We start from the raw sequence: 100096 nt of genomic DNA, 5'->3' as shown, positions 1-100096 counted from the left end.
CAGCGCTTCGGGCGCAAGACGCAAGCTGGCAGCAACAGGATCAGGCATCGGGCTTCCTTAACAATCAGGCGGGGCAGATAGCCGCATTCTGGCGCTGCCCGTGCCCCACTGGCAAGGCGCGCCATGTGACAAAGCATAGACAACCGGATCTCTGCGCACCGGCTCCCCTGAAACCGGGGTTATTACCGAATCTTTTGTAAAAAATCACGGAACCGCAGGAACGTGCCTAAACTCCAAACTGCGCGGCTGGAACTAATACCGGCCCACTGGCTTCGTTTGGGTCTGTCTTGTACAGCGCTTGGGGGCCAGAACCCTGTCCATTGGTATGCACACAAAGAGAACAAAGCTATGAAACGGATTCTTCTCGGTACTCTCTTCACCGCTGTATCCATCAACGCAATGGCGCAAGCTCCAGGCGGCCCGGATTGCGGTTGGGGCAACATGCTGTTCGAAGGTCAGCGTGGCACCCCTGCTCACTTCCTCGCTTCCACCACTAACGGCACTTCCGGTAACGCTACGTTTGGTATGACGTCCGGCACCAACGGTTGCTCGACCAATGCGTCGCTGACCTACGGCGGCAAATCCTGGTTTGCCATGAATGGCATGATGAACGAGCTGTCCGAAGACATGGCCAAAGGCAACGGCGAAGCGCTGACGACTTATGCCGTGGTACTGGGCGTGGCGCCGGAAGATCGTGCGCACTTCGCTGCTGTGACTCACGAGCACTTCCAGCAGATCTTCAGCAAAGCTGACGTGACCGCTGAAGACGTGCATACCAACACCCTGTCCGTACTGAAATCGGATCCTCGTCTGGCCAAGTACGCAACGCAGGCTTAAGCTCGACCCCTGCCCGCTTCCTTCGGGGAGCGGGTTTTATTTTTTATGCAGTGATTCCATCGTGACGCTGAACCTGTGGTGAGGGGATTTATCCCCGATCGGCTGCGCAGCAGTCGTGAACCTGTGCATGCGGTATAACTGGTGCATTGGGGATATAGGTTTTGGGGCCGCTTCGCTGCCCAACGGGGATAAATCCCCTCGCCACAAGGGTGGAGTGTTAACCCCCGATTCGGGTTTTATTTTCTTTCGACTTAAGTTGCCACTTATGCTCAAACGCCTTGCCTGGCTGGCGCTCTGTGTCTGCGCCCCGCTGTCCGCCGCGCCCCATGTCGACCCTCAACGTTTGCAGCAACTGGCCAACGACCGCTTCTGGATTTCCCTCGGTCACTATGAAACCGCCAAACTCGGCGGCTGGCGCAGCTATGTCAGCGACAAGAAATTCTTTCTCGCGCCCGATGGCAATGAACATCCCGATCATGAACTGGCGGCGACCGTGCAAGCGCTGTACGCCCCGGCCAGTCTCGGTGAAAAGCACGCGCAGTGCGTTTACCCGGCGCGCACGCGCTGGTTGAAAGCGCAACTCAATCTGAAAGATCTGCCGGCACCTGATTGCGCCGAGTACAAAAAATGGATGAAGGACGTCTCGCCGCACAGCGCGGTGATGATCTTCCCGGCGGCGTATTTGAACAGTCCGTCATCGATGTTCGGCCACACCCTGCTGCGCATCGACCAAGCTGACGTGCAGGCCGACAAGACCTCGCTGCTCAGTTACGCGATCAACTTCGGCGCCTACATCGAAGGTTCCGACAACAGCATTCTCTACGCCTGGAAAGGTTTGATGGGCGGTTATCCGGGCCTGTTCGCGCTGGTGCCGTATCAGGAAAAACTCTCCGAATACCGCAGCCTGGAAAACCGTGATCTGTGGGAATACCGACTCAATCTGACGCAAGAAGAAACCGCACGCATGGTCGAACATGTGTGGGAGTTGAAGCAGATCCAGTTCGACTATTTCTTCTTCGATGAAAACTGCTCGTACCGCTTGCTGGAGCTGCTGCAAGTGGCCCGCCCAAGTCTGCGCCTGACCGAACAATTCCCGCTGACGGCGATTCCGACCGACACCGTGAAAGCGGTGAAAGAAGCCGGGCTGGTGGAAAGTATTGAATATCGTCCGTCCCGTGAGCGCGAGTTGCTGAGTCGCGCCGAGCCTTTGACGGGTGAAGAACAGGATTGGGTGCTGAAAGTCAGCGCCGATCAGCAGGTGTTGCAAGAGCCGACCTTCAAAGCCCTGCCCCGCGATCGTCAGGCGTTGATCATCGACGCGGCATATCGCCTCGAACGCTACCGCGCCAACGGTCAGGAACGTGATCCGCAACGGGCGCAACGCAGTTTCGAACTGCTGCGAGCGATCAATAAAAACCCGGCACCCGATCTGCAGATTCCGCAACCGGGCTTGCCGGAAGACGGCCACGAATCGCGCACCTGGCAGGCGGGCCTCGGCACGCGCGGCGATCGTGCGTTCGGCGAGTACGGTTTGCGTATGGCTTATCACGATCTCAACGACAACGCCGAAAGCTTCCCGCTCGGCGCGCAGATTGAAATCCTGCAGATGAAGCTGCGTCAGTACGAAGGCAATCACTGGCAGTTCCAGCAACTGGATCTGGCGACGATTCGCTCGCTGACACCGCGCAATGAGTTGTTGCAGCCATTGTCGTGGCAAGTCACCGGTGGTCTTGAGCGCGTGCCGGGCAAGCATGATGACGAGACGCTGGTCAGTCATGTGAATGGTGGCGGTGGCGGCACGTGGGCGCTGGGTGACGATGTGCTGGGATTTGCGCTGGGCACCGTGCGGGTTGAGCACAACAATGACTTTGCTGAGTTCGTTTCTCCCGCAGGCGGTTTCAATACTGGTGTGTTGTGGCGCAATCCTCTGGGAAATATGAGCCTGGAGGCCAAGGGTGATTACTTCACCAATGGCGAAGTGCGGCGCAGTTTGAGTCTGAATCAGCAGTGGGAACTGTCGCGCAATCTGGGTTTGCGCTTGAGTGCGCAGCGCGAGTTCAGCCACATCGCCACGCCGGAAACGGAAGTCATGCTCGAAGTGAAGTGGTATCACTACTGATCCCGAACACATCCCTCCTGTAGGAGTGAGCCTGCTCGCGATAGCAATTCATCAGTCAGGTTGTGGTGACTGATACACCGCTATCGCGAGCAGGCTCACTCCTACAAGGGAAATGTGCTGTTAATGGATTTTTCACAGGGCTTCGACGGCCGTCTCATGAATCTGCTTCTAGACTCTCCTTATAAGCCGGACAACCGACTCAGGAGAGTGCGATGTGGCGGTGTGCGGGTTTGCTGGGGGTTTTGCTGTTAGTGAGCGGTTGCCAGACCACCCACGATGATTTGATCGCCAAAGGCTACCCACCAGCCTTTGCCGACGGTTTCGATGACGGTTGCGTCAGTGGTCGCCAGGCTGCCGGTTCGATCAGCGGCGAATTCCGCAAAAACGTCCCGCGCTATCTCAAAGACAAGCAATACGCCGAGGGCTGGACGGACGGCTTCCGCCAATGTCAGGCGATGCTCGAAAACAAGGATCGCGACGAGTACCGCAACGAGCATTGGGACGAACGCGAGCGCGCCTGGCAGCAGCAAAAAGATCAGGACGCCGCGCGAGCCTATCGCTCGCCCTAGGTCGCTCCCAGACATCCAGTGAAACCAAATGCCTGCGAGCATGGCCCAAACCTCATACGAGGAGGAAACCATGAGCCGTGCTTTCGTCAACGAAGACAACGCCGCCGCACAAGCCGATCAACCGGTTGAACGGCAGGTCAGCGAGCAGCCCAATTACGTCACGTCACAAGGCTTGGCGCAGTTGCAGGCGAGAGTCGCCGAACTGCAAACCCAGCACGCCGAGCAATCGGCCAAAGGTGAGCAGGCCGACAAACAACGGCTGGCCGACCTGGAAAGGGATTTGCGTTATTTCAATCAGCGCTTGAGCAGCGCCCAAGTCGCCGTCGCCGCAACGTCCAGAGACAAAGTGCAGATCGGCAGTTGGGTCACCTACGCGGATGAGCACGACACAGAACGCCGCGTGCAATTGGTCGGTGAAGATCAGGCCGATGCCGCGAAGGGCCTGATCAATTGGGGTTCACCGCTGGGCCGGGCGCTGCTCGGTGCCCGGCTGAACGACGAGGTGCTGTGGCAGCGCCCCGCCGGCGATCAAGTGATCGAAGTGATCCGCATCGAACCGGCTTAAACCACGCCCTGCGCCAGCATCGCGTCGGCGACTTTGACGAAACCGGCGATGTTCGCGCCTTTGACGTAGTTGATCCGGCCGTTCTCTTCGCCGTAGTGCACGCAGGCGTGGTGGATCGATTGCATGATGTTGTGCAGCTTGCTGTCCACCTCACCCGCCGTCCACAGCAGACGCATGGCGTTCTGCGACATCTCCAGACCACTCACCGCGACACCGCCGGCATTGGACGCCTTGCCCGGCGCGAAGAGAATGCCGGCCTCGATAAAGATATCCACAGCCTCCAGCGTGGTCGGCATGTTCGCGCCCTCAGCGACGCATACGCAGCCATTGCGCAGCAGCGTGCGCGCGGCTTCGGCGTCGAGTTCGTTCTGCGTGGCGCACGGCAATGCGATATCGCATGGCAGCGACCATGGCAACTGACCGGCGCGGAATTCCAGACCGAACTCTGTCGCCAATTCACTGATGCGCCCGCGTTTGACGTTTTTCAGCTGCAGCAGCGCCGACCACTGTTCTTCGCTCAGGCCCGCCTCGCAATACAGCGTGCCTTCGGAGTCGGACAGCGAAATCACCTTGCCGCCCAGATCCATCACTTTGCGCGCGGCGTATTGCGCGACGTTGCCGGAACCGGAGATCGCCACGCGTTTGCCTTCCACGGTTTGCTCGCGACGTTTGAGCATTTCTTCCGCGAAGTACACACAACCGAAACCGGTGGCTTCCGGACGAATCAGGCTGCCGCCGTAGGTCATGCCTTTGCCGGTCAGCACGCTGGTGAACTGGTTGCTCAGCCGTTTGTACTGGCCGAAGAGGAAACCGATCTCGCGCGCCCCGACACCGATGTCACCGGCCGGCACGTCAACGTCGGCGCCGATGTGACGATACAACTCGCTCATGAACGCCTGGCAGAAACGCATGACTTCGGCGTCGCTCTTGCCCTTCGGATCGAAATCCGCACCGCCCTTGCCGCCGCCCATGGGCAACGAGGTCAGCGAGTTTTTGAAGGTCTGTTCGAAGGCGAGGAATTTCAGCACGCCCATGTTCACCGACGGATGGAAACGCAAACCGCCCTTGTACGGGCCGATGGCGCTGTTCATCTGGATGCGGAAACCGCGATTGACCTGCACTTTGCCTTGATCGTCGACCCACGACACGCGGAACACCACGGCACGCTCCGGCTCGCAGATGCGCTCGAGAATCCCCGAAGTCAGGTAGTGCGGATTGGCTTCGAGAAACGGCCACAGGCTGCGCAGTACTTCTTCGACGGCCTGGTGGAATTCGGGCTGATCAGGGTCGCGTTTTTTCAGGCGGGCGAGGAAGGATTCGACGGATTCGATCATGGGGAAAGTCTCGGCAAATTTATTATCGTTGGAAGAGATTGGGCCGGACTGTAACAAACGAATTGCGCACAGGAATAGAGCAAAATGTCGCGGATATGAAATTAAATGGTGCACAGGATATAAATCAGGGGGATTTTTTGACCTGTTGTGCACCTGATTGGTGAGTTCCAATCCAAGATTTGCACCAACAGTTATTCCGCTTTCGCGAGCAGGCTCGCTCCCACAGGGGAATGCATTTCAAATGTGGGAGCGAGCCTGCTCGCGAAGGGGTCACCACTGTCCATCTGAAAAAACCCGGGCAAAAAAAACGGAGCCCGAAGGCTCCGCTTTTATGCAACCAACCCGAATCAGGCCAGTTTCTTGTGACGTACCCGATGTGGCTGGGCAGCTGCTTCGCCAAGGCGTTTCTTGCGATCCGCTTCGTACTCGGTGTAGTTACCTTCGAAGAAGATCGCTTGCGAGTCGTCTTCGTACGCGAGGATGTGTGTCGCCACGCGGTCAAGGAACCACCGATCGTGAGAGATCACAATTGCAGCGCCCGGGAAGTCCAGCAGGGCTTCTTCCAGGGAACGCAGGGTTTCAACGTCGAGGTCGTTGGACGGTTCGTCGAGCAGCAGGACGTTACCGCCCTCCTTCAGGGTCAGCGCGAGGTGCAGACGACCGCGCTCACCACCGGACAGATCCTTGACGAACTTCTGCTGATCGCCGCCCTTGAAGTTGAAGCGACCGACGTAGGTGCGCGACGGGATCTCGTAGTTGCCGATGCGGATCTGGTCGGAACCGTCGGAAATCTGCTGGAACACAGTCTTGCTGCCGTCGAGGTCGTCGCGGCTCTGATCGACGCAAGCCAGTTGCACGGTTTCGCCGACTTCGATGCTGCCCGAATCCGGTTGTTCCTTGCCCATCAGCATGCGGAACAGGGTCGATTTACCGGCACCGTTACCGCCGATCACGCCGACGATGGCGCCCTTCGGCATCGAGAACGACAGGTTGTCGATCAACACGCGATCGCCGTAGCCCTTGGTGACGTTCTTGAATTCGATGACCTTGTCACCCAGACGCGGGCCGGCCGGGATGTAGATCTCGTTGGTTTCGCTGCGCTTCTGGAATTCCTGCGATTGCATTTCTTCGAAGCGTTGCAGACGTGCCTTGGATTTCGACTGGCGGGCTTTCGCGCCTTTGCGCACCCACTCCAGTTCTTCCTTCATGGCTTTTTCGTGCGCCGACTGCTGCTTGGATTCAGCGGCCAGTCGATCGGACTTGGCTTCGAGCCAACCCGAGTAGTTGCCTTCGTACGGAATGCCCGCGCCGCGGTCGAGTTCCAGAATCCAGCCAGCGACGTTGTCGAGGAAGTAACGGTCGTGCGTGATCGCTACCACAGTGCCCGGGAAGTCGTGCAGGAAATGCTCCAGCCACGCCACGGAATCGGCATCCAAGTGGTTGGTTGGTTCGTCGAGCAGGAGCATGTCCGGAGCGGACAGCAGCAAGCGGCACAGGGCCACACGACGTTTTTCACCACCGGAGAGGAATTCGACCTTGGCGTCCCACGCCGGCAGACGCAGTGCGTCGGCAGCGACTTCCAGTTGGCGATCAAGGTTGTGACCGTCGCTGGCTTGCAGGATCGCTTCGAGCTTGGCCTGTTCAGCTGCCAGTTTGTCGAAGTCGGCATCTTCTTCAGCGTAAGCCGCGTAGACCTCGTCCAGGCGGGCCTGGGCGTTCTTGATCACGCTGACCGCTTCCTCGACCACTTCACGCACGGTCTTGGTGGGGTCAAGTTGCGGCTCTTGCGGCAGATAACCGATGTTCAGTTCCGGCATCGGGCGCGCTTCGCCTTCGAACTCGGTGTCGACGCCAGCCATGATTTTCAGCAGCGTGGACTTACCCGAACCGTTGAGGCCGAGCACGCCGATCTTGGCGCCGGGGAAGAAGGACAGCGAAATGTTTTTGAGGATTTCCCGCTTCGGCGGAACAACTTTGCCCAGCCGATGCATGGTGAAGACGTATTGAGCCATGGAGAACCTTGGGTCAGTGACAGATGAATGATTGCAGCGCGGGCGATGCCCGGCCAGACCATGCGCGTCGTTCACTTGATGGTTATCAATGCGTGCGCGCTGAAAAAGTCTGAGTCTAGGAGCTGGAACGCTCCCGCGTAACCGGCAAAGCTACCTTAATGACCGGTGGCAGTCCAGCCGAGCGGGGCTGGCACTTCGCCACAACTCAAGGCATGCTAGCCGCCCTTTGGGCGTCCGGCTTATAGTGCACGTCGCGCCAGTCCAGCCAGACCGCAGGATTACAGCTTGTCCAATGTCACTCCGCCAGCCTCTGTGAGCAGCACCCCTCCGGCGCCCGGCTCACCCCTGCGCGGGACATTAAAGGGTGCGCTGGCGACTTTGGTGCTGTTGCTGCTGGCGTTGCTGTTCTGGCAACTGCTCGATCAACTGCGCGAGACCCAGAAAAACCAGCGCCAGTACACCATCGATTACACCGCCGACCTCGCTTCACAAGTCAGCCTGAACATGGCGCTGAACGCGCAGATCGCTCTCAACCTGCTACCGATCGTCGAGCAACCGCAAACCGCCGACGAACAGCAGGCGCTGCTGCGCAAACTTCAGCAATCGCTGCCGGATCTGCGCAGCATGGCGTTGCTCAGTCCTTCCGGGCGAATCCTCAGCGACAGCGCCGCCGACAGTCACGACGCCGATTACCTCACCGAACTGGTTCGGCGCAGTCGTGCTCAAGCGCACTACTTCAGTAACGCCGATGACGGCTCGGTGGTGCATCTGTTGCTGCATCAGGCCAGCGGCAGTTCGCGCGGTTATTGGGCCTTGCGCCTGACGCCGACGTTTTTCGATTCGCTGACCAAACAGGGCGAAACCGGCCTGCGCCCTTTGTGGCTGGTGGAAAACCGCATCAACCATCAGATCGTCAGTCGCGATAAAGCGCTGCCCTCGGCCAAGCCCAGCGTGCTTTCCCCTGACGATCTGGCCGACACTGTGCTGACTGTGCCGCTGAGCAGCAGCGACTGGCAGTTGCGCGGTTTGTTCGACCGTCAGCGCGTGCTCGAAGAATTGCTCCCGGCGTTTATCGGCAAATGCCTGCTCGGTCTGGCTTTCTCGCTGCTGCCGGTGATCGCGCTGTTGAACATGCGCCGCCGTCAGCGCCAGTTGCATGAAGGTCGCCGGCGCTATCAGGATATTTTCGAAGGCACCGGCGTTGCGTTGTGTGTGCTCGATCTCTCTGGCCTGAAACAGGTTTTCGAGAAAGCGCAGATCCAGACCAGCGACCAGCTCAAGGCCTGGCTCGACCAACCGGCGCAACGCCAGCAATTGCTGCAAGAGTTGCGTGTCACCGAGGTCAACCAGGTCGCGTTGCAACTGCTCAACGTCAATTCCTGCGAACAAGCGTGGCAACTGTTGATCGACGGTCATCCGCACCGTCAGTGCGCGATCGGCAATCAAATCCTCGACGCCGTGCTGCAACAGCAAAAGCAGCTGGAACTGGAAATCGAACTGGCGGACATCAATGGCCGCGATCAACACCTGTGGATGGTTTTGCGCCTGCCGACCGAGCAGCACGATTACACGGCGGTGATCCTCAGCATCAACGACATCACCAGCCGCAAACTGGTCGAGCTGTCGTTGCTGGAGCGCGAAGGGTTCTGGTCGGACGTGGTGCGCACCGTGCCGGATCATCTGTACGTGCAGGACGTGATCAGCCAGCGGATGATTTTCAGTAACCACCACCTCGGGCAGACCCTCGGCTACAACCGCACCGAGCTGCATCAGATGGGCGAGTATTTCTGGGAAATCCTTCTGCACCCGGAAGACGCCGATTATTACCACCGCTCGCGCCAATCCCAGCGCCATGCCGGTTACAGCCAATTGCTGCAATGCCAACTGCGCTTCCGCCATCGCGACGGCAACTGGCGGCGCTTTGATATTCGCGAACAGGCACTGGCGCGCGACAAACACGATCAGGTCACGCGGATCATCGGCGTGGCCAAGGACATCACCGAGCAGATTGAGGCCAGCGAGTCCCTGCGCGACAGTGAGCAGCGTTATCGCATGCTCGCCGAAAGCATCAGCGACGTGATTTTCTCCACCGACAGCAAGCTCTCGCTGAACTACGTCAGCCCGTCGGTGCAGGCTGTGCTGGGCTTTGATGCCGAGTGGATTTTCCAGAATGGCTGGCAATCGATCATTGCCAACCCGCAGCAATTGAGCGGCATCTACACGCTGATGGATCGGGTCAGCAAGTCGCTGAATAAACCCGAGCAACTGGCGCTGTTGCGCAGTCAGGTGCAGACGCAGTTGTTCCTGTTCGACTGTCTGCGCGCCGATGGCCGCAAGATTCCAATCGAACTGCGTCTGGTCTTGGTGTGGGATGAGCATGGCGGTTTTGAAGGCGTGCTCGGGGTCGGTCGCGACATCAGCCAGCAGCGCCGCGCCGAAAAAGATCTGCGCATGGCTGCCACCGTATTCGAACACTCGACCTCGGCGATCCTGATCACCGACCCGGCCGGTTACATCGTTCAGGCCAACGAAGCATTCAGTCGCGTCAGCGGTTACGCGGTCAGCGAAGTGCTCGACCAGTTGCCGAACATGCTCACGGTCGACGAACAGCAGGACGCGCATCTGCGTTACGTGCTCAAGCAGTTGCATCAACACAGCACCTGGGAAGGCGAAGTCTGGATGAAACGCCGTAACGGCGAGCATTATCCGGCGTGGGTCGGCATCACCGCGGTGCTCGACGACGAAGGCGATCTGGCCAGTTACGTGTGTTTCTTCAGCGACATCAGCGAGCGCAAGGCCAGCGAACAGCGCATCCACCGCCTCGCTTATTACGACGCCCTGACCCACTTGCCGAACCGCACGCTGTTCCAGGATCGCTTGCACACGGCGCTGCAATCGGCCGAACGACAGAAGTCGTGGGTGGTGCTGATGTTCCTCGACCTCGACCGTTTCAAACCGATCAACGACTCCCTCGGTCACGCCGCCGGTGACCGCATGTTGAAAGACATGGCCACGCGCCTGCTGGCCTGCGTCGACAACGACGACACCGTCGCGCGCATGGGCGGCGATGAATTCACCTTGCTGCTGCAACATCGTTCCAGCCGCGAACTGGCACTGAACCGGGCGATTCATGTCGCCGAGCAGATTCTCGCCAGCCTGGTGCGACCGTTTGTGCTGGAAGGCCGCGAGTTTTTTGTCACCGCAAGTATCGGCATCGCCCTGAGTCCGCAGGATGGCAACGAACTCAGCCAGTTGATGAAGAACGCCGACACCGCGATGTACCACGCCAAGGAACGCGGCAAGAACAACTTCCAGTTCTATCAGGCCGACATGAACGCCAGTGCGCTGGAGCGTCTGGAGCTGGAAAGCGATTTGCGCCACGCCTTGGAACAAGACGAATTCGTCCTGTATTACCAGCCGCAATTCAGCGGCGACGGCAAACGCCTGACAGGCGCTGAAGCCCTGCTGCGCTGGCGTCACCCGCGTCGTGGACTGGTGCCGCCGGGGGATTTCATTCCGGTGCTGGAAGAGCTTGGTCTGGTGGTCGACGTTGGCGACTGGGTGATCAGCGAGGCGTGTCGCCAACTGAAAACCTGGCACCAGAACCGTGTGCGCGTGCCAAAGGTGTCGGTAAACATTTCGGCGCGGCAGTTCTCCGACGGCCAACTCGGCACGCGGATCGCGACGATCCTGCGCGAAACCGGCCTGCCGCCGGCGTGTCTGGAACTGGAGCTGACCGAAAGTATTCTGATGCGCGAAGTCAGCGAGGCGATGCAGATTCTTGCCGGGCTGAAAAACCTCGGCCTGAGCATCGCGGTCGATGACTTCGGCACCGGTTATTCATCGCTGAACTACCTCAAGCAGTTCCCGATCGATGTGCTGAAGATCGACCGCACGTTTGTCGACGGTTTGCCATCCGGTGAGCAGGACGCGCAGATTGCCAGGGCGATCATTGCTATGGCGCACAGCCTGAATCTGGCGGTGATTGCTGAGGGTGTGGAAACCCATGAGCAACTGGATTTCCTGCGCGAACATGGTTGCGACGAAGTTCAGGGCTATCTATTCGGGCGGCCGATGCCGGCGAGCCGGTTTGAGGCGCAGTTCAGCAATGATGCGTTGTTCATGTTTGATTAAGATTGATACACAGCAAACATAACTTACACATTAAAAACTTCGCATCCGCGCTGCTTTTTCATTCACTTCAATGCTCAACCCACAAGTAGAAACAGTTAACGCCTTTGCAATATAAACGTCCATGTTAAGTTATTGACATGACTACACGTCATAGCATTCTCAAACTTTAACAGGACTGCAAAATGAGCACGGATCGCCAGAAATCATTTGTTGGAACACTCAGTTGCGAAGGAGCCCCTGTTTGTACTGAGCGGGTCTTCAGCGCCGGACGTGGAGGCTACAAACTGTTGGTCATCAATCCAGATAAGGATCCGACCCGCTTCTATTTCCGGTATGAGCACGAAGCCTACATCCTGTACGTCCGTGGCCGGCCCGGCGTCATACAGCTGGTAAATCTCAACCCTCACGGAGAGTTGGCCATCAGCCCACCTTCCGACGCTCACGAAACACGCTTCGATATCGGCGGTATGTCGCTGGAAGACATGCACAGTGACTCGATTACTTCATCCATCGCTGTCAAAGGCCAGCGCCCGCTGACGCTGGATATCAAGTATGGAGGGGGGCGATACGCAAACGGCGAGCGGGAGAAAAAAATTTACTTCAAGTCCGAAAACAACAAACCCACGGCCCGGTTCACCGTCAACATAATTGAGCGTAACGCGGGTCATGTCGAATACCCTGATGAAGTTTAACTACGCCCTGATTAGTTGCAACTAAGGCATTAAATCAGACCGTGCGATCATCGCAGCGGCGATAAAGCCTTCCGCGAGCGAGCCCGGCCCAATAGTTGACCCCGCGTTCAATTATGAAGTCGGGTTTGCTCGCGAAAGGATCGGAAAAAGCACCGCACATCTGTCATGAACGCCACTTGTCTGCGACATGATGCCGTTTCATATGCCATCTAAAACCCGTTGGGTTAGAATGCCTCCCTTTTCTGCCCCCCGATCCTTGAGGACCGCCATGTTCAGCCGTGATTTGACTATTGCCAAGTACGACGCCGACCTTTTTGCCGCCATGGAGCAAGAAGCTCAGCGCCAGGAAGAACACATCGAGCTGATCGCTTCGGAAAACTACACCAGCCCAGCGGTGATGGAAGCTCAAGGCTCGGTGCTGACCAACAAGTACGCTGAAGGCTACCCAGGCAAGCGTTACTACGGTGGTTGCGAGTACGTCGACATCGTTGAGCAACTGGCCATCGACCGCGCCAAAGAGCTGTTCGGCGCCGATTACGCCAACGTTCAACCGCACGCCGGTTCGCAAGCCAACGCGGCTGTTTACCTGGCTCTGCTGCAAGGTGGCGACACCATTCTGGGCATGAGCCTGGCCCACGGCGGTCACCTGACCCACGGCGCCAGCGTGTCCTCCTCCGGCAAGCTGTACAACGCGGTTCAATACGGCATCGACGCCAACGGCCTGATTGACTACGACGAAGTCGAGCGTCTGGCGGTTGAGCACAAGCCAAAAATGATCGTGGCCGGTTTCTCTGCCTACTCGCAGATTCTGGATTTCCCACGCTTCCGCGCCATCGCTGACAAAGTCGGCGCTTACCTGTTCGTCGACATGGCTCACGTGGCCGGTCTGGTCGCCGCGGGCGTCTACCCGAACCCGGTGCCTTTCGCTGACGTCGTGACCACCACCACGCACAAAACCCTGCGCGGCCCACGTGGCGGCCTGATCCTGGCGCGCGCCAACGCCGACATCGAGAAGAAGCTGAACTCCGCGGTATTCCCGGGCGCCCAGGGTGGCCCGCTGGAACACGTGATCGCCGCTAAAGCGATCTGCTTCAAGGAAGCGCTGCAGCCTGAGTTCAAGACTTACCAGGAACAAGTGGTGAAGAACGCCCAGGCCATGGCCGAAGTGTTCATCGAGCGCGGTTTCGACGTGGTTTCGGGCGGTACCAAGAACCACCTGTTCCTGCTGTCGCTGATCAAGCAGGACATCTCCGGTAAAGATGCTGACGCCGCTCTGGGCAAAGCCTTCATCACCGTGAACAAGAACTCCGTGCCAAACGATCCACGCTCGCCGTTCGTTACTTCCGGCCTGCGCTTCGGTACCCCGGCTGTGACCACTCGCGGCTTCAAGCAAGCCGAGTGCAAAGAGCTGGCCGGCTGGATCTGCGACATCCTGGCTGACCTGAACAACGAAGCGGTGATCGACGCCGTTCGTGAGAAAGTCAAAGCCATCTGCAAGAAACTGCCGGTATACGGCGCTTAATTGCGACGTTAAATCCGCAGCATGAAAAACCGGCCAAGTGTGATTGGCCGGTTTTTTTTCGCCTGCAAAAAGATCAAAAGATCGCAGCCTTCGGCAGCTCCTACAGGTGAACGCATTCCAAATGTAGGAGCTGCCGAAGGCTGCGATCTTTTGATCTTAACCACCGGTCAGACCGGTCATGCCAATTTCGCGCTTCCCCCTTGTATTCAAGAAAAACCCCAGCGTAGACTGCGCCTGCACTGGACATACCGGTAAGACCACAATAATTAAGTCCTGAATCTGATGCGTTCAAGCGCACGGCAGCCAGGACACCGACCAGGATTCCTCCCATGCTCAGATGGTGCTCGCGTTCAATCTTCCTCCAAGTGGTTCTCGGACTGGTGCTCGGCATCGTCTGCGGGCTGACCCTTCCTGAATATTCGGCCCAGCTCAAACCGCTCGGCGACGGTTTCATCAAACTGATCAAGATGCTCATCGGCCTGATCGTGTTCTGCGTAGTGGTCAGCGGCATCAGCGGCGCGGGCGATCTGAAGAAGGTCGGGCGCATCGGCCTCAAATCGGTCATCTACTTTGAAATCCTCACCACCATCGCCTTGGTGATCGGTCTGGTCTTCGCCTTCAGCACCGGCATCGGCAGCGGCGCGAATATCCACTTGGAGCAGTTGTCCGCTGCCGACATGGGCGACATCGCCCAGCGCGGCCAGCACATGCACACCACCACGCAGTTCCTGATGGATCTGATCCCGACCTCGGTGATCGGCGCCTTCGCCGACAACAACATTCTGCAGGTGCTGCTGTTCTCGGTGCTGTTCGGCAGCGCGTTGAATCTGGTCGGCGAAGCGGCATCCGGGATCTCGCGGCTGATCAACGAACTGAGCCATGTGATCTTCCGCATCATGGGCATGATCGTGCGTCTGGCGCCGATCGGCGTGTTTGGCGCCATCGCCTTCACCACCAGCAAATATGGCCTCGATTCGCTGCAGCATCTGGGCAGCCTGGTCGGTTTGTTTTACCTGACCTGCATGGCTTTCGTCGCGCTGATCCTTGGCACTGTCATGCGCTTGTCCGGCCTGCGCATGTGGCCGCTGCTCAAATACCTGCGTGAAGAATTGCTGATCGTCATGGGCACCGCTTCGTCTGACGCGGTGTTGCCGCAGATCATGCGCAAACTCGAACACCTCGGCATCGGCAGCTCGACGGTAGGGCTGGTGATTCCAACCGGCTACTCATTCAACCTCGATGGTTTTTCGATCTACCTGACGCTGGCCATTGTGTTCATCGCCAACGCCACCGGTACGCCGCTAGCGATGACCGATTTGCTGACGATTCTGCTGGTGTCGCTGATCACCTCGAAAGGCGCCCACGGCATTCCCGGTTCGGCACTGGTGATTCTGGCGGCAACACTGACCGCGATTCCGGCGATCCCGGTGGTCGGCCTGGTATTGGTGTTGGCCGTGGACTGGTTCATGGGCATCGGCCGCGCGCTGACCAACCTGATCGGCAACTGCGTCGCCACGGTTGCGATCGCCCGTTGGGAAAAAGACATCGACGTGCAGCGGGCAAACAAGGTGCTCAACGGCGAACAGGGCTATAACTTTCAGCCGAGAAAAACAGCGGCACCCGCCCACCAACAGGAATTCTGACCTGTAGGAGCTGCCGCAGGCTGCGATCTTTTGATCTTGCCTGCGGCTTGCACGAAGGTTCACGGAGCAAAAAAGTGATAACCACATCAACCGTAGTCAACTCAGTCGTCGAAAAACTCCGAGCCGCCCTCGCCCGCGGCCAATGGCGCTCGGGCGACATGCTGCCGGGCCAGCGCGAACTCGCCGAGCAACTGGGCATCAGCCGCCCGAGCCTGCGTGAAGCGGTGATCGTTCTGGAAACCCTCGGCCTCGTCCGTTCGATGCCGGGCAAAGGCGTGGTCGTCCTCGATACACAACTCAGCGACAGCCAAAGCCACGACAGCGCGGTCGCCGGGGCGAGCCTCGAAGATGTGCTGCAACTGCGCTACACCCTTGAGCCATTCATAGTCGGTCTGGTGGCGCAGTCGATCAGCAGCAAGGAAGTCGGCCAATTGCGCCTGACTTTGATGGACATGCGCGAAGCCCTTGAGGCCGGCGACAGTGAAGCCGGCGTCAGCGCTTACATCGCCTTCCACGAAGAGCTGTTCACCCTGACGTCAAACCCGATATTCCAAAGCGTGGTGCAGCAAACCAGCAATGCCCTCAAGCAAAGCGCCGAAGTGTTGCGCAACTCCCCGGAACATCTGGCCGAACGCCTCGAAGAAAACGAAGCCGTGGTACGCGCGATCCGCAGCAAGAACAGCGCGCAGGCCAGCGCGGAAATGCGTCGGCACATTCTGCAAGAAGGTCAGCGCATGGGCATTGAGCTGAATATTCCGGATGACAACCTGAGTCGCTGATTCCTACAGGAGACAGGCCATGAACAGTTTCGCTTCAGCGTCGCACACTCGCGAGAGCACGACGCCCCTGCCCTTCTCTCGCTTGCGCGCGCCGGCGGAGGATCTTTACCCGCGACTGTTCGATGCGATTCTGGAACAGCGCCTTGATGCGGACAGCCGTTTCACCGAAGACAGTTTGAAAGACATGTTCGGCGTGACTCGCGCGGACGTGCGGCGGGTGCTGACGCAACTGAGCCATGAACAAGTTGTTGTGCTGCGCGCCAATCATCGTCCGCGTGTGGCGGCGCCGGATCGCGAGCAAACGCGGCAGACCTTGCATGCGCGGCGATTGGCCGAGAACACGTTGGTGAAGTTGGCGTGTCAGCGTCCGCAGGCTGAGGGTTTGAAACGCTTGCGTGGGTTGATCGAGCGTGAGCGGCTGGCGGTTGAGCAGCATCGGCGCGGGGCGGCGATTCGCTTGTCGGGGGAGTTTCATCTGACGTTGGCGAGGATGGCGGGGAATGTGCCGTTGGCGCATTTTTTGGGCAGTCTGGTACCGCTTACTTCGTTGGCGATTGCGCGGTGTGAGGGTTCTGCGCACAGCTGTTGCGCTTGGCGGGAGCATTTGGCGTTGGTTAAGGCGGTTGAATGTGGGGATGCCTCCAAGGCCGGGATGTTGATGAATCGGCATTTGGATCATCTTGAGCAGACATTGCTGGGTTCAGACCTTGAGCCTGGTGTTGCTGGTTAGATGGCTATCGCGAGCAGGCTCACTCCTACAGGGGAACGCATTGCAACTGTAGGAGTGAGCCTGCTCGCGAAGAGGCCATCACTGACAACCAGGAATCATCAGCCCGCCACTACTTTGGCAAACCCCGCCCGAATCTTCTCTTCCGGCAAATCATCAGCAATAAACACGATCACACTGTCCCGCGCCTCACCCTCGGCCCATTCGGTGTCCCAGTCGAAACCATAGAGTTTCAGCACGCCCTGAAACACCAAGCGACGATCCTCGCCAGCAATGCTCAGCACACCTTTGTAACGCAGCAATTGCTTGCCGTGCTCTTCCAGCAATTCATTCATGAACTCGCTGAGCTGATCGATATCCAGCGGTTGATCGGTGCGCAGCACCAGGCTGGAAATACGATCGATCGACGGCGCCTTACTCACCGGACGCAAACTCAAGCCGCCGCCCAGATCGGCGTTGAGGTTGAAGCCGCGTACATCGAGCAGCTCAGCCAGATCGATGTTGCCGTGATCAACCACACGAATCGGCGCTCGACGGTTGATTCGCGTCAGGCGTTCGCTCAACGCGGTGAACGTGGCCTCGTCGACTAGGTCGGTCTTGCTCACCAGCAAGCGGTCGGCAAAACCGATCTGCGCCTGGGCGATGGTCTGGCTCAGATGCACGTCCGCGTGTGCGGCATCGACCAGGGTGATGATGCCGTCGAGCAGGTAACGCTCGCGCAATTCCTCGTCGATGAAAAAGGTCTGTGCGACTGGCGCTGGATCGGCCAGGCCGGTGCATTCGATGACCAGACGATCGAAGGCAATTTCGCCGCTGTCCAGACGCTCGAGCAGCAGGTACAGCGCTTTGGTCAGGTCGGTGTGAATGGTGCAGCAGACGCAGCCGTTGGCCAGGGTCATGACTTGCACCGGTTCGTCGCCGAGCAACTGAGTGTCGATGCCGGCGTCGCTGAATTCGTTTTCGATCACGGCGATTTTCAGGCCGTGCTCGGCTTTCAGAATGTGGCGCAGCAAGGTGGTCTTGCCGGCGCCGAGGAAACCGCTGAGTACCGTTACAGGTATGGGAGAAGACAAAACAGATCCCCTTCACAAAATGAATGAACAACACAAAAACAAATGTGGGAGCGAGCCTGCTCGCGAAAGCGATGTGCCAGTCAATCATTCATCAACTGACACTCCGTATTCGCGAGCAGGCTCGCTCCCACAGGGGGATTGCCTCAACCTTTGCGCTGTCAGCTCAACAGCACTTCGGCCCACCCTTGCCACCGTAACGGGCTTCCTGACGTTCGCGGAAGAACATCTCGTAGCTCATCACCGGTTTGTCCGGGTGTTTGGTTTGCATATGCTCGACGTAGGTGTCGTAGTCGGGCATGCCGACCATCAGGCGCGCGGCCTGACCGAGGTATTTACCGAGGCGACTCAGGTCATTGAACATGCTGCAATCCTCTGGTTACGCATCCGGCAGAGCCTGGAATGGCGATTCTTTATCCGTACGCTCTTTTTTGCCCCAGGCGGCGATACCGACTTTGAGCGCATAGAACAGGATGCTGAAGACCACGAACAGGAACAGCGCGGTGAGCGTTGCGTTGGTGTAAGCGTTGAAGATCACGTGCTGCATCTGCTCGACGCTTTTCGCCGGGGCCAGAATCTGACCACTGGCCAGCGCGTCGCTGTACTTCTTGGCCAGCGACAGGAAGCCGATTGCCGGGTTGGCATCGAACAGCTTGATGAAGCCCGCCGTCGTGGTGCAAATCAACAGCCAAGTGGCTGGCAGCAGGGTGACCCAAATGTAGCGCTGACGCTTCATTTTGATCAGCACCACGGTGCCGAGCATCAGCGCGATACCGGCCAGCATCTGGTTGGAGATACCGAACAGTGGCCACAAGGTGTTGATGCCGCCCAGTGGATCGACCACGCCCTGATACAGCAACCAGCCCCACATCGCCACACAGCCGGCGGTGGCGATCAGGTTGGCCGTCCACGATTCAGTGCGTTTCAGCGCTGGCACGAAGGAGCCGAGCAAATCCTGCAGCATGAAACGTCCGGCACGAGTACCGGCGTCGACAGCGGTCAGGATAAACAGCGCTTCGAACAGGATCGCGAAGTGGTACCAGAACGCCATGGTGTTTTCACCCGGCAGGACGCTGTGCAGGATCTGCGCGATACCGACTGCCAGGGTCGGCGCGCCACCGGCACGGGCCAGAATGGTGGTTTCGCCAATGTCATGCGCCACGGCTTGCAGCGCTTCCGGCGTGATCGCAAAGCCCCAGCTGGAGACCACTTGCGCAACCGAAGCGACATCACTGCCGACCACAGCGGCCGGGCTGTTCATGGCGAAGTACACGCCAGGCTCGATCACCGAAGCGGCAACCATGGCCATGATCGCGACGAACGATTCCATCAGCATGCCGCCGTAACCGATGTAACGGGCGTTGGTTTCGTTATCCAGCAGCTTCGGCGTGGTGCCCGAAGAAATCAGTGCGTGGAAACCCGATACCGCACCGCAAGCGATGGTGATGAACAGGAACGGGAACAGACCGCCCTTCCACACCGGGCCGGTGCCGTCGACGAACTGGGTCAGCGCCGGCATTTTCAGCTCGGGCATGGTCACCAGAATGCCGATCGCCAGGGCGATGATGGTACCGATTTTGAGGAACGTGGAGAGGTAGTCACGCGGTGCCAGAATCAGCCACACCGGCAGCGATGCTGCGACGAAACCGTAACCGACCAGCATCCAGGTAATCTGCACGCCGGTGAAGGTGAAGGCCTTGGCCCATACCGGATCAGCAGCAATCTGCCCGCCCAGCCAGATCGAACCGAGCAGCAGCAACACGCCGACCACGGAGATTTCGCCGATGCGGCCCGGGCGGATGTAGCGCATATAAATGCCCATGAACATCGCGATCGGGATGGTCGCCATCACCGTGAAGATGCCCCACGGGCTCTCGGCCAGTGCTTTCACCACGATCAGCGCCAGCACCGCGAGGATGATGATCATGATCAGGAAGCAGCCGAACAGTGCGATGGTGCCGGGAATCCGGCCCATTTCTTCACGCACCATGTCGCCCAGGGAACGGCCGTTGCGACGGGTCGACATGAACAGAACCATAAAGTCCTGCACCGCGCCCGCCAGCACCACACCGGCAATCAGCCACAGCGTGCCGGGCAGATAACCCATCTGCGCCGCCAATACCGGACCAACCAGCGGCCCCGCGCCAGCGATGGCCGCGAAGTGGTGACCGAAAAGAATGTGTTTGTTGGTCGGCACGTAGTCCAGACCATCGTTGTTGAGCACGGCGGGGGTGGCCCGACGCGGGTCAAGTTGCATCACATTGTTTGCGATGAACAGACTGTAGTAACGGTACGCAACCAGATAAATGGCCACAGCGGCGACCACAATCCACAAGGCATTGATCGCCTCGCCGCGGCGCAATGCCACTACGCCCAGGGCGCACGCTCCTACGATTGCCAGCAATAGCCAGGGTAAGTGGCGTAGCAGGCTATTATTATTTTTCATTTTATTATTCCAGCCAGGGTGGACAAGAAAGACAGCCACCCCGAGTTTAGCGCTTACGGCGCCAAAGGCCATACCCCGACGTTGGTCTGAGTGGCCCGTCTGCGCTGGTACGCTTAGACAATGCGGGTCTATAGTCAGCGAACTTCCGGAGGATTGCGCCATGAGCGAGCACCCAGCCAATCGTCGTCGCTTCAAACGTATTGCGTTCGATGCCAGAACCGAGCTGAGTCAGGGCGAGTACATCTGGCCGGTCAAGCTGATAGACCTGTCGCTCAAAGGCCTGCTGATCGAGCGGCCAGAGCCTTGGCTGGGGGATGCCGAGAAGGATTTCTTCGTCGACATTCATCTGAGCGATGAGATTGATATCGAGATGGACGTGCAGTTGGCGCACGAAGAGAACGGCCAGCTGGGGTTTGTTTGCCGGCATATCAGTCTGGAGTCGATCCAGCGGTTGCGGCGCTTGATCGAGCTGAACCTGGCGGATCCGCAGGAGCTGGAGCGCGAGTTGGGTGCGTTGATCGAGATCTGATGGTTGCCCCTGTAGGAGCTGCCGGAGGCTGCGATCTTTTGATCTTGAAAACCAAAATCAAAAGATCGCAGCCTCCGGCAGCTCCTACAGGGGATCTCTGGTTATTCGAAGAGAGCGTCGAGGGCCTGTTCGAGGCGCGTTACGGCGATGATCTGCAAACCCGGCGGGGACTCTTTTGGCGCATTGCCTTTGGGCACGATCGCGCGTTTGAAGCCATGCTTCGCGGCTTCCTTCAGGCGCTCCTGGCCACTGGGTACAGGACGCACTTCGCCAGACAACCCAACCTCTCCAAACACCAACAAATCATGCGGCAACGGCCGATTGCGCAAACTCGACATCACCGCCGCCATCAACGCCAAGTCAGACGCCGTCTCCAACACCTTCACCCCGCCAACGACGTTGAGAAACACGTCCTGATCGTGGGTCGGAATCCCGCCATGGCGGTGCAACACCGCGAGCAACATCGCCAAGCGGTTCTGATCCAGCCCCAACGTTACCCGTCGCGGGTTGGCCAGATGACTGTCATCGACCAGCGCCTGCACTTCCACCAGCATCGGCCGGGTGCCTTCCCACGTTGCCATCACCACACTGCCCGGGACTTCTTCCTGCGCCCGCGTGAGAAAAATCGCCGAAGGGTTGGAGACTTCTTTTAAACCCTTGTCCGTCATGCCGAACACGCCCAGTTCGTTGACGGCACCGAAACGGTTTTTCACCGCGCGCAGCAAACGCAAACGACCATCGGACTCACCTTCGAAATACAGCACGGTGTCGACCATGTGTTCGAGAACACGCGGGCCGGCGAGTGCGCCTTCCTTGGTGACGTGGCCAACGAGGAAAATCGCCGTGCCGCTCTGTTTGGCATAACGCACCAGCAGTGCCGCACTCTCACGCACCTGGGACACGCCACCGGGCGCCGATTGCAGTTGTTCGGTGAAGATCGTCTGGATCGAATCGATCACCATCACCTTGGGCTTTTCCTGGCGGGCGGTGGCGATGATGGTTTCGATGCAGGTTTCGGTCATCACCCGCAGTTGATCCTGCGGCAAGCCGAGACGCCGCGCGCGCATGGCCACCTGCTGCTGGGATTCTTCGCCGGTGACGTACAGCGCCGGCATGCTCTTGGCGAGGTTGCACAAGGTCTGCAACAGAATCGTCGATTTGCCGATGCCCGGATCGCCGCCGATCAACACCACCGAGCCGTCGACCAGACCGCCGCCGAGCACGCGATCCAGTTCACTGGATGCCGTGGAAAAACGCGGAATCTCTTCGACGCTGACTTCGGCCAGGGTTTTGATCTGTGCCTGCTGGCCGGTCCAACCGGTGCGACCGCTTGGCGCCGTGGCACCGCCGCTTTCGATCATGGTTTCGGTGAGGGTGTTCCAGGCACCGCATTCGCCACACTGCCCGGCCCACTTGGGAAAGGTTGCGCCGCACTCGGTGCAGCCGTACATGCGCTTGGCCTTGGCCATCAGAACCCCCGGGGCAAAAACCGCGATGATAACGCATACATCGGCATTGTCCTTGTCCAAGGTATTTCGCTTGCCTGTGGCTGTATCAATATTAAACCTGTACAGAAGTTGTGGACTTTACACTTGCACGTACAAGTTTCGAGGGCAATTCAATGGCACTTTTCAAACTATTCGGCAAAGAGCGTGTCGATAAAAAATGTGCATTGTAAGAAGGTGTTTCGCGCAGGACGCGTTTTGCTGATTTACACTGCGTACACCAATCTCATCTGTAACAAGGAAATAACCTATGGGCGTGCTAAGTGAGTTCAAGGCCTTCGCGGTCAAAGGCAATGTGGTCGACATGGCCGTCGGTATCATCATCGGCGCCGCTTTCGGCAAGATTGTCTCGTCATTTGTCGGTGACGTGATCATGCCGCCGATCGGCCTGCTGATCGGAGGCGTGGACTTCAGTGATTTAGCCGTCACGCTTAAAGCCGCTGATGGCGCCGCCCCTGCGGTGGTGCTTGCCTACGGCAAATTCCTGCAGACCGTTCTGGATTTCATCATCGTCGCTTTCGCGATCTTCATGGGTGTTAAAGCCATCAACCGCCTGAAGCGTGAAGAGGCTGTGGCCCCAACGCTGCCACCGGTTCCGACCAAAGAAGAGGAACTGCTGGGCGAGATCCGCGACCTGCTCAAGGCTAAGAACAGCCGGCCGGAGTAATCCTGCTGGAACAAAAAACGGCGCCTTCGGGGCGCCGTTTTTTTACCAGTAGTTTTCCACCGCAACCTGACCAGGCCTGCGCGTCAGGCTCAGGCTCATGTGCCGCTGTTTGAGCAACGCGCGGGTGTCGTCGATCATCTGCGGATTGCCGCACAACATGACGCGCGAGTGCTCAGCCGTCAGCTCAACGCCTGCCGCCCGCTCCAGCTCACCGTTTTCGATCAGCGTCGTGATACGCCCATTCAGTGCGCCGGGATGAGATTCACGGGTCACGGTGGGGATAAATTGCAGCTTGTGGGCATGCTCGGCCAGATAGTCACGCTGCGCCAATTCCGCAATCAACTGTCGATACGCCAGTTCGCGGGCCTCGCGCACGCTGTAGACCAGAATGATCCGCTCGAATTTCTCCCAGACTTCGAAGTCCTGCAGGATCGACAAGAACGGCGCCACGCCGGTGCCTGTGGATAACAGCCAGAGGTCGCGACCGTCGACAAAACGATCCAGCGTCAGATAACCAAAGGCCTGACGGTCGACCAGCAAGGTATCGCCCGCTTCAAGCCGGCTCAGTTCACTGGTGAATTCGCCGCCGGGCACCACGATCGAGAAGAATTCGAGAAATTCGTCAAACGGTGAGGACACCATCGAATAAGCACGCCAAACCGTACTGCCGTCAGCCTTGGTGACGCCGAGTCTGGCAAATTGCCCTGCACGAAACCTGAAGCCTGCATCACGAGTGGTACGCAAGGTGAACAGATTCGCGGTCAGCGGCTGCACATCAAGCAGAGTCTGGCGGGTGAATTTTTCTGCGCTGGCGGTCATGTGGCGCTCCATTCGACGATGTTCGTAGTCTCTCGCAAAGCGCCGTACGTTAAAACCGCCAATTTGTAGTGGTATTACGCATCGACTGCCTTACCCACAACAAGTTGTACTAACAGCGACATTAACTGAATAGAACATTAAGTTAACTAACATGTCGACCTTCATATTAAATTAACAACTTACTAATAACGTTTTATACAAATAAGCATCAGCACAAAGAGCAAAAAAATCGCAGCGCGACGTAGGAAACGTCCTACACTCGGTTTCGTGCGCATTGGATCCAACGCACCCTCAAGTAACAAGTACACGGAGCGTTTGTAATGGAAAAGTGGAAGGAGTCGCAGTTAAGGCAACTGACGTTCGCAAAAAACATAGATAGCGCTTACCCGATTCTGCTGAGCTTCGCGGAAAACATCGGCTTCGATTTTTGCGCGATCAACGTGGCCTCTACTTATCGTGAGGCGCACTTCAATACGCTGGAGATCAATAACTTTTCCGACGACTGGAAACAACGTCATGAACAGGAGCCGAGCGATGAGATTGATCCCGTCACCACGCACTGCCACGGTTCAATGTTGCCCTTCGTATGGAGCAAGACTGCCTACGACAAAGCCCCAAAGCGCTGGCGCGCCCTGCAACACGAAGGACTGCGGCACGGCTGGTCGCAATCATTTCATCGCGAAGAGTTTGGTGTCTGTAGCACCCTCAGCCTGGCCAGAAGCGATGGGCCGGTCAATTCGATTGAGCTTTACGAGCATTTTGGCTGCCTGTTTTACATCACCAGTCACATGACGGATTTGTTCGCTCAATCGTTGCCCAAGCCCGCCCTGGCCCGACAACCGCATTTGTCGCCGCGCGAACTGGAAGTGGTGCAATTGTCCGCCCAAGGCAAAACGGCGTATGAAATCTCGAAGATTCTCAGCCTCAGCGAGCGAACCGTGAATTATCACGTCCAGCACCTGATCGAGAAATTCAAGGTGTGCAACAAGATCTCTGCGGTCATTGCCGCCGCCCGGGCCGGGTATATCTAAACGGCCGGCCTCGCACAAACAGAAAACGTGCGGGTAATTGAATAGAAAAAAACGTACCATTTGTGGCCTTCCTGAGTGTTAACGCCATCTACCCGCGTTGCAGTCCACTCGGTCGGTTCCGCCGCACAATGCCAGGGCTGCGGGACATCCCTCGATTACCCTGAGTCCCCGCCCCATGCCTTTGCTCGATACACCGTTCGCCCAACTCGACTTGATTCGCCAACCCGAACAGCAGAACGAACCGCTGCAAGCTTTCGATGCCGCCGACGAATACCTGCTCAATCATCTGGCCGCGCAACAGCCTGCGGCGAGCACGCGGGTGCTGGTGCTCAATGACAGCTTCGGCGCGTTAGCAGCCAGTTTGCTGGGCAAGGTTGAAGTGAGCAGCAGCGGCGACTCGTTTCTGGGCTTTCAGGGACTGGAAAAGAATTTGCTGCGCAACAGTCAGGCATTCGATGCCATTCGGCCGATTCCGGCGAGTGAGCCTTTGGTCGGGCCTTTCGATCGCGTGTTGATCCGCGTACCGAAAACCCTCGCGCTGCTCGAAGAACAATTGATTCGCCTGCAAGGGCAACTCGCTCCCGGCGCCGAAGTCATCGCAGCGGCGATGGTCAAACATTTGCCACGCGCTGCCGGTGATCTGCTGGAGCGCTACATCGGCCCGGTGCAAGCATCGCTCGCCGTGAAAAAGGCGCGACTGTTGATCGCCACACCGGAAGCGAAAGCCCCGGCTGTTTCGCCCTACCCGAGCCGTTACAGCCTCGACGAACCGGCCATCGAACTGCTCAACCACGCCAACGTGTTCTGCCGTGAAGGCCTGGACATCGGCACTCGCGCTTTTCTTCCGCATCTGCCGAAAAACCTCGGCAGCGCACGGGTTGCCGATCTCGGTTGTGGCAACGGCGTGTTGGCGATTGCCAGTGCGCTGCACAACCCTGACGCGCAGTACACGCTGGTTGATGAATCGTTCATGGCGGTGCAATCTGCCGCTGAAAACTGGCGCGCGGCGCTGGGTGATCGTGAAGTGATTGTTCGCGCTGGCGACGGTCTGGCTGGGCAAGAGCCGCAATCACTGGACGTGGTGCTGTGCAATCCGCCATTCCATCAGCAGCAAGTCGTCGGCGATTTTCTCGCCTGGCGCATGTTTCAGCAGGCGCGTGAGGCACTGGTGGTGGGCGGCGCGTTGTACATCGTCGGCAACCGACACTTGGGTTATCACAGCAAACTGGCGCGGCTGTTCCGGGGTGTCGAGCAAGTCGCGGCGACGCCGAAGTTCGTGATTCTCAAAGCCCGAAAATAATCTTCAGGGCAAAAAAACCCTCCATGCGGAGGGTTACAAAGCCGTACCCGAAGGCGCCGGGACGGGGATGATTCAGATTCAGTGCGTGGTCAGGCCTGCCGCGTTCATGAACATGCGCATCAGGCTGGCGGCGATGAACAACACGCCAACACTGCCGGCCCAGATCAGGGCCAGCCAGCCGATCCGCTGCCACAGCGGTTTTTTTTCGGCTTGTTCAATGTCGTGCAGGGAATGTTTGCCGGGCATTGTTTCGATCCTCAGTTAGATCAATGGCGCCGTTGCCGACGCCATCGCGAGCAGGCTCGCTTCCACAGGGTTTCGCTTAGTGGTAGCCGTCTTCGTGGGTGACCTTGCCGCGGAACACGTAGTAGCTCCAGAAGGTGTAACCCAGAATGAACGGGATGATGAACAGCGTCCCCACCAGCATGAAGCCCTGACTCTGCGGCGGCGATGCAGCGTCCCAGATCGAGATCGACGGCGGCACAATGTTCGGCCACAGGCTGATGCCCAAGCCGCTGTAGCCGAGGAAGATCAGCACCAGCGTCAGCAGGAACGGCGTGTAGTGGGCATTACGCGCCACCGCACGAATCAACCCGTACAGGGTGACCAACACCAGAATCGGCACCGGCATGAACCAGACCAGATTCGGCATGCTGAACCAGCGCGTGGCGATTTCCGGGTGGGCCAGCGGTGTCCACAGACTGACGACACCGATCACCGCCAGCAGCACGAATGCCAGTGGCCGCGCCAGATTGTGCATCTGCTCTTGCAGCTTGCCTTCGGTCTTCATGATCAACCAGGTGCAGCCGAGCAAGGCGTACGCCACCACCAGTGCCGCGCCGCAGAACAGCGTGAACGGTGTCAGCCAGTCGAGTGAACCGCCAGCGTATTGCCGATTGACCACCGGCAAGCCGTCAATGAACGCACCGAGTGCCACGCCCTGAAAGAACGTCGCCGCCACCGAACCGCCGATGAACGCCTTGTCCCACAAGTGACGCTTGTCGTCCTTGGCCTTGAAGCGAAACTCGAACGCCACACCGCGAAAGATCAAGCCGATCAGCATGAAGATCAGCGGCAGATACAGCGCCGACAACACCACCGAATACGCCAGCGGGAACGCGCCAAACAACGCCGCGCCGCCCAGTACCAGCCAGGTTTCATTGCCGTCCCAGACCGGGGCGACGGTGTTCATCATTACGTCACGGTCGACTTTGCCGGGGATGAACGGAAAGAGAATCCCGATGCCCAGGTCGAAGCCGTCCATGACCACGTACATCATGATGCCGAAGATGATGATCACGGCCCAGATCAGCGGAAGATCAATACCCATGAGTCAAATCTCCTTGGTCAGGCGAACGTCGTCGCCGTGATCGGCATCGGACGAATCGTCGGCAGCGGACAACGGACGGGCCGGTGTACGTTTTTTGCCAGGGCCACCATCCGGCGTCTCTGTGCCTTCGCTGATCTTCGGCCCTTTGCGCACCAGGCGCATCATGTAGCCGAGACCGGCACCGAACAGGGCGAAATACACCACGACAAACATGATCAACGTGATGCTCATCTGCATGAAACTGTGGTTGGAAGACGCGTCCGCCGTGCGCATCAGCCCGTAGACCACCCACGGCTGACGGCCGATTTCAGTGGTGAACCAGCCCGCCAGAATCGCGATCAGACCGGACGGCCCCATCCACAACGCCAGGTACAAGAACGGACGCGAGGTGTAGAGCGTGTCGCGTTTACGCAGCCACAGACTCCACAGACCGGTGAAGATCATCAGGAAACCGAGGCCGACCATGATCCGGAACGACCAGAACACGATGGTCGAATTCGGCCGGTCTTCCGGTGGGAATTCCTTGAGCGCCGGCACTTGTTTGTCCAGCGAGTGCGTGAGGATCAGGCTGCCGAGGTACGGGATCTCTACGGCAAATTTGGTGCGCTCTTCTTTCATGTCCGGCCAGCCGAACAGGATCAGCGGCGTGGCTTCGTCGCCCTTGTTTTCCCAGTGACCTTCGATCGCGGCGATTTTCGCCGGCTGATGTTTGAGGGTGTTGAGGCCGTGGAAGTCGCCGATGACTGCTTGAATCGGCGCGACGATCAGCGCCATCCACATTGCCATCGAGAGCATGGTGCGGATCGCCGGGTTGTCCTTGCCGCGCAGCAAATGCCAGGCCGCCGAGGAACCGACGAAGAACGCCGTGGCCACAAACGCTGCGGTCGCCATGTGCATCAAGCGGTACGGGAACGACGGGTTGAAAATGATCGCAAACCAATCGGTCGGAATCACCTGACCGTTGATGATCTCGAAGCCTTGCGGGGTCTGCATCCAGCTGTTGGAGGCGAGAATCCAGAAGGTCGAAATCAGCGTGCCGATGGCCACCATCACCGTGGAGAAGAAGTGCAATCCGCGCCCGACCTTGTTCCAGCCGAACAGCATGACCCCGAGGAAACCGGCCTCAAGGAAGAATGCCGTGAGCACTTCATAGGTCAGCAACGGCCCGGTAACGGCACCGGCGAAGTCCGAGAAACGGCTCCAGTTGGTGCCGAACTGGTAGGCCATGACCAACCCCGAGACCACGCCCATACCGAAGTTGACGGCAAAGATCTTCGACCAGAAATGGTAGAGGTCACGGTACGTGTCGTTATGGGTTTTCAGCCACAGGCCTTCGAGAACGGCGAGATAACTCGCCAGACCGATGGTGATGGCCGGGAACAGGATGTGGAACGAGATGGTGAACGCGAATTGAATTCGGGCGAGATCTAGTGCCTCTAAACCGAACATATGGCTTCCTCTGTCAGGTAATACCGGCGGCGGGGCTTGTGGCCCCTTGCACTACTGCCCCCACGGATATGGAGTGCGGCGAATTCGGATTCGTTCTTTTTGAAACCATCGCAACGCAGGGAGTCTGGCCAACTGGCCGTCTGATCAATTCCGTTTGGGGTCTTGATCTGGATCAAGCAACGTTGAAAGAATAGTCCCATTTTTGCCGATGAACCGCGTGGTCGTTTGCCGCGTGACAAGTTGCCTCATAACCGTGGCAAAACTTTGCAACAAATCCCCGGAACCATGTGATGGTGAGGCAACAACACAGAAACCCTGTGGCGAGGGGATTTATCCCCGTTGGGCTGCGAAGCGGCCCCCAATCCATTCAACGCGTTTTTTCAAATCAATCGCGTCGCCCAATTTGCGACTGCTGCGCAGCCGAACGGGGATAAATCCCCTCGCCACAGGGTGATTTGTGATCAATGAAGAGATCGATGTCTGGCTAACTAAATTTTTTGTCATAGCAACTTCCTGTTACAGACTGGTGATAACCTCGCGGTTTCCCTCGAACCAGACCTGCCCTCAGATGCCCAGCCAAGAGCCGTTGCTGTTACGCCACCATCGTCCCTTTCTCGCGTTCTGGATGGCGCGGATTTTCACCGCCAGCGGTTTTCAGATGCTCACCGTGGCGATTGGCTGGAACCTCTATCAACTGACCGGCAACGTCCTCGATCTGGGCCTGGTCGGTCTGGTCGAATTCGCCCCACGCGTGCTGTTCATGCTGCACACCGGGCATGTCGCCGACCGCTATGACCGACGCAAAGTCGCAGCGATCTGCCAGTCGTTGCAGGCCATGATCGCCCTCGCGCTGGCCATTGGTAGCGCCACCGATCACGTCACCCGCGAGATGATCTTCATCCTCGCCTTCCTGCTCGGTGCGGCGCGCTCCTTCGAGATGCCGACCACTCAGGCATTGCTGCCGAGCATCGTGCCCAGCGCCCTGTTCCCCCGAGCCGTCGCGGCAGCGCAATCGGCGCAACAATCAGCGACCATCGTCGCCCCGGCCCTTGGCGGTTTGCTCTACGCGTTCGGCAGCGTCTGGGTGTATGGCCCGACCGTGCTGCTTTACGTGATCGCCTGCACGCTGATGCTCAACCTGCCCGCGCGGCAAACACCGTTGAATAAAGGCAAAGCCACACTGGATTCGTTGCTGGCGGGGATCCGCTTCATTCGCAGCCGCCCGGATATTCTCGGGGCGATTTCGCTGGATCTGTTTGCGGTACTGCTCGGCGGTGCGACGGCGCTGCTGCCGGTGTTCGCCAAGGACATTCTGCTGACCGGCCCGTGGGGTCTGGGCCTGCTGCGCTCGGCGCCAGCGGTGGGTGCGCTGGGGATGTCACTGTTCCTCGCACGATTTGCTGTGGAACGTAACGTCGGTCGGGTGATGTTCACTGCGGTCGGCATCTTCGGCGTTGCGACCATCGCCTTCGGTCTGTCGACCTCGTTCTGGTTTTCGCTGGCGGTGCTGGTGGTGCTTGGCGCGGCAGACATGATCAGCATGGTCATCCGCGCCTCCTTCGTACAACTGGAAACCCCGGACGAAATGCGTGGCCGCGTCAGCGCGGTCAACGGCCTGTTCATCGGCGCTTCCAATCAGCTGGGCGAATTCGAATCCGGCGTCACCGCCCACTGGTTCGGCACCGTGCCCGCCGTGGTCATGGGCGGGATCGGCACGCTGGTGGTGACGGGGACGTGGATCAAGTTGTTTCCGACGCTGGCGAATCGGGACCGGATGCATGTGCCGGTGGAAGAGATGAAGGTTTGAGTTCATCGGCAAAATCGGCAGGCCAAACACACATCAGATGAAAATGTGCGGTACATAGATACCGCACTGAGTGTAATGTATCGCCTTACACTCGCCCCATGATCAAATCCTTTCAGCACAAAGGCCTTCGCGGCTTCTATGAAACAGGTTCGACTCGCGGGATTCGTGCCGACCACGCAAAACGGCTATCGCGCATGCTGCAGTTCATGGATCGCGCTACGCTTCCCGGGGATCTGGATCTTCCGGGATGGCGTTTGCATTCATTGAAAGGTGAGCTGAACGAATACTGGTCGCTGAGCGTTTCAGGCAACTGGCGAGTGATCTTTCGTTTTGTCGGCTCGGATATCGAATTGGTCGATTATCTGGACTACCACTGACAGGAGGCAGGCTCATGCCCATGCACAACCCGCCACACCCCGGCGAAACACTGTTGATGGATGTTCTGCCCGATTTGGGCATCAGTGTTACCGAACTGGCACGGCATCTGGGTTTTGCGCGCCCACATCTTTCCCGTGTATTGCACGGTCATGCGCCGATCAGCCCGGATCTGGCTGTACGCCTGGAGCGTGCGGGCATTGGTAAGGCTCGCGTTTGGCTGGGTGTTCAAACTGATTACGATCTGTGGCAAGCAGAACATCGCGAGCAGCCGCCAATTCAACCGATCGCTGCACACGCCTGATCGACTCAGGCCAACAACTCCCCCGCCACTTTCGCCCTGAGCGTCTTGCCCCCCAGTTGCTCAACCAGCGCCAAGGCAAACTCCAGCACCGCACCAGAGCCCTGCGCAGTGATGCAGTTGCCGTCGACCACTACCGGTTGATCAACAAACGTACAGCCCGACAGTTGATGACTGGCGCTGGGCAAGCAGGTCATGCGGCGTTGGCGCAGCACGCCAGCAGCTTGCAGGGCGACGGCCGGGGATTCGGCGATGGCGGCGAACAGGCGTCCGGCGCTGGATTGATCCTTAAGTATTTGTTGCAGAGGTTGGTGTGCAGCGAGGTGTTGGGCACCGACGGCGCCGCCGGGTAAAGCGATCAGGTCGAAGGTTTGCGCCAGCACATCGACGAGCATACCGTCGGCGGTCAGGCGGGTGCCGCGCGCGCAGGTGAGCATGCGCCGGCCTTCGATGCTGGCCGCGACGACTTCGATGCCGGCACGGCGTAGCACGTCGATGAGGGTCACGCTTTGCAGATCATCGATGCCCTCGGCGAGGGTAATCAGGGCTCTAAAGGTCATAGGCTGTGTCCGCTGGGTGATCCTTTAAGCGTAGTCAGCTTCGCCTGGATCGCGCAGCGCCAGCCGTTACTTGATGTAAAGCTGCGTTGAGACCTTGTTGCCCGGCGCGTTAATAGAAGTGTTGCTGTAGGTGAACGTGCCTTCCTGCTTGCCATCCAGATCAAAGATGTACAGCGTGCCGACGATCTTCGACGCGGCGCCGGTGCATTGGGTGAGGTTGCCGTTGCCGTAGGCGCAGACCTGGGTTTTCATTCCGTCGAGTTCGAAACCGTCCAGCGCGGCATTGGGAACGCGGCCGTAACCCATTTCCAGCACATACACCTTGATGTTGGCACCGCCGTGGTCGCAGGCCGTCTTGTCCTGCCCATCAGAAATATTTTCGATGCCGCAGGCCGCCGACTGCACCTTGAGCACCTGCACACTGGTCAACGGTGGCGCCGATGCCGCCATAACGGCTGGCACACCGGCCATAAACGTGCAAAACAGCCCCAACGATCGAACGAAATTGCGCTTGACGCCCATCATGACCCTCCCCCCAAAACAGGCGCGCAGTATGGCTCACTTCGCCTGACTGCAAAACATCGCCGACGATCGCAGCCAATCCCCCATGCTGCTGGTATGATGCGCGGCTTTTTCCGGCCCATCACAATTTCTCAGGCGCTTGCGACGGTCTGTGCTTTGCTGTTGAGGTCGATACATTCACGGCGCTACGCGCGCCACGGGGAGCAGACATGCTGGAAAGGCTGTTTCAACTCAAGGCACACAACACCAACGTGCGCACCGAGATTCTGGCGGGCATCACGACTTTCTTGGCCATGGCCTACATTCTGTTCGTCAACCCGAGCATTCTCGGCGAGACCGGCATGGACAAGGGTGCGGTATTCGTCGCCACCTGTCTGGCCGCCGCGATCGGTTCGACGGTCATGGGCCTGATCGCCAACTACCCGATCGCCCTCGCGCCGGGCATGGGCCTGAACGCCTTCTTCACTTACACCGTGGTGCTGCACATGGGCCACACGTGGCAAGTGGCGCTGGGCGCGGTGTTCATTTCGGCGGTGCTGTTCTTCCTGCTGTCGATCTTCCGCATCCGTGAATGGATCATCAACAGCATCCCGCTGCCGCTGCGCTCGGCGATTGCCGCCGGTATCGGCCTGTTCCTGGCGCTGATCGCCCTGCACAACGCCGGCATCGTGGTCAGCAACCCGGCGACCATGGTCGGCCTCGGTGACCTGAAACAACCGGCACCGATTCTCGCCACCCTCGGCTTTGCCCTGATCGTTGCCCTTGAAGCGCTGAAAGTGCGCGGTGCGGTGCTGATCGGCATTCTCGCGGTGACCATCACCTCCATCGTGATGGGCTTCACCCCGTTCGGCGGCGTGACGTCGATGCCACCTTCGCTGGCCCCGACCTTCCTGCAACTGGACATCAAAGGCGCACTGGACATCGGTCTGGTCAGCGTGATTTTCGCCTTCCTGTTCGTCGACCTGTTCGACAACTCCGGCACCCTGATCGGCGTCGCCAAGCGCGCCGGCCTGATGGGCAAGGACGGCCACATGCCGAAAATGGGTCGCGCACTGATCGCCGACAGCACCGCGGCCATGGCCGGTTCGCTGCTGGGTACGTCGACCACCACCAGCTACATCGAATCCGCCGCCGGCGTCAGTGCTGGCGGCCGTACCGGTTTGACCGCCATCGTCGTGGCGATTCTGTTCCTGCTGGCGCTGTTCTTCTCGCCACTGGCAGCCAGCGTTCCGGCGTTCGCCACTGCACCGGCACTGCTGTTCGTCGCCGTGTTGATGACTTCAGGCCTGGCGGAAATAGACTGGGACGACATCACTGTTGCCGCGCCGGTTGTGGTGACCGCGCTGGCCATGCCGTTCACTTACTCGATCGCCAACGGCATCGCCTTCGGCTTCATCTCCTGGACGGTGATCAAGTTGCTGTCCGGTCGCGCCCGTGAGCTGAACCCGGCGCTGGTGATTCTGTCGATTCTGTTCGTGATCAAGTTGGGTTGGTTCAACGCATGACATTTGATTCCCAGGCTTACGCCGAGCAACTCGAAGCCAAGGTCACGCGCTTGCGTGATCTGCTGGCGCCGTTCGATGCCCCCGAGCCGACCGTGTTCGACTCGCCGCTGCAGAACTTCCGTCTGCGCGCCGAATTCCGCCTGTGGCGCGAGGGCGGCGATCGGCATTACGCGATGTTCGCTCAGGACGACAAGCGCACGCCGATTCTGATCGAAGAATTCCCGATCGCCAGCCTGCGCATCAATCAGTTGATGCCGCAGCTGAAAGCGGCGTGGCAGGCCAGTTCGGCGCTGAGCCACAAGTTGTTTCAGGTCGAGTTTCTGACCACGCTGTCCGGCGATGCGATGATCACCCTGTGCTATCACCGTCCGCTGGACGAGCACTGGCACGCGGCGGCGACCAAACTGGCGGCGGATCTCGGCGTCAGCATCATCGGTCGCTCGAAAGGCAAACGCGAAGTGCTTGGCCTCGATTACGTGGTCGAGAAACTCGAAGTCGGCGGTCGCACCTTCAGCTATCGCCAACCGGAAGGCGCGTTCACCCAGCCGAACGGCACCGTGAACCAGAAGATGCTCAACTGGGCATACGAAGCACTCGGTGATCGCACTGACGATCTGCTGGAGTTGTACTGCGGCAACGGCAACTTCACCCTGCCGCTCGCCACCCGCGTGCGCAAAGTGCTGGCCACCGAAATCAGCAAGACCTCGGTCAACGCGGCACTGAGCAACCTCAGCGAAAACGCTGTGGATAACGTCACCCTTGTGCGTTTGTCCGCCGAAGAACTGACCGAAGCGCTCAACGAAGTGCGCCCGTTCCGTCGCCTGCAAGGCATCGACCTGAAGAGCTACGAGTTCGGCAGCGTCTTCGTCGACCCGCCACGCGCCGGCATGGATCCGGACACCTGCGAACTGACCCGGCGTTTCGACAACATCCTCTACATCTCCTGCAACCCGGAAACCCTGGCGGCCAACATCGCCCAGTTGCACGACACGCACCGCATCACCCAGTGCGCGTTGTTCGACCAGTTCCCGTGGACGCACCACATGGAATCGGGTGTGTTACTGACCCGACGTTGATTGCGGGATAGCTGTTACGAGGAAGCCGTCTTGATTGACGGCTTTTTTGTGGGTACTCGAAAAGATCGCAGCCTGCGGCAGCTCCTACAGGGAAATGCATTCCTATGTAGGAGCTGCCGCAGGCTGCGATCTTTGATCTGTGCGATCACCGAACATAAAACGCCACGTGCATTTTTGTTCAATTGACCATGGTAACCATCTAGTACATTTTATCTCCACAGGCCGAAACCTCTGGCCAAAGCCAAAAACAATAAGTGGAGTTACCCCTCATGCCCCCTATCGTTCTGGTGCTCAACGGCCCGAACCTGAACCTGCTTGGCACCCGCGAGCCGGCGACTTATGGTCACGAAACCCTGGCGGATATTTCGGCACTGTGCGGTCGCGCGGCTGAAGAATTCGGCCTGGCCGTGGAGTTTCGCCAGACCAATCACGAAGGCGAATTGCTCGACTGGATTCACGCGGCTCGCGGTCGTTGCGCCGGGATCGTGATCAATCCGGCCGCGTGGACGCACACGTCGGTGGCGATTCGCGATGCGCTGGTGGCCAGTGAATTGCCGGTGATTGAAGTGCATCTGTCCAACGTCCACGCCCGCGAACCGTTTCGTCATCACTCGTTTGTCTCGGCGATTGCTACGGCGGTGATGGCCGGGTTCGGCAGTCATGGCTATCACCTGGCGCTGGAACATTTCAGTCAGCGGCTGAAGGGGTGAATCGCATGTCCCGTGGCAACGTAATACTCGCCGGACTGATCGGCGCCGGTATTCAGGCTTCGCGCACACCGGCGCTGCATGAACACGAAGGCGATGCGCAGGGCATGCGTTATCTGTATCGATTGATCGATCTCGATCAATTGCAAATGGACAGCACCGCCCTGCCCGATCTGCTGCTGGCAGCTGAACGGATGAACTACACCGGGCTGAATATTACCTTTCCGTGCAAGCAGGCGATTATTCCGCTGCTTGATGAGTTGTCGCTGGAAGCCAGAGGCATCGGCGCGGTGAATACCGTGGTGCTGAGGGACGGCAAGCGCGTCGGTCACAACACTGATTGTCTGGGTTTCGCCGAGGGTTTTCGCCGTGGTTTGCAGGACGCTGCCCGTGAGCGTGTCGTCCAGATGGGCGCAGGTGGTGCGGGCGCGGCAGTGGCCCACGCGTTGTTGAGCGAAGGCGTACAACAGTTGAGCATTTTCGACGTCGACAGTGAGCGTGCGGAAAGTCTGGCGAACAACTTGAATCAGCATTTCGGCTTCGGTCGTGCGGTGGCGGGTCGGGATTTGCCGAGTACGCTGAATCTGGCTGATGGTCTGGTCAACACCACGCCGATGGGTATGGCCAAACTGCCGGGCATGCCAGTGCCAGTCGAGTTGCTGCGCAAGGAATTGTGGGTGGCGGAGATTGTGTATTTCCCGCTGGAAACCGAGCTGCTGCGCAATGCTCGCGCATTGGGTTGCCGCACGTTGGATGGCGGCAACATGGCGGTGTTTCAGGCGGTGAAGGCGTTTGAACTATTCAGCGGCGTGGTGCCGGATGCGCAGCGGATGCTGGCGCATTTTCAAAGCATGAATGGTTGAAGATCAAAAGATCGCAGCCTGCGGCAGCTCCTACAGGGATCGGTGTAGGAGCTGCCGAAGGCTGCGATCTTTTGATTGTCAGGCTTGCAGGTAGCGCAGCACCGATTCGCAGATCATCTCGCGATGACGCTGTTTGATGTTTTCATCCGGCAGGTCAATCTGGAAAATCTCGCCAAACGTGTGCCGGTTCGACACGCGATAGAAGCAGAACGAACTGATCAACAAATGCACATCCAGCGCATCCAGCCCCGCACGGAACACACCTTCATCAGCACCGCGACGCAGAATCTCGCCGAGCGAATCGAGGATGGTGTTGTTCATCGCCTTGATCGCATCGGAACGCTTCACGAATTCAGCGTTGTGGATATTTTCGATGCTGACGATGCGCACGAAATCGACGTTGCGATCGTGGTGATCGAAGGTGAATTCGACCAATCGTCGAATCGCCACCTCTGGCGACAACTCGGCCAGATGCAGGCGGTTTTCGGTGTTGCGGATATCGCCGTAAAGCTTCTCCAGCACCTCGACGTACAACTGCTCTTTACTGCCGAAGTAGTAATAGATCATGCGTTTGGAGGTGTGGATGCGCTCGGCGATCGCGTCAACGCGAGCACCGGACAAACCTTGCTGGACGAACTCGACGATCGCCTCCTGCAGGATGTTCTCGCGGGTCTTTTCCGGGTTGTTTTTGCGACTCTTGCGCGGCTCTACGACGGGCACGACAGTAGCTGCGGAAAGTTCTGAATTTATCGTCATTGCGGGCTCACGGCCATCACTGCACAGGCGGCGATTATGGGCCGCGCCGCACAGTGAAGGAAGCCGCGCGAGCCGTGTTTAATCCCGCGTTTACGAATTTCCTACAACTTCGCCTGGCGAACGGCGCCGCTGCGTGATTTGGCCATCGCCGCCAAACGCACCGCGACATTCGCTGCGCCGTAACCGGCATAACCGTTTTTGCGCTGGATGATCTCGAAGAAGAAGCGCCCTTCGAACGGCTCGGTGTAGACGTGAAACAGCTCGCCGCCCTGCGCATCACGGTCGTAGAGCACGTTGTAATAGGCCAGCTCGCTGAGGAATTCGTCGTCGAAATCGAAGCGTGCGGCGAGGTCGTCGTAATAGTTGAGCGGAATATCCAACAGCGGCACACCGGCCTCTTTGGCACGACTGACTTCGGCGAAGATGTCGTCACAATCGAAGGCGATGTGATGCACACCGGAACCGCGATAACTCGACAGCGCATGGGAGATCGCGGTGTTGCGGTTCTCTGAAATATTCAGCGGCAAGCGGATCGAGCTGTCGCGACTGCGCAGTGCGCGGCTCTTCACCAGCCCGTACGGGTCGGGCAGCACCACTTCATCATCCGCTTCGAAATCCAGCAGGCTCTTGTAGAACAGCACCCAACTGTCGAGGCTGTCGGCCGGCAGCGCCATGGCCATGTGGTCGATGCGCTTGAGCCCGCCACGAGCCGGCGCGTCGGCCAGCAGATTGAAATCGGTGCCGTAGACATCGGCCTGTTCATCGACCAGATAAATCAGGCTGCCATCCGGCGCGCGCACTGCCGCCAGTTCCAGTTCGTTGGGGCCGACCAGTCCGCGATAGGGCTGACCTTTGTAAGCCACGGCGCGGGCCAAAGCACTGGCGCTGTCCTTGACCCGCACGGCGGTGGCGCACAACGACGGGCCGTGGGCTTCGAAAAAACTGTGGGCGAAAGAGTAAGGTTCGGAGTTGAGAATCAGGTTGATGTCGCCCTGACGCAACAGGCTCACGCTCTTGGAGCGGTGCTGCCCGGCCTTGACGAAACCCAAGCGCTCCAGCCAGTTCGACAGCTTGGCACCGAGGCTTTCATCGACGGCAAACTCGAGAAACTCGATGCCGTTGTACTCGCTGGCCTTTGGCGTTTCGAAAAGAATTTCGCGGTTGGCCACAGGCGTCGCTTCCTGCTCCAGACGCTGGCGAGTCTTCTCCTCCAGGTACAGCAGCGAACGCAAACCGTCGGCAGCATTGGCCCGTGGCGGCGCGGCGCGGAAGCCGTCATTGAAGATTTCCAGCGACAGCGGCCCGGTGTAACCGCTCTGGATGATCGGCGCGAGGAAGCCCGGCAGATCGAATTCGCCCTGCCCCGGGAAGCAGCGGAAATGCCGGCTCCACTCCAGCACGTCCATCTGCAGAATCGGCGCATCGGCCATTTGCACGAAGAAGATTTTGTCGCCGGGAATGTCGGCAATGGCGCGCGGATCGCCCTTCAGCGACAAGGTGTGAAAGCTGTCGAGCAGCACGCCGAGGCTCGGATGATCGGCCTGACGCACGATGTCCCAGACCTGTTGATAAGTATTGACGTGACGGCCCCAGGCCAGCGCTTCGTAACCAATGCGCAAGCCGCGCGCACCGGCGTGTTCGGCCAGCAAGCGCAGGTCATCGACTAGAATTTGTTGATCGCCGACGCTGTCCGCCGAGGCGTTGCTGCAGACCAGCACCAGGTCGGTGCCGAGTTCCTGCATCAGGTCGAACTTGCGTTCGGCGCGCTCAAGATTGCGCGCCAGGCGATCGCGGCGGCAGCCTTCGAAATCGCGGAACGGCTGGAACAGGGTGATGGCGATGCCGAGATCGGCGCACATCTGTTTAATTTCTCGCGGGCTGCCGTCGTAGTACAGGAGGTCGTTTTCGAAGATCTCCACCCCGTCGAACCCGGCGGCAGCAATGGCTTCGAGTTTTTCCGGCAGGGTGCCGCTCAAGGAGACGGTGGCAATGGAACGCTGCATGTTTCAACTCCCGGACTGCGCCGCTTGATCTTTACTGTAGGAGCTGCCGAAGGCTGCGATCGTTTGATCTTTATTCGTGGAGAGCAAAATCAACAGATCGCAGCCTTCGGCAGCTCCTACATGGGATGGTTTTTTATAGTGGAGAAATTATTGGCTGCATTGAACGCGGCAGCAATTTAAAGTGTACTACCCGGTTAGTTTTGCGTGCGATTATCGAACACAATGGCGGTTTGGCGAATTGACGATTTTTCGTCCACTGCCCACCATCGACCGCACATTGAGTCCGGATATGAACCACCGGTCGCAGCGTGCAAAGAAAAAAAGCACACCAAATAAAAAATCCAAAAACGGGTGGAACACATGATTCCTTCACAGACTTCCCGCATGGCTCCGGCCATGAGCACTGCCTCAGGTGGCATCGGCGACAAGATCCGCGGCGCCATGGCGGTCGGCAAAACCCGCTGGGGCATGCTGGCGCTGGTGTTTTTCGCCACCACCCTGAACTACATCGACCGCGCCGCCCTCGGCGTCATGCAGCCAATCCTCGCCAAGGAAATGAGCTGGACGGCGATGGATTACGCCAACATCAATTTCTGGTTTCAGGTCGGCTACGCGATCGGTTTCGTCCTGCAAGGTCGACTGATCGACCGGGTCGGCGTCAAACGCGTGTTCTTCTGCGCCGTGCTGCTCTGGAGCCTGGCCACCGGCGCCCACGGTCTGGCGACATCGGCGGTCGGTTTCATGGTCTGCCGATTTATCCTCGGCCTCACCGAAGCGGCGAACTACCCGGCCTGCGTGAAAACCACGCGCCTGTGGTTTCCCGCTGGCGAACGTGCAGTCGCCACTGGCATCTTCAACGCCGGCACCAACGTCGGCGCGATGTTCACGCCAATGTTGCTGCCGCTGGTTCTCCACGTCTGGGGCTGGCAAGCCGCGTTCCTGTGCATGTCGGCGCTGGGCGGCATCTGGTTGTTGTTCTGGGGTTTGAAGTATTTCAACCCGGAAGATCACCCGAGCGTCAAGCAATCCGAACTGGACTACATCCAGCAGGAAGTTGAACCGGAACAGGCCCGCGTACCGTTCTCGAGAATCCTGCGCATGCGCGGCACCTGGGCCTTCGCCATCGCTTATGCGCTGACCGCGCCGGTGTTCTGGTTCTACCTGTACTGGCTGCCGCCGTTTCTCAATCAGCAATACAACCTGGGCATCAACGTCACCCAGATGGGTATTCCGCTGATCATCATCTACGTGACGGCTGACTTCGGCAGCGTCGGCGGCGGCATTCTGTCTTCGTTCCTGATCGGTCGCGGCATGAACTCGATCAAGGCGCGGCTGCTGTCGATGTTGCTGTTCGCCTGCTGCATCATCGGCGTGATCATGGCGGCTGGCTCGGCCAATCTGTGGGTCGCGGTGGCGGCGATTTCTCTGGCGATCGGCGCGCATCAGGCCTGGACGGCGAACATTTGGAGTCTGGTGATGGACTACACGCCCAAGCACATGATGAGCACAGTGTTCGGTTTCGGCGGCATGTGCGCGGCGATCGGCGGGATGTTCATGACCCAGATCGTCGGCCATATCCTCACCGTGACCAACAACAACTACACCGTGTTGTTTACCCTGATTCCGGCGATGTATTTCCTTGCGCTGACGTGGATGTACTTCATGGCCCCGCGCAAGATCCCTACCATCACCGAATAAATCCTTGTAGGAGCTGCGGCACGCTGCGATCTTTTGATCTTGATGTTGAAGATCAAAAGATCGCAGCCTCGTTCCACTCGTCAGCTCCTACAGGGGTTTGTGTTTCCGGCTTTGTTGCCACGCTGCTGCCAGTCCGCTGCAGCAGATCACCGCGATACCGATGATCGTCAATACACTCGGCGTGTGATTGAACAGCAGCCAGCCCAACAACCCCGCAAACACGATCTGGCAATACCCGAACGGCGCCAGCAGCGCCGGCGCGGCATGGCGGAACGCCTGGGTCAGGAACAAATGCGCGGTCATCCCGCAACTGCCCAGCGCCAGCATCAACCCGGCGTGGGTCAGCGTCGGCACCTGCCAGAAGAACGGCACCAGCGCACTCATCACCAACGTGTTGCACAACCCGGCGAAGAAGTTGCTGGTGGTCGGACTATCAATCTCCGCGAGCTTGCGGGTGAGTAATTGATAGAAGCAGAAAAACAGCGCCGAGCAGAACGGCAACAGCACCGCCGGCGTGAACAGTTCACCGCCCGGGTGGACGATGATCAGCACGCCGATAAAGCCGCAAATGACGGCGATCCATTGGCCGCGTGTCACTCGTTCTTTGAGCAGCGGCACCGACAACGCCGTGACCAACACCGGTGCAAGAAAGTTGACCGCCGTGGCTTCCGCCAATGGGATGTACAGCAGCGCCGTGGTGAAAAACAGGCTGGTGCCGAGTAGGCAAAGTGCTCGAACCAACTGCCACAACGGCTTCTTGGTACGTAGGACGCGCAGTCCGGACTGCGGCAGAAAAATTCCCGCCATCAGTAAGGTGTGCACCAAATAACGCGCCCACACCACCATCACGATCGGATAGAAACCGGAGAGGTATTTCGACAGCGCGTCGTGGCTGGAGAACAGAAAAGTCGCCACGACAATCAGCAGGATCCCTTTGAAGGGTTGGTTGACACCGGAGAGCGGAGTGCTGACGGTCATTGGGTTTCCTTGTGTTGCCAAAAAAGATCAAAACCTTCGGGCAAGCCTTGCTCCCACACGGTTTGCGTAAACCCCGTTGGAGCAAAGCTTGCTCGCGAACAGGTGCGCAGCACCGCTTAAAGCCGCGCCAACAATTCCCGCGTTCTATCGATCGCCATCTTCGCCCGATCCAATCCACTCACGCCCTGCTCCAGCAGTTTAACCGTAGGAATTTCCAGGCTCAGTGGGATATTAGCCGGCAGCGCTTTCAGCAACCCGAGCAAATCGCAATCACCCTCGCCGGGAAACCGTCGCTCGTTGCGCGCCTGACGCAAGATCTCGGCCATGTCTGACGGCCTCGGCCCTGCGACATCACATAACTGCGCATAACGCAGTCGCGACGATGGCACCTTCGCAAGATCCTCAAGCTTTGACGCCGAACGATCAAAGTGGAAGGCATCGACCAACACCGCAGCATTTTCCCGACTAGCGTTTTCCACAATCCGCAGCGCTTGCTCAAGGTTGCGCGCATCCGTCCAGGGCATGAACTCCAGATGCGGATGCAATCCGAGCGGCGCCGCCAAATCGCACAACGCGGCAAAGTTATCCGTGAGTCGCTGCTCGTCAGGATCGTTACCGGCGACGAGCAATTCAGTCGCACCAAACTCCGCGCCGACCGTAAGAAGCTTCTCGAAATCGGCAACAACGGTCTGCGGTTTCAGACGGAGGATTTCCACGTCGAGCACGCGGATGCCAGTGTCGCGCAATCGCTCCATCGTCCTACGCCGCAAATCGTTATCGGCTACCAGTGGGAAGTGATATTCCTCGGGCGTTGCCGGTTCCAGACGCAATCCGACATGGCTGTATCCGGCGCGAGCAGCGACTTCGACCATTTGCGGTGGCGACAACTCCAGCACGGTCAGGCTGGCCAGGGAGAGAATACGTTCGCTCATGTTCAAGCCTCGATCAGTGCAGGGGCGCAAGCACGGCCGGTGGAGGCGGCTTCGCGAATGGCTTCGATCAGCGCGAGGGTGCGCGCGGCATCAGCAGCACTGACCAACGGCTCGACTTCGCGCCGAGCCACGCGGACGAAATGCTCTAACTGCAAGCGTAAAGCTTCCTCACCGCCGTAGGACTCTTCCACACTCAACAACGGTTCATGCCAACCGGCGTCCACCTGATCGGCGGCGTAATGCCAGCGTTTGAGCTGCGGAATGCTCAACGCCCCGGCGGTACCCGCCAGCAGATAACACGGTTGATCCGCCTGACGCGGATAAGCCGGGTTTTCACCGGAGGCCAGCTCCCAACTCCACGGTGCCGCCACCGCATCGGAGCCGCTCAACGTGCCCAATGTGCCGCCGGCAAATTGCAGCAACACCGCCGCGCTGTCCTCGTTGGCGAAACCGCGCACCGAGTTGTCGGTGAACGCTTGCACCGAACGCACTTCACCGCACAGGTGACGCAACAAATCGAGGTCGTGAATCAGGTTGGTCAGCAACATCCCCGCCCCCGCCTCACGGCGCCACGGGATCTCGAAATAGCTGTCCGGTTTACGCACCTGGAACAATGCGGTGACCGTGGTCAAACGCCCGAGCGCACCGCTTTGCACCAGCTCATGGGCACGGACGATCAGCGGATTGTGGCGTCGATGATGGCCGACCAATACCGGCACGCCGCTGCGTTTAACCGCCGCGACCAGATCGCGCACTTCATCCAGATGCACGCCGACCGGTTTTTCCAGCAGCACCGGTACACCGGCCGCCAGACAATCGAGCGCCGTGCTGACGTGTTGGTTATTAGGATTGGCGACGATGACTGCGTCTGGATTGATCTGATCAAGCATCTGACGGTGATCGGCGAAATGTCTGACACCCCAGTCAGCCGCAAGAGTGGCGGCTTGCGGCCCGGGATCCGCCACTGCGCACAATGTGGCTTTGCTGAGGGTTTGCAGGTGCCGGTAATGTTGCTGACCCATATTGCCAGCGCCGATCAGGGCGATTCGAAGGGGCGAATTCAAGGCGCGATCCTTTTGTGATTGTTGTCGGAAAAAATACCCCAGCAACAATTTAGAACCGAGTTCCAGAATCAAACACCCATCAACCTCAAAACCGTGCGAACACCGCACATTTTTGGACTGAAACCAAAATCCCCTGTAGGAGCTGCCGAAGGCTGCGATCTTTTGATCTTAAAAAACAAAGTCAAAAGATCGCAGCCTGCGGCAGCTCCTACCGGGGATTTGTGGAGTGTCAGATAAACAATTCAGAAGCCAGGCTGGCGGCGGATAATTCTTCAGCAAATCTCAACAACAACGGCGCCAACTCATGCAACCGCGCCCCCGGCATCCGCGCACTCGGCCCGGCAATACTGAGCACGCCAATCACCCGACCATCCGCCGGATGTTTGACCACCGCCGCAATCGCCGACGTGCCGACCGCCGAGCTTTCCTCGACCCACGCATACCCTTGCTCACGGGCCAGACGCAGGCGTTCCAGCAGTTCAATATTGGAGCGCGGCGCATTCGGCCCGATACCCACCGGCACCTCCGCCGCCTGTCGCTCAACCAGTGACAACGCCTCGGCATCGCTCATGCACGCCAGCCACGCATGCCCGGAAGCGGTGTAAAAAAGCGGCGCATCGCGGCCCATGTCCGGGTCATAACGCAGACCGGTACGCGCACCCTGCGCCTTGGCAATCCAGGTTTGCCGCTCGCCATCAATCACACCGAGACGCACCAGTTCGCCGGTTTCCTGCGCTAGCCGATCCAGCACGGGCTGAACAATATCGGCGCCACTGCTCGACAGGTATTGAAAGCCCATCGCGACCAGTTTGGTCGACAAGTGATAACGCAAGGTCTCGGGATTCTGCCGCACGTAGCCGAGGCGAATCAGCTCGGCGAGCAAGCGGTGAGTCGCGCTTTTCGGAATGTCCAATTGCTCGGCAAGCGTCTGCATCGGCAGCCCGCGCGGATCACTGGTGAGGCTTTCCAGCACGCTGAAAACCCGTTCAATCTGACTGCCGGCCATGGGGAAATCCAAATGAAATTTCGCCGATTCTAGAAGACATCGCCGGTAAAGCGAAATCTGGAACCGGCTGTTCGATAACCGCCCGCTTTGTCGTATCGAGGCTTGTAGGCCGACGGCAGCAATGGTTATTTTCTGGAATCGAATTCCAAAAACAATTCTGCGCTGGAGCCTTGTTTGATGCCTGCCGAACTTCCCGCTATCGACTGCGACGTTTTGATCGTCGGCTCCGGCGCCGCCGGATTGTCGGCAGCCGTCACTGCTGCGTGGCATGGCCTGAAGGTCATCGTCGTCGAAAAGGATTCGGTATTCGGCGGCGCCACCGCATGGTCGGGTGGCTGGGCGTGGGTGCCGTGCAATCCGCTGGCTCGTCGCGCCGGCATCATCGAAGACGTCGAACAACCGCGCACCTATTTGCGCCATGAACTGGGCGAGCATTTTGACCCGGCGATGATCGATACCTTCCTCGAGGCCGGGCCAAATATGGTGGCGTTTTTCGAGCAACACACCGCACTGCAATTCGCCGACGGCAACGCGATTGCCGACATCCATGGCGACACCCCGGGCGCGGGCACCGGCGGGCGCTCAGTGATTGCCGCGCCCTACAACGGGCGCAAGGTCGGACGCTTGCTCAAGCGACTTCGTACGACCATGCGCGAAACGTCCTTCATGGGCATGCCGATCATGGCGGGCGCGGATCTCTCGGCATTCCTCAATCTGACCCGCTCACTGAAAGCCGCCTGGCACGTGACGCGACGTTTCACCCGGCACCTGTTTGACCTCGCGACGCATGGCCGCGCACTGCAACTGGTCAACGGCGTGGCACTGGTCGCGCGACTGGCGAAATCGGCCGAAGACCTTGGCGTGTTGCTGTGGGAATCGGCGCCGGTGACTGAGTTGCTGCGTGACGAAAACCGCGTTTGCGGTGCAGTGATCAACAGCAAAAAAGGCCCGATCCGCATCCATGCACGCAAAGCCGTCGTACTCGCAGCAGGTGGTTTCGCCAACGACATCGAACGGCGCAAAGCCCTGTTCCCACGCACGCCCACCGGCCACGAACATTGGGCGTTGCCGCCGCTGGCCGTGAATGGTGATGGCTTGCGGCTGGGCGAAAGCGTCGGCGCGCGGGTCAACACCGACGTTGCGTCACCCGTCGCGTGGGCACCCGTCTCGCAAGTGCCTCATTCCGACGGCAGCATCGGCCATTTCCCACACATCATCGAGCGCGGCAAACCCGGCATCATCGGCGTACTGAGCAACGGCCAGCGTTTCGTCAATGAAGCGAATGGTTACTTCGACTACGTCAGCGCCATGGTTAACGCGGCGCCACCAGGTGAAGAAGTCGCCTCATGGCTGATCTGCACCCACGCCTTTCAGCGCCGCTATGGCCTCGGCATGTCACGGCCGTTTCCGGTTCCGTTGTCAGAATTTATCCGCAGCGGTTATCTGAAAACCGGTAACACCGTTGAGGAATTAGCCAACGCTTGCGCCATCGACTCGAACGGTTTGCGCCAAACCCTCGACGACTACAACCGCCATGCCCACAACGGCGAAGATCCGCAATTCGGGCGCGGCGCAACGCCCTACAACCGCAAACAGGGCGATCCGGCGAACCTTCCCAACCCCTGCGTTGCCCCAATAGAAACCGGCCCGTTCTACGCCGTGAAAGTACAACCGGGATGCTTCGGCACTTTTGCCGGGCTCAAGGTCAACCCACACGCGCAAGTGCTCGACGCCAACCAACACCCTATCGCCGGGCTGTATGCAGCGGGCGGCGACATGGCCAGCATCATGGGCGGCCACTACCCCGCGGGCGGAATCAACCTCGGCCCGGCGCTGACGTTCGGCTACATCGCCGCTCGGCATATCGCCGGCATCACTGCTTTCGAACAGGAGATCGACCATGCAGCACATCGTTAATGCCCAGGGTTTGAACATGCCGAAACTCGGTCTCGGCACATGGCCGATGCTCGGCGAAGAATGCACCCAGGCCGTGGAGCAAGCGCTGGAACTCGGTTATCGACACATCGACACGGCTGCGGCCTACAACAATGAGGACGCGGTCGGACAAGCCTTGTCGAATACGCCGACACCGCGCGAGCAGATTCACGTCACCACCAAGGTCTGGTGGGATCAGTTGCAACCCGACGCCATGCGCCACTCCCTGGATCGCAGCCTCAAGGCCTTGCGCAGCGATTACGTCGACCTGTTCATGCTGCACTGGCCCACCACCGATTGGGACTTGCCGCGCACGCTCGAAACCTTGGCCTCGTTCAAGGAGCAAGGCCTGGCGCGCAATATCGGTGTGGCGAATTTTCCGCTGCCGCTGCTGCGCACAGTGGTCGAGGAGTACGGCATCGATCTGTCAGCGATTCAGATCGAGTACCACGTCCTGCTCGGACAAAACGCCCTGCTCGACTACGCTCGCCAACACAATCTGGCGCTGACAGCCTACACACCGCTGGCGCGCAACAAGGTTTCACACATTGCCGAGATCCAGCAGATTGCCGCCAAGCATGGCGTGCTGCCGACGCAGGTCGCGCTGAAATGGCTGCTTGATCAAGACAACGTCGCAGCGATTCCCAAGGCGAGCAGCAAAGCCAATCAACTGGCCAATCTCGCGGCACTGGAGGTCAATCTCGACGATGAAGACCGGGCGCTGATTGCCAGTCTGTCGAAGCGCGAGCGTCAGGTCAGCCCGGACTTCGCGCCGGTGTGGGACGCGTTTGATCAGTGAGTAGGAAAACAGCGTTTGCCCGGTTTAAAACGTCAGTAACAAGATCGGTCTTACGCGCTCTTACACATCTGCCCTGCACAACTTGAGCTGTGCGGTTATTCATAGACGAGGCGAAAAAAGCCCCATCAACCTATGAGAGACCGCACCATGCTATGGAACAAGGCAAGACGCAGCGACAACGTCAACGACACGCGAGAGGGCAAGGACGCCCGCAGACTGACAGGGAAAAAACTCGGCGCCGGGCTGGCCGCCGCCGCGCTGACAGGCGTGGCGCTCTATTCGAGCTACAACACCGCGCCACAGGCGCCTGCCGCTGAGGACTACATCAGTCAGGAAATCGCGCAGGTCGACGACCCCCAACTCAAATTCATCGAATCGATACTCGGCGACACCGAAGACACCTGGAAACAGATATTTGCCAGTACCGGGCAACACTACCCGGCGCCCTCATTGACCCTGTTCAGCGATGGCATCGCGTCGGGCTGCGGCTTTGCCAGTGCGTCAAGCGGCCCCTTTTATTGCCCCGCCAACCAAAACATCTACATGGATCCGGCGTTCTTCGAACAGATGGCCGAGCGCTTTTCGGTGGTCGGTGACTTCGCTCAGGCTTACATCCTCGCCCACGAAGTCGGCCATCACGTGCAAATTGCCTTAGGTATTTCCGCACCGTTTGAAAGCGCGCTGTCCGCCAGGCAGCCTGTGACCGGCGACTCAGGACTGGAGGTGCGCGTCGAACTGCAGGCCGATTGTCTGGCCGGGGTCTGGGCTCACCATGCGCAACAACGCCATGCGTGGCTGGAACCGGGCGACATCGACGAAGCACTGAACGCTGCCAGCGTGCTCGGCGATGATGCGCTGCAACGTGCGCGAAACCAGACAGTACGTCCCGAGACCTTCAGCCACGGCACATCACAACAGCGCAGTGCCTGGTTCAGCGCAGGATTCGGTAGCGGCCGCGTCGAGGCGTGCGATACCTTCAACGCCGCGCAGTTGTAAGCTTGGCAATATCGGCATCTGCTTTAGAACCGGCGTCGATCACGATGGTCTGACGACCGGACTGGCGCCACCGTCGCGCACCAGCAACACTCATCACCACGTACAACAGAGGATTCCCACATGCTATGGAAAAAAGGCCGACGCAGTGACAACGTCGTCGACGCCCGGGGTGATGATGCAGGCGGTGGCGGTGGCGGCATGCGCTTTGGTGGCGGCAAAGGTCTGAGCCTGGGGGCGATTCTGCTGATCGTCGGCATCGGCTGGATCACCGGCCAGGATCCGATGCAGATCCTCGGCCAGCTCGCCGGGCAATCTACCCAGCAAGCGGCACCGACTTCGCAGACCCGTCAGGCGCCGCCGGCCAACGATGAGCAGGCTGAATTCGTCCGCTCGATCCTCGGTGATACCGAGGACACCTGGGGTTCGATTTTCCAGCAGGCCGGTCGCCAATATAAGGATCCGACCCTGGTGCTGTTCAGCAACCGGGTCAATTCGGCGTGCGGTCTGGCCACCTCCGCCACCGGCCCGTTCTATTGCCCGGCTGACCAGAAGGTCTATCTGGACATGGCGTTCTTCCAGGAAATGTCGCAACGCTTCAAGGCGGCCGGCGATTTCGCTCAGGCCTACGTGATTGCGCACGAAGTCGGACACCATGTGCAGACGCTTCTCGGCGTCTCGGCGAAAATTCAGACAGCGCGCCAGCAAGGTCGGCAGGTGGAAGGCGACGGCGGTTTGCTGGTGCGTCAGGAGTTGCAGGCCGATTGCCTCGCCGGTGTCTGGGCTTACAGTGCGCAGAAGCGTTTGAACTGGCTGGAACCGGGCGACATCGAAGAAGCCTTGAACGCGGCCAACGCCATCGGTGATGATCGCTTGCAGCAACAGGGTCAGGGCCGTGTGGTGCCGGACTCGTTTACCCACGGCACGTCGGCGCAAAGGGTGCGCTGGTTTAAAACCGGATTCGCGCAGGGCCAGGTCGGCCAGTGCGACACCTTCGCGGCGAAAAACCTGTAAATGCATAAATGGCTTTTGGCGTTACTGATCGTTGGCAGCACCGCGCACGCCGCAGGTGTCGATGCGATCAGCCCCGGTCGCTTGCAACTCAAGGCCGGGGAAATGGCAGTGGGCATCGGCCCGGCGCCGGAAAAAATCGAGCGTGTGCTGATCGTCATTCATGGCCGTTTGCGCAACGCCGAGACCTATCGCAAAAGCGCCGAAAGCGCCGCCGAACTGGCCGGACAGACTGCACACACGCTGGTGATCGCCCCGCAGTTTCTCAATGAAAGCGATGTCGCCCTGTACTCGTTGCCCGCCACGTTACTGCGTTGGCAAGGCAATGAGTGGATGGGTGGCGGCTTATCCACAGGGCCGAATCCGTTGAGTTCGTACGCGGCACTGGATGAAATCGTCGCGCGTATCACCGATCGCAAACAGTTTCCCGACGTGAAGCAGATCGTGATTTTCGGCCACTCCGGCGGCGGCCAAGTGGTGCAGCGCTATGCCCTGCTGGCCAAGGAGCAACCGGCGCTGAAGGCCAACGGCATTCGTCTGCGTTATGTGGTGGCGAATCCGTCGTCGTATGCGTATTTCAATGAACAGCGGCCGGCGGCGTTCGATCACGCCAAGTGCCCGGGTTTCAATCGCTGGAAGTACGGGCTGGCAGACATGCCGGTTTACGCCGGTGGGCAAACGCCGCTGCAGCTTGAAAGCAGTTACGTCAAACGCGAGGTGATCTATCTGCTCGGGCAGCAGGATATTGATCCGCAGCACCCGGCGCTGGACAAGAGTTGCGCGGCGGAAGCGCAGGGTGCGTACCGTCTTGAGCGTGGGAAATCTTACTTCGGCTATCTGCTGCGCCGACATCCGGAAGGGGTCAATCAGCGGCTGGTTGAAGTACCGGGGGTTGGGCATAACGGCGATGGGATGCTGACGTCGCCGGAGGGGCAGAAGGCGTTGTTTGAATAGCTAGAAGCAAAAGATCGCAGCCTGCGGCAGCTCCTACATTTGTCCTGTGTAGGAGCTGCCGCAGGCTGCGATCTTTTGATCTTAATCCACCAACATCCGCCGCAACTCAACACAATCTTTAGCATGCCAATCCGCCAACTCCGGCCACGGGTTATCCGGCAAATTCACCAACACCGTCCGCGCCCCTGCCGCTCTTCCGCAATCCAGATCAAAGCGATAATCACCGACCATCACCATCTCGCTGGCCGGCACGTCCCACGCGTCTGCCAGTTTCAGCAAACCACCCGGGTGCGGCTTAGGCGGCGCTTCGTCGCGACCCAACACATCGTCCACCGCAAAGCAGTCAGCCAAACCAATCGCCTCCAGCGTCACATGCGCCAATTCCCGCGCGTTGCGGGTCAGAATGCCGAGGCGATAACCGCGCGCATGCAGATCACGCACCAGCTCAACCGCGCCGGTCGCCGGAGTCGAACCCAGCGCCAGATCGCGCTCATGTTCCAACAACCACGCATGTTTCGCCGCCGCTTCATCCGCCGGCAACGCCGCAAGATGCGTGAGGATGTCGTCCTCCGGCGGAATCTCCAGCGCCACGCGAATCGCCGCAAAATCATGCACGGCCACGGTCAGCGTGCCGTCCATGTCGAACACCCAGTGCTTCACATCTTTCAGGCTCATGCCCAATCCTTGCGATGACGAATCAAGCCTTCCTGCGTCACCGAAGCGACCAATTGGCCGGCGCGGTTGTACACGCTGCCACGGGAGAAACCACGGGAATTGCCGGCCCACGGGCTGTCCATCGCGTAGAGCAGCCAGTCATCGGCACGCAGATCATTGTGGAACCACAGCGCGTGATCGAGGCTGGCGACCTGCATGTCTTTCTGCCAAACCGATTTGCCGTGGGGCAGCATCGAAGTGGTCAGCAGACCGAAGTCGGACGCGTAGGCCAGCAAGTATTTGTGCAGCGCCGGAATATCGGCCAACGCACCGTCAGCACGGAACCACACGTACTTCACCGGATCGGCCGGTTGCGGGTTGTACGGGTCTTTTTCGGTGACCGGGCGCACTTCGATCGGTTTCGGGCACAGCAGCTTTTCACGCATGTGCTCGGGGATCAGTTGCGCACGTTGCTGGAACAATTCCAGTTCCGACGGCAAATTTTCCGGGCCGACCACAACCGGCATCTGGCTCTGGTGTTGAAAACCTTCTTCGTCGTACTGAAACGACGCGCTGCAGGTGAAAATCGGATGGCCCTTCTGGATCGCGGTCACCCGGCGCGTACTGAAACTGCCGCCGTCACGCACGCGATCAACCGAATACACCACCGGCAACTTGGCGTCGCCCGGACGCAGGAAATAACCGTGCATCGAATGCACGTGACGCGCTTCTTCAACCGTCTGACTGGCCGCCGACAACGACTGACCGAGCACCTGACCACCGAACAACTGACGGAAACCCAAGTCCTGGCTGCGGCCACGGAAGAGGTTTTCTTCGATCGGTTCCAGGGTCAGCAGGTCGACCAGATCTTCCAACACTTGGCTCATTCAGACTCTCCTCACACAAAGCAATGCCGTGCAGTCTTGGCTGCGACGGTCGATTCAGGTTCTGGCGCGAGCCACTATCGCGCCATTGTAAACGTCTGTGTCTGCTTATCCATGCAAGGTTTCCAGCCACTGCTCCCGCGTGATGCGGTACAGCACGTGGCGGCGCAGCGGGTGATCGACGGCGAGCTTGGGGTGATCGAAATCATCGTCAGGGGCGTGATGCATGCCAATCGCCTGCATGACTTTCTCCGACGGCAGATTGATTTGCGCGGTGAACGAGACGATTTCTTTCAGGGCCATCCGGTCAAAGCCGCAGCGCAGAGCCGTCCACGCTGCTTCGCTGGCATAGCCCAGCCCCCAATGTTCCTTGGCCAGACGCCAGCCGATTTCTACCGCCGGAGTAAACGGCGCGTCGAAACCAACCACGCCGAGCCCGGTGAAACCGATAAATTCGCCGCTGTCCTTGCGCTCCAGCGCCCACAGGCCGAAACCGTGTTCGGCAAAATGCCCGCGAATCCGCCCGATCAGCGAGGCGCTTTCCAGTCGGCTCAACGCTGCCGGAAAATAACGCATGACCTGAGGATCGGCACACATCGCCGCAAATGCCGGCAAATCTTCGTCCTGCCACTGGCGCATCAACAAGCGTGCGCTTTGCAGTTCCAGTATCGGCTCCATCGTGCCCCTCCGTTTCCATGCCGCAAGTCTACATCGCTGGTAGGATCCTTCACTCTTTCCAACATTTCCTACATGAATACGCCATGCCACTGCCGCTGATCTACCACGAAGACTACAGCCCCGAGTTTCCGGCGGATCACCGCTTTCCGATGGACAAGTTCCGTTTGCTGCGCGATCACCTGGTCGACAGCGGGCTGACCCGCGATGCCGACCTGCTGCGCCCGGACATCTGCCCCAACGATATCCTCGCCCTCGCCCATGACCGTGCGTATATCGAACGCTACATGAGCGGCGAGTTGTCCCGCGAAGACCAACGGCGTCTCGGCCTGCCGTGGAACGACGCCTTGGCGCGACGCACGGTGCGCGCGGTTGGCGGTTCGATTCTGGCGGCGGAAAAAGCCCTGGAGCATGGTCTGGCTTGTCATCTGGCTGGCGGCACACATCACGCGCATTACGATTACCCGGCAGGTTTCTGCATCTTCAATGACCTGGCGATCATCAGCCATTACCTGCTGCAAAGTGGCCGGGTGAATCGCGTGCTGATCTTCGATTGCGACGTGCATCAGGGCGACGGCACGGCACGGATTCTTCACGACACGCCGGAGGCGATTACCGTCTCACTGCACTGCGAGAAGAATTTTCCTGCACGCAAAGCGGAAAGTGACTGGGACATACCGCTGCCGAAAGGCATGGGCGATGCCGATTATTTGAAGGTGGTCGATGACACGCTCAACTATTTGCTGCCGCTGTATCAACCGGATCTGGTGCTGTACGACGCCGGTGTCGACGTGCACAAGGACGACGCCCTCGGCTATCTACAACTGACGGATGAAGGCGTCGCCGCCCGTGATGAAAGTGTGATGCGCCATTGCCTGGGCCGCGACATTCCGGTGATGGGCGTGATTGGCGGCGGCTACAGCAAGGATCGCCACGCCCTCGCCCGCCGCCACGGCATCCTCCATCACAGCGCGCAGCGGGTCTGGCAGTCACACGGTTGTCATTGAGCTGTGCTGCGTTACCCACAATCGCTGTGGAACTGCCTGTGGATAAGCTGAGTGAAAGGGCCTACAGCCCATACCGCCCAAGGCCTACAGAACACTGGTTGTTTTTTAACCACCACAACCTTGTAGGAGCAGAGCTTGCTCGCGAAAGCGGTCTCTCATTCAATATTGTCGGTGGCTGACACACCGCTTTCGCGAGCAAGCTCAGCTCCTACAAGGGATCTGCGCTGTTAGAATGCGCGCCTTATCCCGCCATACCGCAGCGCACGCCATGACCCAGAATTCCGCCTCCTCCCCCGCTCACGTCGCCATCATCGGCGGTGGCCCCGCCGGCCTGATGGCCGCCGAAGTGCTGAGCCAGGCCGGAATCCGCGTCGATCTCTACGACGGCATGCCCTCGGTGGGCCGCAAATTCCTGCTCGCCGGCGTCGGCGGCATGAACATTACCCACTCCGAAGCCTACCCGGCGTTCCTCTCGCGCTACGCCGAACGCGCACCGCAAATCGCCCCGCTGCTGCGCGGCTTCGACGCCGACGCGTTGTGCACATGGATTCATGATCTGGGTATCGAAACCTTTATCGGCAGCTCCGGCCGCGTGTTCCCCACCGACATGAAAGCCGCGCCACTACTTCGCGCCTGGCTCAAACGCCTGCGCGACAGCGGCGTGGTTATCCACACCCGCCATCGCTGGCTCGGTTGGGATGAACACGGTGCGCTGCGCATCGACAGCCCCGAAGGCGAAATCACCGTCAACCCCGACGCTACCCTGCTCGCCCTCGGCGGCGGCAGCTGGTCGCGCCTCGGTTCCGATGGGGCGTGGATGCTGGCGCTGGAGCAACGCGGTGTAGGACTGGCGCCGTTGCAGCCGAGTAATTGTGGCTTTGAGGTGCAGGCCTGGAGCGAATTGATGGTCAGCAAATTCGCCGGCGCGCCGCTGAAAAATATCGCCATTGGTTTGAACGACGACATTCCGCGCTTGGGCGAATGCGTGATCACCGCGACCGGGATTGAAGGCAGTCTGATTTATGCGCTGTCGGCGCCGATTCGTGAGGCGATCAATCAATACGGCGCGGCGGTTATCCACATCGATCTGCTGCCCGGCCGACCTGTGGATAAATTGCAGGCGGCATTGAGCAAACCACGCGGCTCGCGCTCGATGGCCAAGCATCTGCACAGTCAGGTCGGAATTGATGGGGTGAAAGCGGCGTTGCTGCGGGAGCTGACGGATGCGGCGACGTTCGCTGATCCGGCGTTGTTGGCGCGGGCGATCAAGGCGTTGCCGCTGACGCTGGTGAAAACGCGGCCGTTGGACGAAGCGATCAGCAGTGCGGGGGGCGTGACGTTTGAAGCGATGGATGAGCGTTTGATGCTCAAGGCGTTGCCGGGGGTGTTCTGCGCGGGGGAGATGCTCGATTGGGAGGCGCCGACGGGGGGCTATTTGCTGACAGGCTGTTTTGCCAGCGGGCGAGCGGCGGGGTTGGGGATACTGCAATGGCTCAAACACCCCCTACCTCTGTAGGAGCTGACGAGTGAAACGAGGCTGCGATCTTTTGATCTTCAAAAGCAAGATCAAAAGATCGCAGCGTGCCGCAGCTCCTACAGGAGTTACGGTTTACGCTTACGCGGCCCAGTGTTAAACACCGGCACCTTGCGCACAGGCTTGACCGAAGGCTCCGGCGCCTGCGTCTCGCCGCTGTCCACCCACTTGCCCAGATTACGTTTGCCGCCACCACCCGAAGCTTTCGGCTTCTTCGGTTTCTTCGGCTTCTTGATCACCTGACCGCTGGCATCGGTGTCCGGCACACGGTGTTCAGGCTCAAAATCCGGCTCGTTCTGACGCTTCAAGGTCTGGCGCGTGAGCATTTCAATCGCCGACAACATGTTCACTTCATCCGCGCACACCAGCGAGATCGCCTCACCGGTCGCACCTGCACGGCCAGTCCGGCCGATACGGTGAATATAATCCTCAGCCACGATCGGCAGATCGAAGTTGATCACCAACGGCAGATCTTCAATATCCAGACCACGGGCAGCAACGTCGGTCGCGACCAGAATCTGCACTTCACTGAGTTTGAAACGATCCAGTGCACGCTGACGGGTCGCCTGCGGCTTGTCGCCGTGGATACCGTCGGCATTCACACCCAAGCCCTGGAGTTTTTCCACCAGCGCATCGACGCCGTTGCGGGTTTTGGCGAACACCAGCACCTGCTTCCACTTGTTCTTGCGCATCAGGTGCACGAACAGTTCGGCCTTGCGCTTCTTGTCGACCGTGACGATCCACTGCTTGACGGTGTTGGCGGCGACATTGCGCGGGCTGACTTCCACGGTCAGCGGATCATCGAGCATCTGCCCGGCGAGCAGGCGGATGTCGTCGGAGAAAGTCGCGGAGAACAGCAGCGTCTGACGCTTCTTCGGCAGTGCGCGGTAGATGTTCGACAGTTCTTCGGAGAAACCGAGGTCGAGCATGCGATCGGCTTCGTCGAGCACCAGGGTTTGCAGCTGATTGAATTTCAGCGCCTTCTGACGGAACAGGTCGAGCAGACGGCCCGGTGTCGCCACCAGCAGGTCAACACCGCCGCGCAGCTTCATCATTTGCGGGTTGATGCTGACGCCGCCGTACACCGCGTAGGTGCGCAGCGGCAGGTTTTCGGCGTACTGGCGCACGGCTTCGTGAACTTGTTCGGCCAACTCGCGGGTCGGCACCAGAATCAGGGCGCGCACCGAATTGGCGGCGACTTTCGGCCCTTCCATGGCCAGTAACTGCAACAGTGGCAAGGCGAAACCGGCGGTTTTGCCGGTGCCGGTCTGGGCCGCTGCCATCAGGTCACGACCGGCCAGCACGGCCGGAATGGCTTGCGCCTGAACCGGCGTCGGGGTCTGGTAGCCGAGCTTCTCGAGGGAGCGCAGCAAGGGTTCGATCAGGCCAAGGGTGGCGAAAGTCATGGAAGTACCGTAGGAAAAAATAACGCAGGCATGCAATGCCGCGCAGTTTACCCTAATTCGTACGCGTTTCTGTGGGAACGGCTGTCGGCGCCACGACTGGCGGCTGCACCGGACGACGCCACTGCGGCAGACCAATCAGCACCACGGCGCTGATGATCACCAGCATCGCCAGCGCTTCTTCGATGCCGATGGTCTCGCCGACAAACACGATCCCGAGCAACACCGCCACCGCCGGGTTGACGTAGGCATAACTGGTCGCCGCCGCCGGGCGCACGTGCTTGAGCAGGTACATATAAGAATTGAAGGCGATGATCGAGCCGAAGAAGATCAAGTACGCCAGCGCCAGCCAGCCTTCCATCGGCGGCACGGCTTGCAGGCGTTCACCGGTCATCGCGCTACCGATCAGCAGCACCACGCCGCCGACCAGCATCTCCACCGCACTGGCCATTGCGCCCGCTGGCAACGGCAAATGTCTGCTCCACACCGAACCGAACGCCCAGGTCGCCGCCGCAAAAATCAGCAACGCCGCGCCCAGTGGACTCGATTGCAGGTTGGAGCCCATGTTGAGCATGGCGATGCCGATAATCCCCAACGCGACCCCGGCCCATTCCAGACGCGTATTGCGTGCGCCCCAGAAATAACCAAACAGCAACGTGAACAACGGCACCGTCGCCACCGCCAATGCCGCCACGCCCGAAGCCACACCGGTGTGTTCGGCCACACTCACCGCGCCGTTACCGAAACTGAGCAACAAAATCCCGATGATCCCCGCCGCTTTCCACTGCGCCCAGGTCGGCGCCGGCGCCCCACGCCAACGCAGGAATGCGTACATCAATGTGCCGGCAATCACGAAGCGCACACCGCCAAGCATCAACGGCGGCCAGTATTCAACGCCGATGCGGATCACCAGATAGGTCGATCCCCAAATCACGTACAGCGCAAAAAACGCGGCGATCAGCGGTAGGGAAAAACGGCGCAGGGCAGGCATGAGCAGCTCGACAGTCAGAGTCTTGGGATTGGATATTCTAGAAAGGCTGGCGGGCAAAAATAAGTTACAAAACCAGCGAAACACGCCAGTACACTTTTCAGAAGCCGACACCGAATCAATGTGGGAGCGGGCTTGCTCGCGAATGCGGTGGGTCAGTCACAAAAAAGTTTAATGACACACCGCATTCGCGAGCAAGCCCGCTCCCACAGGGGTTGCGTGTTGGGGTCGGGGTCAGCGGTAGCGCAGCAGGTGTTCGCTGACTTTCGCGGCGGGGACTTTCTGCAGTTTGCACAGCAGGTCGTGCGATAGCTCGCGCACGCCATGCTTGCCGCGCAATTCTTCAGCCAGATGCGCCATCAGGTTGGCCGCCATCTCGGCATCGGCCATCGCCCGGTGAGCCTGGCCGGTGTGCGGCAGGCGCGCGAAGGTGGTGAGCGTGCCGAGCTTGTGATTCGGCGCTGCCGGCATCAAGCGACGGGCCAAGAGCAACGAGCAGGCAAAATTCTGCAACCGCGTGCGCTTGATTCGCCCCAGTTCGAAGTCCCAGAACTTCTGGTCGAACGAGGCGTTGTGCGCCACCAGCGGCGTGCAGCCGACAAACTCGTTGACCTCGTTCATCACCTGTTCGGCCGGCGGCGCGGTGCGCAGCATGGCGTTGCTGATGCCGGTCAGTTGTTCGATGAACGCGGGGACGCGCACGCCGGCGTTCATCAGGCTCTGGTAACGCTCGACGATGCGGCCGTTTTCCAGCATGACCACGGCGATTTCCGTGGCGCGACAGCTGCTGTTCGGCGAGAGGCCGGTGGTTTCAAAGTCGATGACTGCAATGCGTTCCAAACCGGGTTCAACTCCGTTCAAATCAATTCTTGAGCAACAGTGCGCCTTCGATCGGCACGTAGCGGCTGGCAGCGCGGATCAGCGAGTTGGCGGTCAGGCCGGGCACGCCATAGGCGACCGCTTGCACGCCGTGTTTGCTGATGATGCGTTCGAGCAGCATGTCGAAATCGCCGTCACCCGAGGCCAGGACGATTTCGTCGACGTGGTCGGCGGCGTCCATGATGTCGAGGGTGATGCCGACGTCCCAGTCGCCTTTGGCCGAGCCGTCGCTGCGCTGGATGTAGGGCTTGAGCTTCACGGTGAAGCCGAGGTTGCGCAGGATCTGCTGGAACTGCTGCTGCTTGCTGTCGCCACGGTCGATCGCGTAGGCGTAGGCCTCGACGATCTGCCCGTCCTTGCTGATATCGGCCCACAGCGCGGCATAGTTGAAATGGCAACCATAGGCCTGACGCACGGTGTAGTAGAGGTTCTGCACGTCGGCGAACACTGCGATTTTTTTCACCGGAGTTCCTGTGGGCGCGCAAGCGCACGAAGCGGGATCAGGCGCGTGGCCCGAAAAAGGCGCTCAGTATGCCAGCCAAGAGGAAGGTTCAGCGAATAATCACCGGCAGGCGCCGAGGTGCTGCTGACGAGTGGTGAATGTGGTGAGGGGATTTTTCCCCGATGGGCTGTGGAGCGGCCCCAGTTTTTTGGGACTGCTCCGCAGCCCATCGGGGATAAATCCCCTCACCACAGGTTTGGTGTCAAATCTGAGAAATGTAGGTGTCAGACGAAGGAATCGTCGTCATCGAAGAACGATGAGCTGTCGTCGCTGCTGTAATCAGTGTCGGTGAATCCGCCCTGATCGTTGCCGGCCATGCGCTGATCATCGCCCCAGCCACTGTTGCTCTGGTCGGCCACCTGCGCCGGCTCTTCCTTGATCACTTCAACGATTTCTTCCGGCTGCTGGTTGTGGTGGAACAGGCTGCTGATGCCTTGCGCCAGCATCACGCCACCCGCCACACCGGCGGCGGTTTTCATGGCGCCGCCGAGGAAGCTGCTGCCGGCCGCCGGGGCCGCTTGTTGCGCGTAGTTTGGTGGTGCACCGACATTCTGTTGTGGCGCGGGCGCTGCATAATTCTGCTGCGGTGCCGGTTCGCGCCAGCCGCCAGTCGACGATGGGGCTGCACTCTGGGTCGGAGTCGGACGCGAGCTGCCACCGAAAATACTCGAAAGAAAACCACCGCCACCGCTCGAAGCTGGCGCAGCACTCTGCGCCTTGGCCGATTGCAATTCAGCCTGCAAACGCTGGACTTGCTGGGTCAGTTGCTTGTTCTGCTCATCAAGGCTCTTCAGCGCAGCCTCTTGCACCAGAATCGCCTGGGTCATGAAATAACCTGCCGCCGGTTGGCGTGTCAGGTGTTCCTTGATCCGCGTCTCGGCCTGGGCGTCGCGCGGGGCTGCCTCCGTTTCGGCCTGTTGCAGCCGGGAAAACAGTCCATCGATCAGGGTTTGCTCTTCGCTGTTCATGGCGACCTCGTAGATTGCCGGGGATAACGTTGCCCTCGTCCACGACGGACAAGGTGCTCTCCCGTAATGGAGACAGTGACAGGATGTTTCAACGACCTTTACCGAATGTTTACGTTTGTGTCGCCCCGCGCCGCATCGGTTAAAGTGAGCCACTGTTTTCGACCTGCGATACCGACTGATGAATGCCTTCGAAGTGCTGCGCGACTCCCTGTATTTCTTCAAACGCCATTTGGCCAGCATCGTGCAGCTGTGCCTGCCGTTGGTGATCTTCGAAGCGCTGCTGCAACAAGTGGTCGATCACAATACCGATCCGGACAGTTTTTCCTCGGTCAGCGTGGTCGTCGGCCTGCTGGTTTATCCGCTGTACACCGCAGCCCTGATTCTGTTCCTCGATGCGCGCACCCGTGGCGAGTCGCCGCGCACCCTGGATCTGCTGGCGATGTCGGCACGTCTGTGGCCGCGTTTCGCCCTGCTCACGGCACTCAACACCTTGCTGATCCTGCTCGGCCTGTCGCTGTATTTCCTGCCGGGCCTGATGTTGATGGTGATGCTCGCGTTCGGCGAGTACCTGCTGGTGCTGCGCGGCCTCGGCCCGTTGCAGGCGATGAAGGAAAGTCTGCGCCTGACCCGTGGGCACTTCTGGCGGATTCTGTTGTGCATTCTCTGTGTCATGACGCCGCTGTGGCTGCTCAAAGGCGCGACGCTGGCGGTGTATCCGGAGCCGCAGAACCCGGCGATCGCCGTGTTGATCGACAGCGCTCACAGCTTCCTGCAACTGTTCACCAGTGTGGTCTTGTTCCGGCTTTTCATGCTGATCAGCGAATCGCCTGACAAAAGTGACAGAGCGGTCTGACACGGCAGCCCTTGGGCTTCGCGCCTGCCGTCAGGTATGCTCGGGGCAACTTTCTGTAACGCTATAAGCCGAGCCATGACCCGCCTACTGCGCTACACCGTTGCGCTTGCCCTGCTCGTCCTCGTCCTTGTCGGCGGGCTGATCTACAGCCTGACCTGGCGCCCCGACGCCCGCGAAACCTTGCCGGTCAGTTGCACCGGAACGCCGCCGACGCTGGTGCCGGGCCAAGCCTTGAAGGTCATGACCTGGAACGTGCAATACCTGGCCGGCAAGCGTTACGTGTTCTGGAATGATCTGGCGCAAGGCAATGATGAAGCGCCGACCACGGAAGACATGGCCTTCAGCCTCGACGAAGTGGCGCGGGTGATTCGCGACGAGCAACCCGATGTGGTGCTGTTGCAGGAACTCGATGATGGCGCCAAGGCCAGCGACTATCAGAACCAGCTCAAGCTGTTGCAGGAGCGCGTCGCCGACCTGTACCCGTGCAGCGCCCATGCCTTTGACTGGAAGGCCGATTTCGTCCCCGATCCGCACATCTTCGGCAGCGTTGGCCGGCAACTGGCGACCCTGAGCCGCTACCGCATCGAACACGCCGAACGCCTGCAACTGCCGGTGGCCCCGGCCAATTTCATCAGCCGTCAGTTTCAACCGAAAGATGCCTTGCTCGCGACCAAACTGCCGCTCAGCGATGGCGGGCAACTGACGGTATTCAATACCCATCTGGAACGCGCCAGCCAACCGGACGACACCTTGCAGGCGCAGGTGACAGCGATGACCAAGGTGCTCGACAAGTACGAAAGTCAGGGTTTGCCGTGGGTCATCGGCGGCGACTTCAATCTGTTGCCGCTCGGACAATACCGGCGCCTGCCCGCCGAGCAACGCACGCCCTACTCCGCCGACAGCGAACTGCATCTGCTGTGGGACAAGTACCCGATGATCCCGAACAACAACGAAGCCAGCGGCATCGACCGCGCGCAGTGGCTGACCCACTACCCCAACGACCCTGGCCTCAGAGGCCCGGATCGCACGGTCGATTACCTGTTCTACAGCCCGAAAATCAAACGGGTGGAAGCGACGGTGCGGCAGGACGACACGTTGCGCATCTCCGATCACCTACCAGTAATCGCCCGCTTCCTGCTCCCCGCCACTCCATAACCACCACATTCCCGTGTAGGAGCTGCCGCAGGCTGCGATCTTTTGATCTTCAAAAACAACATCAAAAGATCGCAGCCTGCGGCAGCTCCTACACGGGATCAGTGCACTTCTTCGAGGTCGTCATGCAGCAACCCGAAGATCTGCCGTTTCATGTCGATAAACGAGCGCTCCATCACCATGTCCAGTGAACGCGGGCGTTCGATCGGCACGTCGAGAATCTGTTTGATCCGCCCCGGTTTCGCGCCCATCACATAGACCCGATCACCCAGCAAAATCGCCTCATCGATGTCATGGGTGACGAACAACACAGTCTTCTTCGTGTTGCCCCAGACCCGCAGCAACAACTGCTGCATCTGCAAGCGCGTCTGGCTGTCCAGCGCACCAAACGGTTCGTCCATCAACAGAATCTGCGGATCATTGGCCAGCGCGCGAGCAATCGCCACGCGCTGCATCATCCCGCCTGACAGCTGTTTGGCGTAGTTGTCGGCGAACCCGGCAAGACCGACTTCGTTGACGTAGTAATCAACAATCTCCTTGCGCCGCGCCGCCGGCATGCCGCGACGTTTCAATCCGAACTCGACGTTCTGCCGCACCGTCAGCCACGGGAACAGCGTGTAACTCTGAAAGACCATCCCACGATCGGCGCCCGGCCCCTGCACTTGCTGGCCGCCAACATAGATTTCGCCGGAGGTCGGTTCGGCCAGGCCTGCGGTCAAATACAGCAGGCTGGATTTACCGCAACCCGATGGCCCGACCAGCACCGCAAACTGCTGATCCGGCACTTCAAACGAGACCTCTTCCAGCGCGGTAAATGTGCCGCCGTCAGGCTTCTTGTAACGCAGGCTGACCTTGTCCACCTGCAAACGCGGTGCGGCTTGCGCAGGGGTGGCAACGGGTTCGATAAAACGATGATTGGCAGCAGTCACTGAGCCCATGCGGCAACCCTCAGTCGGAGAAAACGGAACAGTTGATCGGTGACCAGACCGAGCAGGCCGATGATCGCGATGGCGAGGAAAATCACGTCCACCTGAAAACCGCGCATGGCTTTCAGGCTCAAGTAACCCAAACCGCTGGACGCAGCGACCAGTTCAGCCACCACCAGATACGTCCAGGCCCAACCCATGGTCACGCGCAAAGTGTCGAGCACGCCCGGCACCGAGGCCGGGGCGATCACATGCAACACCGCATCGCGGCGGCTGGAGCCCAAGGTGTAGGACGCGTTGATCAGATCCTTGGAAATGCCCTTCGACACATCAGCGATCATCACCAGTTGCTGAAAGAACACGCCGAAGATAATCACCGAAACCCGCTGCTCCAGACCGATGCCGATCCACAAAATAAACAGCGGCACGAACGAGGTCACCGGCAGGTAACGAATGAAGTTCACCAGCGGCTCAAGGAATGCCTGGACGATGCGGAAGCTGCCCATCAGCAACCCCAACGGCACTGCCACCAGCGACGAGACGATGAAGCCGACCATCACCACTTCGACACTGGCCCACACATGTGTGCCGAGCGTGCCATCGCGGCTCAGGCGCACGGCGGCTTCAACCACCGCGCCCGGTGTCGGCAAAAACATTCCCGGCACGATGCCGCCATAAGAAAGTCCGGCCCATAGACCGACCAACAACACCCAGGCCAGAGCGCTGGCGCTCCACACCACTTGCACCGGCAATGCGGTTTTCGGCGTGAGGCTGCGGCTCAGCCACGAATTGCGCTTGAACATTGCAGGCCTCCTAGAGCGGGGTGACGAAGCGGTTGTCGACCAGATCGTCGTTGCTGACGTTGTAAGGCTTGCCCTGCAATTCGCTGGCGGTTTCGTTGGCCAGTTTGATCAGCGGCGCGCTGTCGCCCGGTTTGCCCGGTGAGCCGAGCAGTTTCTCGCTCATCGCCTGATCGTAGAAACGCACGCCTTGCGCAGCGGCGGCCAGTTCCTTCGGATCGGAGAGGTAGCCGCCGACGCCTTTGGCCATGATTTTGTAGGCGTCCTCCGGATGATCCTTGGTGTACTGCACGGCTTTGTACAAACCGGCGACCAGCGCCTTGACGTCTTCCGGTTGCTTCTCGATCACGCTGCAATTGAGCGCGACCACATCGACGATCACGCCGGGGGTGCTGCTGCTGTCGATCAGCACTTTGCCTTGCTGTTTGTCGCGCACCATCGACAGGTGCGGTTCCCAGGTCACGGCGGCGGGCACGCGACCGGCGATGAACGCGGTGGCGGCATCGTCAGCGGTCATGTTCTGCACGGTGATGTCGCTCATGCTCATGCCGTTCTTTTTCAGCAGGTACGAGAGCCAGAACTGCGAAGTCGAGCCTTCGTTGACGGCGACGGATTTGCCCTTGAGTTCTTGCAGGCTCTTCACGTCTTTGCCGACCAGCACGCCGTCGCCGCCATGGCTGTCATCCAGCGCCGCGACCGCTTTGAAGCAAAACTGCGGACGGTACTTGAGCACTTCATCGATGGTCGACGCCGAACCGGACAATTGCCCGGACGCCTGCGCGGCCATGTACATCGACGCCTCTTCGACCACTGGCAATTCGACGGTCAAACCGTTTTCCTTGAAGTAGCCCAGATCCTGAGCCAGATAAAGCGTGCCGTAGCCGACCCACGTGGTGTGGCCGATGGACAGGGTGCCGGCCTGGGCGCTGGTCGCGACCGTGGCGGCAAGAGCAGTGATTGCCAGAGGGTGAGTGAGACGGAGACACAAGGACTTGATCATGGAGCACTCCCGACGCTGTTGATTTAGTTTTGTCATGGGCAGTACGGTCGCCGGCCGTTGTGCAGTTGCCACCGTTGGTCTCTCGCGGACGCTTGGGCGGACAACATTCGGCTGGCGGGCAAGATCGATGGTGGCCCATGTGCGCGGTGAGGAAAATCAGGAAATTGTTGGCTGCAAATGATGAAAAAACTGGGTAGTGCGCACTGCCAAGGGGCGGGGTTGGCGGGGATGCTCAAAGGGGGTGCAGATCGGGGATTTTCGGTGGCTGACCCACCGCATTCGCGAGCAGGCTCGCTCCCACAATGATCTCGAGCGAACACTGGATTTGTAGACGCCACTGAACCTGTAGGAGTGAGCCTGCTCGCGATGGCGGGGTGTCAGACACAGATGTATTAACTGAAAGACAGCTATCGCGAGCAGGCTCACTCCTACAGGGGATCTTCGGTGTGACATAGATCCAGTGTGGGAGCGAGCCTGCTCGCGAAGGGGTTGACTCGGTATCAGCGCAACTGAAACCAGGTGGTTTTCAGTTGGGTGTACTTATCGAAGGAATGCAGCGACAGATCGCGACCAAACCCCGACTGTTTACCGCCGCCAAACGGCACCGTCACATCCAGCGCATCAACGGTATTCACTGACACTGTACCCGCGCGCAACTGCCGCGCCACGCGATGTGCGCGGTTGAGGTCATCCGTCCACAACGAAGCAGCCAATCCGTAAACACTGTCATTGGCCAAGCGCAGCGCCTCCTCCTCAGTGTCAAACGGCACCACCGCCAACACCGGGCCAAACACCTCTTCACGAAACAGCGGCATATCCGCCGTCACACCGGTAAAAATCGTCGGCTCAATAAAATTGTCCGACCCGTTAAACCGCCGCTGCTGCCCGCCACAAATCCGCGTCGCCCCAGACTGCTCGGCACTGCGAATAAAACCCATAATGCTCGCCGTCTGCTTGCTATCAACAATCGCCCCGGCGCTGCTCTGCGGATCCAGCGGATCGCCCGGCAACCAGCGTTCAGCCTGCGCCTTCAATCTTTCGACAAACTCATCATGAATCGAACGCTCCACCAGCAACCGCGAGTTGGCCGAGCAGACTTCGCCCTGATTGAAGAAGATCCCGAACGCGGCTTTTTCCGCCGCCAGATCGAGATCCTGGTAATCGGCGAACACCAGATTGGCGCTCTTGCCGCCGCACTCCAGCCACACCTGCTTGAGGTTCGACTGCGCGGAATATTCCATGAAATATTTGCCGACCTGGGTCGAGCCGGTGAACACCAGACAATCGACATCCGCGTGCAAACCCAACGCCTTGCCCGTCTGTTCGCCAAGCCCCGGCAACACGTTGAGCACACCCGCTGGCAACCCTGCTTCCAGCGCCAGTTCGGCAAGGCGCAACGCCGAAAACGGCGACTGCTCGGCCGGTTTTAAAATCACCGAATTACCCGCCGCCAACGCCGGGGCGAGTTTCCACGCGGCCATGTCCAACGGGAAATTCCACGGCACTACCGCCGCAACCACACCGAGCGCTTCGCGAGTAATCGTCGCCAATACATTCGGCGCACTGGGCGCGATTTGATCGTAGAGCTTGTCGATGGCTTCAGCGTACCAACGGAACACCCCGGCGGCGCCCGGCACGTCGATGTTGTAGGCGTCCATCACCGGTTTGCCCATGTTCAGCGAGTCGAGCAAGGCCAGTTCTTCGCAATGGGTCATCAGCAAATCCGCCAAGCGCAGCAACACTTGTTTGCGCTCGGCAGGCGGCCGTTGCGACCAAGTGCCCGCCTCAAACACTTGCCGCGCATTGCGCACGGCCGCGTCGACATCTTCCTCGCCACACGCGGCAACATTTGCCAGGCACTGCCCGGTCGCCGGATTGATCGCGGCGAAGGTCTGCCCCGACTGCGCGGCGCAATGTTGGCCGTCGATCACGGCTTGATCGGGAAATTTCAATGCAACGGCACGGCGCTGCCACTCTGCAAGCTCGAACACGACGGATGCTCCTGAGACGTTATTGTGAATCGATGGTCGCTCAGGCCCGCGCGGGCTAAAAATAGTAAAAATATCTTCGCAGGCAATAAAAACACTGGGCAATGACTTCCCCCAATCGCTGCGCAGGTGGCTATGGTTGAAGGATAAAAACATCGTCGCGCCATGGACGTGGCGGCGCACAAATTGCTTTGAAGTCGAGTCCGCTCGTCCTGAGGTTTGCCGTGGCCGCCTACAATTTGCGTCAGTTGAAATACTTCATCACCACCGTCGAATGCGGCAGCGTTGCCGAAGCCTCGCGCAAGCTGTACATCGCGCAACCGGCGATTTCCACCGCGATCAAAGGTCTGGAAGACAGCTTCGGCGTGCAACTGCTGATCCGTCATCACGCCCAAGGCGTGTCACTGACGCCCAGCGGCGCGCGGTTTTTCCGCAAGGCACAAGAACTGCTGCGCATGGCCAAGGAGTTCGAACAGAACGCACTGGCCGACAACGACATTGTCGCGGGACAAATCGATATCGGCTGCTTCGAAACCGTCGCGCCGCTGTACCTGCCGCAATTGATCGCTGGGTTTTCGGCGCTGTATCCGGGAGTGAAAATCCGCATTCGTGATGGTGAGCAGCAGGAGTTGGTGCAAGGTCTGACCGCCGGTGCGTTTGATCTGGCCATCCTCTACGAACACGACCTCGATGCGACTATTCAGACCGAGCCGTTGATGCCGGCACAACGGCCTTACGCGCTGCTGCCCGCCGACCACCGCTTCGCCGAATACAAACAGGTTTCGCTGAGGGATTTATGCCTGGAACCGATGATTTTGCTGGACGTACAACCGAGTCGAACCTACTTCGTCAGCCTGTTTGAAGAGTTGGGTCTGACGCCGCGCATCGAATTCAGCTCGCCGTCGATCGAGATGGTGCGCGGGATGGTCGGTCAGGGTTTTGGTTTTTCGATTCTGGTGACCAAACCTCACTCCGAATGCACCTACGATGGCAAGAAAGTGGTGTGCGTGGAGATTGCCGAGGACGTCACCGGGTCGGGTCTGGTGGCCGCGTGGCTCAAGCGTGGGCAACTGACGAAACCGGCGCAGTTGTTTGCCGATTATTGCCGCGAACACCTGACGGCCAAAGCCGCGGGCTGAAGCCCCAAGCCCGCGCAGACTTCAAGTGCGGCGCTTGACTACGCGACGGTGGCAATCCGCCGGGCTCAGCACCTTGCCCGCCCTGGAACGCACAGCAATGGTCTCGACCGGCTCCGCGTGATCATTGTCCAGAAGCACTGAATAGCTCTCGCCCTTGCTGAACAAGTAACGCTCCCCCCACTGACGCATGCTGATCACGATGGGAAACACCGCACGCCCCATCTCGGTCAGCACGTATTCCTTGTAGGCCGTGCCGTCGGAAGCGGGCTGGATGTCGAACACACCCAGCTCGACCAGCCTCTTGAGTTTCACCGTGAGGATGTTCTTCGCCAGGCCCAGACGCTTCTGGAATTCACTGAAGCGACGCACATCATCAAACGCGTCACGGATGATCATCAACACCCAGCGATCGCCGATAGCCTCAAGCGTGCGGGCCACAGGACATTCGCTTTGTGCCAGTAGCTGCTGTCTGGCCATGTTTCTCCAATTTAAGGGAAGTGCGTTGCAAAAGAGTTCTAACGTCAGACAAAAATATTTTGAAAAACTAGTTGTAGATTAAAACCAGTTTTGCTAAAAATCAACGCATCGGTTTCGTTTAGAAACCAGTTATTCCCAAGGATGGAATGATGTCGCTGAACCCTCAAAAGCCTTCGAAGATGGACGTCGAAGCCGAAAACACGGGCGCCGGAGCCGCCGCTTGCGCGCCTTTACAGAGTCCAGGCCGTGCCGGTTTAAGTCGTTACCAGACATTTCTCTTCGCCATTACCTGCGCCATGGCCGTGGCCAACGTCTACTTCGCTCAACCGTTGCTGGAGTCGATGGCTGCCAGCCTTTCGGTCGCTCCGAGCACAATTGGTATCGTGGTCACAGCGACACAGGCTGGTTACGCAGTGGGTCTGTTGTTCATCGTGCCGCTGGGCGACTTGCTCAACCGAAAAGGCCTGATCCTCACGCAGATGTTGCTGAGTGCCGTGGCGCTGTGTGCGGTCGGGCTGGCTCAGGACTGGGGCATGCTGCTCGGCGCGATGGTGCTGGTCGGTTTGATGGCGGTTGTGGTGCAAGTGGTGGTCGCCTACACCGCGACCCTCGCCAGCCCGGATCAACGTGGTCAGGCCATCGGCACCGTGACCAGCGGTGTGGTGCTGGGCATTCTGCTCGCGCGCTTCGTTTCTGGCGCAGTAGCTGACCTCGCCGGCTGGCGCGGCGTCTACTTCGTGTCGGCGGCCTTGATGGTCGGCATGGCGCTGGTGCTGTATCGAACGATGCCGGCCTCGACCACGCCGCCCACCAAAGGCAGCTACTGGCGCCTGCTCGGCTCGGTGTTCCAGTTATATCTCAGCGAACCCACGCTGCGCGTCCGCGGCACGTTTGCTCTGCTGATCTTCGCCGCCTTCAGCGTGTTGTGGACCGCCATGGTCTTGCCACTGAGCGCGCCGCCATTGTCACTTTCACACACGCAGATCGGTCTGTTCGGTCTGGCCGGCGTGGCGGGTGCGCTGGCGGCGGCACGCGCCGGACGTCTGGCCGACCAGGGTCTGGGCAATCGCACCACCGGCATTGCCCTGGCACTGTTGACGCTGTCCTGGTTGCCGACTGCATTTGTTGAAAGCTCGTTGCTCGCCATGGTGGTCGGTGTGGTGCTGCTGGACTTCGCCGTGCAAGCGGTACACGTGACCAACCAGAGCCTGATTTTTGCCGCACGGCCCGACGCGCAAAGCCGTCTGGTGGGCGCCTATATGTGTTTCTACTCGGTGGGCAGTGGTGCCGGTGCAATTGCAGCCACTTACACCTATGCGCATTGGGGCTGGGTGGCTGTTTGTATATTAGGTGCAACTTTCAGCGGCATTGCTTTGCTCTACTGGATGTACCTCGAGCTGACCTCTCGATAACTTTTCCATCGCGACAAGTAACGTTCATAGCCGACACAGTCCGGCGTGAAACTGTGTGCCTGCCACACGAACTTTACTATTGATAGGGGCATGTATGGCGCTGCACACATTAACCATTAATGCGCACCAACTTGAATTTCAGTTACCGACTAACGCGCCCTTTACCGATATCGAATACGAAGCCGGCGGGAAGAATCTGATCCCGCTGGGCTGTCGGGTCGGGGCGTGCGGGGCCTGTCTGATCAAGGTGACGTCAGGTATCGAGGCGTTGAATCCTCGGGATGAAGATGAAGAAGCATTTATCGAAGTACTGGGTTACAGCGGTGAAGAATACCGCCTGGCATGCCAGTGCCTGCTGAGAGGTGAAGTGGCCATTGACATCATTGGCTGATGTAACGCTGTTGAAATCGTTGTGCAAGTAACACTGAAAGTTTGGTCATTGTTTAAACCGTTATCCATAAACTAAAAAGGACTTGATGATGCTTAACCGTGTAAAGAATGTTGGCTATGGTGATACCACCCCTTTCCTCAACGCTGCTGGCTCGGTCAATCTGCGCGCCGAGATCGACAAGATCATCGACGTGCAAGTCGAGCAGTGGTACGCCACCGTCCCCCAGGCCGCGCATCTGGAAGGCAAGGACGTTAACAGCGAGTACTACAAGCGTCACTTGATCGAAACCGCATGGCGCATCCGTCTGCTGCGCGTTGCCGAAGCCAAGGCACTGGTCGAAGTGGCCAAGGTCAGCCCTGCCGCCGCGCAGATCTGGGCGCACTACGAACAGGAAGAGATGCTCCATGACGAACTGTTCATCGATGACCTGAAGCGTGTCGGTGTCAGCCGCGAAGAGTTCCTCGCCACCGAACCGTACCTGTCGACGAAGCTGCTGGCCGGTTTCTTCTCCTACCTGCTCGACCATGAAGGCCCGCTCGGGGTAATCGCCTATTCCTACCTGGTTGAATACGTCAACGTGAAGCTTGAACCGCGCAAGCTCGAAGCACTCAAGGCATCGGTGGGCGAGACCAAGATTGTTGGCCAGGTGTCCCATTCGCATACCGACATCAACGATGACCACCCGGGTGAAGTCTGGGCAGCCCTGCGCTTCCTGATCAAAGGCGAGCAGGACATTGCCGCGCTGAAACGCTACCTCGAGGAGCACCAGAAAATCCTCGCGATGTACTTCAGCGAGCTGTACATCAACACCCTGGCCAAGCCGCAAGACAAGGCCGCTTAAGCCATGGAGCAGGCAATGAATTCGAACCAACCCGGTGTTTTGATCCTGAGCCACTGCGGCTTTTCTTTTCTCGAAGATCTGAAGGAGGAGCTGCAGCGCCGCCAGCTCCGGTGTTTCGTGCTGTCTTCATTGCCGCTTCCGGAACATGTACCGGCTCGCCTCGAACAGATTCACGCCTGGGCGGACCGGCTATACACCACTGACAACCATCAGTTGAAGCCGGGGGATGTGCAAAACGCACTGGAGGCCCTGCGCAAGTCGGGCGAACAGGTGACTTGCTGCATCAGCGTATGGGAAGGCTATCGCCACTTGATGGCCACAGCCAATGCGTCGCTCGGTACTTATGACATTGATCCGGGGCAGGCGCTGGCTCTGCGCAACAAGCTCAACGTGCGTAACCGACTGGCTGAAGCGGGTCTGTCGCAAGCCAACGCATTTGCGCTGACGGCTGCGGTGCTGGAAACCTTGCAGGCACAGGATCAGCGGTATTTCATCAAACCAATTTACGGTATTGCTTCCTACGCAGCATTTGCGCTGCGCCAGGACACCACTTGGGATGCACTGGAGGCGCTGCGTCTGGCCTCTGCCGAGGACACGGTGTACGCCTCGGCATTCAACGATGGACTGACATTCATGGCGGAGAACTACATTCCCGGCCACGAGTTCAGCTTCGAGACTCTGTTAGTGGATGGTCAGGTGCACGTCGTGGCCATCCATGAAAAACACGAAGTCACCGAGACCGCCGAAACGGTACTTGAAGACAGCTGCACCACGCCCCCTGCCAGCCTTGACCAGGCACAGATCGCTGCCGGCCTGGATTGGCTGAAACAGGTACTCGATTGCATGCAACTGAAATGGGGCTGCTATCACATCGAAGCCCGTTTCACTGGCAAGCACTGGGATCTGATCGAAATCAATCCACGCGTGGGTGGCAGCCTGATCTCGCACAGTGTCGCGGCGGTGACGAACGGCCACAGCATGCTTTCGCTGTGGCTGGATCTGCTGCTGGCCAGTCAGGACGAGAGTCAGCCACGCAAAGCACTGCTCCAACATCTGGCGGCGTTTGAATGGCAGGCCGATGGCAGCTGCGAGCAAACCCTGGCGACCTTCTTTCGGGTGTACTTCGCTCACCCGGGAACCCTGAGTTCAGTGACGCTCAACGCGTTACCGCTGGATCCGGTGGTGCAGCACATCCTGCTGAAAGCCGGCGATGTGATTCCGGCCCATGCGCGTGAAGTGTTTCTGGGGCAATTGTTGTGGACGTTCAAGCGCGCCGATCGCGTTGCCGAACTGCAACGCCTGGCGCACATCTCCGCCACCGCGCTGGATATCCGTTACAAGGCCGACAGCGCCCTGGAACATCGCTGAGCAATCGCCTGGAACATCACCGCTGTCGATGCCACACCCCATGGATGAGGAAGAACAACATGTCGCTGCGAGCGCCTGTATTGCTGATTGTGGACTACAACCTGAGCCGGATCGCCGACGTCCGCCACCTGCGTGACCATGCGCACCAACAATGGGGCGCGCAGACCTGGCTCGTCAGGGCCAACCCACAGGCCCACGATCAAGGCATCAGCGACCGGGTGATCGATGCCGATCCTCTGGCCGCCGATTTCGTCAACCTCGTATTGAATCAATTGGGCGATGACGCTGCGCGGGTCAGCGCCGGCATCGTCTTTTCCGACAACGCGGTGGCCAGTGGTGCCGGGCTGCTCGAGCGTCTCGGCCTGGCGGTGGACTGTGCGCGCCTGGCACTCGGCGCGTTCGACAAACTGGCATACCGCATCGCCGAAAATCGCCTGCGCCCGGCGCTGAACCAGTTGGGTGTGAACCTGCCGGATTTCGCGCAGATCGGCTGCATCGACGATGTGCGCCATTTTGCCGGCCGCCAGGAGCGTGGCTTCGTCATCAAGCCTGCGTGCGAAGGCAACAATCGCGGGGTCGTGATGGTCGCGCCGGGCGGTGATTGCGAGCAGGCGTTTGCCGAAGTCGCCCCCTATCTGCACGGCGGTGTGTTGGCCGAAGCGTTCATCTCGTTCACTCGCGAATACTCTTACGATGGCCTCGGCAAGCTGTGGTTCATCACCGAGAAAGTCAGCGCCACCGGCCGCTATCCGGTCGAAGTCGCACAGATCCTGCCAGCGCGTCTGAGCGAGCAGGAACGGCTGGCGATTCACGTCGCGGGCGAGCAGGTCAACCGTTTGGTCGGCCAGCGTATCGGCCCGTTTCATAACGAGATCAAGCTCAGCGACGACGGCAAGAACACTGCGGTGATTGAACCGAACCGACGCCCCGGTGGAATGAAAATCTGGACGCTGGCGCAAGCCGTGTACGGGCTTGACCTGTATGCGGCCTGGGTCGATTCGGTGTTTGCCGGGCAAGTTGCAGACGAGCTGCCTGCCGCTACCTGCAGTGCCGCCACGGTGATGTTCGGGGTGCCGCGCGACGTCATGCTCGAAGTCGCTGAACTCGGTGACCTGGCAGGCCTGATCGATGAAACGCTGGCGCTGGCGGCAGAGACCCTGAACCTGGCGCGCGCCGACATTGCCCTGCTCGAGAGCGCGTGGGTAGCCGGCGAGTCGCGGCTGATCCATGCGACACCGCGTGACAACAGCGACTTCGTCGCCCATGCCTGCGTCGCGCTGCACAACCCGTCTGTGGACATCCGCGATCTGGTGCGAGTCCTGCGCGAGCAGTGGCTGCAGGTGCTTGATCGCGTTCTGAGCGTCGAGCTGCTGTTCAAAGTGGCGTCCTGACTTCCGTCTATAACGTTTCGAGAGTACGCGCATGAAAATTCTGATTCTGCATCGAGTGCCCTACCCGCGCATCGAGTACCACCGTGGCATCGATCATGATCTGCACGAGGTCACCTATCTGGGCAAACAGTCGGCGATCGATACGCTGCCACCGCAACTGCGCTGCACCCGGATTGTCCGGCCGGGGCTGGCCAGCGCTTACGATGAAGCCACGGCATTGCTTGCGAATGATCCGCAACGTTTTGAGCGGATCATTTCGATGTCCGAATACGAACTGCTCGACGCTGCACGCCTGCGCGAAGCATTGAATGTCGAAGGCGCATCGCTGGCGGCGGTCAATCTGGCACGCAACAAGCTCGACATGAAGGCCGCCGTGCAGGCGCGCAAATTGCGCGTGCCACGCTTCATGGCACTTGAGCGCTATCTGGCATTGCAGGGCCACGTGCCATGGCGCGGGGCGACCGTGCTCAAGCCGCACAGTGGCGCGTCGAGTCTTGATGTCAGCATCCACCAGCAACCGGCCTGCGCCTTCGATGAAATTCGCCACAAGGTCAGCCAGCTGTCGTTGCGCATCGAAGAATTTCAGGTCGAAGAATTCATCAGCGGCCCGATCCGGCATTTTGACGGTCTGGTGCAGGACGGACAAATCCTCACCCTGCTCTCCAGTGAATACGTCGGCACCTGTCTGGACTACATGGAGCGTGGTCAGCCGTTGGGCTCTTGGCATCTTGAAACCACGGCGACCATGAAGGCGTGGGTCAGTGCTGCGCTGGCAGCGGTGCAGATTCGCAACGGTGCATTCCATCTTGAAGCCATCATGGAGGGTGATGAGCCGGTGTTTCTCGAGGTCGGCAACCGGGTCGGCGGCGCTGATGTCGTCGCGACCTACGAGTTGGCCACCGGCATTCATTTGCCGTCGCTGGAGCTGCGTATCCATATTGAAGGCGCACTCGATCTCGAACACCTGAACCTTCAGGCACCCGACCTGGGTTTTGGCTGGTTTGTGTTCCCCGGACACACGCTGTCCGAGCGCAACTACCAAGGCCTCAACGGCGCAGAAGAACTGCGCGCCAGTCCCGTCGTGGTGCAGTGGAACGAACTGCAGCCGGGCGCGCTGCTGCCGGAACACGTGACCTATTCGGCGTTCGAGGCACCGCTGTCCGGGATCGTCAAGACCGCCGACCCGCAACAGACCCGCGCCTGGATGCAAACGCTGTTTGCCCGAGTGAGCCTTGCCGAACACCTGACATCCGTCGCGTGACACCGCCCACCCTTATCAAGGCGATTCTTTTATGAAACCACTGCACGTCGTATTGGCTGTACTGATCACGGCAATCTGGGGGGTTAATTTCTCGGTGATCAAACTGGGACTGGCCACCGTAGACCCGTTCATCCTCGCGGGGATTCGCTTCAGCCTTTGTGCGTTACCGGCGATCTTTTTCATCCGCAAACCGAATGTGCCGTGGCGCTACATCATCGGTTACGGACTGGTGTTCGGCATCGGTCTGTGGGGCATCGTCAACCTCGGTATCAAGGCCGGGCTGTCGGCGGGGATTGCTTCGCTGGTTCTGCAATTCAGCGCCTTCTTCACCATCCTCCTCGGTGGTTGGGTGTTCAAGGAAGCGCTGACGCGTTTTCAGGTGCTGGGCATGCTGATCGCGCTCGGCGGTTTGCTGTGCATCATCCTGATCAGCGACGGCTCGGTGAGTCTTCCCGGCGTGCTGCTGGTGCTGCTGGGTGCCGTGTCGTGGAGCATCGCCAATATCATCAACAAGAAGGCCAGCACCAAGGAGGTTTTTGCTTTCCTCGTCTGGTCTAGCGCCTTCGCGCCGATCCCGTTGTTTGCCCTCGACTACGCAGTTAACGGCAGCGCCGGCTACACCACGTTCGTCAGTCAGGTTGATACGACCGCTGTGCTGTCGATCCTGTTTCAGGTTTACCCCAACACGCTATTCGCCTACTGGATCTGGAACTCGTTGCTCAAGACTTATCCGGTATCGACCGTCGCGCCGCTGTCGTTGCTGGTACCCATCTTCGGCATGCTCGGTTCGGTGCTGATCTTTCACGAAAGCGTGCCGGCGAGCAAAGTCCTCGCGGTGATTCTGATCGTGCTCGGCCTGGCGGTCGGTCTCTATGGCCAGCGTATTTTCAATGCTATGTTTGCGCGTCCTGCGCGCAGTTCAATATGAATCGACAGGGAGTCCGTATGGGTCTGGGAAGACGTGAATTCGTGGGGGCCGCCGTGGGCGCGACCCTGGCTGGAGGCAGCATGATTGCAAGTGTGGCAAATGCACAGGCGAGCAATTCGCCTGTTCACAAAGACGCGGTAACACCCCTGAACCCCAACGATTGGGCTTCAGTGCGGGCGCAGTTCAACCTGTCGCCGGAGTTCGTGCACCTCTCCAACTTTTTCCTCGCCTCCAACCCGAAACCGGTGCGCGATGCGATGGCCCGCCACCGCCAGGCCTTCGATGAAAACCCGTACACCTACCTCGAAGACAACATGTTTGCCAAACCGGAGGACATGGTCTGGCGCAAGGTCTGTGCGGCAGCAGCCGAGTACACCGGCGGACGCCCTGAAGACATCGCCCTGACGACCAGCACCACCCAGGGTCTGGCGATGGTCTACAACGGTTTGAAACTCGCTGCGCACCAGGAAATTCTCACCACTCATCACGAGTGGTACACCCACGACGAGGCGATGCGCCTGGCGGTGGTCAAATGGGGCGGCAGTATTCGCCGGATCGATCTGTACGAAGGTCCCGAGAATGTCAGCACGGATGCCATCGTCACGCGCATTGAACAAGCCATCAAACCTGCCACCCGTATTCTTGCCATGACCTGGGTACATTCAGGCACTGGCGTGCGCTTGCCGGTGCGTGAGATTGGTGCTCTGGTGGCGAGCATCAATCGTGATCGCGCCGAGGCCGACCGGATCATCTACGTGATCGACGGCGTGCACGGCTTCGGCTGTTCCGAGGCGCAAGTGGCGAGTCTGGGCTGCGACTTTTTCAGCGCGGGCACTCACAAGTGGATCTTGGGTCCGCACGGCACGGGGCTGGTCTGGGCCCGTGAAGGTCAGTGGGCACAGATCACACCGACCATTCCGACGATCATGGCCGCCGAACCGGCCAATGCCTGGCGCCAGCAACGGGATCCACAGGGCCAGACGCAAGCGGCCTGGGTCAGCCCCGGTGGCTTCCTCGCGTTCGAAAACCAGTGGGCGATGATCGCCGCCTTCGAGTTCATTCAACAGATCGGCCGCAAGCGCATTGCCGAGCGCGTGTCTGAACTCAATGGCCAGCTCAAGGAAGGCCTGGCCAAGCTGCCCGCTGTTTACTTGCATACGCCACAGGCCGAGCAGTTCTCTGCCGGATTCGTCTGCTGTGATGTCAAGAATCGCGACCCCAAAGAGATCGTCGCGCGGCTCAAAGAGCAGAAGATCATCGCCAGCGCCACGCCCTACCGCCATTCGACGGTGCGCTTCTCCGCCGGGATCATCAACACGCCCGAAGACATCGACAAGACCCTCAAAGTCATGCGCTCGCTGGTCTGACACCCAGACCGAATCAACGTCTGCTTCCTGCACTGGCTCACCGCCGGTGCAGTCGCGGGTGCCCGCCTTTTAATTGAACAATCGCCGCGTCTCCAAGGGCAAGGATCGATGACATGAATAAAAACCCCGCAGTCACTCATAGTGCCGCCAAAGAGCTGGCAATGTTCCTGTTCTGCTCGACGGTTTATCGGTTGTTTTCCGGGGCGTTGCTCGTCTCGCTGACGTGGACGATCCTCAACCAGAACGAGGGCGGATACTGGCCGCTGGCGCTAGCGATTTTCTGCTCGTTCATCCCCGCATTTATCACGCCGGCAATCATTAAACGCCTGGCGATTCGCATGAACGGCCGTCAGATGAGCAGCTGGTTTGTGTTCGGGCTGACCGCACTGGCGCTGGTTTCCGGTGTGTCGCGTGACTTCACTGTTGGTTTGCTGATCACCAATCTGTTCGTATGGCTGATGATCATGTCGCTCGAGGCCAGCCTGGACATGTGGTTCACCCAACTGCAACGGGGCATGGACGAAACCAAAGTGCGACGCATCAGCGGTGCAACCACTGCCACCAGTCAGGCGGCGCTGATGATCGGTCCATTGCTGGCGGCGGGATTGATGCCGATCCTGCCCGGGATGGGCTTTTCGCTGGTGCTCAGCGGCGGGTTTTTCATGGTCGCGGCGATTTGCTTCACCCGCGCCAGCCTGCCGACGGTGGTGACCGAAACAGACCAGGTCGTCGCACCGGCCAAACTGCCGCTGACGCTGTTTATTCCGATGGTCCTGATCTGGCCGATCCTCGGCGCATTCAACTTCATGCTGCCGGTGTATGTGTCGAACCATGGCTGGGCGCTGTTTGAGCTGGGCGTGCTGGATGCGGTATTCGGCATGGGCATGGCGCTGATCGGTGTGCTGGTGATCATTGCCAATACCGGACGCAACCTGATGGCGTACTTGTCCGGCTTGATCGCACTGGCGGTGATTTCCACCTCGATGTGGCTGCTGATGCCAGACACGCTACTGCTCAAGGCGCTGAGCCTGTTGATTCTCGGTATGGCGTTCGGTGGCGCACGGGTGCACATCCGCGTGGCCATTGCCTGCCGCTACAGTGAAGCGGCCGTCGGTTTGTATGTCAGCCGGGCGAATGCATTGGCCACGCCGGTGCTGCTGCTGATCCTCAGCCTGCAACTGGCAATGATCGAGAATGCCTGGCTGCTGCCGTTCTTGTTGGTGACCTTGAGCGTCGGGCTGTTATTGCAAACCTCGGCGACGCGCTTTGCCCAAGGCCATTCGCGCGGCGAGGTTGTCAGCGTCTGAAACCGGCGCGGCGCGCAGCCCCGGGTCAGGTGCCCCGGGGCTTCGCCCGCGCAGTAGCCTCCGCCACCAACGGATCATCCGGCCAGTAATGCTTCGGATACCGCCCCTTCAAATCCTTCTTCACCTCGGCATAAGTGCTGCGCCAGAAGTTGGCGAGATCCTGCGTCACCTGTACCGGACGTCGTGCTGGCGACAGCAGATGCAACTTGACCACCTGGCGCCCGCCGGCGATCCGTGGCGTATCCGCCAGCCCGAACAGTTCCTGTAAACGCACCGCGAGAATCGGCGGAAACCCGCTGTAGTCCAGCCGAATCGACGACCCCGACGGCACGCTCAGATGATGCGGCGCCAACTCGTCAAGCTTCTGCGGCAGCGGCCATGGCAGCAGATTACGCACGATGCTCGACAGATCCAGATTGGCAAAATGGCTGAGCCGCGAGACCTTGCCCAGATAAGGCACCAGCCAATCTTCGAGGGTGTTGAGCAAGGTTGCATCGCTGACTTCCGGCCACTGACTGTCGTTCTGATTAGTCAGATCAAGTTGCCGCAACAGCGCCACTCGCGCCTGCCACTGACGCAACTCTGGCGTCCACGGCAGCAGCTCCAGACCTTTGCGTCGCACCAGATTCACCAGCGCCTGACTGCGTGCATTTTCGTCGAGACCGGTCAGCGGTTCACGGCTGAGAATCAGCTCGCCGACCTTGCGCTGACGCTCGGCGCGCAGCACACCTTCGCGCTCGTCCCAGTCGAGTTGATCGACATTGCGCACTTGTTCGGCGAGCACGGAATCGAACAGCGCCGGATCAAAATCCGCCGCCAGATAAATACGTTCTTCACGCTGGCCCTGACGGCTGCCGAGGTCGGCGATGACGATCCACGGCTCTTTCATCAGGCTGTCGGCTTCGGCGAACAGCGCCGCACGACCGTTGGCCAGACGATATTCGGCGCCACCGGCACGCCGCTGTTGCGCGACGCGATCGGGATAGGCCAGCGCCAGCAACGCACCGAGCCAGCGCGGATGACCAGGATCGCTGACCGGCTCATTCGCCTTGCCGCGCAGATAACCGCGATATTGCCGCGCCAGTTGCCGGGCGCGTTGCACACCGCCCTGCGCACCACGGGCGGCGCGTTCTTCGCCGGACAGCAACACCAGACGACTGTGCAAATCCGCCCCGGCGCCACGCAAGATATCGCGCTCGCCGAGCAACGCAGCCACATCGCACGCCATGTTGGCCAAACCCAACGCCTGACCGCGCAACAACAAATGACCGATGCGCGGATGCGCCGGTAACTCAGCCATGGCCTGACCGTGGGTCGTCAGCACCTCACCTTCCAGCGCGCCGAGCCGTTGCAGCAAATCCTGCGCCTGTGCATAAGCCGCCGCTGGCGGAACGTCGAGCCACACCAGTTCGCCCGGCGTCACGCCCCAACGTCCCAATTGCAGCGCAAGACTGGTGAGATCCGCCGAAAGAATTTCCGCACTGCCATACGCCGCCAATTGCTCGTGCTGATCCTGCGACCACAAGCGATAACAAACGCCCGGTTCCAGACGCCCTGCCCGGCCCGCACGCTGAGTGGCGCTGGCCTTGGAAATCCGCTGAGTGTCGAGGCGCGTCATGCCGCTTCCCGGATCGAAACGCGGCACCCGCGCCAGCCCGGCATCGATCACCACACGCACGCCGTTGATGGTCAGACTGGTTTCGGCAATGTTGGTCGCCAGCACCACTTTGCGCTGGCCGGGCGGCGCCGGATCGATCGCCGCGCGTTGCGCATTGAGGTCGAGTTCGCCGTGCAGCGGGCAGAGCAACACATCGCTGCGCTCACCCATCGCGTCGACCAATTGTTGATGCACGCGACGGATTTCCGCCTGCCCCGGCAGAAAGACCAAGACGCTGCCGGTTTCATCGTGCAGCGCTTCGAGCACGGTTTGCGTAACGCGCTGATCAATGTATTCGCCGGGCTGAAACGGCCGGCCCCAGCGCATCGTCACCGGGTACATGCGGCCTTCGCTGCGCAGGATCGGCGCGTCGTCGAGCAACCCGGCCAGGCGCTCGCCTTCGAGGGTGGCCGACATCAGCAGAATCTTCAGCGGCTGTTCAGCTCGAAACAGCTCGCGACCGTTCAGACTTAGGGCCAGCGCCAGATCGGCATCAAGGCTGCGTTCGTGGAATTCGTCGAAGATCAGCAGACCTACGCCTTCCAGCGCCGGATCATCCTGCAAACGCCGGGTGAGAATGCCTTCGGTGACCACTTCGATGCGTGTGTTGGGGCCAACCTTGCTGTCGAGGCGAATGCGATAACCGACGGTTTCACCGACCTTCTCGCCCAACTCGCTGGCCAGCCGTTCTGCGGCGGCACGCGCGGCTAGGCGGCGCGGTTCGAGCATCAGAATGGTCTGCCCGGCCAGCCACGCTTCATTGAGCAAGGCCAACGGCACGCGGGTGGTTTTACCGGCGCCGGGCGGTGCTTCGAGCACGGCTTCATGGCGAGTCGCCAAGGCTTCACGCAGGGCGGGTAAAACTTCATCGATCGGCAAAGAATTCATGCTGGCTCCCCAGGGCGTGCCCACAGTAAATTGCGAGTCGCGTTAAAGCTGTGAGCGTGCCAGGCAAGGCGCGGGACGCAGGTAAGGGTCGTTTCCTTGCCAAGTCCCGCAACGCAGCATGGCGCGCTCACAGCTTTAGCCCGGAGGGCCGAACCCCGACAGGATTCATTAGCCTTCACGCGGTGTCGATCTGGAGAAAACAACTTCAATCCTCAACGTATTTCGGTAGGGGTGAGACGAGGCCGCAATTTACTGTGGGCACGCCCTGCCAGGCCGAGTATAACGGCGAACTGCAAGGCGTTCGTCAGGGTCTTAACTTCACACGATGACGCTTCGTTCTTAGATCAATCAGGAGATTTCCCATGCGCTTACCTTTTCGCCTGATCGGCGGTGTACTGGTCGCCACCCTGCTCACGCAAATCACGGCGTGCGGTTCGATTTTCTACCCGGATCGTCGCGGTCAGATTGACGGCAAAGTCGACCCGGCGATTGCCGTGCTCGATGCCGTGGGCCTCCTGTTCTACATCATTCCCGGGCTGATCGCGTTTGCCGTCGACTTCGCCACCGGCGCGATTTATTTCGAACCGGGCCACACCGCGCAAATCGATCCGGCCAAGCTCAAGCAAGCCATCGGCCCGGACGGTCAGGTCGATAATCACAAGTTGCAGGCTATTCTCGAAAGCGAGTTGGGCCGAGATTTCCCACTGGATGATCCGCGCCTGATTCAACACAAGGGCAGCACGCAACAACTGGCGATGTTCGGCCTGCAACCTGCCGCTTAAAAAGGAAATGCAATGACCTCCAGCCCCGAACACGCTCGCCTGCTAAGGCTGGCGACCCGCGCCTCGGTGGCGGTCGCCTGCACGCTGATCGTCGCCAAAGCCATCGCCTGGTGGCTGAGCGGTTCGGTGGCCATGCTCGCCGGGCTCACCGACTCGGCGCTGGATGGCATCACCTCGATGCTCAATCTGCTGGCGGTGCATTACGCACTGCGTCCGGCGGATGACGATCACCGTTATGGCCACGGCAAGGCAGAGTCGCTGGCGGGCATGGCGCAGGCGCTGTTCATCGGTGGCAGTGCGGTGTTGATCGCGTTTCAGGCGTACGAACGACTGCACGATCCGCAGCCGCTTGGCGCGCCATGGCTGAGCATCGGCGTGATTGTGTTTTCGCTGCTGCTGACGGCGGCGCTGTTGGTGTTGCAGCATCGGGTGATCAAGCAGACTGGCTCTAACGCCGTGCGCGCGGATTCGCTGCACTATCGTTCGGACATGTTGCTCAACGGCAGCATTCTGATTGCGCTGATTTTGGCCGGGTTTGGTTTTGATCAACTGGATGCGTGGTTCGGTTTGGGGATTGCTGCGTACATTCTGTGGAGCGCGATCCAGATCGCCCGGGAAAGTTTTTCGGTGTTGATGGATGAAGAGCTGCCGACGGACGTCAGTCAGCACATGCTCGAACTCGCGTGCAGCGTGCCAGGTGTGTTGGGCGCGCATGACTTGCGCACGCGAATCTCCGGCAACCATTGGTTTGTGCAGTTGCACTTGGAATTGCCGGGAGAGTTGACGCTGTCAGTGGCACACGGCATCAGCGATCAAGCCGCCGATGCCATCCACCAAGCCTACCCGCGCGCCGAAGTGCTGGTGCACGCCGATCCGATAAAAGCAGCTACAAGTCGCGAGCCGCAAGCTTCAAGCTTGTAGCTCGAAACGTGCAGCTCGCAGCTGCTTTTACTGAACCTGATAACCGCGACTGCTCAGGCAATTGCCCTGAGCCTGACGGTACGCCTGAACCACTTCGGGCGCCGGTTGATAGGTCGCGGTGCGCGGGTCGAAACCGCTTTGCTGCACTGCGTACTGATAGCACTGATAACCGTCCTGCTGCACTTGCTCCGGCGACTGACCGTTGGCCGGATAGGCCTCGACGTCATAGCCCTGAGATTGCGGCTGTGGTTGCGGCTGTTGCTGCACCGGCGGCTCGACGACTACGTAGTCCTGCGTCGCTTCCTGATAGGCGTAATAGGAACCGGCGGCGAGAAACAGCAGCGAACCACCGATCCACACTTCTCGCGAATAGTCCGGCAAGTACTGAATGCGGATCCCGCGCGGCGGTTGCACGACGATGTAGCGCGGGCCTTGCGGGCGGTACCAGTAGCCGCCGGAATAGAAGTAATCCTGCCCGCGATACGGCACGCGATAGTCGCGATCCGGGAAGCGGTCGATCACATGCCCCGGCCGATATTGCGGGCCCGGGCCCCAACCGTTGCCATGTCCGTCGGGACGTCCCGGCCAGCGATTGTCGTTGGGCCGGTAGTCATTGGGCCGGTTGTTGGTCTGCCAATGTTGGTTGTTATTGTTGTAGCCGTTTTGCGGACGCTCGTCGCGGTAGTAACCCTGACGCGGTTCCTGAGTCTGGCGCACGGTGTCGGGCCGCGACTGGATCGGCAAACTGTTGGCCGGCATTTGCGGCGGCGGTGGCGGCTGGCGCACCGGGTTGGGGTTGTAGCCCGGCCGGTTCTGGTCATGGTTTTGCCATTGACCATTGTTATTGTGCGGCTGGCCGTTGTGTTCGAACTGGCGGCTGTTGTCGCCACGAATGACTTCGTTGTTCTGCGGGCGCGGTTGATTCTGCGGCGGCTGATTTTGTGGACGCGCCTGGTTTTGCTGTGGATTATTCTGTGGACGCGGCTGATTTTCGCCGCCATGCCCTTGGTTATTGCCTTGATGCCCCTGCCCGTGCTGCCCGCCATTCGGGCTGCGGCTCTCTGGATCATCGGCCAGCGCTTGCACACTGACACTCACACACAACACACCAACACCGGCCAGACGCCAGATGCGCGACTTCATGCTTTTCCTCACTGAGGCCTGTAATTAAGGGCGGCCTGTAACTAAGACCGGGTCGGGAACATCCGGTTCTGCAACAGGTTATCAGTCGCGCAACTTATTTATTGAGCGCCGCAAGATGAAATCGCAGGCAAGAAAAAAGGGAGACCCGTCGGCCTCCCTTTAGAGAACTTCGTCCTGGCTCGACGCTTATGACGTCGGCTCACCTCACGCCGTCTTCTGGACAGTGTGCAGCTCGGGGGCCGGCACAACCCCGGTGGGGGTGGCGGCCGCGGCAGGCCTTATAGGGCGGGCCGCGTGGACTGTGTTACCGAGCAGTGATTCTGGTAATAAGAATAGGCCTGAGGCCACGACAGAGGATTGCGAAGATTGCTGAAATAAACACCACTTGCGCAATTTTTAACCCTGGATAGATAATCCGCCGCAATAGTTACAACCAAGGACAGATTGATGAGCAAACTCGACCGTTACGACCTGAGCATTTTGGCGGAATTGCAGCGCGACGCCCGCATCTCCAACCAGGAGCTGGCCGAGCGCATCGGTCTGTCACCCTCGCCTTGCTCGCGCCGGGTCAAGCAACTGGAAGACGACGGCTATATCTCGCGTCAGGTCGCGTTGCTGGATCGCAAGATGCTTGGGCTGAGTTTGACTGCCTATGTGCTGATCGGCATGGATCGGCATACGCCGGAGCGTTTCGAGAATTTCGAAGCGGCGATTCGCACATTGCCGCAGGTGTTGGAGTGCAGCCTGGTGACGGGTGTGGATGCCGATTACCAGTTGAAAGTGGTGGTGCCGGATATGGATCACTATCAGAAGTTGTTGCTGGGGCACCTCACACGCATTGAAGGCGTGACCAGCGTGCGCTCGAGTTTTGTGCTGAATCAGGTGCTCAACAGCACCGAACTGCCGCTGACCCACCTGCGCAACTGATACCGCCCCCTGTAGGAGCTGACGAGTGAAACGAGGCTGCGATCTTTTGATCTTTTAAATCCAGATCAAAAGATCGCAGCCTTCGGCAGCTCCTACAGATCGCTTTTGTGGCGAGGGGATTTATCCCCGTTCCAGTGCGCAGCACTGGCAGGATTGGTGTTGCAGACCAATGACCGCGGCACACCGACGCAGGTCAATGCCCCGCCATCCGCCCTTGGCGTATACTCGCCGCGCCCTTTTAGCCGCGCCCATGCCGGAGAACCCCAATGGATCCAGCCGTATTTGAAGAGTGGATGATGACCGGTCTGGTCAGCATCCTGATCATTTTCATGGGTTTTATCGTCTGGGATCTGGCGAAGAAGTCCAAGGCCGGGCGCTTTGGCTCGTTCATTTTGTTCTTCGTGCTGGGCCTGGGCGTGGCCGCGTTCATCATCAAAAGTGTGGTGATCGGCCTGATCGAATCCGGCGCTCTATAAGCGCGCCGGCACTTCCTTCCACTGGCCCTGATCGAGCCCTTCGATCGTCCAGTCACCAATCTTCACCCGCACCAGCCGCAACGTCGGCAGCCCGACCGCCGCGGTCATCCGGCGCACTTGTCGATTGCGCCCTTCGCGAATCACCAACTCCAGCCACGACGTCGGTATGGACGCGCGAAAACGCACCGGCGGGTTGCGCGGCCACAGCTCAGGCTCGTCCAGCTGCCGCGCTTCAGCGGGCAAGGTCATGCCGTCGTTCAACTCAACGCCGTCACGCAGACGCTGCAACTGCTCGGCGCTCGGCACGCCTTCAACCTGCACCCAATAAGTCTTCGCCAGTTTATGTTTCGGATCAGCGATGCGCGCCTGCAACTGGCCGTCATTGGTCAGCAACAGCAATCCCTCACTGTCGCGATCCAGACGTCCGGCCGGGTAAATGCCGGGCACATCAATGTAATCCTTGAGCGTCGCCCGCCCTTCGCCATCGCTGAATTGCGTCAGCACATCGAACGGTTTGTTGAACAGGATCAGTTTCGGCTCGGCCGGAGGTGCCTTGGCAACACGGCGTGGCGAAGACGACTGAGGCTTCGCGCCAGGGCGACGGGAAGGTGGACGCGGGGGACGGGACATAGGGAGAGCAAACATTTAGCGATCAGGGCTGACAATGCTAGTGCCCCGACCGCCAAATGACCACGACTAACCGTTAACGGAACGGCGGTTCGTCGAAGCTGCGCAGTTTGCGCGAGTGCAGCGAGTTGAGTTCGGTGCGCAGCAGATCGACCGCTTCGATGCCGATCTTCAAGTGCTGACTGACCGCGCGCTCATAGAACGCGTTGGCCGAACCCGGCAGCTTGATTTCACTGTGCAGCGGTTTGTCCGATACGCACAGCAACGTGCCGTACGGTACGCGCAAGCGATAACCCTGCGCGGCAATCGTGCCGCTTTCCATGTCCACCGCGACGGCGCGGGACAGGTTGATCAACGGTCGTTCCTGCGCCCAACGCAATTCCCAGTTACGGTCGTCGTAAGTCAGCACGGTGCCGGTACGAAGGCGTTTTTTCAGGTCGTCGCCCTTCTCGCCAGTGACATTCGCCGCTGCCTGTTGCAGCGCCATTTGCACTTCGGCCAGCGCCGGGATCGGAATATTCGGCGGTACGACGCGGTCGAGAATGCCGTCGCGACGCATATAAGCGTGGGCCAGCACGTAGTCGCCAATGGTCTGCGACTGACGCAGCCCGCCGCAGTGACCGATCATCAGCCAGCAATGCGGACGCAGCACGGCCAAGTGGTCGGTGATGTTCTTGGCGTTGGACGGGCCGACACCGATGTTGACCAGCGTGACGCCGTGGCCATCGTTGGCGATCAGGTGATACGCCGGCATCTGATAACGGTGCCAAACCACACCGGCAGCGATTGCCGAGGCTTCGCCGTGATCCATGCTCTTTTCGATGATCACGTTGCCCGGCAAGACCATGCGCACGAAACGCGGATCGCTGCGCAACTGCTCCAGACCATGGACGATGAACTGGTCGACGTAGCGGTGATAGTTGGTCAGCAGGATCCACGGCTGCACATGGCGCCAGTCGCTGCCGGTGTAATGCACCAGACGACGCAGGGAGAAATCCACGCGCGCCGCGTCGAACAGCGCCAGCGGCAGCGGATCGGTGTTTTCCCAATCGTAGAGACCGTCGGCGATGCCATCGGTGGCGGCGGACAGGTCGGTGCTCGGGAACACCCGCGCCAGCACGGCAGCGGTGACGCCGGAACCGGCCAGTTCATCGCCCTGCTCGACCACGTATGGATACGGAATGTTTTGCTGGCTGACGCCGACTTCCACGGTCACCGTGAAGTCGTGCATCAACGGTACAAGCTGTTCGAGCAGGTATTTGCGGAACGCCGCCGGGTGGGTGACGGTGACACTGTAAGTGCCCGGCAATTGCACCTTGGCGTAAGCGCGGGTGGTCTGCGGGACTTCGCCCTGGCAATGGTAGGTCAGACGCAGTTCGGGATAACGAAACAGAGCACGCTGCGCAGCGTCGGGTTCGACGCGATCTTTCAGGTAACGCTTGAGCGCCGAGTTCAGCGCAGTGGTGGCCCGCTCATGCAACTCGGCCAGACGATCCACGGCTTGTTCGGCGGTTTGAACAACAATAAACGCTTCGGTCACGATCAGCTTCCTGTGTTCTGACTTGCAGAGCTTCATCTTGCCTGCATCGTGGCGTCACGGGAACAGTGGCATGTTGGCAACCGCACAATATATGGGCCACCCCAATCCTTGTAGGAGCTGCCGAAGGCTGCGATCTTTTGATCTTGCTGTTTATAAGATCAAAAGATCGCAGCCTTCGGCAGCTCCTACAGGGGATTTGTGGGGGTCAGAGGGCTTGGGGGGTTGAGCGGGCGACGAGGGATTCGATGTCGAGGCCGCGTGGCAAGGCGCCGTAGGCGCGGCCACCACCGCTCAGGCGGCTGGCAATAAAGGCATCGCTGACGGCTGAGTTCCCGGCCTCCAGCAATAGCTTGGCCTGCAAACCGAGCGCGATGTCCTCAGTCAACTGCCGCGCCCGATACTGAATGTCGCTCGTATCCTTGAACTGCGCCTGCAACTGTTGAATATGCGCGGCCAGGCGTTTGTCGCCGTGGCCATCTCCGAGTTCGCTGAACAACACATCCAGCACGCCCGGTTCTTTCGACAACGCGCGCAGCACATCCAGACACTGCACATTCCCCGAACCTTCCCACGTCGAGTTCACCGGCGCCTCGCGATACAAACGCGGCAGGATGCTCTCTTCAACATAGCCGGCGCCGCCCATGCATTCCGCCGCTTCGTTGATCATCCCCGGCGCGCGTTTACAGATCCAATATTTGCCCACCGCCGTTACCAGCCGTGCAAATTGCGCTTCGTGGCGATCGTCGAGATGATCCAGCGCCTTGCCCATGCGCAAGCTCAGGGCCAGCGCGGCTTCGCTTTCGAGGGCCAGATCGGCCAGCACGTTTTGCATCAATGGCTGTTCGCTGAGCAATTTGCCGCCGACCTTGCGGTGCGCGCAGTGATGGCTGGCCTGGGTCAGCGCCTGACGCATCAGCGAGCTGGAACCGACCATGCAATCGAAACGGGTCATCGCGACCATCTCGATAATGGTCGGCACACCGCGCCCTTCTTCGCCGACCATCCACGCCAGCGCGCCACGGAATTCCACTTCGCTGGAGGCATTGGACTGGTTGCCGAGCTTGTTTTTCAGGCGCTGAATGTAGAACTGATTGCGCGTGTCGTCCGGGCGATGGCGCGGCAGCAGGAAGCAGCTCAAACCCTTGTCGGTCTGCGCCAGCGTGAGGAATGCATCGCACATCGGCGCCGAGCAAAACCATTTGTGCCCGACCAACTCATACGCCTCGCCCGGGCCGCTGGCGCCGACCGGATACGCCTTGGTGGTGTTGGCGCGCACGTCGGTGCCGCCCTGTTTCTCGGTCATGGCCATGCCGATGGTCACGCCAGCCTTGTGCGCCATGCCGACGTTGCGTGGGTCGTATTCCGTGGCGAGGACTTTTGGCAGCCATTGCTCGGCGAGATTCGGTTGCAGACGCAGGGCCGGCACGCTGGCGAAAGTCATGGTCAGCGGGCAACCGCTGCCGGCCTCGGCCTGGCTGTGCAGGTAACTCATCGCGGCGCGGGCGACGTGGGCGCCGTCCTGTGGATGCGTCCACGGCATCGAGTGCAAACCATGCTCGATCGCCGTGCGCATCAGCTCGTGATAAGCCGGATGAAATTCCACCAGATCGATACGATGGCCGTAGCGATCGTGGCTGACAAATATGGGTTTGTTTTGGTTAGCGAGGAACCCGGCTTCCATCAATGGCCCGCCGGCCAGCGCGCCGTAAGCATCGATCCGCGACTCGGCCCAACCGGCGCCGAACCTGCGCGACCACTCCTGCAACGGCAGGTCGATGCGGTACAGGTTGGTGCCGTCCAGCGACGGCGGCTGGTTGGTGACTTCGTGGGTTTCGGCGAACTGATGCAGGTTCATGACGGGCTCCTTGGCTCTCCAGAAAGCTCAGTTAAGCACCGGCTCCCTGTCGATCAAAGTGTCATAGGCGCCGAATTCGCGGCGCTTTTACCCTATCAGCAGCTCAACACTCGACGCTCCAGCGCCGACTGCAAATCCTCGAATTTCACTGGTTTGTTCAGGTAATCGACCGCGACGCCCGTGGCGCATAGCTCTCGATCTGCGTTCAACGCCAGCATGAACACCGGCAAGTTCGCACAACCCGGAAGCGCGTGAATCTGGCAGCACAACGACGCGCCTTCGTGGCTGGGCAACTGACAATCGATCAGCACCGCGTCGAAGGTTTCTCGCCGCAGGCAGTCCAGCGCCGTCGCGCCGCTGTCGGCGGTGCGCACGCGGAAACCGAGCTTGAGCAGCATGCCGCGCATCACCAGTTGGTTGACGCTGTTGTCGTCGACCAGCAACACCGTGCAGTCCTGCGGCGCGCGAATGCAATCACCGCCAGGCGCAGAGTTCGGCGCGGGCTCAACCACCGGCAATTCAAACTCGACATCCAGCTGAAAACGGCTGCCGCTGCCCGGCTCGGAACGGTGCGTGAGTTTGCCGCCGAGCAGTTCCACCAGTTGTCGGCAGATCGCCAGACCGACGCCGAGGCCACCGTATTCGCGAGTCATCGAACCGTCGAGCTGGAAGAAGCGCTGGTACATCGTCGCCTCGCCCAGATCGGTGAAACCGATACCGGTGTCGATCACCGCAAACGACAGCGCCAGACGATTGCCCGTCGACGGTTTGCCGGTAACCCGCAGCGCCAGTCCGCCCACGCGGGTGAACTTGATCGCGTTATCCAGCAGGCATTCCAGGCATTGCGCGAGTTTGGCGCTGTCGCCGTGCAGACGATCAGGCAGGGTTGGCAGCACGTCGACCTTGAAGTCCAGCGACTTGCTCGCCGCGTTGCCGTCGAACTGCGCGCGCAACGATTCGACCACGCCACGCAAACTGAAACTGCCCGGCGAGGCCTTGAGCTTGCCGGCCTGCAATTCGGTGAGGGTGAGGATGCCGTTGACCATGCGCATCATGTCCCGCGCGGAACCGGCGGCGGTTTGCTGATATTGCTCCAGCTCCGGATCCATCTCGACGGTCTGCATCAATTCCAGCGAACCGATCACCCCGTTCATCGGCGTGCGCAGTTCGTGGGTCAGGGTCGCCAGAAATTCATCTTTGAGCTTGTTGCTGTGGGCCAGTTGCTGGTTGAGCACTTCGAGTTTCTGCCCGGCGTCGTACAGAGTCTGCGCCTGTTGCTCGCGCATCGCGTTGATGCGGTCGGCCAGCGCCAGCGACAGCAGCGCCACTTCGATGGCCGAACCGATCTGGCTGGCGTACATGGTCAGGAACACGTTCGGCAGCAGGCCGAGCACCATCAGCGTGTTGACGATACCGCCGAGCAAAAACGCCGACCAGGCAATGATGAAATAACGCGCCACGCGCAGACCGCGCCACCAGGCCAGAATTCCCGCGGCAAAAATCACCACGGTGAAGGTCAGCGCCAGCGTCGTCGCCAGGCGCAGGGCCAGGGCGTAACTGGTCATCAAGGACAGACCGATGACCAGCGCGCCAAACGCGATCAGGCCGATCAAGACGCGATCAAGTCCACGGCTATGGGTTTTGGTCTGCAGGAAACTGCGGGCGAACTGGCTGCCGAACAGCCCGGCGCAACCGATGAAGAACGGTGTCGCGGCGTTGGCCCACCACGGATTGTTCGGCCAGAAGTACTCGACCGCCGCGCCGTTGACCGACAGTTGATAGAGACCAAACGAGGCAATGTAGAAGATGTAATAGAGGTAACTGGTGTCGCGCACGCTGAGGTAGATGAACAGGTTGTAAACCACCATCCCCAGCAGCACGCCATAAATGATGCCCAGCACATACAGGCGCACGGGTTGATCTTCGAGGTACGCGGTGCTCGACCACAACGTCACCGGTGCCTGGATCGAGCCTTGGCTGGCCAGTCGCAGGTATACGGTTTGTTGTTGGTCGGGCTCGAAGGCGAGATCGAACAGGTAGTTGTTCTGGCGGATTTCACGGCTGGCAAACGGCAAGGCGTCGCCGGTCTGACGGATCAGCTGATAGTCGCCATTGGCGTCGGGCAAGTACAGATCAAGATGGTCGAGCGGCGGATAAGCCAGCTCGAGCAACCAGGTGCGCTGGGCGGCGGGGTTGCTCGGGCGGTAATGCAGATCGATTTTCAGCCAGAACGCCGAGCGCGAATAACCGGCATTGAGCGTGGCTTTATCATGGGCTTTGAAATTGCCGGCAGCGGCCTGCGCGCGGACGTCGGCAATGCTTGCCTGACCACTTGGGTCTTCGAACACTTGCAGCGACCGGCCCAAAGGCAGGTTCTGGGTGAATTCGTCGAATTCGACGGCGCTCGCCATGAGGGGCAAGCAAAACAGCAACATCAGCAAATAGCGCATTGAAGCCCCAGCGTGGCTCGTCCGGTTATGTCAGGAAGCCCCCCCATTCCTTGAGTAGACGTAAAACCGGTATTACCTGTTATTGGTTTGGATCCAGACTAGCATAGCCGCTGCTGGCCATTGAGCACCATCGAAATTTTTCCTACAAAGGCTCTAGAACGGGCGTTTCAGAGCAAAGCAGCGGACTAGAGCTGTTGGGTTGGTCAGGTAGATCAAAAGATCGCAGCCTGCGGCAGCTCCTACGTTGATCTGGATTTTCCTGTAGGAGCTGCCGAAGGCTGCGATCTTTTGATCTTGCTCCGCCAGCCACACCCGAAAATCAGCTTTGGTGGTAAGCTCGCGCACCATGAATATCTACAGCTCCCGCCCCGTTGTCCTCTGTCTCTCCGGCCACGACCCAAGTGGTGGCGCCGGCTTGCAGGCAGATATCGAAGCCCTGCTCGCGCAGGGTTGCCATGCGGCTCCGGCCGTCACCGCCCTGACCGTGCAAGACACCGTCAACGTCACTGACTTCCGCGTCCTCGACCGTGAGTGGGTACTGGCTCAAGCCAATGCCGTGCTCAACGATTCCGAAGTCGCTGCAGTGAAACTGGGCATGCTCGGTTCGCTGGAAATGGTCGACACCGTTGTCGAACTGCTCTCGGCGCACCCGCACTTGCCGGTGGTCTGCGACCCGGTGCTGCGCGCCGGCGGCGGCGGTCGCCTGGGCAAGGATGAGGTCGGCTATGCGATGCGCGAGCGTCTGCTGCCGCTGTCGATCATTGCCACCCCTAACCTTCCTGAAGCGCGCATCCTCGCCGAACTGCCCGAAGGCACCGCGGACGAGTGCGCTGAAAAACTCCTGCCGTTCGTCAAAAACCTGCTGATCACCGGCGGCCATGGCGACGAAACTGAAATCCACAACCGCGTGTACAGCCGCGACGGCCTGCGTGAAACCTTTATCTGCCAGCGCCTGCCGGGCAGCTATCACGGTTCCGGTTGCACACTGGCCAGTGCTTTGGCCGGTCGATTGGCTCAGGGCGAACACCTGGCCAGCGCCGTGCGCAGTGCTTTGGATTACACCTGGCGCACCCTGCGCGATGCCGAACAACTGGGCAAAGGCCAGTTCGTCCCGCGTCGCCTGCCGCTGGATTTCTGCTCGTAACGTCGTGAGGTCTGCCCGATGAAACTACGTGGCCTGTATGCCATTACCGACAGCGAATTGCTGGCCGGCAAGTTTCTCTCTTATGTGGAGGCGGCGCTGGAAGGCGGCGTTACCCTGCTGCAATACCGCGACAAGAGCAACGACGAGGCCCGCCGTCTGCGCGAGGCCGAAGCGTTGCGCGATCTGTGCGAGCGCTACAAAACGCAACTGATCATCAACGATGACGCCGAACTGGCCGCGCGCCTCAACGTCGGCGTGCACCTCGGACAAACCGACGGCCCGCTGTCGCCGACCCGCGCCCTGCTCGGTTCAAAAGCCATCATCGGCTCGACCTGCCACGCGCAAATCGCGCTGGCCGAACAAGCTGCCAAAGAAGGTGCGAGTTACGTCGCCTTCGGCCGCTTCTTCAATTCCAACACCAAGCCCGGCGCGCCGACCTGCAGCCTCGATCTGCTCGACGAAGCCAAACGCACGCTGCACCTGCCGATCTGCGCGATTGGCGGCATCAGCCTCGACAACGCTGCGCCGCTGGTGGCCCACGGCGTCGACCTGCTCGCCGTGGTTCACGGCTTGTTCGGTGCCGAGAGCACCGCCGAAGTGACCCGCCGCGCCCGCGCGTTCAACGAATTGTTCAAATCCTGAAGATTGAGAGCCCGATCATGTCTCGTTCCGAAACCCTGTTTGCCAACGCCCAGAAACACATTCCCGGTGGCGTGAACTCGCCAGTCCGCGCATTCAAGAGCGTGGGCGGCACACCGCTGTTCTTCAAACACGCTGAAGGCGCTTACGTCACTGATGAAGACGACAAGCGTTATGTCGATTACGTCGGTTCGTGGGGCCCGATGATCCTCGGCCACAGCCACCCGGACGTGCTCGACGCGGTGCGCAATCAGCTGCAACACGGCTTGTCGTACGGCGCGCCGACCGCGATGGAAACCGAGATGGCCGACCTGGTCTGCTCGCTGGTGCCATCGATGGACATGGTGCGCATGGTCAGCTCCGGCACCGAAGCGACCATGAGCGCAATCCGTCTGGCCCGTGGTTACACCGGCCGCGACAGCATCATCAAGTTCGAAGGCTGCTACCACGGCCACTCCGACAGCCTGCTGGTCAAGGCTGGTTCTGGTGCACTGACCCAAGGCGTTCCAAGCTCGGCCGGCGTGCCGGCGGCGTTCGCCAAACACACCCTGACCCTGCCGTTCAACGACATCGACGCGGTTGAAAAGATGTTGGCGGAAGTGGGCGACGAAGTGGCATGCATCATCGTTGAGCCGGTAGCCGGCAACATGAACTGCGTGCCGCCAGCGCCGGGCTTCCTCGAAGGCTTGCGTTCGCTGTGCGACAAACATGGCGTGGTACTGATTTTCGACGAAGTGATGACCGGTTTCCGCGTTGCCCTCGGCGGTGCTCAGGCTTACTACGGCGTAAACCCTGACCTGACTACTTTCGGCAAGATCATCGGTGGCGGCATGCCGGTCGGTTGCTTCGGCGGCAAGCGAGAAATCATGGAACGCATCGCGCCGCTGGGCCCGGTGTATCAGGCCGGCACGCTGTCGGGTAACCCGCTGGCCATGGCCGCCGGTTTGACCACCCTGCGTTTGATCAGCCGTCCGGGTTTCCACGCCGAGCTGACCGACTACACCACGCGTCTGCTCGACGGCCTGCAACAGCGCGCCGACGCCGCTGGCATTCCGTTCGTGACCACCCAGGCCGGCGGCATGTTCGGTCTGTACTTCAGCGGCGCCGACGACATCGTCACTTTTGAAGACGTGATGGCCAGCGACGCTGCCCTGTTCGGTCGCTTCTTCCACCTGATGCTGGAAGGTGGCGTGTACCTGGCACCGAGTGCCTTCGAAGCCGGTTTCACCTCGATCGCTCACGGCGAAGCCGAGTTGCAACTGACGCTGGACGCTGCCGAACGCGCCTTCGCCGCACTGAAGTAATTGCCGTACCGCTGACGTTGGCTATCGCCAGCGTCAGCATTCACCTACATCCGCGCTGTTTTTCCGATGCTCCTGCTAAAAATCTCCCCTAAAGTGGGCGATATATTCCCCGCGCAGCAGAAAAACGAGTAAAGACTTTGTAAGGTTGGCCCTGCTTATTTCATAATGCGCGCTTATTGGATCCCTCGATGGGTCCGCGTGCCCTTCAGAGGTAAGTCGATTCCCATGAACCGCACCGGCCGCACCCTTGCCTTGGGCTGCCTGTTGCTCCTTCAGCCCCTGCTCGCGCATGCACAAGCAGGCGGCAACTCGTTGTTGATCCCGGCGATGGGTCGTTGCACCCTCAATACTCAGCCGCAAGACGTCACGCAGGCACTGGCCGCCTGCCAGAAAGCGGCGGACGAAGGGGATGCGCAAGCGCAATACGAGTTGGGTGAGTTCTACTACGACGGCAAAAATGCGCCGCGCGACCTCAATCAAGCCCTGAGCTACTTCGAAAAAGCCTCATTGCAAGGCCACGCTCAGGCGCAATTCAAACTCGGCACGATGTTCTTCCACGGTGAAGGCGTGCAGGCCAACAACATTCAGGCGTATATCGTGCTGAAGATGGCTGCGGTCAACGGCGCGGAAGATGCGCTGGATACGGCTGACGAAGTGTCCGAAAAAATGTCCCGCGAAGACCTTGAGACTGCCACGCAGGTGCTTGGGCAAATTTTCCGTAAATACCTGATGGAACTGCAGAGCGCCGATGGGCGTACGCCGTTCTCACCTCTTCCCTGATTTTTGCATCGACCTTTCTGACCTCTTCGCGAGCAAGCCCGCTCCCACATTGGAATGCATTCCCCTGTGGGAGCGGGCTTGCTCGCGAATGAGGCGACTCGGTCTTACGGCTTACTTCTCAGGCATCGGCATCGGGAATGGCATCACGTTGCCGACCGCGCCGCGGGCTTCGCTGATTTTCGGGGTGCCCAGACGTTCCACTTCGTCGATGCGCACAATCGAATGCATCGGCACAAAGCTGCGTACCACGCCTTCGAACTGCGCCTTGAGCTTTTCTTCGCTCGGATCGACGACCACTTGCGTGCGCTCGCCAAAGACGAACTCTTCCACTTCCAGAAAACCCCACAGATCACTTTGATAGATCTGCTTGGCGTACATTTCGAACACCTGGCCCTGGTTGAGGAAAATCACCTTATAGATTGGAGCTTCGCGTTTGGTCATGGCGGGGGGATAACATCGGGGATAAAAATGAGGGCGCAAACTATAGCATAGCCTCCGGACGCACAGCGGTAGGAACCTGAGGGCTTGTTCCCTATAATGCCGGGTTCTTTGAATCACGTGACGACACTAATCCATGGCCAAGAAGCTTTACATCGAAACCCACGGTTGCCAGATGAACGAGTACGACAGCTCGCGCATGGTCGATCTGCTGGGTGAACATCAGGCCCTGGAAGTCACCGCGCGCGCGGAAGACGCCGACGTGATTCTGCTCAACACCTGCTCGATCCGCGAGCGCGCGCAAGATCGCGTGTACTCGCAGCTCGGCCGCTGGCGCGAACTGAAACTGGCCAACCCGGACATGGTGATCGCCGTCGGCGGTTGCGTGGCCAGCCAGGAAGGCGCGGCGATCCGTGATCGCGCGCCGTACGTTGACGTGGTGTTCGGCCCGCAGACCCTGCACCGCCTGCCGGAAATGATCGACGCCGCACGCATCACCAAGCTGCCGCAGGTCGACGTGTCGTTCCCTGAAATCGAAAAATTCGACCACTTGCCCGAGCCACGCATCGATGGCCCGAGCGCTTATGTGTCGGTGATGGAAGGCTGCAGCAAGTACTGCACGTTCTGCGTTGTGCCGTACACCCGTGGCGAAGAAGTCAGCCGGCCGTTCGATGACGTGATCGCCGAAGTGATTCACCTCGCTGAAAACGGCGTGCGTGAAGTGACGCTGCTGGGGCAGAACGTTAACGGTTATCGCGGTACGACCCATGACGGTCGTCTGGCTGATCTTGCTGAACTGATTCGCGTCGTCGCCGCGATTGATGGCATCGACCGCATTCGCTACACCACTTCGCACCCGCTGGAATTCTCCGACAGCCTGATCCAGGCCCACGCCGACGTGCCGGAATTGGTGAAGCATCTGCACTTGCCGGTGCAATCGGGCTCCGACCGGATTCTCGCGGCGATGAAGCGCAACCACACCGCGCTGGAGTACAAATCCAAGCTGCGCAAATTGCGTGCGGCGGTGCCGGGGATCTGCATCAGCTCGGACTTCATCGTCGGTTTCCCCGGCGAGACCGAGAAAGATTTCGAACAGACCATGAAGCTGATTGCCGACGTCGGTTTCGACTTTTCCTACTCGTTCGTTTACAGCCAACGCCCGGGCACCCCGGCTGCCGATCTGGCTGACGAGACGCCGGAAGAGTTGAAAAAGGAGCGCTTGAACGCGCTGCAACATCGCCTGAATCAGCAAGGTTTCGAGATCAGCCGACAAATGGTCGGCTCGACGCAACGGATTCTGGTGACCGATTATTCGAAGAAAGACCCGGGCGAGCTGCAAGGGCGTACCGAAAATAATCGTATCGTCAACTTCCGCTGCGACAATCCAACCCTGATCGGCCAGTTCGCCGACGTGCACATCGACGCGGCCCAACCGCACTCGCTGCGCGGCTCGTTGATCCAATAAATGCAAAAGATCGCAGCCTTCGGCAGCTCCTACATGGATTACATTCCCCTGTAGGAGCTGCCGAAGGCTGCGATCTTGACGGTCTCGACGCCTAGAATATTTAAGAGCTTTCGCACCCAAGCCTCTGGCGTTATCCTTGATTTCATCTTAATTGCCCCAGGGCGGCTAAATACGACCTTGAACGCACCCATAGAACCACATCGTTTTATCCTCGAGCCCTTTGAGGCTCGCCGCTTCGCCAATCTGTGCGGGCAATTCGACGAGCATTTGCGCTTGATCGAACAGCGCCTGACGATCGAGATCCGCAACCGCGGAAACCAGTTCGAGCTGATCGGCGACCCCAAACACACCACGTCTGCGGAAAATCTGATTCGTCGCCTGTACCGGGAAACCAAAGGTTCAGAGCTGTCGCCAGATACGGTGCACCTGTTCCTGCAGGAATCGGCCGTGGTCGAGCTGGACAATCACGCCCCCGCCGAAGCCTCCGTTGCCCTGCGCACCAAGAAAGGCATGATTCGCCCGCGCGGCTTGAATCAGCTGCGCTACGTGAAGGAAATTCTCGGTAACGACATCAACTTCGGCATTGGCCCGGCCGGTACCGGCAAGACCTATCTGGCCGTGGCTTGCGCTGTCGATGCACTGGAGCGTGAACAGATCCGCCGCATCCTGCTGGTGCGTCCGGCGGTTGAAGCGGGTGAAAAACTCGGCTTCCTGCCCGGCGACCTGTCGCAGAAGATCGACCCGTATTTGCGCCCGCTCTACGACGCGCTCTACGAGATGCTCGGTTTCGAATACGTCGCCAAGCTGATCGAACGTCAGGTGATTGAAGTTGCGCCGCTGGCCTACATGCGCGGTCGCACGCTGAACAACAGCTTCATCATTCTCGACGAGAGCCAGAACACCACCGTTGAACAGATGAAAATGTTCCTCACGCGGATTGGCTTTGGTTCTACAGCGGTCATCACCGGTGACATCACCCAGGTCGACCTGCCGAAAGGCACCAAATCGGGGCTGCACCATGTGATCGAAGTGCTCAAAGACGTGCCGGGCATCAGTTTCACCCACTTCCAGCCGAAAGACGTCGTGCGCCATCCTTTGGTACAGCGGATTGTCGAAGCCTACGAGCGCTTCGAAAACCGTGACGAAGCACCCAAGGACACCTCGCGAAATGCTTGAGCTAGACCTGCAAATCGCGACTGAAGCGAACGCGCCGAGTGAAGCCGACTTCCGTCTGTGGTGCGAACTGGCCCTGCGCCAGCGCACCGCTGACTCGGAAATGACCATTCGTCTGGTCGACGAGGGAGAAGGCCGCGAGCTCAACCACACCTGGCGCCAAAAGGATTACGCGACCAACGTCCTGTCGTTCCCTGCTGACGTGCCCGACGAGTTTCTCGACATCCCGTTGCTCGGCGATCTGGTGATCTGCGTGGCGGTGGTTGAGCGCGAAGCCGCCGAGCAAGGCAAGGAACTAAAGGCCCACTGGGCGCATCTGGTCATTCACGGCTGCTTGCATCTGCTTGGTTACGACCATATAGATGACGACGAAGCCGAAGAAATGGAAGCACTGGAACGCGAGTTGCTTGCCGAATTGGGCTATCCCGATCCGTACGCGGACGACGAAACCGAAACATCCCCTATCGTTACAACAAAGGATTCAGAGTAATCGCTATGAGCGAAGATCGATCGAGCAACGGGCAGAAGTCATGGCTGGGTAAACTCACCCAGGCTTTTGCCCACGAGCCGAAGAACCGTCAGGAGCTCCTCGAGCTGCTGCGTGATGCACATCAGAACAAACTGCTGGACAGCGAAGCGCTGGCCATCGTCGAAGGCGCCATTCAGGTGGCTGACCTGCAAGTACGCGACATCATGGTGCCGCGCTCGCAGATGATCAGCATCAAGGCGACCCAGACACCCCGTGAATTCCTCCCGGCCGTGGTCGACTCGGCCCACTCGCGCTACCCGGTCATCGGCGAAAGCCATGACGACGGGATGGGCGTGCTGCTGGCCAAGGATCTGCTGCCGCTGATCCTCCAGGAAAACG

At 59.6% G+C, this 100096-nt stretch carries 91 protein-coding genes and 1 pseudogene; 53 read left to right on the top strand and 39 right to left on the bottom strand.

Translation table 11 applies throughout. The features are described from left to right. The first annotated feature begins 348 nt into the window (after window positions 1-348). From ACIOMO_RS18655 to ACIOMO_RS18640, 4 genes are all read left to right on the top strand, one after another. Entirely contained in the window at window positions 349-837 is a 489-nt protein-coding gene (locus ACIOMO_RS18655) for a DUF3015 domain-containing protein (protein ID WP_042561159.1), read from the top strand. A 265-nt stretch (window positions 838-1102) separates the two neighbouring features. Beyond that, window positions 1103-2956, top strand: a complete 1854-nt coding sequence (locus ACIOMO_RS18650) for a DUF4105 domain-containing protein (protein WP_053123998.1) — start codon at window positions 1103-1105, stop codon at window positions 2954-2956. 212 nt (window positions 2957-3168) lie between these two features. After that, on the top strand, window positions 3169-3525 hold the full coding sequence (locus ACIOMO_RS18645) for a hypothetical protein (RefSeq protein ID WP_401242736.1): 357 nt from the start codon (window positions 3169-3171) through the stop codon (window positions 3523-3525). Window positions 3526-3595: 70 nt separating this feature from the next. Continuing rightward, window positions 3596-4090 carry a GreA/GreB family elongation factor gene (locus tag ACIOMO_RS18640; RefSeq protein ID WP_401242734.1) on the top strand — a complete coding sequence of 165 codons (495 nt, stop codon included), beginning with the start codon at window positions 3596-3598 and terminating at the stop codon, window positions 4088-4090. Here ACIOMO_RS18640 and gdhA read toward each other — a convergent pair. Then, window positions 4087-5424, bottom strand: coding sequence for an NADP-specific glutamate dehydrogenase (gene gdhA / locus ACIOMO_RS18635; protein ID WP_401242731.1), 1338 nt, complete (start codon window positions 5422-5424; stop codon window positions 4087-4089). The genes ACIOMO_RS18640 and gdhA overlap by 4 nt on opposite strands. 347 nt (window positions 5425-5771) lie before the next feature. After that, window positions 5772-7436 carry an energy-dependent translational throttle protein EttA gene (gene ettA, locus ACIOMO_RS18630; protein WP_008078577.1) on the bottom strand — a complete coding sequence of 555 codons (1665 nt, stop codon included), beginning with the start codon at window positions 7434-7436 and terminating at the stop codon, window positions 5772-5774. A gap of 285 nt (window positions 7437-7721) precedes the next feature. On the opposite strand from ettA, the gene morA reads away from it, so the two are divergent. The 6 genes from morA (at window position 7722) to ACIOMO_RS18600 (ending at window position 16936) form a co-directional block, all read left to right on the top strand. After that, the gene (morA, locus tag ACIOMO_RS18625; RefSeq protein WP_401242729.1) at window positions 7722-11570 is read left to right on the top strand and encodes a cyclic di-GMP receptor MorA; all 3849 of its coding nucleotides are present in this window, start codon (window positions 7722-7724) and stop codon (window positions 11568-11570) included. 182 nt (window positions 11571-11752) lie between these two features. Then, complete coding sequence (locus tag ACIOMO_RS18620) at window positions 11753-12262, top strand: hypothetical protein (RefSeq protein ID WP_401242726.1); 510 nt, start codon at window positions 11753-11755, stop codon at window positions 12260-12262. A 268-nt stretch (window positions 12263-12530) separates the two neighbouring features. Further along, window positions 12531-13784 (top strand): serine hydroxymethyltransferase, encoded by a 1254-nt coding sequence (glyA, locus tag ACIOMO_RS18615; protein ID WP_053124011.1) that lies wholly within the window; start codon window positions 12531-12533, stop codon window positions 13782-13784. Window positions 13785-14113: 329 nt separating this feature from the next. Continuing rightward, window positions 14114-15427, top strand: a complete 1314-nt coding sequence (locus tag ACIOMO_RS18610) for a C4-dicarboxylate transporter DctA (RefSeq protein ID WP_159813579.1) — start codon at window positions 14114-14116, stop codon at window positions 15425-15427. A 74-nt stretch (window positions 15428-15501) separates the two neighbouring features. Next, window positions 15502-16206: a FadR/GntR family transcriptional regulator gene (locus ACIOMO_RS18605; protein ID WP_401242722.1), complete on the top strand. Its 705-nt coding sequence runs from the start codon at window positions 15502-15504 to the stop codon at window positions 16204-16206. A gap of 19 nt (window positions 16207-16225) precedes the next feature. Continuing rightward, window positions 16226-16936 (top strand): GntR family transcriptional regulator, encoded by a 711-nt coding sequence (locus tag ACIOMO_RS18600; protein WP_401242719.1) that lies wholly within the window; start codon window positions 16226-16228, stop codon window positions 16934-16936. Between the two features lie 98 nt (window positions 16937-17034). Here ACIOMO_RS18600 and yjiA read toward each other — a convergent pair whose 3' ends face one another. The 3 genes from yjiA to ACIOMO_RS18585 all read right to left on the bottom strand — a co-directional run bounded on the left by yjiA (window position 17035) and on the right by ACIOMO_RS18585 (window position 20449). Continuing rightward, a complete protein-coding gene (gene yjiA / locus ACIOMO_RS18595) occupies window positions 17035-18006 on the bottom strand; it encodes a GTPase (protein WP_159813585.1) in 972 nt (323 codons plus the stop codon). 163 nt (window positions 18007-18169) lie between these two features. Then, window positions 18170-18367 (bottom strand): YbdD/YjiX family protein, encoded by a 198-nt coding sequence (locus tag ACIOMO_RS18590; RefSeq protein WP_003228401.1) that lies wholly within the window; start codon window positions 18365-18367, stop codon window positions 18170-18172. Window positions 18368-18382: 15 nt separating this feature from the next. Next, a complete protein-coding gene (locus tag ACIOMO_RS18585; protein WP_212550814.1) occupies window positions 18383-20449 on the bottom strand; it encodes a carbon starvation CstA family protein in 2067 nt (688 codons plus the stop codon). Between the two features lie 160 nt (window positions 20450-20609). Here ACIOMO_RS18585 and ACIOMO_RS18580 point away from each other — a divergent pair, with 160 nt between their 5' ends. After that, window positions 20610-20978 carry a PilZ domain-containing protein gene (locus ACIOMO_RS18580; protein ID WP_053124024.1) on the top strand — a complete coding sequence of 123 codons (369 nt, stop codon included), beginning with the start codon at window positions 20610-20612 and terminating at the stop codon, window positions 20976-20978. Window positions 20979-21079: 101 nt separating this feature from the next. Here ACIOMO_RS18580 and radA read toward each other — a convergent pair whose 3' ends face one another. Next, window positions 21080-22447, bottom strand: coding sequence for a DNA repair protein RadA (radA, locus tag ACIOMO_RS18575; RefSeq protein ID WP_008084632.1), 1368 nt, complete (start codon window positions 22445-22447; stop codon window positions 21080-21082). A 286-nt stretch (window positions 22448-22733) separates the two neighbouring features. Here radA and mscL point away from each other — a divergent pair, with 286 nt between their 5' ends. Next, window positions 22734-23150 carry a large-conductance mechanosensitive channel protein MscL gene (mscL, locus tag ACIOMO_RS18570; RefSeq protein WP_401242715.1) on the top strand — a complete coding sequence of 139 codons (417 nt, stop codon included), beginning with the start codon at window positions 22734-22736 and terminating at the stop codon, window positions 23148-23150. Window positions 23151-23192: 42 nt separating this feature from the next. On the opposite strand, the gene ACIOMO_RS18565 is transcribed toward mscL, so the two are convergent. Beyond that, complete coding sequence (locus tag ACIOMO_RS18565; protein ID WP_400647269.1) at window positions 23193-23969, bottom strand: ferredoxin--NADP reductase; 777 nt, start codon at window positions 23967-23969, stop codon at window positions 23193-23195. A 320-nt stretch (window positions 23970-24289) separates the two neighbouring features. Here ACIOMO_RS18565 and ACIOMO_RS18560 point away from each other — a divergent pair, with 320 nt between their 5' ends. Beyond that, window positions 24290-25000, top strand: coding sequence for a LuxR family transcriptional regulator (locus tag ACIOMO_RS18560; protein WP_053124034.1), 711 nt, complete (start codon window positions 24290-24292; stop codon window positions 24998-25000). Between the two features lie 175 nt (window positions 25001-25175). Further along, complete coding sequence (locus tag ACIOMO_RS18555; protein ID WP_401242711.1) at window positions 25176-26300, top strand: methyltransferase; 1125 nt, start codon at window positions 25176-25178, stop codon at window positions 26298-26300. Between the two features lie 78 nt (window positions 26301-26378). Here the strand turns inward: ACIOMO_RS18555 and ACIOMO_RS18550 are convergent, their stop codons facing one another. From ACIOMO_RS18550 to ACIOMO_RS18540, 3 genes are all read right to left on the bottom strand, one after another. Next, window positions 26379-26546: a DUF2474 domain-containing protein gene (locus ACIOMO_RS18550; RefSeq protein ID WP_401242709.1), complete on the bottom strand. Its 168-nt coding sequence runs from the start codon at window positions 26544-26546 to the stop codon at window positions 26379-26381. Between the two features lie 76 nt (window positions 26547-26622). Next, window positions 26623-27630: a cytochrome d ubiquinol oxidase subunit II gene (cydB, locus tag ACIOMO_RS18545; RefSeq protein ID WP_053124037.1), complete on the bottom strand. Its 1008-nt coding sequence runs from the start codon at window positions 27628-27630 to the stop codon at window positions 26623-26625. A 3-nt stretch (window positions 27631-27633) separates the two neighbouring features. Further along, window positions 27634-29079: a cytochrome ubiquinol oxidase subunit I gene (locus ACIOMO_RS18540; protein ID WP_159813600.1), complete on the bottom strand. Its 1446-nt coding sequence runs from the start codon at window positions 29077-29079 to the stop codon at window positions 27634-27636. A 568-nt stretch (window positions 29080-29647) separates the two neighbouring features. Here ACIOMO_RS18540 and ACIOMO_RS18535 point away from each other — a divergent pair. From ACIOMO_RS18535 to ACIOMO_RS18525, 3 genes are all read left to right on the top strand, one after another. Then, window positions 29648-30886, top strand: coding sequence for an MFS transporter (locus ACIOMO_RS18535; protein ID WP_159813602.1), 1239 nt, complete (start codon window positions 29648-29650; stop codon window positions 30884-30886). Window positions 30887-30984: 98 nt separating this feature from the next. Next, window positions 30985-31263 carry a type II toxin-antitoxin system RelE/ParE family toxin gene (locus tag ACIOMO_RS18530; RefSeq protein ID WP_401242705.1) on the top strand — a complete coding sequence of 93 codons (279 nt, stop codon included), beginning with the start codon at window positions 30985-30987 and terminating at the stop codon, window positions 31261-31263. Window positions 31264-31277: 14 nt separating this feature from the next. Continuing rightward, window positions 31278-31565, top strand: a complete 288-nt coding sequence (locus ACIOMO_RS18525) for a HigA family addiction module antitoxin (protein WP_212545787.1) — start codon at window positions 31278-31280, stop codon at window positions 31563-31565. A 5-nt stretch (window positions 31566-31570) separates the two neighbouring features. On the opposite strand, the gene ACIOMO_RS18520 is transcribed toward ACIOMO_RS18525, so the two are convergent. Both ACIOMO_RS18520 and ACIOMO_RS18515 read right to left on the bottom strand, forming a co-directional pair. After that, window positions 31571-32122, bottom strand: a complete 552-nt coding sequence (locus tag ACIOMO_RS18520; protein WP_401242702.1) for a DJ-1 family glyoxalase III — start codon at window positions 32120-32122, stop codon at window positions 31571-31573. 66 nt (window positions 32123-32188) lie between these two features. Beyond that, window positions 32189-32593 (bottom strand): DUF4879 domain-containing protein, encoded by a 405-nt coding sequence (locus tag ACIOMO_RS18515; protein WP_401242747.1) that lies wholly within the window; start codon window positions 32591-32593, stop codon window positions 32189-32191. 260 nt (window positions 32594-32853) lie between these two features. On the opposite strand from ACIOMO_RS18515, the gene ACIOMO_RS18510 reads away from it, so the two are divergent. The 4 genes from ACIOMO_RS18510 to ACIOMO_RS18495 all read left to right on the top strand — a co-directional run bounded on the left by ACIOMO_RS18510 (window position 32854) and on the right by ACIOMO_RS18495 (window position 36795). Further along, window positions 32854-34149, top strand: coding sequence for an NCS2 family permease (locus ACIOMO_RS18510; RefSeq protein ID WP_053124049.1), 1296 nt, complete (start codon window positions 32854-32856; stop codon window positions 34147-34149). Next, window positions 34146-35225 carry a tRNA (uridine(54)-C5)-methyltransferase TrmA gene (gene trmA / locus ACIOMO_RS18505; RefSeq protein WP_141126443.1) on the top strand — a complete coding sequence of 360 codons (1080 nt, stop codon included), beginning with the start codon at window positions 34146-34148 and terminating at the stop codon, window positions 35223-35225. Before ACIOMO_RS18510 ends, trmA begins: the two co-directional genes overlap by 4 nt. 269 nt (window positions 35226-35494) lie before the next feature. After that, window positions 35495-35935, top strand: a complete 441-nt coding sequence (gene aroQ / locus ACIOMO_RS18500) for a type II 3-dehydroquinate dehydratase (protein WP_401242699.1) — start codon at window positions 35495-35497, stop codon at window positions 35933-35935. A gap of 5 nt (window positions 35936-35940) precedes the next feature. Continuing rightward, a complete protein-coding gene (locus ACIOMO_RS18495; RefSeq protein ID WP_401242696.1) occupies window positions 35941-36795 on the top strand; it encodes a shikimate dehydrogenase in 855 nt (284 codons plus the stop codon). 78 nt (window positions 36796-36873) lie between these two features. Here the strand turns inward: ACIOMO_RS18495 and ACIOMO_RS18490 are convergent, their stop codons facing one another. Further along, window positions 36874-37551: a TetR family transcriptional regulator gene (locus ACIOMO_RS18490; protein ID WP_282357751.1), complete on the bottom strand. Its 678-nt coding sequence runs from the start codon at window positions 37549-37551 to the stop codon at window positions 36874-36876. A 101-nt stretch (window positions 37552-37652) separates the two neighbouring features. Then, window positions 37653-39554 carry a 3-dehydroshikimate dehydratase QuiC gene (gene quiC / locus ACIOMO_RS18485; RefSeq protein ID WP_099757239.1) on the bottom strand — a complete coding sequence of 634 codons (1902 nt, stop codon included), beginning with the start codon at window positions 39552-39554 and terminating at the stop codon, window positions 37653-37655. Window positions 39555-39914: 360 nt separating this feature from the next. On the opposite strand from quiC, the gene ACIOMO_RS18480 reads away from it, so the two are divergent. Continuing rightward, window positions 39915-41252 (top strand): MFS transporter, encoded by a 1338-nt coding sequence (locus ACIOMO_RS18480; RefSeq protein ID WP_401242692.1) that lies wholly within the window; start codon window positions 39915-39917, stop codon window positions 41250-41252. Window positions 41253-41339: 87 nt separating this feature from the next. Here ACIOMO_RS18480 and ACIOMO_RS18475 read toward each other — a convergent pair whose 3' ends face one another. From ACIOMO_RS18475 to ACIOMO_RS18460, 4 genes are all read right to left on the bottom strand, one after another. Further along, entirely contained in the window at window positions 41340-42230 is an 891-nt protein-coding gene (locus ACIOMO_RS18475) for a DMT family transporter (RefSeq protein WP_159813620.1), read from the bottom strand. A gap of 116 nt (window positions 42231-42346) precedes the next feature. Next, window positions 42347-43162 (bottom strand): sugar phosphate isomerase/epimerase, encoded by an 816-nt coding sequence (locus tag ACIOMO_RS18470; protein ID WP_159813622.1) that lies wholly within the window; start codon window positions 43160-43162, stop codon window positions 42347-42349. A gap of 2 nt (window positions 43163-43164) precedes the next feature. Then, the gene (locus ACIOMO_RS18465) at window positions 43165-44226 is read right to left on the bottom strand and encodes a Gfo/Idh/MocA family protein (protein WP_401242689.1); all 1062 of its coding nucleotides are present in this window, start codon (window positions 44224-44226) and stop codon (window positions 43165-43167) included. A 229-nt stretch (window positions 44227-44455) separates the two neighbouring features. Then, entirely contained in the window at window positions 44456-45232 is a 777-nt protein-coding gene (locus tag ACIOMO_RS18460) for an IclR family transcriptional regulator (RefSeq protein ID WP_159813626.1), read from the bottom strand. A 177-nt stretch (window positions 45233-45409) separates the two neighbouring features. Here ACIOMO_RS18460 and ACIOMO_RS18455 point away from each other — a divergent pair, with 177 nt between their 5' ends. The 5 genes from ACIOMO_RS18455 (at window position 45410) to ACIOMO_RS18435 (ending at window position 50924) form a co-directional block, all read left to right on the top strand. Then, window positions 45410-47149 carry an FAD-dependent oxidoreductase gene (locus ACIOMO_RS18455; RefSeq protein WP_401242685.1) on the top strand — a complete coding sequence of 580 codons (1740 nt, stop codon included), beginning with the start codon at window positions 45410-45412 and terminating at the stop codon, window positions 47147-47149. Further along, a complete protein-coding gene (locus ACIOMO_RS18450) occupies window positions 47133-47966 on the top strand; it encodes an aldo/keto reductase (RefSeq protein WP_401242682.1) in 834 nt (277 codons plus the stop codon). The genes ACIOMO_RS18455 and ACIOMO_RS18450 overlap by 17 nt, the downstream gene beginning before the upstream one ends. Before the next feature lie 147 nt (window positions 47967-48113). Then, window positions 48114-48962 carry a neutral zinc metallopeptidase gene (locus tag ACIOMO_RS18445; RefSeq protein WP_401242679.1) on the top strand — a complete coding sequence of 283 codons (849 nt, stop codon included), beginning with the start codon at window positions 48114-48116 and terminating at the stop codon, window positions 48960-48962. A gap of 120 nt (window positions 48963-49082) precedes the next feature. After that, the gene (locus ACIOMO_RS18440; RefSeq protein ID WP_401242677.1) at window positions 49083-49973 is read left to right on the top strand and encodes a neutral zinc metallopeptidase; all 891 of its coding nucleotides are present in this window, start codon (window positions 49083-49085) and stop codon (window positions 49971-49973) included. After that, window positions 49974-50924 carry an alpha/beta hydrolase family protein gene (locus ACIOMO_RS18435; RefSeq protein WP_401242674.1) on the top strand — a complete coding sequence of 317 codons (951 nt, stop codon included), beginning with the start codon at window positions 49974-49976 and terminating at the stop codon, window positions 50922-50924. 81 nt (window positions 50925-51005) lie between these two features. On the opposite strand, the gene ACIOMO_RS18430 is transcribed toward ACIOMO_RS18435, so the two are convergent. From ACIOMO_RS18430 to ACIOMO_RS18420, 3 genes are all read right to left on the bottom strand, one after another. Next, window positions 51006-51599, bottom strand: a complete 594-nt coding sequence (locus ACIOMO_RS18430) for an HAD family hydrolase (RefSeq protein WP_401242671.1) — start codon at window positions 51597-51599, stop codon at window positions 51006-51008. Further along, window positions 51596-52465, bottom strand: a complete 870-nt coding sequence (gene tesB, locus ACIOMO_RS18425) for an acyl-CoA thioesterase II (protein WP_053124082.1) — start codon at window positions 52463-52465, stop codon at window positions 51596-51598. The genes ACIOMO_RS18430 and tesB overlap by 4 nt, the downstream gene beginning before the upstream one ends. A gap of 105 nt (window positions 52466-52570) precedes the next feature. After that, the gene (locus ACIOMO_RS18420) at window positions 52571-53140 is read right to left on the bottom strand and encodes a GNAT family N-acetyltransferase (RefSeq protein WP_053124084.1); all 570 of its coding nucleotides are present in this window, start codon (window positions 53138-53140) and stop codon (window positions 52571-52573) included. An 83-nt stretch (window positions 53141-53223) separates the two neighbouring features. Here ACIOMO_RS18420 and ACIOMO_RS18415 point away from each other — a divergent pair, with 83 nt between their 5' ends. Next, window positions 53224-54144: a histone deacetylase gene (locus tag ACIOMO_RS18415; protein ID WP_212550832.1), complete on the top strand. Its 921-nt coding sequence runs from the start codon at window positions 53224-53226 to the stop codon at window positions 54142-54144. 268 nt (window positions 54145-54412) lie between these two features. Further along, entirely contained in the window at window positions 54413-55660 is a 1248-nt protein-coding gene (locus ACIOMO_RS18410) for a TIGR03862 family flavoprotein (protein ID WP_401242667.1), read from the top strand. A gap of 86 nt (window positions 55661-55746) precedes the next feature. On the opposite strand, the gene ACIOMO_RS18405 is transcribed toward ACIOMO_RS18410, so the two are convergent. From ACIOMO_RS18405 to ACIOMO_RS18385, 5 genes are all read right to left on the bottom strand, one after another. Then, complete coding sequence (locus tag ACIOMO_RS18405) at window positions 55747-57084, bottom strand: DEAD/DEAH box helicase (RefSeq protein ID WP_007909704.1); 1338 nt, start codon at window positions 57082-57084, stop codon at window positions 55747-55749. A 52-nt stretch (window positions 57085-57136) separates the two neighbouring features. Beyond that, complete coding sequence (gene yedA, locus ACIOMO_RS18400; RefSeq protein WP_401242665.1) at window positions 57137-58072, bottom strand: drug/metabolite exporter YedA; 936 nt, start codon at window positions 58070-58072, stop codon at window positions 57137-57139. A gap of 231 nt (window positions 58073-58303) precedes the next feature. Next, window positions 58304-58909: a PolC-type DNA polymerase III gene (locus tag ACIOMO_RS18395; protein WP_401242662.1), complete on the bottom strand. Its 606-nt coding sequence runs from the start codon at window positions 58907-58909 to the stop codon at window positions 58304-58306. A 22-nt stretch (window positions 58910-58931) separates the two neighbouring features. Further along, window positions 58932-59411: an NYN domain-containing protein gene (locus tag ACIOMO_RS18390; RefSeq protein WP_007949802.1), complete on the bottom strand. Its 480-nt coding sequence runs from the start codon at window positions 59409-59411 to the stop codon at window positions 58932-58934. A gap of 263 nt (window positions 59412-59674) precedes the next feature. Further along, window positions 59675-60418, bottom strand: coding sequence for a DUF2076 domain-containing protein (locus tag ACIOMO_RS18385; protein ID WP_401242660.1), 744 nt, complete (start codon window positions 60416-60418; stop codon window positions 59675-59677). Between the two features lie 178 nt (window positions 60419-60596). Here ACIOMO_RS18385 and ACIOMO_RS18380 point away from each other — a divergent pair, with 178 nt between their 5' ends. After that, a complete protein-coding gene (locus tag ACIOMO_RS18380) occupies window positions 60597-61271 on the top strand; it encodes a YciC family protein (RefSeq protein WP_212545766.1) in 675 nt (224 codons plus the stop codon). A gap of 75 nt (window positions 61272-61346) precedes the next feature. Next, entirely contained in the window at window positions 61347-62426 is a 1080-nt protein-coding gene (locus tag ACIOMO_RS18375; RefSeq protein WP_401242658.1) for an endonuclease/exonuclease/phosphatase family protein, read from the top strand. A 98-nt stretch (window positions 62427-62524) separates the two neighbouring features. Here ACIOMO_RS18375 and ACIOMO_RS18370 read toward each other — a convergent pair whose 3' ends face one another. The 4 genes from ACIOMO_RS18370 to ACIOMO_RS18355 all read right to left on the bottom strand — a co-directional run bounded on the left by ACIOMO_RS18370 (window position 62525) and on the right by ACIOMO_RS18355 (window position 67140). Continuing rightward, the gene (locus ACIOMO_RS18370; protein WP_158960125.1) at window positions 62525-63361 is read right to left on the bottom strand and encodes an ABC transporter ATP-binding protein; all 837 of its coding nucleotides are present in this window, start codon (window positions 63359-63361) and stop codon (window positions 62525-62527) included. Continuing rightward, on the bottom strand, window positions 63349-64152 hold the full coding sequence (locus ACIOMO_RS18365; protein WP_008081110.1) for an ABC transporter permease: 804 nt from the start codon (window positions 64150-64152) through the stop codon (window positions 63349-63351). The genes ACIOMO_RS18370 and ACIOMO_RS18365 overlap by 13 nt, the downstream gene beginning before the upstream one ends. A 10-nt stretch (window positions 64153-64162) precedes the next feature. Beyond that, entirely contained in the window at window positions 64163-65149 is a 987-nt protein-coding gene (locus tag ACIOMO_RS18360; RefSeq protein ID WP_159813657.1) for an ABC transporter substrate-binding protein, read from the bottom strand. Window positions 65150-65649: 500 nt separating this feature from the next. Beyond that, complete coding sequence (locus ACIOMO_RS18355) at window positions 65650-67140, bottom strand: aldehyde dehydrogenase (protein ID WP_401242653.1); 1491 nt, start codon at window positions 67138-67140, stop codon at window positions 65650-65652. Window positions 67141-67361: 221 nt separating this feature from the next. Here ACIOMO_RS18355 and ACIOMO_RS18350 point away from each other — a divergent pair, with 221 nt between their 5' ends. After that, window positions 67362-68276 carry a LysR family transcriptional regulator gene (locus ACIOMO_RS18350; protein ID WP_212545762.1) on the top strand — a complete coding sequence of 305 codons (915 nt, stop codon included), beginning with the start codon at window positions 67362-67364 and terminating at the stop codon, window positions 68274-68276. A gap of 21 nt (window positions 68277-68297) precedes the next feature. Here ACIOMO_RS18350 and ACIOMO_RS18345 read toward each other — a convergent pair whose 3' ends face one another. Continuing rightward, a complete protein-coding gene (locus tag ACIOMO_RS18345; protein ID WP_053124106.1) occupies window positions 68298-68753 on the bottom strand; it encodes a helix-turn-helix domain-containing protein in 456 nt (151 codons plus the stop codon). 149 nt (window positions 68754-68902) lie between these two features. Here ACIOMO_RS18345 and ACIOMO_RS18340 point away from each other — a divergent pair, with 149 nt between their 5' ends. From ACIOMO_RS18340 to ACIOMO_RS18300, 9 genes are all read left to right on the top strand, one after another. Next, complete coding sequence (locus ACIOMO_RS18340; RefSeq protein WP_401242649.1) at window positions 68903-70165, top strand: MFS transporter; 1263 nt, start codon at window positions 68903-68905, stop codon at window positions 70163-70165. Window positions 70166-70259: 94 nt separating this feature from the next. Beyond that, entirely contained in the window at window positions 70260-70556 is a 297-nt protein-coding gene (locus tag ACIOMO_RS18335; RefSeq protein WP_053124109.1) for a 2Fe-2S iron-sulfur cluster-binding protein, read from the top strand. Between the two features lie 88 nt (window positions 70557-70644). Next, window positions 70645-71397, top strand: coding sequence for a hypothetical protein (locus ACIOMO_RS18330; RefSeq protein ID WP_053124111.1), 753 nt, complete (start codon window positions 70645-70647; stop codon window positions 71395-71397). Between the two features lie 15 nt (window positions 71398-71412). After that, window positions 71413-72765: an acetyl-CoA carboxylase biotin carboxylase subunit family protein gene (locus tag ACIOMO_RS18325; protein ID WP_401242645.1), complete on the top strand. Its 1353-nt coding sequence runs from the start codon at window positions 71413-71415 to the stop codon at window positions 72763-72765. 59 nt (window positions 72766-72824) lie between these two features. After that, window positions 72825-74156 (top strand): acetyl-CoA carboxylase biotin carboxylase subunit family protein, encoded by a 1332-nt coding sequence (locus ACIOMO_RS18320; RefSeq protein ID WP_401242643.1) that lies wholly within the window; start codon window positions 72825-72827, stop codon window positions 74154-74156. A gap of 31 nt (window positions 74157-74187) precedes the next feature. Further along, a complete protein-coding gene (locus ACIOMO_RS18315; RefSeq protein WP_401242640.1) occupies window positions 74188-75417 on the top strand; it encodes an acetyl-CoA carboxylase biotin carboxylase subunit family protein in 1230 nt (409 codons plus the stop codon). Between the two features lie 31 nt (window positions 75418-75448). After that, a complete protein-coding gene (locus tag ACIOMO_RS18310) occupies window positions 75449-76345 on the top strand; it encodes an EamA family transporter (RefSeq protein WP_053124120.1) in 897 nt (298 codons plus the stop codon). An 80-nt stretch (window positions 76346-76425) separates the two neighbouring features. Next, on the top strand, window positions 76426-77712 hold the full coding sequence (locus ACIOMO_RS18305; RefSeq protein ID WP_401242637.1) for an aminotransferase class V-fold PLP-dependent enzyme: 1287 nt from the start codon (window positions 76426-76428) through the stop codon (window positions 77710-77712). 113 nt (window positions 77713-77825) lie between these two features. Further along, on the top strand, window positions 77826-79019 hold the full coding sequence (locus ACIOMO_RS18300) for a hypothetical protein (protein WP_212545756.1): 1194 nt from the start codon (window positions 77826-77828) through the stop codon (window positions 79017-79019). Window positions 79020-79044: 25 nt separating this feature from the next. On the opposite strand, the gene hrpB is transcribed toward ACIOMO_RS18300, so the two are convergent. Continuing rightward, window positions 79045-81564 carry an ATP-dependent helicase HrpB gene (hrpB, locus tag ACIOMO_RS18295; protein ID WP_401242633.1) on the bottom strand — a complete coding sequence of 840 codons (2520 nt, stop codon included), beginning with the start codon at window positions 81562-81564 and terminating at the stop codon, window positions 79045-79047. Window positions 81565-81926: 362 nt separating this feature from the next. Between hrpB and ACIOMO_RS18290 the strand changes: the two genes are divergently transcribed. Both ACIOMO_RS18290 and ACIOMO_RS18285 read left to right on the top strand, forming a co-directional pair. Continuing rightward, window positions 81927-82346 (top strand): hypothetical protein, encoded by a 420-nt coding sequence (locus tag ACIOMO_RS18290; RefSeq protein WP_034153788.1) that lies wholly within the window; start codon window positions 81927-81929, stop codon window positions 82344-82346. 12 nt (window positions 82347-82358) lie between these two features. Then, the gene (locus ACIOMO_RS18285) at window positions 82359-83267 is read left to right on the top strand and encodes a cation diffusion facilitator family transporter (protein WP_053124129.1); all 909 of its coding nucleotides are present in this window, start codon (window positions 82359-82361) and stop codon (window positions 83265-83267) included. Window positions 83268-83294: 27 nt separating this feature from the next. Here ACIOMO_RS18285 and ACIOMO_RS18280 read toward each other — a convergent pair whose 3' ends face one another. Then, window positions 83295-84410, bottom strand: coding sequence for a DUF6515 family protein (locus tag ACIOMO_RS18280; protein ID WP_401242631.1), 1116 nt, complete (start codon window positions 84408-84410; stop codon window positions 83295-83297). Window positions 84411-84857: 447 nt separating this feature from the next. On the opposite strand from ACIOMO_RS18280, the gene ACIOMO_RS18275 reads away from it, so the two are divergent. Beyond that, window positions 84858-85337: an Lrp/AsnC family transcriptional regulator gene (locus tag ACIOMO_RS18275; protein ID WP_008081091.1), complete on the top strand. Its 480-nt coding sequence runs from the start codon at window positions 84858-84860 to the stop codon at window positions 85335-85337. 266 nt (window positions 85338-85603) lie between these two features. Continuing rightward, window positions 85604-85813, top strand: a complete 210-nt coding sequence (locus ACIOMO_RS18270) for a DUF2788 domain-containing protein (RefSeq protein ID WP_003228500.1) — start codon at window positions 85604-85606, stop codon at window positions 85811-85813. Here ACIOMO_RS18270 and ACIOMO_RS18265 read toward each other — a convergent pair. The 5 genes from ACIOMO_RS18265 to ACIOMO_RS18245 all read right to left on the bottom strand — a co-directional run bounded on the left by ACIOMO_RS18265 (window position 85808) and on the right by ACIOMO_RS18245 (window position 92633). Continuing rightward, window positions 85808-86443, bottom strand: a complete 636-nt coding sequence (locus ACIOMO_RS18265) for a pseudouridine synthase (RefSeq protein WP_053124132.1) — start codon at window positions 86441-86443, stop codon at window positions 85808-85810. The two genes, ACIOMO_RS18270 and ACIOMO_RS18265, sit on opposite strands and share 6 nt — an antisense overlap. A gap of 73 nt (window positions 86444-86516) precedes the next feature. Continuing rightward, the gene (gene amn, locus ACIOMO_RS18260) at window positions 86517-88016 is read right to left on the bottom strand and encodes an AMP nucleosidase (RefSeq protein ID WP_162130776.1); all 1500 of its coding nucleotides are present in this window, start codon (window positions 88014-88016) and stop codon (window positions 86517-86519) included. Window positions 88017-88185: 169 nt separating this feature from the next. After that, window positions 88186-89835: an acyl-CoA dehydrogenase family protein gene (locus tag ACIOMO_RS18255; protein WP_400752521.1), complete on the bottom strand. Its 1650-nt coding sequence runs from the start codon at window positions 89833-89835 to the stop codon at window positions 88186-88188. A gap of 95 nt (window positions 89836-89930) precedes the next feature. Continuing rightward, entirely contained in the window at window positions 89931-92285 is a 2355-nt protein-coding gene (locus ACIOMO_RS18250; protein ID WP_401242627.1) for a 7TM diverse intracellular signaling domain-containing protein, read from the bottom strand. Between the two features lie 153 nt (window positions 92286-92438). After that, window positions 92439-92633, bottom strand: a complete 195-nt coding sequence (locus ACIOMO_RS18245) for a hypothetical protein (protein ID WP_212550850.1) — start codon at window positions 92631-92633, stop codon at window positions 92439-92441. Between ACIOMO_RS18245 and ACIOMO_RS18240 the strand changes: the two genes are divergently transcribed. The 4 genes from ACIOMO_RS18240 to ACIOMO_RS18225 all read left to right on the top strand — a co-directional run bounded on the left by ACIOMO_RS18240 (window position 92632) and on the right by ACIOMO_RS18225 (window position 96152). After that, window positions 92632-93429, top strand: coding sequence for a hydroxymethylpyrimidine/phosphomethylpyrimidine kinase (locus ACIOMO_RS18240; RefSeq protein ID WP_007909650.1), 798 nt, complete (start codon window positions 92632-92634; stop codon window positions 93427-93429). The two genes, ACIOMO_RS18245 and ACIOMO_RS18240, sit on opposite strands and share 2 nt — an antisense overlap. A gap of 18 nt (window positions 93430-93447) precedes the next feature. Beyond that, complete coding sequence (gene thiE / locus ACIOMO_RS18235; protein ID WP_008081079.1) at window positions 93448-94071, top strand: thiamine phosphate synthase; 624 nt, start codon at window positions 93448-93450, stop codon at window positions 94069-94071. A gap of 17 nt (window positions 94072-94088) precedes the next feature. After that, window positions 94089-95372, top strand: coding sequence for a glutamate-1-semialdehyde 2,1-aminomutase (gene hemL / locus ACIOMO_RS18230; protein WP_053124138.1), 1284 nt, complete (start codon window positions 94089-94091; stop codon window positions 95370-95372). Between the two features lie 225 nt (window positions 95373-95597). Then, the gene (locus ACIOMO_RS18225; RefSeq protein WP_003228518.1) at window positions 95598-96152 is read left to right on the top strand and encodes a tetratricopeptide repeat protein; all 555 of its coding nucleotides are present in this window, start codon (window positions 95598-95600) and stop codon (window positions 96150-96152) included. Window positions 96153-96263: 111 nt separating this feature from the next. Here the strand turns inward: ACIOMO_RS18225 and ACIOMO_RS18220 are convergent, their stop codons facing one another. Then, the gene (locus tag ACIOMO_RS18220; protein WP_003185742.1) at window positions 96264-96593 is read right to left on the bottom strand and encodes a DUF1820 family protein; all 330 of its coding nucleotides are present in this window, start codon (window positions 96591-96593) and stop codon (window positions 96264-96266) included. A 133-nt stretch (window positions 96594-96726) separates the two neighbouring features. Here ACIOMO_RS18220 and miaB point away from each other — a divergent pair, with 133 nt between their 5' ends. From miaB to ACIOMO_RS18200, 4 genes and pseudogenes are all read left to right on the top strand, one after another. Beyond that, window positions 96727-98055 carry a tRNA (N6-isopentenyl adenosine(37)-C2)-methylthiotransferase MiaB gene (gene miaB / locus ACIOMO_RS18215; RefSeq protein WP_053124140.1) on the top strand — a complete coding sequence of 443 codons (1329 nt, stop codon included), beginning with the start codon at window positions 96727-96729 and terminating at the stop codon, window positions 98053-98055. 177 nt (window positions 98056-98232) lie between these two features. Beyond that, on the top strand, window positions 98233-99231 hold the full coding sequence (locus ACIOMO_RS18210; protein ID WP_038361873.1) for a PhoH family protein: 999 nt from the start codon (window positions 98233-98235) through the stop codon (window positions 99229-99231). Further along, the gene (gene ybeY, locus ACIOMO_RS18205) at window positions 99224-99718 is read left to right on the top strand and encodes an rRNA maturation RNase YbeY (RefSeq protein ID WP_401242622.1); all 495 of its coding nucleotides are present in this window, start codon (window positions 99224-99226) and stop codon (window positions 99716-99718) included. The genes ACIOMO_RS18210 and ybeY overlap by 8 nt, the downstream gene beginning before the upstream one ends. 5 nt (window positions 99719-99723) lie before the next feature. Further along, window positions 99724-100096: pseudogene (locus tag ACIOMO_RS18200) on the top strand (magnesium/cobalt efflux protein); the annotation flags it as partial.

Source organism: Pseudomonas sp. NPDC087804 (assembly GCF_044742965.1).
Taxonomy (GTDB): domain Bacteria; phylum Pseudomonadota; class Gammaproteobacteria; order Pseudomonadales; family Pseudomonadaceae; genus Aquipseudomonas; species Aquipseudomonas rustica.
This window is presented reverse-complemented; position numbering and strand designations above follow the sequence as displayed.

Excerpts from the sequence above, each read along its gene's own strand:
- ACIOMO_RS18655 (WP_042561159.1), top strand. The coding sequence starts at position 349 with ATGAAACGGATTCTTCTCGGTACTCTCTTCACCGCTGTATCCATCAAC.
- ACIOMO_RS18650 (WP_053123998.1), top strand. The coding sequence starts at position 1,103 with ATGCTCAAACGCCTTGCCTGGCTGGCGCTCTGTGTCTGCGCCCCGCTG.
- ACIOMO_RS18645 (WP_401242736.1), top strand. The coding sequence starts at position 3,169 with ATGTGGCGGTGTGCGGGTTTGCTGGGGGTTTTGCTGTTAGTGAGCGGT.
- ACIOMO_RS18640 (WP_401242734.1), top strand. The coding sequence starts at position 3,596 with ATGAGCCGTGCTTTCGTCAACGAAGACAACGCCGCCGCACAAGCCGAT.
- gdhA (WP_401242731.1), bottom strand. The coding sequence starts at position 5,424 with ATGATCGAATCCGTCGAATCCTTCCTCGCCCGCCTGAAAAAACGCGAC.
- ettA (WP_008078577.1), bottom strand. The coding sequence starts at position 7,436 with ATGGCTCAATACGTCTTCACCATGCATCGGCTGGGCAAAGTTGTTCCG.
- ACIOMO_RS18620 (WP_401242726.1), top strand. The coding sequence starts at position 11,753 with ATGAGCACGGATCGCCAGAAATCATTTGTTGGAACACTCAGTTGCGAA.
- glyA (WP_053124011.1), top strand. The coding sequence starts at position 12,531 with ATGTTCAGCCGTGATTTGACTATTGCCAAGTACGACGCCGACCTTTTT.
- ACIOMO_RS18610 (WP_159813579.1), top strand. The coding sequence starts at position 14,114 with ATGCTCAGATGGTGCTCGCGTTCAATCTTCCTCCAAGTGGTTCTCGGA.
- ACIOMO_RS18600 (WP_401242719.1), top strand. The coding sequence starts at position 16,226 with ATGAACAGTTTCGCTTCAGCGTCGCACACTCGCGAGAGCACGACGCCC.
- ACIOMO_RS18590 (WP_003228401.1), bottom strand. The coding sequence starts at position 18,367 with ATGTTCAATGACCTGAGTCGCCTCGGTAAATACCTCGGTCAGGCCGCG.
- ACIOMO_RS18585 (WP_212550814.1), bottom strand. The coding sequence starts at position 20,449 with ATGAAAAATAATAATAGCCTGCTACGCCACTTACCCTGGCTATTGCTG.
- ACIOMO_RS18580 (WP_053124024.1), top strand. The coding sequence starts at position 20,610 with ATGAGCGAGCACCCAGCCAATCGTCGTCGCTTCAAACGTATTGCGTTC.
- radA (WP_008084632.1), bottom strand. The coding sequence starts at position 22,447 with ATGGCCAAGGCCAAGCGCATGTACGGCTGCACCGAGTGCGGCGCAACC.
- mscL (WP_401242715.1), top strand. The coding sequence starts at position 22,734 with ATGGGCGTGCTAAGTGAGTTCAAGGCCTTCGCGGTCAAAGGCAATGTG.
- ACIOMO_RS18565 (WP_400647269.1), bottom strand. The coding sequence starts at position 23,969 with ATGACCGCCAGCGCAGAAAAATTCACCCGCCAGACTCTGCTTGATGTG.
- ACIOMO_RS18560 (WP_053124034.1), top strand. The coding sequence starts at position 24,290 with ATGGAAAAGTGGAAGGAGTCGCAGTTAAGGCAACTGACGTTCGCAAAA.
- ACIOMO_RS18555 (WP_401242711.1), top strand. The coding sequence starts at position 25,176 with ATGCCTTTGCTCGATACACCGTTCGCCCAACTCGACTTGATTCGCCAA.
- ACIOMO_RS18550 (WP_401242709.1), bottom strand. The coding sequence starts at position 26,546 with ATGCCCGGCAAACATTCCCTGCACGACATTGAACAAGCCGAAAAAAAA.
- cydB (WP_053124037.1), bottom strand. The coding sequence starts at position 27,630 with ATGGGTATTGATCTTCCGCTGATCTGGGCCGTGATCATCATCTTCGGC.
- ACIOMO_RS18540 (WP_159813600.1), bottom strand. The coding sequence starts at position 29,079 with ATGTTCGGTTTAGAGGCACTAGATCTCGCCCGAATTCAATTCGCGTTC.
- ACIOMO_RS18535 (WP_159813602.1), top strand. The coding sequence starts at position 29,648 with ATGCCCAGCCAAGAGCCGTTGCTGTTACGCCACCATCGTCCCTTTCTC.
- ACIOMO_RS18530 (WP_401242705.1), top strand. The coding sequence starts at position 30,985 with ATGATCAAATCCTTTCAGCACAAAGGCCTTCGCGGCTTCTATGAAACA.
- ACIOMO_RS18525 (WP_212545787.1), top strand. The coding sequence starts at position 31,278 with ATGCCCATGCACAACCCGCCACACCCCGGCGAAACACTGTTGATGGAT.
- ACIOMO_RS18520 (WP_401242702.1), bottom strand. The coding sequence starts at position 32,122 with ATGACCTTTAGAGCCCTGATTACCCTCGCCGAGGGCATCGATGATCTG.
- ACIOMO_RS18515 (WP_401242747.1), bottom strand. The coding sequence starts at position 32,593 with ATGGCCGGTGTGCCAGCCGTTATGGCGGCATCGGCGCCACCGTTGACC.
- ACIOMO_RS18510 (WP_053124049.1), top strand. The coding sequence starts at position 32,854 with ATGCTGGAAAGGCTGTTTCAACTCAAGGCACACAACACCAACGTGCGC.
- trmA (WP_141126443.1), top strand. The coding sequence starts at position 34,146 with ATGACATTTGATTCCCAGGCTTACGCCGAGCAACTCGAAGCCAAGGTC.
- aroQ (WP_401242699.1), top strand. The coding sequence starts at position 35,495 with ATGCCCCCTATCGTTCTGGTGCTCAACGGCCCGAACCTGAACCTGCTT.
- ACIOMO_RS18495 (WP_401242696.1), top strand. The coding sequence starts at position 35,941 with ATGTCCCGTGGCAACGTAATACTCGCCGGACTGATCGGCGCCGGTATT.
- ACIOMO_RS18490 (WP_282357751.1), bottom strand. The coding sequence starts at position 37,551 with ATGACGATAAATTCAGAACTTTCCGCAGCTACTGTCGTGCCCGTCGTA.
- quiC (WP_099757239.1), bottom strand. The coding sequence starts at position 39,554 with ATGCAGCGTTCCATTGCCACCGTCTCCTTGAGCGGCACCCTGCCGGAA.
- ACIOMO_RS18480 (WP_401242692.1), top strand. The coding sequence starts at position 39,915 with ATGATTCCTTCACAGACTTCCCGCATGGCTCCGGCCATGAGCACTGCC.
- ACIOMO_RS18475 (WP_159813620.1), bottom strand. The coding sequence starts at position 42,230 with ATGACCGTCAGCACTCCGCTCTCCGGTGTCAACCAACCCTTCAAAGGG.
- ACIOMO_RS18470 (WP_159813622.1), bottom strand. The coding sequence starts at position 43,162 with ATGAGCGAACGTATTCTCTCCCTGGCCAGCCTGACCGTGCTGGAGTTG.
- ACIOMO_RS18460 (WP_159813626.1), bottom strand. The coding sequence starts at position 45,232 with ATGGCCGGCAGTCAGATTGAACGGGTTTTCAGCGTGCTGGAAAGCCTC.
- ACIOMO_RS18455 (WP_401242685.1), top strand. The coding sequence starts at position 45,410 with ATGCCTGCCGAACTTCCCGCTATCGACTGCGACGTTTTGATCGTCGGC.
- ACIOMO_RS18450 (WP_401242682.1), top strand. The coding sequence starts at position 47,133 with ATGCAGCACATCGTTAATGCCCAGGGTTTGAACATGCCGAAACTCGGT.
- ACIOMO_RS18445 (WP_401242679.1), top strand. The coding sequence starts at position 48,114 with ATGCTATGGAACAAGGCAAGACGCAGCGACAACGTCAACGACACGCGA.
- ACIOMO_RS18440 (WP_401242677.1), top strand. The coding sequence starts at position 49,083 with ATGCTATGGAAAAAAGGCCGACGCAGTGACAACGTCGTCGACGCCCGG.
- ACIOMO_RS18435 (WP_401242674.1), top strand. The coding sequence starts at position 49,974 with ATGCATAAATGGCTTTTGGCGTTACTGATCGTTGGCAGCACCGCGCAC.
- ACIOMO_RS18430 (WP_401242671.1), bottom strand. The coding sequence starts at position 51,599 with ATGAGCCTGAAAGATGTGAAGCACTGGGTGTTCGACATGGACGGCACG.
- tesB (WP_053124082.1), bottom strand. The coding sequence starts at position 52,465 with ATGAGCCAAGTGTTGGAAGATCTGGTCGACCTGCTGACCCTGGAACCG.
- ACIOMO_RS18420 (WP_053124084.1), bottom strand. The coding sequence starts at position 53,140 with ATGGAGCCGATACTGGAACTGCAAAGCGCACGCTTGTTGATGCGCCAG.
- ACIOMO_RS18415 (WP_212550832.1), top strand. The coding sequence starts at position 53,224 with ATGCCACTGCCGCTGATCTACCACGAAGACTACAGCCCCGAGTTTCCG.
- ACIOMO_RS18410 (WP_401242667.1), top strand. The coding sequence starts at position 54,413 with ATGACCCAGAATTCCGCCTCCTCCCCCGCTCACGTCGCCATCATCGGC.
- ACIOMO_RS18405 (WP_007909704.1), bottom strand. The coding sequence starts at position 57,084 with ATGACTTTCGCCACCCTTGGCCTGATCGAACCCTTGCTGCGCTCCCTC.
- yedA (WP_401242665.1), bottom strand. The coding sequence starts at position 58,072 with ATGCCTGCCCTGCGCCGTTTTTCCCTACCGCTGATCGCCGCGTTTTTT.
- ACIOMO_RS18385 (WP_401242660.1), bottom strand. The coding sequence starts at position 60,418 with ATGAACAGCGAAGAGCAAACCCTGATCGATGGACTGTTTTCCCGGCTG.
- ACIOMO_RS18380 (WP_212545766.1), top strand. The coding sequence starts at position 60,597 with ATGAATGCCTTCGAAGTGCTGCGCGACTCCCTGTATTTCTTCAAACGC.
- ACIOMO_RS18375 (WP_401242658.1), top strand. The coding sequence starts at position 61,347 with ATGACCCGCCTACTGCGCTACACCGTTGCGCTTGCCCTGCTCGTCCTC.
- ACIOMO_RS18370 (WP_158960125.1), bottom strand. The coding sequence starts at position 63,361 with ATGGGCTCAGTGACTGCTGCCAATCATCGTTTTATCGAACCCGTTGCC.
- ACIOMO_RS18365 (WP_008081110.1), bottom strand. The coding sequence starts at position 64,152 with ATGTTCAAGCGCAATTCGTGGCTGAGCCGCAGCCTCACGCCGAAAACC.
- ACIOMO_RS18360 (WP_159813657.1), bottom strand. The coding sequence starts at position 65,149 with ATGATCAAGTCCTTGTGTCTCCGTCTCACTCACCCTCTGGCAATCACT.
- ACIOMO_RS18345 (WP_053124106.1), bottom strand. The coding sequence starts at position 68,753 with ATGGCCAGACAGCAGCTACTGGCACAAAGCGAATGTCCTGTGGCCCGC.
- ACIOMO_RS18340 (WP_401242649.1), top strand. The coding sequence starts at position 68,903 with ATGTCGCTGAACCCTCAAAAGCCTTCGAAGATGGACGTCGAAGCCGAA.
- ACIOMO_RS18335 (WP_053124109.1), top strand. The coding sequence starts at position 70,260 with ATGGCGCTGCACACATTAACCATTAATGCGCACCAACTTGAATTTCAG.
- ACIOMO_RS18330 (WP_053124111.1), top strand. The coding sequence starts at position 70,645 with ATGCTTAACCGTGTAAAGAATGTTGGCTATGGTGATACCACCCCTTTC.
- ACIOMO_RS18325 (WP_401242645.1), top strand. The coding sequence starts at position 71,413 with ATGAATTCGAACCAACCCGGTGTTTTGATCCTGAGCCACTGCGGCTTT.
- ACIOMO_RS18320 (WP_401242643.1), top strand. The coding sequence starts at position 72,825 with ATGTCGCTGCGAGCGCCTGTATTGCTGATTGTGGACTACAACCTGAGC.
- ACIOMO_RS18315 (WP_401242640.1), top strand. The coding sequence starts at position 74,188 with ATGAAAATTCTGATTCTGCATCGAGTGCCCTACCCGCGCATCGAGTAC.
- ACIOMO_RS18310 (WP_053124120.1), top strand. The coding sequence starts at position 75,449 with ATGAAACCACTGCACGTCGTATTGGCTGTACTGATCACGGCAATCTGG.
- ACIOMO_RS18305 (WP_401242637.1), top strand. The coding sequence starts at position 76,426 with ATGATTGCAAGTGTGGCAAATGCACAGGCGAGCAATTCGCCTGTTCAC.
- ACIOMO_RS18300 (WP_212545756.1), top strand. The coding sequence starts at position 77,826 with ATGAATAAAAACCCCGCAGTCACTCATAGTGCCGCCAAAGAGCTGGCA.
- hrpB (WP_401242633.1), bottom strand. The coding sequence starts at position 81,564 with ATGAATTCTTTGCCGATCGATGAAGTTTTACCCGCCCTGCGTGAAGCC.
- ACIOMO_RS18290 (WP_034153788.1), top strand. The coding sequence starts at position 81,927 with ATGCGCTTACCTTTTCGCCTGATCGGCGGTGTACTGGTCGCCACCCTG.
- ACIOMO_RS18285 (WP_053124129.1), top strand. The coding sequence starts at position 82,359 with ATGACCTCCAGCCCCGAACACGCTCGCCTGCTAAGGCTGGCGACCCGC.
- ACIOMO_RS18280 (WP_401242631.1), bottom strand. The coding sequence starts at position 84,410 with ATGAAGTCGCGCATCTGGCGTCTGGCCGGTGTTGGTGTGTTGTGTGTG.
- ACIOMO_RS18275 (WP_008081091.1), top strand. The coding sequence starts at position 84,858 with ATGAGCAAACTCGACCGTTACGACCTGAGCATTTTGGCGGAATTGCAG.
- ACIOMO_RS18270 (WP_003228500.1), top strand. The coding sequence starts at position 85,604 with ATGGATCCAGCCGTATTTGAAGAGTGGATGATGACCGGTCTGGTCAGC.
- ACIOMO_RS18265 (WP_053124132.1), bottom strand. The coding sequence starts at position 86,443 with ATGTCCCGTCCCCCGCGTCCACCTTCCCGTCGCCCTGGCGCGAAGCCT.
- amn (WP_162130776.1), bottom strand. The coding sequence starts at position 88,016 with ATGAAGCTCTGCAAGTCAGAACACAGGAAGCTGATCGTGACCGAAGCG.
- ACIOMO_RS18255 (WP_400752521.1), bottom strand. The coding sequence starts at position 89,835 with ATGAACCTGCATCAGTTCGCCGAAACCCACGAAGTCACCAACCAGCCG.
- ACIOMO_RS18250 (WP_401242627.1), bottom strand. The coding sequence starts at position 92,285 with ATGCGCTATTTGCTGATGTTGCTGTTTTGCTTGCCCCTCATGGCGAGC.
- ACIOMO_RS18240 (WP_007909650.1), top strand. The coding sequence starts at position 92,632 with ATGAATATCTACAGCTCCCGCCCCGTTGTCCTCTGTCTCTCCGGCCAC.
- ACIOMO_RS18245 (WP_212550850.1), bottom strand. The coding sequence starts at position 92,633 with ATGGTGCGCGAGCTTACCACCAAAGCTGATTTTCGGGTGTGGCTGGCG.
- thiE (WP_008081079.1), top strand. The coding sequence starts at position 93,448 with ATGAAACTACGTGGCCTGTATGCCATTACCGACAGCGAATTGCTGGCC.
- hemL (WP_053124138.1), top strand. The coding sequence starts at position 94,089 with ATGTCTCGTTCCGAAACCCTGTTTGCCAACGCCCAGAAACACATTCCC.
- ACIOMO_RS18225 (WP_003228518.1), top strand. The coding sequence starts at position 95,598 with ATGAACCGCACCGGCCGCACCCTTGCCTTGGGCTGCCTGTTGCTCCTT.
- ACIOMO_RS18220 (WP_003185742.1), bottom strand. The coding sequence starts at position 96,593 with ATGACCAAACGCGAAGCTCCAATCTATAAGGTGATTTTCCTCAACCAG.
- miaB (WP_053124140.1), top strand. The coding sequence starts at position 96,727 with ATGGCCAAGAAGCTTTACATCGAAACCCACGGTTGCCAGATGAACGAG.
- ybeY (WP_401242622.1), top strand. The coding sequence starts at position 99,224 with ATGCTTGAGCTAGACCTGCAAATCGCGACTGAAGCGAACGCGCCGAGT.